Source organism: Longimicrobium sp. (genome assembly GCF_036399255.1).
Lineage (GTDB): Bacteria > Gemmatimonadota > Gemmatimonadetes > Longimicrobiales > Longimicrobiaceae > Longimicrobium.
Genome location: NZ_DASWNM010000151.1, coordinates 57,672 through 154,672, shown reverse-complemented (window position 1 = coordinate 154,672; position 97,001 = coordinate 57,672). Strand labels below are relative to the sequence as shown.

Here is a 97,001-nt window from a genome sequence, read left to right as displayed (position 1 = left end):
CGCACTCACGCACTCACGCACTCACGCACTCACGCACTCACGCACTCACGCACTCACGCACTCACGCACTCACGCACTCACGCACTCACGCACTCACGCACTCACGCACTCTTCCTCCCGTGACCCACGATCTCTCCACGTACCGCTACGTCGTCGTCGCCGAAGGGCAGTTCGGGCCGCTGACCAGCAAGACGGCCAACAGCGCCGTCCGCTTCATCCCCGACCGCGTGGTGTGCGTGCTGGACTCCACGCACGCGGGGCGCACGGTGCAGGACGTGCTGGGGTTCGGCGGAGCGACCCCCGTGGTGGGCACCATCGAGGAGGCGCTGCGGATGGGGCCCACGGCGCTCCTCGTCGGCATCGCGCCGCAGGGGGGCGGGCTGCCCGAGGCGTGGCGGCCCATGCTGCGCACGGCCATCGCGGGCGGGCTGCACGTGGTGAGCGGGCTGCACGTGCACCTGGGGGACGACGCGGAGCTGGCGCGGCTGGCGGCGGAGCGCGGCGTTCGCATCCACGACCTGCGCAAGCCGCCGGCGGACCTGCCCGTAAGCCAGGGCAAGGCGCGGCTGATCGACGCCTACTCGGTGCTCACGGTGGGCACGGACTGCAACATCGGCAAGATGACGGCGGGGCTGCGCATTCGCGACGCGCTGACGGAGCGCGGGGTGAAGGTCGGCTTTGCGGCGACCGGGCAGACGGGGATCCTGATCGAGGGATGGGGGATCGCGGTGGACGCCGTGGTGGCGGACTTCATCGGCGGGGCGGCGGAGCGGCTGGTGCTGCGCGCGGCGGAAGGGAACGACGTGGTGCTGGTGGAGGGGCAGGGCTCGCTCGTCCATCCCGGCTACTCGGGCGTCACGCTGGGGCTGCTGCACGGATCGATGCCGGACGCGATGATCCTGTGCCACCAGCCCACGCGCCAGTGCCCGTACGGCGGCGGCAACGCGTACAGCTGGATGCCGCTCCCCTCCGTGGAACAGATGATCGCCCTCTGCGAGAGCGCCATCGCCCCGCTGCGTCCCTCGAAAGTGATCGGCATCTCCCTGGTCACGTTCGACATGGACGAGTCCGCGGCGCGCGACGAGATCGCCCGCATCGCCGACCTCACCGGCCTGCCCGTGACGGACCCGGTGCGCTTTGGAGCGGACGTGCTGGCGGAGGCGATCCAGCGTGGGGCGGAGGGGAAGGGTGAAGGGGTGAAGGGTTGAAGGGGTGAAGGGGTGAAGGGGTGAAGGGGTGAAGAATGCGCGGGCGGCCGGAATTCTGGCCGCCCGCGCATTCTTCATCCATCCCAACGCTGATCAGGATCAGCCCGCCACGTATCCGCCTGCGTCAGGGACAGTAGAGCTGGCCGGAGCCGTTCTGGGATTGGGGCAGTCCAGCACGCCGTCGTCCCGGCTGGCGGCCACGTCCGGCGCGGCGATGCGCGCCGTGGGATGCCCCATCCCGTCCTCTGTTCCTCTGGCGGTTCTCCGTTCCTCTGTACCTCCCCCTGCTGTTTCCGGACCCGGCGGAAGGCCGAAAAAGCGAAGCCCCGCGCAGCGATTGCGCGGGGCGGGGCTTCAGTCGGTGTTCGGGCGGGCGGAGCCGGTCAGCCGCAGCAGGAGCCCTTGCAGCAGCAGTCCTTGCCGCAGGCGCCGCCACAGCAGCAGTCTTCGCAGCAGCAGTCGGCCTGGTTGTGGTACATCGAAGGAGTCCTGGTTTCAGGGACGGCGTTGGCGAGTGTGACTACGGTAACGCCGCGGGCGCGGAACGCACAAGGCTCCGCGTTCCCGCCGGCTACGGGCCGATGCTCCGGCGCGCCTGGTCCAGCAGCTCCTGGATCTCCGGGCGGGGGCCGCGGGTGTCCATCACCTGCTGCGCCCATCCCAGCGCCTGCCGCGCGGAGTCCGTCTCGCCCCGCCGGCCCTGGTACTCGGCGTAGACGGCCAGGATGGCGACCACCGCTTCCAGCGGGTGCAGGTCGGTGCGGCGCGCCGGGCTGCGGTCGCCGGCGGAGGTGAGGGGGCCGGCCATCCGCCGCAGGTCCAGGTCCTCCCACGCGGCGGTGAACGCGGCGGGAAGGAACAGCGGGTCGCTCAGCCGGCCGCTGGGGTTCACGGTGATCACCGGCCCTTCGCGGCGCAGCAGCACCCCGCTGTCGATGAACCGCTGGTCGGCGGTGGCGGCCAGCGCCAGCGGGCGCGGGTTGCCGCCCTCCACCCGCGCCTGCGCCCACAGCGCGCCCACGGCGGACTGCAGCGGAGCGGGGCCGTCGTCCTGGTGCACGGGCGCTCCGCCGTCCACCCCCTCCGCTTCGGGCGGCACGGGGTAGCCCGTTCGCGCCGCCATCCGCCGTACGTAGGCGGGGATGGACAGGTGGCTCAGCCGCACGATGGTGACGTCCGGCCGCACGCCTTCGGCGGTCTGCGCCACCTGCAGGGGATGGTAGTTCCAGTCGCCGGCGAAGAGCACGGCGGCGGGCGGCGCGGCGCGCAGCGTCCACCGCGCCAGCTCCAGCACCGGCGGGCCAAAGAAGCCCAGCTCTCCCAGGCGCCGCTGCGCCCGCAGCTCGGCCGCCTCGTCGTTGCGCAGGGCGGCCGCGTCCCACGCGGCGAGCCACGCGTTGCCGTCGTCGGGCGCGCAGGTGGTGGCGCGCTCGGCGTACGCGCCGGCGGAATCCGCGGCGTCCGGCTCGGCGCTGGCCAGGTGAACGCGCGCCAGGACGGCGTTCGCCATGCCGTGGCAGGGCGCCGCCTCCAGCACCCGGTGCGCCTCGCGGGCGGCGGTCCGGAGCGCGTCGTGGTGCAGCAGGGCCTCCGCGTACCATGCCCGCGTGTCGGGGTCGTCAGGGTGCGCGTCGACGACGGCCTGGAAGTCGTCCAGCACCCGCTGGTCGGTCGCGTCGCGATGGAATCGGGCGATGGCGTCGTCCAGCGTCTGGGCCCGGGCGGCGGGCGCGGAAACGGCGCAGGCGAGAAGGACGGTGATGACGGTCTTCATCGAACGAGGCGGGACGAAGGTCGGGGTGTCTCCCGCCCGCGGGGATGCGGGCGGGCGAAGGGACGTCAGGCTGGCCTGCTGGTGCTCACCGGGTCCGCGCCGCCGGCGCCGAGCGGGAACTCGTCGGTTTCGGTGGGACCGGCTCGATGAGGTCATCCGGCAGGATCCCCGGCGCCGCGGGACATCCGGACGACGCCTCGAACAGCGAGGCTCTCAGAAGGTGTTGCCAAACCTCAAATCCATAACGAAGCGGTGACTTCCTGAGGGAGCGCATCACGTCCAACCAGATGTCACACTACAGGTTGCGCGCGACTGAAGGACCTCGTCCCGGTGGCGCAGGGGCCAGATCAGGGCGTCGTTCTGCTGGCGAGGTCCTTCGGTCGGCGCGAAGGCGTAGTGTACAAGCGAGTTACGGGGCGGAGCCTCCCTCGGGAAGTCAATTACGCTCGGAGGTTTGGCACACCCTCTCAACCGTTTGCGCTCGGCTACGGGACTTCGGCCTGGGGGCTCTGGATGATGTCGCGGGCCCCGGTGTACATGGCCGCGGCGGCGGGGGAAACCCGCCCGGTGGCTATGATCCGATCCGCCAGGACAAGGGCCTCGCGGGCACCCGCGTCGTCCCCGGCGTCGTAGCGGGTGCCGGCCAGGTACGCCGCCACCCACAGCACCAGGTCCGCGGGATGGCCCTCGGTGTGGCGAACGGGGCTGCGGTCCGAGGGAACCGCCGTTGGCCCGTCGAGCCGCGCCACGTCGATGTGGCGCAGCGACGCGGCCAGCACGCCGGCGTCCGCCGGCGGCAGGCCGCCCTCGCCCGCGGTGGCCAGCGGGTGCAGCGTCTGGACGCCGCCGTCCGGCCGCACCGCCGCCGCGCCCTTTACCCACTCCGTCGCCGTCGTGGCGGCGAGCACCAGCGGGCGCGCGCTCCCGGCCAGGGTCGCGGCCGCCCACGCGGCGCCGGCGGCTTCAGGGAGGGGCTGATCCGAGGCGGCCGGTTCCCACGCGTCATCGCCCAGCCCCTGCACCTGCGCGGGCATGGGCAGCCCCGTGCGCGCGGCCACCCTGCGCACGTACCACGGAAACTCCAGCATCCCCCGCTGCACCAGCTCCACGTCGGGACGCAGCCCCTCCATCGCCTGGACGATGCCCATGGGAAAGAAGTCCGTGTCGCCGTTGGCCACCAGCACCGCGCCCGGCGGCGCGGACCGCAGCATCCAGCGCGCCCGCTCCATCACCGGGTCGGTAAAGAAGCCCAGCTCCTTCAGCCGCCGCTGGCTGCGCAGCGCGGCCGCCGTGTCGCGCCGCATGATCCCCGCCATCCAGTAGTACAGCCAGGCGTTCCCGTCGTTCGGCTCGCATTCCGCGGCGCGGCGCGCGTGCGTCCACGCCGAGTCCAGCCCGCCCGGCTGGTTGTAGCGATGGCGGATGAAGCCCCCGGCCACCAGGGTGTGCGCGCCGGAGTGGCAGGGCCGCACCCGCAGCGCCTCGCGGCCCTCCTCGATGGCGGCGTCCGAGTCTTCCAGCTGCAGGAGCGCATCGCCAAGCCAGGTGCGCAGGTCCGGATCGTCGGGGCTGCGGGCCACCAGTGCCTCGAAGACCGGCAGCGCCGCCTCCACGTCGTTGTCGAAGTACAGCAGCAGCGCGTCGTCCAGCGTCTGGGCGCGGGCGGGCGACGCGGCGCACAGGGCGGCGGCGGTCAGCAGCAGCGGGAATGAACGGCGGATCATGATCCGGTAGGGCGGCGAAGGGTGGCGCCCGCCCGCGGGGATGCGGGCGGGGGGCGCGGGTCAGGCTACCACTGGATGGTGCCCTGCTTGCTGGTGTCCACCTGCTCCGCGTCGCCGGTGCCGAACAGGAACTTGTCGGTCTGCTCGAACAGGAACTTCTTGGCCTCGGCGTCGCGCACGTTCAGGCCGTAGTGGTTGATCAGCATGGTCTGCTGCTTGAGCCACTCCTGCCAGCACACGTTGCAGATCTCGCCCTGGATGCGCTTGCCCAGGTCGTTGTTGAACGGCGCGTACGGCAGCCCGGCCCGGGTCTGTCCGCAGCGCACGCAGGTGACGTCGGCCATCGGATGGAATCCTTGTGGATGATGGATGTGTCCGCGTTCCGCGAACCCCGACCGAATCTAATGCGTGCGGCAAGTCCGCGTCCAACGCCGCGCCGGGGATTGCGCCGGTACGCCCGGCGGCGTGAGCTTTCAGGCGGGTTTCGTCTCCATCGACTCTCTTCCCGCGTGCGTACGTGCCGCAGCCCCTCCCCGCCCGCATCAGCGACGACGGCCGCGTGGCCACCTGGAACCCGGGGATGACCTTCGCGGCGCAGGTGCTGGTGCGCGTGCGCCTTGCGGACGGCGGCGTGGAGGAGCGGCGGTCGATGAACAGCGGCCGCGCCCGCGTGCGCGAGGGCGAGGCGATCGAGTCCATTTTGGCCGAAGAGGTGCTGTGATGTGCTTTCCACCGCGGAATGCGGCGCGGATGCGTCCGCGGACCTTCGCCCGGCGGTCCGCGTGACGCCGCCGCAGCTGTACGACCGCATCGGCGACGGCTACGCGCGCTTCCGCCGGCCGGACCCGCGCATCGCCGCGCACATCCACGGCGCGCTGGCGGGAGTGCGGTCGGTGGTGAACGTGGGCGCGGGCGCCGGCTCGTACGAGCCGGACGCGGGCGTGGTGGCGGTGGAGCCCTCGGCCGCGATGATCGCCCAGCGCCCGCCCGGTGCGGCGCCCGCCGTGCAGGCCAGCGCGCTCGCCCTGCCGTTTCGCCCCGAGTCGTTCGACGCGGCGCTGGCGGTGCTGACCATTCACCACTGGCCGGACTGGCGCGCCGGCGTGGCCGAGCTGGTGTACGTGGCGCGGGAGCGCGTGGTGATCCTGACCTTCGATGCGGACGCGGAACCCTTCTGGCTGGTGCGCGACTACCTTCCCGAGATCGCCGAACTGGACCGGCGCTGGATGCCGCCCGTCGCGGAGCTGGCGCGCGCGCTGGGCGGTGCGGAGGTCGTCCTGGTGCCCGTGCCGTGGGACTGCACCGACGGCTTTCTGGGCGCGTACTGGCGCCGGCCGCGGGCGTACCTGGACCCGGACGTGCGCGGCGCCATCTCGGCGTTCGCGCAGGTCCCGGACATCGAGGATCGTCTCGGCCGCCTGCGCCGCGACCTGGACGACGGCACCTGGGCGCGGCGGAACGCGGGCCTGGAGGATCGCGAGGAGCTCGACGTCGGCTACCGTCTGATCGTGGCGAGCGGATGAGTGTCTCGCGCTGATCAGGGTCCGGAAGTCACACGGGAACCCGACTTCCTGCGTCCAGCGGCGCTTCGCGCACCCTGCGGGATGAAAAAGGGCCTGTCATTCCGAGGCCCGGCCACACTACCGCCGGACGATTGCGACTCAAGAGGGTGTTGCCAAACCTCCCAGCGTGATTGGCTTCCTGAGGGAGGCGCCGCCCCGCAACTCGCTTGCACACTGCACCTTGGCGCCGACCGAAGGACCTCGCCAGCAGAACGATGGGGCGGGTCCCGTGCCCTGATCTGGCCCCTGCGCCGCCGAGACGAGGTCCTTCGGTCGCGCGCAATCGGTTGTGCGACTTCTGGCTGCACGTGGTGCGCTCCCTCAGGAAGTCACCGCTTCGTGATGGATTTGAGGTTTAGCAACACCCTCTCAGGCTCAGGTCTCAGGGTTGAGGAATCTACCGTCGGCCATGGGAGGCCGGACGCGGCAGCCCGCGCCACCGCCGCGGCGGCGAAACCGCCAGATGGGGCCCGTTCGGGGCTTCGAGACAGGCCACGAGGAACCGGAGAGTAGATTCCTCAGTCGCGCCACAGTCCTTCGCGGACGGAGAGGGCAGGGCGGCGCTCCCTCGGAATGACAGATCGGGTGTGGGGCCAGTGACGTTCAAGGCGTCGATGCGCCACCCTGTGATGGAGCACAGACTGTCATTCCGAAGTCCGGCCACACTACCGTCGGGCGAATGCGACTCGGAGGGTGTTGCCAAACCTCCCAGCGTGATTGACTTCCTGAGGGAGGCGCCGCCCCGCAACTCGCTTGTACACTGCACCTTGGCGCCGACCGAAGGACCTTGCCAGCAGAACGATGGGGCGGGTCCCGTGCCCTGATCTGGCCCCTGCGCCGCCGAGACGAGGTCCTTCGGTCGCGCGCAATCGGTTGTGCGACTTCTGGCTGGACGTGGTGCGCTCCCTCAGGAAGTCACCGCTTCGTTATGGATGCAAGGTTTAGCAACACCCTCTCAGGTCGCAGGGCCGAGGAATCTACCGTCGGCCCATGGGAGGCCGGAGGCGGCAGCCCGCGCAACCGCCGCGGCGGCGAAATCGCCAGATGGGGCCAGTCCGGGCGTCACGGCAGGCCACGAGGAAACGGAAAGCAGATTCCTCGGTCGCGCCACGGTTCTTCGCGGACGGAGACGGCAGGACGGCGCTCCCTCGGAATGACAGATCGTGGTGTGGGGCCAGTGACGTTTCCATCGAGGGAGCGCACCATTGCCCTTCAGGATGTCACGGTTCGACGAGAATTCAGATGGATGTTCAGGTGCGTGAGGAGCCGATCGCGGGGCTGGGGCAGTACGCGCGCGTTCCCATTGCGTTCGAGGTGCGCGAGGTGCTGGACCTCGTGGTGCGGGACGGCGGCCTGGGCGGCTTCGCGCTGGTGGAGCGGCCCCTGGACGTGCCGTGGATGAAGAACTACGACGACTACGCGGGGGAGCGGCCTTCGCGCTGGGCGATCCGCTTCGACGTGTCCAGGTGGGGGCTGCTCACGGCGCACGCGGAGGGCCGGCCCGTGGGCGGGGCGGTGGTGGCGTTCAACACGCCGGGCGTGGACATGCTGGAGGGGCGCCGGGACCTGGCCGTGCTCTGGGACCTTCGCGTGGCGCCCGAGATGCGCGGCCGGGGCGTCGGCGCGGCGCTGTTCGGGGCCGCGGAGGCGTGGGCCGTGGCGCGCGAGTGCCGCCAGCTGAAGGTGGAGACGCAGAACATCAACGTGCCGGCGTGCCGTTTCTACGCGCGGCAGGGGTGCGTCCTGGGCGTCATCAACCGCTTCGCGTATCCCACGCTGCCGGACGAAGTCCAGTTGCTGTGGTACAAGGACCTGCCGTCCGCCATCGGGGTGGATGCGGCGGCATCGACATCCACAACCTGATCGAGGAATCCCGTGACGGACGACATCCAAACGGACGACATCGAAGACGGCCCGTTCCCGCTGACGGTGCTGGTGACCGCGGTGTGGAGCTTTTTCGAAGGCGAGCAGTTCTCCGATCCGGCGGAGTTCAACCGGCGCGTCGCCGAGTACCACACGGAGGTCGGGGGTGAGGATACGTGGGATCCGGACGAGGTGGTGCTGTCCGCGCCCGGCATCCGCATCGCCTACTTTGGCGTGGAGTCGCCGGACGACGAGGAGTACACGGAGTTCACCGCGGAGCTTCGCAGTGACGACGGCACCCAGTTCACCGCCGGCGAGCTGCTGCTGAAGCTGAACAACACCGTGGCGCCGCACCTGAAGGGGATGGACCACTGCTACTTCGAGGGCCTGTTCCTGACCGACGAGCCGCCGGTGGACGGCGTGCCCGTCTACGAGATGATGCAGGGAAGCTGATGTCCATCGGCGAGGAATCGGCGGCGAGCGGGGAGGGCGGCGGATCGGAGGCGGGAGTCGGCACGTTCGACATCCGCTTCATCAGCGACGAGGTGGAATCGCTGGCGGAGTTCCTGGGCGAGGGCGCGTGGGGGCTGCGAGGGCGCATCACCCTGGGCGAGTACGTGGAAGAGTTCCTGGCGCTGCTCGGCACGTGGACCCGCGAGGACTACGAGCGCCAGTGGGCGCAGGCCGCGCGGCGCCTGGCGGATGGCGCGGACCGCACCGCCTTCTTCACCTCGGCGTACGAGTTCCGGTGGACGCTCTGGCGCGTGGGCGACCGCGTGGTGGCGCAGGAGCACTTTCTGACGGCCGAGCACTTTCCGGAGCCGTTCGATCCCGACGACCTGTACACCCACATCCAGGACCGCCGCACCCGTACGGACGACGGCGCGTCGATCTCGGAATGGACGCTGGACCTGGCCGGCGTCGCCGCGTTCGCCGCCCGCGCGCCGCATCCGCCGACCGGCTGAGAACCCATCGAAAGAGAATGCCCATGCAAGCGGATGCGGCACCCCCCGCCACCATCGACGAGTACATCGCCGGCTTTTCGCCCGACGTGCAGGAGGTGCTGCGCCAGATCCGGGCGACGGTCAGGGCGGCGGTGCCGGACGCGGAGGAGACGATCAAGTACGGGATGCCGACGTACGTGCATAACGGCAACCTGGTGTACTTCGCCGCGTTCAAGAAGCACGTGGGCTTCTTCGGCACGTCGCTGGAGATGGGGGATCGGGCGCTGAAGGACGAGCTTTCCGTCTACGCGGGGCCCAAGGGCTCGCTGAAGTTCCCGCTGGGCAAGCCGGTGCCCCTGGACCTGATCACCCGGATCGTGGAGATCCGGGTAAAGGAAAACCGGGAACGGGCGGACGCCAAGGGAAAGAGGACGTAAGCCACCCCCGCCGGTGACTTGGCAACACTCCTTGTACGGAATCCGAAGAAACACCTGTCATTCTGAGGAAGCGCCCACCCCGGATTCTCGGGAAAACCGGGGAGCCAGTTGGCGCGACCGAAGAATCTCCTTCCCCTCGCGCGGAACCCTTTCCGGGCATCGCCCGCGAACCCCGCGTGACCGCGAGATCCCGCCGCCGAGCACGCAGGTTCTTCGGTCATGGTGCGCGGCCGGGCTACCGGTACTCCGCGCTGTCCAGGGTGGCTTCGAAGAACGGAAACTCGTCCGGCTCGCCCAGGCGCCAACCGGCGCGCAGGTGCGCGGGGATGGTGTAGCCGCCAAAGGTGCGCTCGCCCCCAAGCTCCACGTCGAACCGCGCGTAGCCGGCCGCGCCGCCGCCCGCGTCTTCGCGCCAGCGCATCAGGCTGGCGTGCCGCAGCCGCCCCTGGCCGTCGATGCGGAGGGTGGTGGTGACGGGCTCGCCGTCCACCGTCAGCCGCACGCGGGCGGTGGTGTCGTCCACGGCCTCCCACGCGGCGCCGTACCGCGGCAGCAGCGCGCCGGGGACGATGACCGCCTCGCCCGCCAGCCGCCCTGCCGCCGAGCGGGTGACGCCCGCCCCGTCCGCGCGGACGATGGGGATCAGCCCCAGCAGCCACCAGCGCATGGCGCCCCGCGCGTGCACGTAGCGGTCGAACCCGCGAAAGCGCATGACCCCGCGCCCCACGCGCGCCCGCCAGATGAAGCCGGACGGCGGCGCCAGCACCTGCTCCGCGCGCATGGGCAGCGCCTCGCCGCCGGGTGACAGGCGCAGGGTGCCGTGCATGGTCAGCCGCACCGAGCGCGCGAGCGGCGTCCCCGGCGCAATGGCGTGCAGCAGGTAGCGCCGCGCGGGCTCCGGCACCCCGTCGGCCATCGCGGGATCGAGCGCGGCGTCCGCGCCGGGGGCCTGCAGCTCCCGCCACATCGGCTCCAGCGCCTGCTCCTGCCGCGCCCGCGCCGCCCACAACCCCAGCACCCCTCCCGCGGCGGCCAAGGGGAGCACCGAAAGCCAGCGTCTGCGCATCGTTCCCTCCCTGTCGTTGCCTGCTTCACAAGCACAATCTGGCGCCGCCGCCCGCGCCCGATCATCAGAAAAATCGCGATTGGGTGTCGGGAGATTCTCGTCTTCCATCCCGCGACCCGGCGGAGGGTCAGGATCGGGCGGCGGCGTTCGTTCCATGCTGCTTCCGCCATCCAAAGGCAGATGGCTCGTCGTCGTCCCTGGACGGAGGACCGTGCGCATGACGCCTCGCCTCGCAGGCAGAATCGCGCTCTCCACATCGCTGCTCATCCACCTGTGGCTGTCGTGGGCGGTGGTATGGGCGAGCGGCTGCTGCTGCGCCGGGGCCACGCGGCGACTGTCTCCGGCCGCCCTTGCCGTGCTGGACGTGCTGGTCTGGCCCGTGGACCAGGTGCCCGTCGTGTGGTGGGAGTGGAAGTATCCGGTGGGGGCGATCCTGGCCAGCTTCGAGCTGTGGTTCGTAATGCTCTACGTGCTGCTGCGGGTGGCGATGTTCGCCACGGACGTGCGCCGTCCCGCATCCGCCGCGGCGTAGCGGTCCTGGCGCGGTGGAGGCGCCGGCAGATGATCGCCAGTGGCAACACGGCGTCGAGCTAACAAGTGAATGGAAGACGAAATCTCCCTCATTACGCGCAGCCGTTGCCGTTGACCGGACACCGAACTCTGTATTATGGTGATGTGGTGTCCGGTGCCAGAGAGAGGGTGAAATGGGCAAGAACCAGCATGTGGTGCCCAGAAACGGGCAGTGGGCTGTCCGCGGGGCAGGGAACAGCAGGGCTACCCGCGTCTTCGACACACAGGGTGAGGCGATCGATGCTGCCCGCGAGATTGCGCGCAATCAGCGTACGGAACTCGTAATCCATCGCCCCGATGGCAGGATCCGGGAGAAGAGCAGCTATGGAAGCGATCCCTTTCCTCCCCAGGGATGAAGCCGGGATCGGCTCGCATTCATGGGACGCGTCGATGCGGTCTCCCATTCGGGATGGGAGTGCTGGTTCTGGTCCAGGGATCACCTGGAGGCGCACTTTCACGTAAAGTCGGCGGGGGAGTGGGAAGTAAAGGTGTTTTTCATGGAAGATCCTCCTTACTACGAGGTGGAGTTCGAGGCCAGACGCATCCCGTCTCGCAAGATGTCGAAGTTCTTGAAGATGGTTGCAGAGAAAAGAGAAGCACTCCATGCGGAATGGGATCGCAAGGTCCAGGTGGTAGATCCATGACGAACCGCCCGGAATCCGCGGAGCGGCTGCACGTCTCGCGGGCCGCCCTGCGCGCGGCGAACCTGCCCAGGCACATCCGCACCGGCATTCCTACCCTGAACACGCGGAATCTGGCGGAACGCGTCGCCGTTCTATGTGCTTCAGAGGCACTGTCGCCGCGCGGTGACAAGCTCGTGGACCGGCGTCCGGGATCTGTGACTCGGTACCTCGTGCTGCTAGATGTACCCGAGCCGGCGCTGGTGCGCCTGCCGCGCGCGTTGAGGGTGCATCGCCCAGATTACCGGTTGTACCTCACGCGCGACGCGGGAACGGTCCGTCGTCTGCTCATTGGCCTGGCTCGCAAGCAGCCGGTGCTCGGAATCGTGGACGCGTATCTCCTGAGCAGCGACCTGCACGTACTGACCGCCGACTTCGAAGTGCGGTGCTTTCCGGTCCGGAAAATTCCCCTGCTTGCGGGGCTGAGCGCAGCCGAACGCGGGGAGTTCAGCGTAGATGAAGACGGCTCCTACCTCCACTGGCCTGCGCGAGATCTGCACATCGGTGTCTCCCAGCTCCTGCAGGAGGTGGATCCGGCGTACATGACGGACATCGCGATCGAACGGAACGCGTACGACAAGGGGGGAGCGGCACTGCGCATCATGCGCGAGGCTCGCGCCCTCCGGCAGTCCGATGTTCCTGGAATCAGCGTTCGCCAGGTCAGCCGGGTGGAGCAGGGAGTTTCCCGCTTGCGGTACGAATCGGCGCAAAAGTTTGCGAGCGCGTTCGGCATGGGTACCAGCGACTTTCTCGACGAACTTGGACGGCGCGCGGCTGCGCTGCACAACGGTTCAGACCTGATCCCCCCGCAAAGGCTGAAGCGAACCGATCCCGCCGCGACTCCAGCCGGATCGAGGACGTGATGGCGAGGAGGGCGTGCCGCCGTGGCCCGCCCTCTCGCGTTCTGACGATGGAAATTCGCGCGCAAGGATCAGGACGCGCGGCGGGGTGGCTGACCGTCGTCTGCGCCCGCGGGGGCCCTCACCCGCTCGCCTAGGCTCGCGCCCTCTCCCGCAAGCGGGAGAGGGTATAAACATCGCAAATACCTCCGGTGCGGTGCCGCCGGTCCGCGGGTGAAGCCTCGCGCAGTTTGCGAGGCTTTCCGTAGTCGTTGCGGCGAGTTTACTCGCTCTCGCGGACGGGTCGCGCGTGGCTTGATGATACGAGCAGGTGAAGCCCCGTTCGGCGAGCGCCAGCGAGCCGGGACGGGGCTTGTCGCTTTCCCAGCAGCGGATTCATCCGCTCATCGCCGGGACTTGCTCGTTGCGCCCTACCGCCGCCCCCCATCACCGCGTCACGTGCATCCACACCGCGCGCGAGACGTCGCGGCCGGCGCGCTGGGCGGCGTCCTCGTCCGCGAAGCCGCGGGTGAGGACGACGAGCACGTAGGGCGCGCGGCCGGGAGGGTAGACGATGGCCGCGTCGTGCGAGATGCGGGTGATGCTGCCGGTCTTGCTGGCCACGCGCGTCCCCGCGGGCAATCCGGCCGGGATCATGTCCGTGAACTCCTGCCGCGCCAGGATCTCCTGCATCTCGCGCGCGGCGGACGCGCCCACCACGGCGGGGTCCTGCACGGCGCGCATCACCCGCATCAGCGCGTACGCGGTGGTGGTGTTGTTCATCCCCGCGTCGTACGCCGCCTGGTCCTCCACGCCGCGCAGCACGTGCATGTCGCGCGCGCCGATTGCCTCCATCGTCCGGGCGATGCGGGCGGGTCGGGCCTCGGCGATCAGGATGTTGGTCGCCAGGTTGCTGCTGCGCGTAATCATCCGCTCCACCAGCTCCCGCATCGGCACGTCGCTCCCCACGCGCCGGTACAGCTCGCCGTCGCTATCGTCGTCCGGGCTCAGCTGGTAGCTGCCGCCGTCCGCGATGCTGACGAACGAGTTCTGGACGCGGATCGGCGCATCGAACGACAGCTCCCCGGCGCCCGCGCGGCGAAACAGCTCCATCATCACCGGCACCTTCATGGTGCTGGCGGCGTGCATCCGCACGTGCGCGTCCACCAGCAGCGAATCGCCCCTCTGCAGGTCCATGAACGCCACGGACACCTCCGCCGTGTCCCCCGCCGCCGCGCGGATGATCCGCCGCACCTCCGCCTCCAGCCCGTCGACGCCATTCGAAGGCGCGGGGGCGGGCAGCGTGGCGGGGGCGCAGGCAACGCGGGGCGCGGCGGGGACGCAGGCGGCCAGGATCAGCGGCAGGGCGAGGATTCGTCGCATCGGATGGATCGGCGGCGCGGGTGGATGGATACGCGCAACGTAGCCGCCGCCGGTCGGGGGCGGAATCCCTCCGCTCGCATCCCCCGACCCGCCGCTCGCCGGCCGCGCCGTTCATCCACCGCCCCTTGACCTGCATCCTTCATCCCGTAACGGATGCTGATCCACCCAACACGGATGCGGGAGACAGGGATGATGAAGAGCGCGATGCTGCTCACGATGCTGGCGCTGGCGGGGTGCGCGGGGCAGGCGGCGCGGACGGCGGAGGTGGCCACGGAGCCCGCCACGGTGCTGCGCGGCCGGCTGATCGACGGCACCGGCGCCGCGCCGGTGGAAAACGGCGTGGTGGTGATCGTGGGCACCCGCATCACCTGCGCGGGCGCGGCGTCGGCCTGCCGCATTCCGGCCGGCGCGCGGGTGATCGACGCGGAGGGCGGCACCATCCTGCCGGGGCTCATCGACCTGCACGCGCACGTCTGGGATCCGGCGATGCTGTCGATGTTCCTGCCCGCCGGCGTCACCACCGTCCGCGACCTGCACAACACCTTCGACAACCTGGCGATCCTGGACGCCGTCACCGCCCCGTCGCCGCGGCTGTTCCGCGCCGGCCCGCTGATCGACGGGCGCCAGAGCTGGCCCGGCGCCATCGTCGCGACGGACGTCGCCGCCGCCGTGCGCGCGGTGGACACGGTGGCGGCGCACGGCGCGGACTTCGTAAAGCTGTACAACGGGCTGTCGCTGGAGCAGGTGACGGCCGCCACGGCGCAGGCGCGCCGCGCCGGCAAGCCGGTGACGGCGGACCTGCTCTCCAGCCGCGTGGACGCGCTGCAGGCGATGGAGGCGGGGGTGGAGGGCTTCGAGCACGCGGGCGGCTTCAGCCAGGCGTACCGCAGGCTGGGCGGCGACCCGGACGTGTTTCCGCTGGACTCCGTCCTCGTCGACAGCCTGGCGCGTGCGGTGGTCCGCCGCCGCGCGTACATCGTCCCCACGCTGATCGTGGCGCACCAGTACGCGGCCGAGTCGCGGCCGTCGCTCGCCGGCATCCCCCTGGCGGACCGCGTGCCGGAGCACGTGCACGCCTTCTGGACCCGCGGCGACGCGGCGCCGCCCTCATTCAAGCACGTGTTCGACGTGCACGAGAAGTTCGCCGCCCACCTCACCCGCCGCGTCGTCGCGCTGGGCGGACGCGTGGGCGCGGGGTCGGACCTGCCGAACCCGTACGTGACCCCCGGCGGCGCGCTGCACCAGGAGCTGGAACTGCTGGTCGGCGCCGGGCTCACGCCGCTGCAGGCCATCCGCGCGGCCACCGGCGGCGCGGCGGACATCCTGCGCCGCGAGGACATCGGTGTGCTGGCGGCGGGGCGGGCGGCGGACGTGATCGTGGTCGGCGGGAATCCCGCGGCGGACATCCGGGCCACGCGCGACGTGCGCATCGTCATCCGCGACGGCGCCGTGCTGCCGATGGAGACGCTGCTGGCCGCCGCGCCCCCCGTCCGCGGATCGCGCCCCGCCCGCGCCGCCGCCGATCCCGCCCCGGCGCCGGACGCGTCGAAGCTCGCGATGGGCCGCATCGTCTACCGTGTCGTGGTGGGCGCGGACACCAGCGGGGTGGATACGATGGGCGTGGTCGCGCAGGACGGGCGGCTGGTGTTCACCGAGGCGTCGCACACCCCCGTGTTCTCGATGGACGCGCGGGTGGAGATGGCCACGCCCTCGCTGGCGCCGCTGGTGTCGGAGCTGGTGCAGGAGATGGGCGGCAACCGCATCCAGGCCGGGCTGCGCTACGCGGACGGGCGGGTGACGGGGACGCTGAAGATGCCCGCCGCGTTCGGCGGCGAGACGGCGCTGGACTCGCCTACGCCGGGCGCCGTGTACGACGCGGCCGCGCTGTACCCGGTGATCGCCGCGCTACCGCTGCGCACGGGCGCCGCCTGGACGCTTCCCGTGTACACCACCTATGTTCGCCAGGTGGCGCCGTACCGCGTGGAGGTGGGCGCGGTGGAGACGGTGCAGACCGGGATGGGCGCCGTGCCCGCCTGGCGGGTGCAGGTGACGGCGGGGGCGTTCACGCAGGTGATGTGGATCAGCGAGGCGGAGCCCAGATGGCTGGTGGCGACGGAGATCGCGGCGTACGGCATGCGGACGGTGGCCCGGAGCCGCCTTCCGTGACCGGCGCGGGCGCCGAGAGCATCCTGGGGGTGGTGGGGGGCACGTTCTCGGGCGTCCCCCGCCGCGCGCGCATCTTTGGAGCGGTCGCCGTGCTCTACTTCATCGGGATGATGCTGTGGATGGTGATCGCCTTCGGGCCGCGCGAGGCGTTCATGGGGCCGTACATGTGGGGCGGCTTCTGCGGCGGGCTCAGCGGGCTGCTGCTGGGGTGGACGGGCGCGCTGTACTCGCTGGCGCAGGACGGCCGCTGGTCCATGCGCTGGCGGTGGCGCGTGGTTCCCACGCGGATGAACGACATGCTCCTCGCGGTCCCCACGCTCTCGCTGATCTCCGCCCTGCTGGCGACGATCGGCGCGGGGATGATCCTCCCGCTCGTCTGGCGCGAGTGGTACCTGGCGGGCGGCCTGGTGTCGATGGCGGCCATCATCCTCTACGCCGTGCGGCTGACGTCGGACAGCACGCGCTTCCTGTACCTGCACGCCCGCGAGCAGGCCGCCGCGGCGCAGCGGGCGCAGGCCGAGGCGGCGGACGCGCGGCTGGCGGCGCTGCAGGCGCAGATGAACCCGCACTTCCTGTTCAACGCGCTCAACACCATCGCCTCCCTGGTCCGCACCGACGCCCGCGCGGCCGAGGCGACCACGGAGAACCTGGCCGCCATCCTGCGCCGCACGCTGGACCGCTCGCGCAGCACCCTGTCGACCGTGGAGGACGAGGCGGACTACCTGCGCGCCTACCTGGCCATCGAGCAGGAGCGCTATGGCGACCGGCTTTCGGTGGATTGGGAGATCGACCCTGCCGCGCTCCCCGTGCGCATTCCGCCGATGACGCTGCAGCCGCTGGCGGAGAACGCGCTCAAGCACGGCGTCGGCGGGCGGCTGGAGGGCGGGCGGATGCGCATCGGCGTGCGGCGCGTGGAGGGCGCGCTGCGGCTGGAGGTGCAGGACGACGGCGCCGGCTTTGCGCCCGACGCGCGCGACGGCACCGGCCTGGGCAACCTGCGCGCGCGCCTGGCCACGCTGTATGGCGACCGCGCGTCGCTCACCATCGACCGCCTTCCCCGCGGCGCCCGCGTGGTCGTCCAGCTGCCGGTGGAAGGCTCGTGATGACATCCTCCACGGGGAACGACGATCCAGCCCGAACCCTCGGTCTGTCATTCCGAAGGAGGCGCCGCACGGAACCGTCCTGCACCGGATGCTCTGGCGCCGACTGAGGAATCTACCGTCGGAATTCTCGTAACCTGATCCAGGCACGGTACCGGCGGCTGCGAGGGAGATGCGGACGGTGCCGGGTGGCCGCGACGTGCGCGGAAGTGGCCGAAAGTAGATTCCTCGGTCGCGCACCGGCTTTGCTGTTGCGGAGTGTGAGCGTGGCGCGCTCCCTCGGAATGACAGAGCCGGCCGTACCTCAACATCATTCCGAACTTTTTCTGCCGATGGTGGGGATGCGATGCGCGTGCTGATCGTGGACGACGAGCCGGCGGCGCGGCGGCGGCTGGCGCTGATGCTGGAAGAGCTGGACGAAGAGGTGGTGGGGCAGGCCGCCAACGGCGTGGAGGCGCTGGAGATGGCGCGCGAGCGGCGGCCGGACCTGCTGCTGCTGGACGTGGAGATGCCCGAGGTGGACGGCTTCGACGTGCTGCGCCACCTGGGCGAGCCGCGCCCCCTGGTCGTCTTTCAGACCGCCTACGACGAATACGCTCTGCGCGCCTTCGAGCACGCCGCGCTGGACTACCTGGTCAAGCCGGTGACGCGCGCCGGGCTGGAGCGCGCGCTGGCCCGCGCCCGCGAGCGCCTGGCCACGCCCGCCCTGCCGCACCTGGACGACCAGGTGGCGCAGGCGCTGCGCTCCGCCGCGGGCGTGGGCCCCGCGCGCAAGCGCCGCCTGCTGGTGCGCGAGGGCCGCGGCCACCGCCTGGTGGGGCTGGACGAGGTCGTCCGCTTCAGCGCCGAAGACGGGATGAGCCACGCGCACCTGTCCGCGGGCACCAAGCACCTGACCGACTACACGCTCGCCGAGCTGGAGTCGCGCGCCGGCGACGCGTTCGTGCGCGTGAGCCGCGCGGACCTGGTGCGCGTGGACGCCGTCGCGCGCGTCACCCGCAACGGCGACGGGGGCGCCACGCTGGGCATGTCCGACGGCTCAACCGTCCACGTCAGCCGCCGCCGCGCCCCGGAAGTATGGGTGCTCCTGGAAGGCTGATCCGCATCACTTCCCAAGCCCTCGTCGAGAGCATTCGGAGCCGGCACGAGCAAACTCTGCTGACTCTGTTGACTCTGTGTGAGGCCCTTCTTTTCCAGGACTTCGGGACGCGACGGAAGCGTGTCCCAACGTCACACTGGACGCGCGTGTCCAATCAGTAGCAGATTGAACTCTGCACATCGTGCTGCGCCTGGTCCCCCCGACCGATCCGATGGATGCCTCGCATTACGCTTTCCGCGTCTGCGCTTGCCGCCGCATTGAACGCCGATCTGTACCGGCGCGGCGTGCCGGCGTTCGTACGCGTGGACCAGGTGGTTCGCGCGCCGGCGGGGGAGGGCGTCGACGGCGCGGACTGGGTGTTCGGCCTGGAGCGCTCGCTGGTGCCGCTGGACGACGACGCCACGGCCGAGCGCTACGCAACCGCGCTGTTCACCTGGGAGGACGAGGTGGACGCGGCCGCGCGGTGGGCGGCGCAGCGGTTCGCGATTGCCTGGGACGAGGATGCGCCGCGCGAGGCCGTCTTCATCCCCGCGCCGGAGCCGGCGGCGCACCCGGCACGGCGGGGCAGGCCGGTGGGAGCCAGAAAAGCGGCGGGCGGGGAGTAAATCTCCCCGCCCGCCGCGTTTTCGTATTGATCGAAGACCGTTCAGGCGCGTCCGTCCACCGGGCGCGCGTCGCTGGCCTCGCTCTTGTCGGACGACTCGTCGGCGTCGGCCTCGCTAGGGCCGGGGGCGCCGTCGCGGTGGCGGACGCGCTCCAGCAGGTCGCGCGACGACTCCAGCATCTCGCGCGTCTTGCGGATCACGTCGCGGGTGCGCTCCACCACCTCCGAAACCGTGCGGTCGGTGAACTTCTGCCGGCCGGGCTCTTCGGAAGCAGCGTCGGGTGTGGGATCGGCGTCGGGCACGGGGAGGTCCGGGAATCGTGGTGGCGGATGAGGAGCGGCAAAGGCTGTGTGCCGCGGGTGCGGCCACAGTCGCGGGCATCCAGTCCGTTGGAGGTCAGGAGGTAAGGGTAAGCGCGCCCCGCCGTTTTTGCAAACCTTCCGTCCGCCGGCCGCGGCTGGCCCGCAACGTGCTTTCCCGGTGCGCCGTCGCCCCCCGGAACCCGGAACCACGCGGATGGAGATCACGATCAACTGCCAGCTGGCGTCCGCCCTGGCGGACCACATGCGCGGCGCGCGCGAAGAGCTTGCGCGCCGCTGGCTGGAGCGGATTGCCGCGCGCGTCGACCTGGACCCCAACCTGGTGTTTCCCACCGAGGAGCTGCTGGACCACGTTCCGCTGCTGATGGACCGCATCGCCGACTACATGGAGGACCCGGCCGAAGAGATCACGGCCGATGCCCCCGTCATCGGCAAGGCGCTGGAGCTGGGAGAGCTGCGCCACTCGCAGGGGTTCGACGCGCACCAGATCCTCAAGGAGTACGAGCTGCTGGGCGGGGTGCTGTTCGCCTTCCTGGTGCGCAGCGTGGACGAGATCGAGCAGCCGTGCACCCGCTCGGAGCTGCTGGCGTGCTCGCACCGGCTCTTTCGCGCGGTGGCCGTCATCCAGCAGTACTCCACCCAGCAGTACCTGCGGCTGGCGGCCGAGCAGGTGCGCGAGCGCGAGGAGCGGCTGCGCAGCTTCAACCGCATGGTCACGCACGAGCTCAAGAACCGCATCGGCTCCATCCTGGGCGCCGGACAGCTGCTGCAGGACCCCGACATCTCGGCCGACCCCGCGCGCCGCGCCCGCTTTGCGCTGATGGTGACGCAGAACGCCGACGCCATGCAGGAGGTGCTGCAGAACCTGCTGGAGCTGACGCGGATGGACACCGACGCGCGCCGCCAGCGCAACGTGCCCCTTCCCCGCGCCGCCTCGGAGGTCTGCCGCCAGCTGCGCGAGATGGCGCAGTCCGCCGGCGTGCGCGTGTACATCGAGGACCTGCCCGAGGTGGAGGTGAACGCGGGCGCGGTGGAGCTGTGCCTGGTCAACTACATGTCCAACGCCATCAAGTACTCCGATCCCTCGCGCGACGAGCGCTGGGTGCGGGTGTCGGGGAGCACCGAGATGCGCGACGACGGGTGCGAGCTCATCGTCGTGGTCGAGGACAACGGCCTGGGCGTGCCCGAAGAGGCGCGCGAGCAGCTGTTCACGCGCTTCTTTCGCGCGCACGGCACGGTGACGGGGGTCGAGGGGACGGGGCTGGGGCTCAGCATCGTCCGCGACACGGTGGAGGGGCTGGGCGGGCGCGCCTGGGCGGAGTTCGATCAGCCGGAGGGCTCGCGCTTCCTCCTCTCGCTCCCCTGCCGGCGCGGCGCGGACCGCGAGGCCCGGGGCGGCACGCCGCAGGCCGCGGGCGGGGCGGGGGATGCGGCTGGCGAAGACCGCGCGGGGAGCTGAATCTTTCGCGGGATGAATTTGTTAGCTAAGTTTCCCATTCCCGTCCCGACGGAACCAGCGACCCCGCCCACTGGTACGATCCCGGCACAAACAAGCGTTTGCGACGCCCTGGTGGAGGGCCTGGCGCGCATGGCGGGACGCCCCCTCCGGGCTCGCACCACTCGCCCACCTCCCCCAAAACTGCTGGGGGAGGTTGATCGTGGGGCAGGGGACAGGGTGGTTCGAGGCCGTTCGCCGAGCCTCGTCCCCGGGATCACTCCGAGGGCCGGCCATGGCGAATGAATTCGCTGCAACGACCACACGAAGTCCGCCTTCGCGGACAGGCGGGCTTTTGAGGCAGGGCGCGTGCCTTCCACGTGGCAGGTTGGAAGAGGATCGCCCACGCTGTCGTTGAGGAATCGCGATCGAATTCTCCCCTCTCCGCGAGGAACGAGCGGGAGGGGCCGGGGGAGGGGGCCCCTGCCGGCGCAGCCGAATCCGTCCGAAGCGCGATCGAATTCTCCCCTTTCTCCCGCTCCGCGGGAGAGAGGGGCCGGGGGAGAGGGGGCCCCGTCGGGCGCCAGCGTGATCCCGTTCGCCGCTCCTGGATCCCGCGGCTTCTAAAGCCCATGGCTCGACGCCGTTCGCCGTTACCGGCAGTCCGGATTTCCAGCTCCACCGTGAGCATCAGCCGATAAAAGACCCATGCAGACCATCGACGCAGGCCGGCGCGCGACGCGCGTGGAGACCCTGAAGCACGCCATCGAGTCGCACGTGCGGCAGACGCTGGCCCGCGAAAGCGCGGCGGCCACCCCGCGCGACATCTACATCAGCACCGCCATGGCCGTGCGCGACAAGCTGGCCGAGCGCTGGGCCAGCACCAACGCGCGCTACCAGCACCGCGACGTAAAGCGCGTCTACTACCTGTCGCTGGAGTTCCTGATCGGCAAGTCGCTGCACAACGCCATCACCAACCTGGGGCTGGACGGCGCGACGGCCGAGGCGCTGGAGGAGCTGGGCCACAAGCTCGACACCGTGCGCGACCTGGAGCCCGACGCGGGCCTGGGCAACGGCGGCCTGGGGCGCCTGGCCGCCTGCTACCTGGACAGCATGGCCACCCTGGAGCTGCCGGGCACCGGCTACGGCATCCGCTACGAGCACGGCATCTTTCGCCAGGGGATCGACGACCAGGCGCGGCAGATCGAAAAGCCCGACAACTGGCTGCACGACGTGAACCCGTGGGAGATCGCGCGCCCGGACCGCACCTTCAAGGTGAAGTTCAACGGCCGCGTGCAGCCCCGGACCGACGACGAGGGGCGCATCCACTTCGACTGGGTGGACACCAGCGACGTGCTGGCCATGGCGTACGACACGCCCGTTCCCGGCTACTGCAACAACACCGTCAACACCCTGCGCCTGTGGGCCGCCAAGGCCACCGAGGAGTTCGACCTGGAGGGCTTCATCCGGGGCAACTACATCGCCGCGGTGCAGGCCAAGACCGACACCGAGACCATCAGCAAGGTCCTCTACCCGCCCGACGACACCGGGGCGGGGAAGGAGCTGCGGCTCAAGCAGCAGTACTTCTTCGTCAGCGCCACGCTGCAGGACATCATCCGCCGCTACAAGACGGAGCGCACCACGTTCGCCGACTTCGCCGACAAGGTGCAGATCCAGCTGAACGACACGCACCCGGCCGTGGCCATCCCCGAGCTGATGCGGCTGCTGATGGACGAGCACGGGCTGGAGTGGGACGCCAGCTTCGACATCGCCCGGCGGACGTACGCGTACACCAACCACACCGTGCTCCCCGAGGCGCTGGAGGAGTGGAGCCTGGAATTGTTCGGCCGGCTGCTGCCGCGCCACCTGGAGCTGGTGCGCGAGATCGACCGCCGCTTCCGCGCCCGCGTGAAGGAGAAGTTCCCCGGCGACGCGGCGCGCGAGGAGCGCATGGCCATCATCGCGGGCGGCAAGGTGCGGATGGCGCACCTGGCCATCGTGGGCAGCCACTCCACCAACGGGGTGGCGGCGCTGCACTCGCAGATCCTCAAGGACCGCATCTTCCGCGACTTCAACGAGCTGTGGCCGGAGCGGCTGACCAACGTCACCAACGGCGTCACGCAGCGCCGGTGGATGCTCAAGTCCAACCCCGGCCTGTCGGCGATCATCACCGAGGCCATCGGGCCCGAGTGGATCACCAACCTCGAGCAGCTGGCCGGGCTCGAGGCGTTTGCCGACGACGCGGCCTTTCGCGCGCAGTGGCGCAAGGCCAAGGCGGAGAACCGCCGGCAGCTGGCGAAGCTGGTGCGCGCGGAGGCGGGCGTGTCGGTGGACCCGCGCAGCCTGATGGACGTGCAGGTAAAGCGGATGCACGAGTACAAGCGCCAGCTGCTGAACGCGCTGCGCTGCGTCGACACGCTGCTGCAGCTGCGCGACACGCCGGACCTGGCGCTTCCGCAGCGGGCGGTGCTCTTTGGCGGCAAGGCGGCGCCCACCTACTGGACGGCCAAGCTCATCATCCAGCTCATCGGCCGGATCGCGCGCGAGGTGAACGAGGACCCGGTGGCGGGCAACCTGCTGCGCGTCGCCTTCATCCCCGACTACCGGGTGTCGCTGGCGGAGCGGATCTTTCCCGGCAGCGACCTGTCGGAGCAGATCAGCACGGCGGGCTTCGAGGCGTCGGGGACGGGGAACATGAAGTTCGCCCTGAACGGCGCGCTCACCATCGGCACCATGGACGGCGCCAACGTCGAGATCGCCGAGCACGTGGGCGAAGAAAACATGTTCATCTTCGGCCTGCGCGCCGAGGAGGTGGAGGCGCGCAGGAAGGCGGGCTACAACCCCCGCGCCGAGTACGAGGCCAGCCCGCGGCTGCGGCGGGTGCTGGACTTCGTGGCCAGCGGCACGCTGTCGCCCGAAGACCCGGGGCTGTTCCGTCCCCTCATCGAGTCGCTGCTGCACCACGACCCGTACATGCTGCTGGCGGACTTCGACGCGTACCTGGACGCGCAGGCGCTGGTGGACGCGGGATGGGGCGACCAGGAAGAGTGGACGCGCAAGGCCATCCTGAACGTGGCGCGCTGCGGCTGGTTCAGCAGCGACCGCTCGGTTCGGGAGTACGCGGAGCGCATCTGGAAGGTGCCCGTGCCCTGATCCGCGTCTCCGCGTGATCGCAGATCCTGAAAAAGAATAATCGTACAGAGGAACAGAGTCAGACAGAGAAAGCGAGCTAAAAGATCATCTTGGCTCCTCTGTCTGACTCTGTTCCTCTGTACGCATAAGGTGTTGTTTTCCCGAATTCGGGATGAGGCCTTTTCTTGGGAGATTCAGGGCCTGACGTACGCGTGCAGGCCCTCGATTCCCAGCCTGTCCACGGGGGTGACGACCACCAGGTCCGCCGCATCCGCATCCGGCACACGGTGCGAACGCATGCCGCCGGGCACCACGTCCACGGTCCACTCGCCGCGCCGCCGAACGCGCACGATCCACCAGAACGCAGGATCGCCGGACGCGGGCCGCCACTGGACCATCGGGCCGTCCGCCCCCGATTCGGTGAGCGTCAGCGACGGGGCTCCGAGCACGCGGCCGCCCAGCCACGGCGTGGCGGGAGGCAGCGCTTTCTCACGATACGGGCCGCGCAGCAGGCGCTCGTTCAGCGAATCGGGGTTCTGCATGAACGTCCTCATGCTGAAGTGCACGTTCCCCGTGGCGCCCGGCATTCCCCGCGTCACCCACACCTGGCCGGTGATCTCCTCCGCCCGCCACTCGCGCGGCACCCGGCTGGTAAAGTTGCCGGGCCACATGTGCCGGCCGTGCACGTTCTGCTCGATCCACCACCGCAGCAGCACGGGGTACGGCAGGTCCGGCCGCGAGATGGCCCAGTACAGCTGCGGCGTGTAGTAGTCCACCCACCCCTCGCGAATCCACTTGCGCGCGTCGGCGTACAGCGCCTCGTGCTGCTCGAAGCCGTTGCCCACGCCCAGCGGATAGTTGGTGCGCCACCAGCCGAAGGGGCTGATGCCGAACCGCACCCACGGCTTTTCGCGGTGGATCCCCTCGTACAGCTCGCGGATGAGCGTGTTGACGTTCTCGCGCCGCCAGTCCGACCGCGACATCGTTCCGCCTCCCTGCACGTAGCGCCGCCAGCTGGGCTCGTCGGGAAAGTCGATGTTCTGGCCGGCGCTGTCCCTTTCGGGATACGGATAGAAGTAGTCGTCCAGGTGCACACCGTCGATGTCGTAGCGGCGGACGACGTCCAGCACCACGGCGAGCGAGTGCGCGCGCACCTCCGGCTCGCCGGGGTCCATCCACCAGTTGCCGCCGTAGCGCCGCACCAGATCCGGCCGCCGCTTCGCGATGTGGTCGTCCGTGTACTCCGTTTCGGCCGATGGATGGCGGGCGCGGTACGGATTGAACCACGCGTGCAGCTCCAGCCCGCGCGCGTGCGCCTGCTCCACGGCAAATCGCAGCGGATCGTAGCCGTCGTCCGGCGCGCGCCCCGCTTGGCCGGTCAGGTATTCCGACCACGGCTCCAGCTGCGATGGATACAGCGCATCCCCCGCCGGGCGCACCTGCAGGACGATGGCGTTCAGGTTGATCGCCACCGCGCGGTCCAAGATGGCGATGAGCTCCGCGCGCTGGCTGTCCGCCGGAAGCCCTGGCCGCGACGGCCAGTCGATGTTGTCCACCGTCGCCACCCACACCCCCCGGAACTCCCGCCGCACCCCCGGCATCGCCAGCGAGTCGGCGGACGCCGGCGGGTCCAGCGGCGCCACCGCCGGCGCGCCCGGCATCTGCGCGGCGGCGGACGGCGTGCTCGGCACCGGCGACGCGGCGGGCGGATTTCCCGCGCACGCGGCAAGGGCGAGCAGCGCCAGCGCGGTGGCGGAACCGCGCACGATCGTGGGACGGCGGAACGGCATCAGGATCATCTGCGGACCTGGTTGGTGGTAGCACCGTGTGGCGGAGGCTTCGGCGCGGGCGGCAGGCGCCCCCTCCGGGCTCGCATTACTCGCCCACCTCCCCCAAAACTGCTGGGGGAGGTTGGGGTTGCCGACACATCAAGGCTCGGCGAACAGGATCGAACTGCGCCCGCGAGGGGCCCCTCCCCCGGCCCCTCCCCGTTCGTTCCTCACGGAGAGGGGAGAATTCGATCCCGCTTCGACTTGGTTGGGGGCGCGTCCGGGGCGCCCGCCGGCGCAGTTCGATGTTTGCCTGCGTGCACTGCCGCCAGCCTTACAGTCCGCGAAGGCGGACTTTGCGCCTTTCCCGCGGCGAATTCATTCGCTCCTGGGGAGGTCGCGCGGCGGCGCCCGCGGGTCGCGTGATCCCGTCCTTGCGCTCCAAACTCTATCTCGCCGGCCGCTGCAGCCCCTCGCCGCGGGTGAAGAGTGGCGGGATGGAAACCGGCAGCCGTCCGGTGATGGCGGTCTGGCCGGCGAGGGCGCGGGCGGCGGCGCGCTGGCTGACCTCGGCGCCGCCCCACGCCAGCAGGTACGCGGGCGCGGAGGGATAGAAGCCGATCACGTACGGGCTGCCGAACGAGACCGCCACCACGCGCCCGCCGTCCGCCGAGAGCGATTCCACGAACTGCGGAAACCCGCCGCGCGCGCCCACGGTGCCCGCGTGCTCGCGCGGCTGCACGTACGCCGAGACCACCACCACGTCGGCGGAATCGGTGAGGGCGCGGATGCGGGCGTACGTTTCCGGTGGCGTCTGCGGGTCCACGCGAAACGAGCCGACGGCGAACCCCATCCGTGTCAGCTCGCGGTCGAACCAGCGGCCGGCGGTCAGGTCCACCCCGTCCGCGTAGGTCACGGACAGCACGCGCGCGCCGGGCGCCAGCGGCACCAGCCCCCGCCCGTCGCGCGCCAGGGTGATGGACCGCTCCGCCACCGTCTGCGCCAGCTGCTGGTGCGCGCGAATGCCCACGCGCTGGTCCACCGCCTCCAGCGACACGGTGCGCTGCCGGTGCAGCCCCGCGCGTGCCTTGGCCGCGAGCACCGCGCGCACCGCCGCATCCAGCCGCGCCTGGGGAATGCGGCCGGAGCGCACGCCTTCCACCACCGCGTCCACCGCCTCGCGCGCGTCCAGCGGCTGCACCAGCACGTCCACGCCCGCCTCCAGGGCCAGCAGCAGCGGCTCCGTGCGTCCGTGGCGGCGCACCACCGCGCCCATGTCCATCGCGTCGCTGAACACGATCCCCCGGAACCCCATCTCGTCCCGCAGCACCCGCGTGATGAACAGCGGCGAGAGCGACGCGGGCGGCGCCTCCGGCCCCTCCACCCCCTGCACCGAGATGTGCGCCGCCATCATCCCGTCCACTCCCGCCGCCACCGCCGCGCGAAACGGCACCAGCTCCACGCTGTCCAGCCGCGCCCGGTCCGCCCGGATCGCCGCCAGGCCGATGTGCGTGTCCGCCTCCGTGTCGCCGTGCCCCGGGAAGTGCTTGCCGGCGCCCATCAGCCCCGTCGCGTGCAGCCCGCCGATGAACGCCGTCGCCAGCCGCGCCACCTCCCGCGGGTCCTCGCCGAACGAGCGGGTGTTGATGATGGGGTTCAGCGGATTGCTGTTCACGTCCAGCACCGGCGCGTACGTCAGGTGCACTCCCACCGCCCGGGCTTCCGTCCCGATCACGCGCCCCACCTCGCGTGCCACCGAGTCCGAGCCGATGGCCCCCATCGCCATGGTGGGCGGAAACACGGTGCCGCCGCCCAGCGGAAGCAGGTGGGGGAGCGTGTGTCCGCCGCCCAGCCGCATCCCCGGCCCGTTCTCCATGTCGGTGGTGATGAGAAGCGGCACCTTGGCCCGCTGCTGTAGCGCGTTGAGCTTGGCCGCGTAGCTGTGCGGCAGCCCGATGGAGATGACGATTCCGCCGATCCCGTCGCGCTCCACCCACTCCAGCAGCCGGTCCATCTCCGGCGAGTCGCGCGCCACGTACTCGCCCCCCGTCCAGGGAAAGACGATCTGCCCCGCCTTTTCGCGCAGGTCCAGCGACGCCAGCGTCCGCTCCACCCACGCCTGCCCCTCAGCATCCAGCGGCGCGTCCGACAGCGCGGCCACGGCACTGGGTGGATGGATCGCGGTCGATGCGGCGGCGTCCGGCGCGGTCTGCGGCCCAGACGCGGGGGATGCGCACGACGCCGCCAGCGCCAGCAGCGCCGCGAGCGGAGCGGAGGATCGATGGATGGATGGCATGGCTAGCAAGGTAGATGGCTGGGAGGATGCGCGGCAACGGCGCCGGCCGGGCTTCTGCGGATTCAGTCGGCGCGGGTGGCATGATGCCGCTCTCCAGAACATGGGCGTGGACAAAACAGACGCTCACGCGTATCATGTCTCCTTCGGTTGCTTTGTGGCCGCGCGATTGGCGGCTCTGTGGAATTAACGGGGAGGCGAAGCGTATGGGCGGCGTCACGTTCGGTTCAGGGAGTCGTGTCGCGGGCGGCGGAACGTTCGGCGGAGGCCACCGCATGGGCGGCGGCTGGACTGGCTCCGGCAACCGCAGGGGTGGAGGGTTTGGCTCCGGCACGCGCCGCGGCGGCGGCTATACGCTCGGCGGGGGCCACCACAAGGCGCCGGCCACGTATGGCTCCGGCAACCGGTGCGGCGTCGGCTTCGGCTCCGGGAACTGAGGGCGATGGCGAGCGGCGTCTTCGTGGGTTCCGGCCACATGCCCATGGCGCGGGGCTATACCTACGGCTCTGGGGCTCGTGCCGGCGGCCACACGCTCGGCTCCGGCCACCGCCGCGGACCCGGCGGGTTCATCGGCTCCGGCCATCACCGGGGGATCGGCTCCGCCGGGTCGGGGAACTGACCGGCGAGAGCGTGTCTCTTTCAGGATTGTGCTCAGCGCGAACCAGGGCGACGAAGAACCTCGCCCAGGTGCGCTGAACGAGGCGGGAGCGAGCTGCGGCGCGCTCCCGCCTGCTTTTTCTCTTCACCCGCGCAGACCCCTCGCTCCCGCGCAGGGTGTTGCCCCCGCGAGCAGGTGAAGCCCCGCCGGGCGAGCTCCGCGAGCCCAGGGCGGGCTTATGGCCTTTCTAGCCGCGGGCTTTAGCCCGTGGCGTTTTCCCGCGGCGTTTTCCCGCGGCGTTTTCCCGTGGCGTTCGCCCGTGGCGTCCGGCCGCGCGGTCCTCCAGATTTCCTGCCATCCAGGCAGCGGACGTCTCGCGTCTCCCCGCCGACCATATTAGTTTCCCCGTCACGCGTACCGAAGCGACCCGCACCTGACAGAGCACCGATGGCCGACGCCTCCACCCTGTTGCGCACCCCCCTGCACGCCGAGCACGCCGCGCTGGGCGCCAAGCTCGTCCCGTTCGCCGGGTACGAGATGCCGGTGCAGTACCCCACCGGCATCACCGCCGAGCACCACGCCGTCCGCCGCGCCGCAGGCCTGTTCGACGTGTCGCACATGGGCGAGTTCGAGGTGCGCGGCGAGCGGGCCATGGAGTTCGTGCAGCACGTCACCACCAACGACGTGTCGAAGGTGGAGGTGGGGCAGGCGCAGTACGGCACGCTGCTGAACCACGACGGCAAGCTGCTGGACGACCTGATCGTCTACCGCTATCCCGAGCACTGGATGCTGGTGGTGAACGGGTCCAACAAGGACAAGGACCTGCGCTGGATCCAGCAGTTCACCGACCAGTTCGGCGTGGAGCTGGTGGACCGCACCGACGACATCGCCCTCCTGGCGCTGCAGGGGCCAAAGGCGCAGGAGATCCTGGCCGGCCTGACGGACGCCGACCTGGACGCCATCCGCTACTACCGCTTCGCCGAGGGCGCGGTGGACGGCATTCCCGCCACCATCAGCCGCACCGGCTACACCGGCGAAGACGGCTTCGAGCTGTACGTTCCCGCCGCGGACGCCGCCCGCCTGTGGCGCCGGCTGCTGGCGGTGGGCGGGGACGGCGGCCTGCTCCCCGCCGGCCTGGGCTGCCGCGACAGCCTGCGGCTGGAGATGGGGTACGCGCTGTACGGCAACGACCTGGACGAGGACACCACGCCGCTGGAGGCGGGGCTGGGCTGGGTGGTCAAGCTCGACAAGGGCGACTTCGTGGGCCGCGACGCCCTCGCCCGCCAGAAGGAGCAGGGGATCGGCCGCAAGCTGGTCGGCTTCCGGCTCAAGGAGCGCGGATTTCCCCGCCACGGCTACCCCGTCAGCATCGACGGACAGGAGGCCGGCGTGGTGACCAGCGGCGTGCTGAGCCCCACGCTGGGCGAGGGCGTGGGGATGGCGTACGTCCCCGCCGCCTCCGCCAAGCCGGGCACCGAGATCGGCATCGTCATCCGCGGCGCCGCCGTCCCCGCCGAGGTCGTCCGCCCGCCGTTTCACAAGGGCGGCACGGTAAAGAAGGACTGAGGGGATAGGGGACAGGTTACAGGGGACAGCCTGCACGTTCGCGGTGTCGGGATGGACCACCGCGAGTGGCCGGCACCCCCTCCGGGCTCGCACCACTCGCCCACCTCCCCCGAAACTGCCGGGGGAGGTTGAGTCGTAGGGACTGGCCGAAGCGCGATCGAATTCTCCCCTCTCCGTGAGGAACGAACGGGGAGGGGCCGGGGGAGGGGCACCACGCCGGCGCCAGTTCGATGTGAGCCGAAGCACTATCGACTTCTCCCCTTTCTCCCGCGCAGCGGGGAAGAGGGGCCGGGGGAGAGGGGGCCTGTCGGGCGCCAGTCGGATGCTTGCCGGGAAGCGCTGAGATCCTTCCGATCCCCTCCCCTCTCCACGAGGAACGAACGGGGAGGGGCCGGGGGAGGGGCACCGCGCGGACGCAGCGTGATGCCCTTCGCCGAGGCAGGGCGCATCGGCATACCAACCTCCCCCAGCAGTTTTGGGGGAGGTGCGAGCCTAAGCGAGCGGAGGGGGCGCCCGCCGACGCAGTTCGATGCGTTGCCCCGCGGCGGGTTCCCCTGCATCAACCCACCAGAGAGACACCACGTTGGCGGAAGCGGTACTGATCACCTCGGACGACCTGGAGCCCGCCATGCGGCTGCGCGGCGCGTTCGAGGCGAACGGCATCAAGGTCGAGCTGCTGGCCCCCGGCGAGGGGCTGGCCGACGCACTCGCCGAGCCGCTGCTGGTGGTGATCACCGGCGGCCTGCGCGAGCGGCGCGCGCGCGCCCTGATCGCCGCCGCGCGCGAGCGGGGGCGGCTTCCCGTCATTGGCCTTACCGAGCCCACCGAGCCCGCCAGCCGCGAGATCTGCCGCGAGCTGGGCCTCAGCGAGTGCTTCGCCAAGCCCATCGACGCCGAAGAGGTGGCGCTGGTGGGCCGCCGCCTGGTGCAGCGCGAGGAGCTGCGCGAGATCACCGGCATCGTCGGCGAGACCGAGGCCATGGAGGAGGTGCTGGAGCGCGTCGTCCAGATCGCCCCCGTCAACTCCACCGTCCTCATCCTGGGCGAAAGCGGCACCGGCAAGGAGCTGGTGGCGCGCGGCATTCACGCCCTGTCGCCCCGCCGCCACCGGCCGTTCATCGCCGTCAACGTGGCCGCGCTGCCGGAGACGCTGCTGGAAAGCGAGCTCTTTGGCCACGAGAAGGGTGCGTTCACCGGCGCCTCGGACCGGCGCAAGGGCTTTTTCGAGCTGGCCAACGGCGGCAGCATCTTTTTGGACGAGCTGGGCGAGATGCCGCCGGGGACGCAGACCAAGCTGCTGCGCGTGCTCGAGGAGCGCGAGTTCCGGCGCGTCGGCGGCGAGGAGTCCATCCGCGTGGACGTGCGGGTGATCGCGGCCACCAACCGCGACCTTCGCGAGCAGGTGCTGAACGGCGCGTTCCGGCGCGACCTGTACCACCGGCTCAACATCCTGCGCATCGACCTCCCCCCGCTGCGCGCCCGCCGCGAGGACATCCCGCGCCTCATCGACGGCTTCATCCGCCAGTTCAGCGCCGAGCACGACCGCGCCTTCCTGGGCATCGAGCCCGAGGCCATGCGCATCCTGGTGGAGTACGACTGGCCCGGCAACGTGCGCGAGCTGCGCAACCTGGTGGAGAGCATGGTGGTGCTCGCCCCCGGCCGCGTCATCCGCCCCGAGGACATTCCCGCCGAGGTGCGCTTCGGCGGCCGACGCGAGGCGCTGCTCCCCGTGCCCGTCACCATTGGCCACGGCAGGCCCGGCGAGCAGGCCAGCGGCGATGCGGCGCACCCCGCGCAGCCCCCGGCGCAGCTGGAGTTCATCCTGCGCACGCTGTTCGACCTGCGCATGGACATGGACGACCTGCGCCGCGAGTTCGACGTCTACCGCAGCCGCCACCGCGACGAGCTTGCCATTCCCACGGGGATGGGCGGATACGTGCCGTTCTCGCAGCCGCTGGCCATCAGCCCCGTCCCGTACGCCCCCCCGCCCGAGCCTGTTCAGGAGCGCGAGGAAGGCACCATCGTCTTTCGTCCCGGGATGACCATGGCCGACATGGAGCGCGAGGCCATCAGTGCCGCGCTGCTGCACTCCCGCGGCAACCGCCGCCGCGCCGCCGAGATGCTGGGCATCGGCGAGCGGACTTTGTACCGGAAGCTCAAGGAGTACCATCTGGACGCGTAGGGAGGAGGCGAGGGAATAGGGAACAGGGAATAGGGAATAGCGGGACAGGAACGTGGGCGGCGGCTGACGCTGATCGTCGCTAGCTTGTCCGTTGCCACGACCCCGCGCCCGACACCAAAGCCTGTCATCCCGAGGCCCGGCCGCACCGGGCCTTCTTCTCGCACCGCCGGTCGCAGGGCCGAGGGATCTACTCTCCGCCTGCTCGAGGCCGGACGCGGCAGCCCGCGCCACCGCCGCCGCCCCGACGCGCCCCGACAGAGCCTGCCCGGCCCCCCGCGCCAATCCTCAGCGGAAGCACAACAGCCCTCCCCAGCAAAGCCGAGGAGGGCTGTCGATCATGAGGCGCCGATACAAGCCCCTTCATCAGTCCCGCTATTCCCTATTCCCTGTTCCCTATTCCCTGTCCCCTCAGTTCGTCACCAGCTTCAGCCCCACGATGCCGGCCAGGATCAACCCCACGCACGCAAGCCGCAGCGCGCTCGCCGACTCACCGAACAGCGCGATCCCCAGCAGCACCGTGCCGATGGTTCCCACGCCGGTCCAGATCGCGTAGGCGGTGCCCAGCGGCAGCGTCCGCAGCGCCACGCCCAGCAGCCCCAGGCTCAGCACCATCGACACCGCCGCGCCCACGGTGGGCCACAGGCGCGTGAACCCTTCCGTGTACTTGAGCGCCACCGCCCAGCCGATCTCGAACAATCCCGCAACAAAAAGGACGACCCACGCCATCCCTGCCTCCGGGAAGTGTGGGGTCGTCCCCAGTTCTTGGTTCAGCACGCGGGGCCGTCCCCGCGCGCGTTCCTGTGGATAAACTCTACACCCTCCGCCGGTTCCCCGCAACTCGCCTCCGGACAAGCGCCCACTGTACCCTGTCCCCTGTACCCTGTCCCCTATCCCCCGACGTTGTCGCCCGCCCGCCCCCGCGATACCTTCGCGCGTGGATGATGCGCATCATTCCGTTCCGTTTCCCCCGATCCCGACCCGCATGCCCGGCCCGGAAGACCGCCACTCGCTGTTCGCCATCACCGCGCCGGGGCTGGAGCCGCTGGCGCAGGCCGAGCTGCGCGCGCTGGGGATCGACGCCGTCGTGGAGCCCGGCGGCGTGGCGTGGACGGGCGGGCTGGACGACCTGTACGCGGCCAACCTGCACCTGCGCACCGCCAGCCGCGTCACCGTGCTCGCCGCCGGGTTCCGCGCCCGCACCTTCTTCGAGCTGGAGCGGCACGCGCGCAAGGTGCCGTGGGAGCGGTGGATTCCGCGCGGCGGCGCCGTGCGGCTGCGGGTCACCTCGAAGAAGAGCAAGCTGTACCACGAGGGCGCCATCGCCCAGCGCGTGCTGGAGGCCATCGAGCACCGCGTGGGCCCGCTGGCCGGCAGCGGCGTGGTCGACGACGAGGAGGGCGGGGAAGACGCGGGGGATGCACAGCTGTTCATCGTCCGCTTCGTGCGCGACGCGTGCACCATCCGCGCGGACGCGTCGGGCGCGCTGCTGCACCTGCGCGGCTACCGGCAGGCGCTGGCCCGCGCACCCCTGCGCGAGACGCTGGCCGCGGCCATGCTGCTGGGGAGCGGATGGAAGGGCGAGTCGCCGCTGCTGGACCCCATGTGCGGATCGGGGACCATCCCCATCGAGGCGGCGCTGATCGCGCGGCACATCGCGCCCGGGCTGGCGAACCCGGAGCGCGAGCCGCGCCGCTACGCCTTTGCCGCCTGGCCGGAGTTCGACGCCGCGCGCTGGTCCGCGATCGTCGCTCGGGCGCGCGGCGAGATCCGGCCCGCCGCCGGCATCCGTATCCTGGGCTCCGACCGCGACGAGGGCGCCATCGAAGCCGCTACGGCCAACGCCGCCCGCGCGGGGGTGTCGGAAGACGTGGATCTCAGCGTCCGCGCCGTCTCCGCCATCGACCCGCCGCCGGGGCCCGGCTCCGTCGTCATCAATCCCCCGTACGGCGTTCGCGTGGGGGAGCGCGACCCGCTGCGCAACCTGTACGCCGCCCTCGGCCGCACGCTGCGGGCGCGCTGCCCGGGCTGGACGCTCGCGCTGCTTTCGCCCGACCGCGGGCTGGAAGGGCAGGTGGGCATTCCGCTGGACGAGGCGCTGCGCACCAGCAACGGCGGCATTCCCGTGCGGCTGGTGGCCGGCCGCGTGCCGGGGGAGCCCACGGGCGACGCGTAGCGGAAACTCCGCCGGGTTCGTGGGGTTCAATCGTTGGATGGCCCCCCGCGCGACTTGTGGGCGGAAAAGAGGGCATCGGAGGGACGCAGGAAGGCTCGAAGCGCTGCCATCGTCCCCCCTGTGGAGCCGGGCGGGGATGTTGCACGGATGGGAGGACGCCGCGCGCACCGCCGCCGCGCGCCCGGCCGCTCCGATCTCTCGCGGCCACCGTGGCGCCGATTGCGTGCCGTTCGTCACGTAACCCTTGCCTGCTGGTGCGCTTTGCTGTTCAGTTGATGCGCCCGGCGCAGGAGCCCGCATGCGCTCCGCGCGACGGAGTCGTTGCACTGGATGCCGGTCGGTCCAATATTAGGCGTCAAAACAAGCGGGACCCCCGGGTCCTGCGCCGACATGATCGATCTCCCCCCACTTCGGAGCCCCCGGATGCCGCATCCGGCCGGAAGACCCGCCCGGCGTTCGCGCCCGTCGTACCTGGCCGCACCCCCACTGCTTTCCGAGAGTGAGCCGTTCGAAGGCGCGGCGCTGCTGCGGGAGCACCCCGGCGCGCTGGGGGCCGTGCTGTGGAAGTCCCTGCGCGACGTGTCCGCCTGGACCGCCGCCGCGCCCGACGAGCGCGCCGCCCTCTTCCCCCCCGCGGCCGCCGGCCAGCGCGCCGCCGAGGTGGCCGGCGCCGGCGCCGAGACGGAGCTGTGGGGACCGCTGCTGGTGGTGGAGCGGCTACTGGCCCAGCCGGTGGATGTGGATTACCGGCGCCTGGTGCACGCCTGCCGCGCCATCGCGCGCTGGGGCGAGCGGCGCGGCTTTACGGCCGTGCAGCTCGCCTTTGTGCAGGCGGCGGCCAGGCTGGTGCCCGACCATCCGCAGCTGGCCTACTCCGTGGGCCGCCTGGCCCGCGACCGCGGCGAGTACGCCCGCGCCGAAAGCTGGCTGCGCTGCGCCATTCGCCTGGCCCGCGGCACGGACTGGCACACGTACGCCCTGGCCTACCTGAGCCTGGGCACCCTGTACCAGCAACTGGGCAACCTGCCCGCCGCCCGCGCCGTGACCCTGCGCGGCTACCGCACCACCGTGCGCCGCCGCGTGCGTGCCCTGCAGGGTGTGGCGCTGCACAATCTGTTCGCCATCTGCTCCGAAATGCTGGACTTTGGCCGCGCGCAGCAGTACGCGCTCGCCGCGTTCCAGGAATACGGCCCGGAGCACCCGCGCCTCCCCATGCTCGTGCACGACGTGGGGTGCGTGTGGATCCTGCAGGGCCGTTTTGCCCCCGCAAAAGACGCGTTCCAGATGGTGCTGCCCCGGTTCTCCCAGCCCGAGGACCGGCTGCTGACCCTGGGTACGCTTGCTCGTGCCGCGGCGGCCGCAGGGTCCCTTGCCGCCTACGAGAGCAGCTACGCCGAGGCTGTACAGCTGCTGCACCAGAACGTAGCAACCCCTGAGCGAGCGTCGCAGGTCTGGCTGAACCTGGCCCGTGCCGCCGCCTCTGCCGGCGAGTACGAGCGCGCGGTCCCGGCGGCGCAGCAGGCCCTCGCGCTTGCCGGCACGCTGCGCCTGGGCCAGATCCGCATGGAGGTGGAGTCGCTGCTCCACTCCGTGAACGCCGCACGCGCGGCGGGCCAGGCACGGCTTCAGGCCGCGCCGCCCGTGCCCGTAGATCCACAGACCGAGCAGGATGCCGCCGCGTTCCTGGACGCGGTACGCGCGACAGTGGCCTAGCTCCCGATTTTGGCCGGAGGTCAGGGAGCCCTCGTTCCTCCGCCAAAGAAGCCCGTTCCGTTCGCCTGCGCGACCGTGTCGGACGCCTCCACGGTGGGCGCGGTCGGTGAGCCGGTGCAGGCGGCGGCGGTCAGGGCAAGGAGCAGGGCGGCGGTAATGCGGAGCGTCTTCATGAGGGCCTCTGGAGAGGTGGATGAGTAAAACGCCGATGCGTCTCGGCGGGCAACAAAGTGCACAGGGTTGGTGCATGCAGTCAATTAAACTGTTTTGACGGCCCACATGCAAGCCGACACGTCATGCTCGCACCCACCCGTCCGCTCCTGGTGATGCACACCGCGCCGGGGTTGTCGCAGGCCCTGCGCGAGGCCTGCGACGACCCGGCGCGCGTGTGGCCCATGGCCGACTGGGAGGCGCTGGAGCGCGCGATGGACCGTGTGCCCCCCACCGCCATCGCCATCGTCGATCCGTTCGACGCGGAGGGCGGCCCCCCCTCGCCGCGCCTGGAGGCGCTGCTGGCCGGGATGCCGTCCGCCACCGTCGTCGCCGCGTTCACGGTGACGGCGCAGACGGCGCGGCACGTGGACACGCTGGCCCGCTGGGGGGTGGCGGACGTGATCGACGTGGGGCGCGAAGACACGCCGGTGGCGCTGCGCCAGCGGCTGCGGAAGGTGCAGGGGCGCCTGGCGGCGCGGCTGCTGGAGCGCGCCCTGCCGCGCTCCACTCCCACCCGCACCCGCTCCCTGCTGGCCGTCGCCGCCGACACGGCCGCGACCGGCGGGGGCAGCACCGACCTGGCCGCGGCGCTGGGCGTTACCGAGCGCACCGTGCTGCGCTGGTGCATCCGCGCGGACCTGCCGCAGCCGCGGCGCCTGCTGGCGTGGCTGCGCGTGCTGCTGGCGGCGGACATGCTGGACGACCCCGGCCGCACGCTGGCCGCCGTGGCGGCCGCCTGCGGCTACTCCAGCGACACCGCGCTCCGCAACACCCTGCGCACCTTTCTGGCTGCGTCCCCCACGGAGCTGCGCGGGCAGGCCTTTCAGACCGCCTCCGGTGCCTTTGCCCGCGAGCTCTTCACCCTTCGCGACGCCGCCCACGCCCGCGGGCGGCCTGAGCGGACGTGGCTGCATTGAGGTGAACGGGTGAACGGGTGAACGGGTGAACGGGTGAACGGGTGAACGGGTGAACGGGTGAACGGGTGAACGGGTGAACGGGTGAACGGGTGAACGGGTGAACGGGGGTGGCGGGGTGGATGGGTGGATGGGTGGATGGGTGGATGGGTGGATGGGCTCGGGTCCGAGCTGGATTCCCGATTCGCGCGAAATCGTGACTTCCTGAGGGAGCGCCCGCACCGACTCCGCCGTACCGAGAAGCCTGCGCGCGACCGAAGGATCTCGCCTGCATGACGACGGGCTCTCCGTTCGACTGCGGCCCCGGCCCACGCGAGCGGTTGAAGCCCCGTTCGGCGAGCGTCAGCGAGCCGAGACGGGGCTTATCGCCGTTCCAGCCTGCGGCTTTAGCCGCCCGTGCTGGACGGGGCACACCACTGCTCGCTTTCACGCCGCCCGTGCTGGACGGGGCACACCACTGCTCGCTTTTCACGCCGCCCATGCTGGACGGGGCACACCGCTGCTCGCTTTTCCACGCCGCCCGTGCTGAGTCGGGGACACGACTCCTGCTTTCCCGCCCCATGCTGAGGCGGGGCACACCACTGGTCGCCTTTTCACCCCGCGCGTGCTGGGCGGGTCACCACCGTCGCTCGCCTTCGCCCCGCCCGTGCTGAGCCGAGCGGCGCCTCCGTCCTTCGTCACAACCCGCCGGTCTGGCGCGTTGCACCCCAGGACGCGCGGGCCGCTGGCCCCGCTTCTGCGGCGGGATGCTGTCCGCGCGCCTGGCGCCGCCTGACCGACGACCTGCCGGGGTGTACGCACCCCGCGACCTTTTTGAGTGGAGAGCTCCAGATGACGTTTCGGAACCGGCGGATCGCCGCCCCCGCACTGCTGCTGGCCGCACTGGCCGGCTGCGACGTGGTGGGCGGCGACATCGACAACTTCCAGCGGGACAAGCTGTCGCAGGCGCGCACGCAGTGGGACGGCAAGAACGTCGCGTCCTACAGCTACATCCTGGAGCTGGAGTGCTTCTGCGCGCCCGCGTCGGAGCTGAAGCCCGTGCTGGTGACGGTGCAGAACGGCGCCGCGGCGTCTCTGCAGTACTGGAACGAGGATCCCGCCAAACGCACCCCCGCGCCCGCCGCTACCTTTGGCGCCTACGACACCGTGGAGGAGCTGTTCGACGTAGTGGAGGACGCCATCGAGCGCGACGCCGACGTGCTGCAGGTGGGCTACGATCCGGAATTCGGCTTTCCGCAGATCATCAACGTCGACTACCAGGTGGGCGGCAGCGATCAGAAGCTGCTCTTCGTCAGCGAGTTCGACTCCACCCCGGGCGCCTGACGCGGCTCCACCGGATCGCGGGCGTAGCGGAGCCGGCGGAGCATCCTTCCCCCGGCTCTTTCGTCCGGATGGAGGAATTGGTTGATGCACCTACGGGCGCGCCGCTTGCCTGAAGGACGTGCGACCGGTCCCGTTTCCGCGCCACGCCTGGAGATGCCGATGTCCGTACGAGTCCTGATGCGCCTGGTGGCGGTTGCCGCGGTGCTCACCCTGCCCGGCTGCCTGGTGGTGAGCTGCGGTCCCTGACCCGCCGTCACAGACGCGAAAAGCCCCGCCCGGAGAATCCTCCGGGCGGGGCTTCTTTCGTGCGGAACGCGGTTACCTGCTGCCCAGCCGGATCAGGTTCTGCCGCATGTCCCAGACGATGGTCTCGTTGCCGCGCAGCGTGACCCGCGGCGAAGTCCGCGTGTAGCCGGTGCCGCCCTCCGCGCGCAGCTGGTACGTGCCACCGATGCTCGGAAGCGTGGTGGTGAGCGTCTCCGTCCCCAGCGTGCTCATCGTTCCGATCAGCATGTGCTGCCCCGAGCCCGGGACCAGGTACACGCGAACCTGCGAAGGAATGGTGCCGTCGTTCTCCACGGTCACCCGCAGGTACTCGCCCCCGCCGCCCTCGCTGGGGCCGCCGGCCTCGCCCGCGTTGCCGGCGCATGCCGCCATCACCAATGCCGTCAGCACGGCGGTCGCCGTGCGCATCATCCTGATCATCACCCCTCCTCGGATTTCGAGTGTGCGGGGGTGTAGTGCACCGGCCGTGCCATGGGTTTGCACAAGGCTCAGCTCGGTTCCGGCTCCGTATCGTCCTCGTCCGAGGACAACGCAGCGTCCACGTTGTCACTCCCGTCGTCCGCCGCCCCTTCCTCCTCCCCCGGCGTGCCCTCCTCCGCCCCGGCCGCGGGAAAGAGCAGGGCACCCAGCGTGTCCAGCAGCTCCTCGCGGCCGTCGCCCTTGAGCGACGAGAAGGCGATGGCCTGGTCCGGCTCGATCTCCAGCGCGCGGACGGTGGCGGTGAAGGCTTCCTTGCGCTTCATGGCCGCCAGCTTGTCGGACTTGGTGAACGCGAACAGCACCGGCAGCCCCAGCTCTCCCAGGTAGTCCACCGAGCGCAGGTCGTCGGGCGTGGGGCCCGTGCGCAGGTCGATGAGCTGCACCACTCCACTGAGATCCTTGGACGTGCTGAGGTAGGAGTGGATGACGGCCTCCCACTTTCTGCGCGCCGGCTCCGGCGCCCTGGCAAAGCCGTAGCCGGGCAGGTCCACCAGGAAGAAGTCGCCCAGGTCGGAGCGCACGTGGTAGAAGTTGATCTCCTGCGTTTTTCCGGGCGTGGCCGACACGCGCGCGACGGCCGTGCGCGTTCTTCCCAGCAGCCGGTTGATGAGCGACGACTTGCCCACGTTGGAGCGCCCCGAGAACGCCACCTGCGGCATTCCGCGCGTGGACTCGGGCGCCGCCTGCCCCGGCTGCCCGATGGCCCCGGCGAATTCGACGGATTTGATCTTCACGGCAGGGGGATAGGGAATAGGGAACAGGGAATAGGGAATAGCAAGCAAAGACCTTGGGGCGGACACCCTGGTGTTCACCGTCGGTGTATGCGTCGGGTTCGCGGCTTCAGGCAAAAACGAACCCCGCGGCCGGGGACGCCGGCCGCGGGGTCAGGGATGAGGCGAAAAGGAAGCGGGATGCGCCACAGCCCGTGCAGTTGCAGGCTATTCCCTATTCCCTGTTCCCTATTCCCTGCAGTTCACGCTTCCTTGCGCCGCGCTTCCGGCGCCAGCACCAGCAGCGGCGGCACGCCGTCCGTCACGCACTCGGGCGTCACCACCACCTCGCGCACGTCCTCGCGCGAGGGGATGTCGAACATGATGTCGCGCATCAGCGACTCGATCACCGCGCGCAGCCCGCGCGCGCCCGTGCCCCGCTCGATGGCCTGCCGCGCGATGGCGCGGATGGCGCCGGGGTCGAAGGTGATCCCCACCCGGTCCATCTGGAAGATCTTCTGGTACTGCTTGACCAGCGCGTTCTTGGGCTCGGTGAGAATGCGCACCAGCGCGTTCTCGTCCAGGTTCTCCAGCGTCACCGTCACCGGCAGACGGCCCACCAGCTCCGGGATCAGGCCAAAACGCAGCAGGTCCTCGGGCTCCACGCTCTCGAACGGGTCGGCGTGCTTCACCAGCTCGCGGCCGCCGTCCTTGGCGCCAAAGCCGATCTGCCGCTTTCCCGTGCGTGCCTCGATGATCTTTTCGAGCCCGTCGAACGCCCCGCCGCAGATGAAGAGGATGTGGCGGGTGTTGATCTGGATGTACTCCTGCTGCGGGTGCTTGCGCCCCCCCTGCGGCGGCACCGAGGCCGTGGTGCCCTCCAGGATCTTCAGCAGCGCCTGCTGAACCCCTTCACCCGACACGTCGCGGGTGATGGACGGGTTCTCGCTCTTGCGGGCGACCTTGTCGATCTCGTCGATGTAGATGATGCCGCGCTCGCACTCCGCCACGTTGAAGTCGGCGGCCTGCAGCAGGCGGACCAGGATGTTCTCCACGTCCTCGCCCACGTACCCCGCCTCGGTGAGCGTGGTGGCGTCGACGATGGTGAAGGGCACGTGCAGCACGCGGGCCAGCGTCTGGGCCAGCAGCGTCTTGCCCACGCCCGTGCTGCCGATGAGGAGGATGTTGGACTTGTCCAGCTCCACCTCGTCCATCACCCCGTGGTTGTTGACCCGCTTGTAGTGGTTGTACACCGAGACGGCCAGCGACCGCTTCGCCATCTCCTGCCCCACCACGTACTGGTCCAGGACCTCCTTGATCTCGGTGGGCGTGGGCACCGGGGTCGCGGCGCTGGTGGCCTCCTTGATCTCCTCCTCGGCCAGGATCTCGTTGCAGAGCGAGATGCACTCGTTGCAGATGTAGACCGAGGGCCCCGAGATGAAGCGTTTGACGGAGTCCTTGGACTTTCCGCAGAACGAGCAGCGGAGGTGCTTGTCGCTGGGCATTGCTGGGCCTGCGTGTTGAAAAAGAGGAGAGGGGTGAGGGTGGGGCTCCGGTCAGGAGCCCGTCCCCGTCTCGGCCTCGGCGTGCCGCACCGCCACCAGGCTGGCGCCGCCCACCCCGTGCGAGATCACCTCGTCGATCAAGCCGTACTCCTTCGCCTCCTCCGCCGACATGAAGCGGTCGCGGTCCAGGTCGGCCTCCACCTGCTCCACCGACTGCCCCGTGTGGTGGGCCAGGATCTCGTTGAGGCGGTGGCGCAGCCCCAGGATCTCGCGGGCGGCGATCTCGATGTCGGCCGCGCTCCCCTGGCTGCCGCCCGACGGCTGGTGCAGCATGATGCGGGCGTTGGGAAGCGCGCTGCGCTTGCCCTTTTCGCCCGCGCCCAGCAGGATGGCGCCCATGCTGGCCGCGCTGCCGATGCAGATGGTGTGCACCGGCGAGCGGATGAACTGCATGGTGTCGTAGATCGCCAGCCCCGCCGTCACCACCCCGCCCGGCGAGTTGACGTACAGGTAGATGTCCTTGTCCGGGTTGTCGGCGTCAAGGAACAGGAGCTGGGCGATGATGATGTTGGCGACCGTGTCGTCCACCGCGCTACCCAGGAACACGATGCGGTCCATGAGCAGCCGGCTGAAGATATCGTAGCTGCGCTCACCCCGGCTGGAGCGCTCGATCACGTACGGCGGATAGATGGCCATCGTCTGCTGGTCTCCTGGCGTCTTTTAAGAGGGGCGGCCCGGCCGGTCAGGCCTGCTCGACCGTGTTGCGCGCGCGCAGGTGCTCGAAGACCTTGTCCTCCAGGATTTCGGCCTCCAGCGCCTGCATCTGCCCGGAGCGCTCCAGCTCCACCCACAGGTCGCTGGGGGTGCGGCCGTGCTGCTCCGCCAGCGCCTCCACCCGGGCGTCCACGTCGTCGGCGGTGGGGCGCAGCCCCTCGCGCGCGGCGATGTGCTCCACCACCATCATCCGCTTGAGGGCCGACTCGGCCTGGGGGCGCATGATGGTGCGCAGTTGCGAGAAGCGTTCCTCTTCCTCGGGGCTCCGCTTGCGGGGATTGCCGTCGCGGTCGGGCGCGTCGCCCATCATGTAGCCCAGGTAGCGGTCCACCATCGACTGCGGGACGTCGAAGGGGTTGGCGTCCACGATCTGCTGCACCAGCGCGTCGCGCATGGCCGCATCGGCGCGCTTGGTGGCGTCCGACGCCAGGTCGCCGCGCACGCGGGTGCGCAGGGCCTCCATCGACTCGAACTCGCCCAGCCCCTTCGCGAACTCGTCGTCGAGCTCGGGCAGGTCCTTGCGCCGCGCCTCCTGCACGCGAATGCGCAGGCGCTGCTGCTGGCCGGCCTGGGCCTCGTCGGCGAAGTCCTCGGGAAAGGTGACGGTGAACTCGCCCTCTTCGCCGGGGGCCAGGCTCATGATGGCGGCCTCGATGTCGGGAATGGCCTGCCCCTCGCCCAGCTCGAAGCGGTACTCGCTGGCCTCGGCGGCCTCGCCCTCGGCCGTCTCGTCCAGGTTGGTGATCTCGACCAGCACCAGGTCGCCGTAGTCGGGCTTCTGCCCCTCTTCGAGCGAGTGCAGGGTGGCGCGCTCGGTGCGCAGCCGCTCCAGCAGCGAGTCCACGTCCTCGTCGCCCACGGCGTCGGCGGGGCGCACCACCTGGAAGCCCTCGGTGCGGGCCAGCTCCAGCGTGGGCTGCACCTCGAACTGCACCTCGAAGTGCAGGTCGCCGCCGTCGCCGTGGTAGTGCACGTGCTCTACCTGGCCCTGCGTGATGGGCTGGAACTCGCCCGAGTCCAGCGCCTCGCGGTAGGCCTCCTGGATGACCCGGTCCACCGTCTCCTGCTCGATGGCCTGGCCAAACTGGCGCTCCACCAGCGACGCGGGCGTCTTGCCCTTGCGAAAGCCGGGCAGGCGCACGTTGCCGGCGATCTTGGAGCTGACGCTCTGGCGCACGCGGCGCACGCGCTCGCTGGGAACGGTGATCGAGAGGCGGCGGCTCCAGGACGTGGGCTCCAGGACCTCGACGCGAAGCTCGCTGACGGGGGCAGTGCTATGCTCGGCCATCCGGCTGTCTATCTGCTGAAAGAATCTGTTGCTGGCGAGGTGCGAAAGGGGGGATTCGAACCCCCACGGCCGAAGCCACTGGTTCCTAAGACCAGCGCGTCTACCATTCCGCCACTTTCGCGCGAGACGAACGGGCAAATATAGACGGCGCCCATAGGGGGGTCAACCAACGGCCGCCCGTTGCGCCGGTCCAGTCCCGCATCTGTCCCAAACTGCGCTTCGGCGGCGCCGCACGCCAGCCCCGGGGGCCGATCGGCGGATTCCCGGGGAATCGTGGTGGATTCCCGTCCGCCACGCCACGGGCCCGCCACGGCCAGCCCGCGGGCTGAAGCCCGCGGCTGGAAATGCCACAAGCCCCGTCCCGGCTCGCTGCGCTCGCCGAACGGGGCTTCACCTGTTCGTGTGGGCTGCGCCCGCGCTCCGTCGCCTGGGCATCCGCGAGAGCCGGCCGTAATCCGGCGCCGGCCTCTCTCAGCGGGCGGCGACGCGCGCGGGGGCGGCGGAGCGGCCTTCGATGCGGAAGCGCACGACCTGCGGCACGCCCTCGTCGTTCAGCACCACGGCGTAGATGCGCTCGCCGCGGATCACCAGCGGCATCCGGTCCTCGTGCGCCAGGGGAAGGGAAAGGCGGCCCTGGTAGCGGCCCTCGGGATCGAAGACGTCGAACGCCGTCTTCTTCTCCGCGGCGGGGAGGGAGGGGCGCACCCAGAGCCAGCCGCGGTCGTCCGTGCGGATGGAAAGGAACGCCGGCTTCTGCTTCGGTACGCGCGACAGGTCCACGCGGCCGCCCTGGTCGGTGAACCACTTGAGCTGCGCCGGCACCGAGTCCCGCTCCTGCGCCGACACCGCGACCGGTGCGGCGGCGCGCTCCACCACCCGCAGCGTGTCGCCGGCGGGGTCGTGCAGGCGCAGGCGGTAGCGGTCCGTCACCCCGGACCACACGCGCCCGTCCGCATCCAGCGTCCACGCCAGCTCCGGCGCGAACGGCACCGGCGCCGCCATGCTGACCCGCCCGCTGGAGGTGCTGAACTGGGCAGCGGTGAAGGGGGGAAGGGGAAGCCGCTGCCCCCGCCCGGAGGCGGGGTCCAGCCGCAGGAGCGCGGGCGGGCCGCCGATCCCGGCGGCGCCCGGCGCCACGTCCCACAGCCGCCCCCGCCGGTCGAAGCGGCCGGGCCAGGGGTACATGGCGTGGCTGCTCTCGCGCCGCACCGTGGTCCGCAGCAGCCCCGTGGTGTCGAACACGGAGAAGCGGGCGTTGCCGGGGTCCATCACCCACAGCGCGCCGGCGGGGTCCATCGCCAGCCCCATGGGCCGCTTGAACTCGCCCGGGCCGGCGCCCTGCCCGCCAAAGGAGCGCACGTGCCGGCCGTCCGCGCCAAAGACGCGCACCTGGCTGGCCTGCGCGTCCAGCACGTACAGCCGCCCCTGCGCGTCCACCTCCAGCGCGGCGGGAAAGGCGAACTCGTCCGGTCCCGCGGACCGCGCGGCGCCGATGCGCAGCTCTTCCACCGCCCGCCAGGCGCTCTCGGGCGTCCACGCGCCGCGCTCCGGGTTGCGGACGGCGACTACGCCGCCGGCCAGCGTGTCCACGCGCGTCGCGTCCACGGACGGCTCCGCGTCCGCGCATGCCGCCGCGCCGATCAGGACGAGGGCGGCGGCCAGGGGGCGATGGATCTTCATCGTTCTTCGATCAGGAGCGGTTGGATGGGCACGGGACGCGATGGGCATCAGCTGGCGTGCGGCCGGGGGAGCGGCACGGATCAGTGAACGTGCGTCACGATTGGCTGGGGGGACTCTCGCCTCCGCCCGAACCGCTTCCGCCGCCGCACGTGCAGGTGGCGATGTCGAGCCAGGTGCTGCAGGTACAGGTGCAGGCGCCTTCGGCCGAGCACGTTCCGCGGCTGCAGGTCACGGAGCACTTTCCTTCGGGCTCGGGGGTGGCGTAGGCGCTCTTGACCGCGAGCGGAGCCGCATACACTGCCGTGGCCGCGATCAAGGCCGCGCAGGCCAGCCGCAGCCGCCGCGCACGAGTGGAGGTGTTTGTCATGGGTGCCGTTTCGCTGAGGTGATTATGAAAAGGAAACCGTCCCCCGGCTCCGCACATCACTCAATGGACGTCCCGTCCCACCACGAACTCCGTCAGCTCCGCGCGCGCCGCCGACCGCAGCGGCCCCGGCGTCTCGCCGCGGATGCGCCCCTTTTCGACCGTCAGCGTCACGGGCGTGGCGCGGACCCCCAGGGTGGCGTCGATCTGCTCCGGCGTCGCCGTCAGCACGCGGACGTGGTGGCCCAGCGCGCCCCAGTACGCCGCCGCCGAGTCGGGCGACGTGGGGCCCACGGCGAACAGCGCCACGCCGCCGCCGCGCGCCCGGCGCACGATCTCGGTCCAGTTCGCCGTGTTGGCGCGGCTGACGGCGCACTCGGGCGAAAAGACGAAGACGACGGCGCGCTCCGCCGCGGCGATCTCCGCCAGCGCGCCGCCGGGCCGTGCGCGGACCGGCGCGTCGCGCTCCGTGGGCCGGCCGGCGGCCTGCGCGGTCGCGGGGGCGGTGACCCACTGGCGGACGGCGCCCGCCCCGTTCCATGCGCTCGCCGCCAGCACTACGGACAGCAGCAGCATCGAGGCGGCGTAGAGGCGGTTCTTCATTCGGCACCCGCTTCGGAGAGGGGATACACCTCGACCCGGTCGACGTAGGTGTCGTCGAACGCGATCCCGTAGACGTGCGATCCGCTGATGCGCAGCGGCCGGAAGCGCGGCGGCACGCGCACGGGGGTGCGCGCGGAGCCGTCCCAGCCGGCGCGGTCCCAGGTGCGGGCGTGCCCCTCCCAGCTGGCCTCCGTGTCGAAGCGGCGCGCCCACACCTCGCCGCCGGGCGTGGCCAGCACGCCGGTCACCGCGGGGCGCACGTGGGCAAAGAAGCGCCGGTGCAGCGCCTCCAGCACCGTGGGCGGCACCGGCGGAACGCGCATCAGCCCCGTGTCGATCTCCCCCGCCAGCCGGCGCAGCCGGTCCTGCCGGGTGACGCGGCCGGGCGCGCGGGCCCAGCGCACGCGCGCCGCGCCCCCCGCGCCGATGCGGTACGCCTCGGCCGGGCCGCCGGGCGCGAAGACGACGGTGCCGTCGCGGAGCAGGTCCCAGCTGGGCGCGGGGGAAAAGACGGGGGGATTGAGCCAGGTGGTCGCGCTGGAGCCCGCGGCCGTCTCCACGTGCGTGGCGCGGACGCCGGCGACGGCGAAGCGCACCAGGGTGTCGGCGGCGGCCAGGGCGGTGTCCAGCCGCACCAGCGCCCCGGCCTGGCCGTCCGGGCCGACGAGGAGAGGATCCGCGTGCACCTCCATCACGAAGCCGCCGTCGAAGGCCGCCAGCCGCCGCACCGTCTTCGACGCGGTGGTCCGGTGCCCCGCGGCGGGGTTCGCCACGCGCGGCCGGGCGCCGTCCGGGGCGTGCAGGGTGAGCCGCTGCGCGTCCGCATCCCACACCCCCACCGCGCCGCTCCACGGCAGCACCAGCAGGTGCGTGGGGCGCAGGAACTCGCCGGGCCCGCGACCCTTGCGCCCGAACGCGAACAGGAAGCGCCCGTCGCGGCCGAACGCCGAAACCCGCGCTTCCATCTCGTCCAGCACGTACAGCGTGTCCCCCGACCGGCTGGGCGCCACGTCCGCCAGGCGGCCGAAGGGGGGCGCCAGGCCGTCGCCGCCGTCGATGCGCAGCACGGGGCGCATGGGGAGCGGGCGGGGCGCATCGCTCCTGGGCAGCACACGCTCGCGGGCGGGGGCAAGGTCCACCGGTGCGGCGAAGAGGGGAGACGAGAGCTCGCGCCGCACCTGCGCCCGGGCGCGCGCTTCCGCCACGCCCAGGCACAGGGCCACCACGCCCAGCGCCGCCGCCACGATCCACGCCGCCCGCCGCTTCACGGGCGCACCGCGGCGGCGGTGGGCGCGAGCAGCGCCGCCAGCGCGCGGACGTCCCGCGCCGCGGGCACCGTGCGGCCGCTGTGGAGCGCGAGCCCGCCGCCATCCAGCAGCACCCAGCGCGCGCGCGCCAGCTCCGTGCGGGCCGCGGCCGTCGCCGGCACGATGCGGCCGATCGAGGCGCGCACGCAGGCGTCCACCCCGCCGCCGCCGGCGATCCACACCACCCCCGGCGCGTTCTTCAGCTCCGCCGCCAGCGCGCACAGGGCGGCCGCGCCCTCGCCCGCGGAGTCGGCGCGCACCACCGCGCGTACGCCGGCTGGAGCGGTGGCGGCCAGCGCGCCCAGGGCCGGCAGCCGGGCGCCGTGCGCGATCGGGGAGACGGCGCCGCCGCGGTCGACCGCCAGGTAGTAGTTCGCGCGCAGCGCCGCGAGCCGCTGCATCCCTTCCGACGCCAGGAGCGCGGCGGAGGTGCAGAGGCAGAGAAGAAGCAGCCGGTATCCGCGTGCGGAAAGGCGGGCGAGCCAGGAGATCCCGGATTCCGTTCCGCGAAGCTCGGCGGATTCAGGGCGGTGGACGGGCGGAGAAAGGACGGGGTCCATGATGCCGTCTGCGCAGAGATCGAAACGTGGATTGCCTCCATCGGCGTGCCGTTCGCCCCGGACCGCCGCGGACCGGGAGGACGCCAAGGGGGCTGTATCAAGGCACTGCCTCCCGCATCTGGAATCAGGTTAATGAGCCCCCGATTCATCGTCAAGGATCATCGGATAAGGTGTGTATTATTTGTACAGCATCTGCTATATCCAGGAATCACTTGCACCGATTCACACCGATGTGAGGCGGAAAAGGAACAAATCGAGCAGGGGCCGGGTGCGGGAGGGAAACGACGGAGCGCCACCCGGCCGTCCGGGTGGCGCTCCGTCGCGAAAGGGGTTCCGCCGGCGGAGCTCAGTCCGGCAGGCGGATGTTCAGGATGCCATTCTGGCCGCCGTTGAACACCACCCGCAGCGACACCACCTGGCCGGGGTTCTTGCGCTCCACCAGCCGGCGGAACGCGGCTACGTCGGTCACCTCCTGCCCGTCCACCGCGAGGATGCGCGTGCACCGGAGCAGCCCGTTGCGCTGCCCTACGCCGAACCGCTCCGCCTCCGTCACGATGATGCCCGTGGTCTGGCCCTGCAGCTCGCAGTTGCGCGCCACGTCGGGGGTCACCGGCGACACGGCCACCCCCAGCCGGGTGCTGCCCTCCGCGGGCGCCGGCGTCTCGGCGCGGGCGGCCTGCGGCGCCTCGGCGGCGGTGGGCGCCTCGCCCAGGCGCACGGTGACGCGGCGGCGCTCGCCGTAGCGCATCACCTCGAGCTCCACCGACTCGCCGGGTCGGCGCGTGGCGATCATCCGCTGGAACTGCCCCACCCGCTGCACCGGTCGGCCATCCACCGCCACGATCACGTCGCCCTGGCGGATCCCCGCCTCGCGCGCCGGGCTCTCGGGGGGAAAGTCCTGCGCCACCACGCCGGCGATGCGCTCCAGCTTGTACACCTCCGCGTCCTCGGGCCCCACGTTGGTCACCTGGATGCCCACCGCGGGGCGGCGCACGCGGCCGTAGCGGATCAGGTCGTCGGCCACCTTGCGCGCCAGGTCGATGGGCACCGCGAAGCCGTACCCCGCGTTGTAGCCCGTGGGCGAGGCGATGGCGCTGTTCACGCCCACCACCTCGCCGCGCAGGTTCACCAGCGGGCCGCCCGAGTTGCCCGGGTTGATGGGCGCGTCCGTCTGCACGAAGTCCTCGATGGCCCACCCCGCGTTGGCGCCCGCGTTGCTGCCCAGCAGGTTGTTCAGCGAGCGCCCCTGGGCGCTCACGATCCCCGAGGTCACCGTGATTCCCAGGTCCAGCGGGTTGCCGATGGCCAGCACCCACTCGCCGATGCGCACGTCTTCCGAGCGGCCCAGGCGCACCGCGGGAAAGCGGTCGCCCTCGATCTTGATCACCGCCACGTCCGTCAGCGGGTCGCGGCCCACCAGCCGGGCGCGCAGCTGCCGGTTGTCGGTCAGGACCACGTTGATCTGGTCGGCGTCGGCCACCACGTGGTTGTTGGTGACGATGTAGCCGTCGGCGCTGATCAGGAAGCCCGATCCGCTGGCCTGCTGCGGCCCCTGCGGACCCTGCTGCTGCGGGAAGGGGAAGGGGAAGGGAAAGCCCTGGCCCTCCTCCTCGCCCTCTTCTTCGCCGCGGCCGCGGCGCGGGGTGGCGCGCGCGCTGCGCTCCGTCTCGATGGCCACCACCGCCGGCGTCACCGACTCGGCGATGGAGATGAACGCCTGGCTCAGCTCCGCCACCGGCCGCACGTCCGATTTGGACGGCTGCTCGGTGGTCTGCAGCAGGGTGGCCGCGTGCGAGCCGGCGGTCCATTCAAGCCCGCTGGCCAGCAGCACGCCGCCCGCGAACGCACCCGCGGTCACGCCCACCAGCTTCAGCTTGGCACGTACCGGATCGAGCATGGTTGTTCCTGTTCCGTTTGACTGAAGGGACTTTGCCACGTTCAGTATCGCCCCCTTCCCCGATGGCGCGGAAGGGGGGTGGCATTAATCCATCGTTAAGCGCGTCCGTGGATCCAGCGGAAAACGTAACTGCGCACTGCGCTTTGGGCGTGTCCCTCCGCTGCGCTCCGGGCCGGGCTGCGCGCGCCGTAGGCAACGATACAACTGTTGCCAACGGCGTCGAGCCCCCGGCGCGCCAGGGTCCCACGCGCTCCGTCCGCCCCCGTGCACGGCGCGCCGGTGTCTCGCCCCTGCGGGCGCGCATCCCTCACGCAATCCGCCTCTCCGCTTCCCTGCAAGACCCCCACCATCCCGCTGCAAACCTTGTCGCAGCGCGATGGGTTCTCCCCCCTCTCCGCGAGGAACGAGCGGGGAGGGGGCCGGGGGGAGGGGCCGGATTACCCGGCGGGCGGGCGATGGGTTTTCAACGCGGCCCCGCAGGCGCCCCCTCCGGGCTCGCATTCCTCGCCCACCTCCCCAAAAACTGCTGGGGGAGGTTGGGGTGTGGCCGGGATCGCGGATCGACGAAACAGGTCGAACTGGATCCTCTTCGCCGCGCCCAAATCCATCGACATCGCCAACCTCCCCCAAACTTGGGGGAGGTGCGAGCCTAAGCGAGCGGAGGGGGCGCTCTCCGACGCAGCTCGATCCCGGATCCGCGCGTCCCGCCCCCGTCCCGGCACACGAACGGCCCCGGCCCCGGAATCCGGAGTCGGGGCCGCGCGTCATCCATCCTGATCCACTCTGGCCCACGGGCGGCCGGCCCTCGCGGACCGGACCGCCTCCGTCCAATCGATCGAGACGCCCTCAGTTCTTCTGGTCGTCCACGATCTCGTAGTCGGCCTCGACCACGTCGTCCTGCGTGCGGGCGCCCGCGGAGGCCGTGGCGTCGCCCTCGAAGCCCGCGCCGGCCGTGGCGCCGCCGCTGAAGCCGGCGTCCGCACCCGCGCCCGACGCCGCCTGTTGCGCCTGGTAGATGCTGGCCCCCGCCGCCGAGTAGGCGCTCTGCAGCTCTTCCGTGGCCGCGCGCACCTCGCCGACGTCGTCCTGCTTGAGCGCCTTGCGGGCGCGCTCCAGCGACTCGTTCAGCTTGTCCTTGCTCCCCTGGTCGAGCTTGTCGTCCCACTCCTTGACGTTCTTCTCGACCTCGTAGACCATGCTGTCCAGGCGGTTGCGCGCCTCGACCTGCTCGCGCCGCGCCTTGTCCTCGCCGGCGTGGCTCTCGGCGTCCTTCACCATCTTTTCGATCTCGGTGTCGGACAGGCCGCTGGACGCCTCGATGCGGATCTTCTGCTCCTTGCCCGTGGCGCGGTCCTTGGCCGACACGTGCAGAATGCCGTTGGCGTCGATATCGAACGTCACCTCCACCTGCGGCATGCCCCGGGGTGCCGGCGGAATGCCCGTCAGCTGGAACTTGCCGATGGTCTTGTTGTAGACCGCCATCTCGCGCTCGCCCTGCAGCACGTGGATCTCCACCGTGGTCTGGCTGTCCTCGGCCGTCGAGAACGTCTCGGACTTCTTGGTGGGGATCGTCGTGTTGCGCTCGATGAGCTTGGTGAACACGCCGCCCAGCGTCTCGATGCCCAGCGACAGGGGCGTCACGTCCAGCAGCAGCACGTCCTTCACCTCGCCGGCCAGCACGCCGCCCTGGATGGCCGCGCCCACCGCGACGACCTCGTCGGGGTTCACGCCGCGGTGCGGGTCCTTGCCGAAGAACTCCTTGACCACCTCCTGGATCTTGGGGATGCGCGTGCTGCCGCCCACCAGGATCACCTCGTCGATGTCGCCCGTGCTGAGGCCCGCGTCCTTGAGCGCCTGCTCCATGGGCGCCCGGGTGCGCTGCACCAGGTCGTCCACCAGCTGCTCGAACTTGGCGCGGCTCAGGCTTACGTTCAGGTGCTTGGGGCCCTCCTGCGTGGCCGTGATGAAGGGCAGGTTGATGTCGGTCGACGCGGTGGTCGACAGCTCCATCTTGGCCTTCTCCGCCGCCTCCTTCAGGCGCTGCAGCGCCATGGGATCCTTGCTCAGGTCGATCCCCTGGTCCTTGCGGAACTCCTCCACCAGCCAGTCGATGATCTTCTGGTCGAAGTCGTCGCCGCCCAGGTGGGTGTCGCCGTTGGTGGCCTTGACCTCGAAGACGCCCTCGCCCAGCTCGAGGATGCTGATGTCGTAGGTGCCGCCGCCCAGGTCGTAGACCGCGATCTTTTCTTCCTTCTTCTTGTCCAGGCCGTACGCCAGCGCCGCCGCGGTGGGCTCGTTGATGATGCGGAGCACCTCGAGGCCGGCGATCTTGCCTGCGTCCTTGGTGGCCTGCCGCTGCGCGTCGTTGAAGTACGCGGGCACGGTGATCACCGCCTGGGTGACCGGGGTGCCCAGGTAGTCCTCGGCGGTCTGCTTCATCTTCTGCAGCGTCATCGCCGAGATCTCGGGCGGGGTGAAGGTCTTGCCCACGTTGGGCACCTCGACCTGCGCCAGCCCGCCGCTGCCGGACGTGACCTTGTACGGGACCAGCTTCTCCTCCTGCTGCACCTCGGCCTCCTTGCGGCCCATGAAGCGCTTGATGGAGAAGATGGTGTTGGTGGGGTTGGTGATGGCCTGGCGGCGCGCCACCTGGCCCACCAGCCGCTCGCCGTCCTTGGTGAACGCCACGACGGACGGCGTGGTGCGTCCGCCCTCGGCGTTGGGGATCACCACCGGGTCGCCGCCTTCCATCACGGCGACTACGGAGTTGGTGGTCCCAAGATCGATCCCGATGACCTTCGCCATGCCGGGTTGCCTTTCGTTGTCTGCGTTGCGAATTGAACCGGAAAACAAGGGCGCCTCGCGGCGTTGTTCGCCCGGGCGCCCGTTACAGCGCTGCCCCTGGGAAGGGCAACGCCTGTGCCGCGATTTTCAAGTGTTTTCCTGCTGTTCCGGCGGGTTTGCTGTCAGATCGGCATGGCTGCCACGGCTTAACAATGCTCTGCGGACTGCCGTTATTCCTGACTGAAGCCGCGCTTCAGCCTCCGGAGCAGTTCGGGCAGGTTCACCGTGAAGCCCTTGCCTTCGTATCTGGTGACTTCGATCACGCCGGGTACCAGCGGTTCGACGTCCGCAGCGGAAGTTCCCGGCGGCAGGAGGGAGAGCGTAGAGGCCTGCTGGTGGGTCGCGAGCAACTGCTGGTACGCGAAGTTGGAGAGTTGAAGGGCCTCGATCTGCGCGTTCTTCGCTTGGAGCACGGCGCCAGCGACAGCCAGTTGCCCCTTTAGGTGAAAGATGTTCGCCTGCAGCTGCTGAACCGCGATGTCTCCGTACGCCGCGGCCTGCGTTGCGAATTCGGGCGAATCAGGGAGCCGAAGATAAATGTCGAGAGCTTCTCTGATGCGGTCCAGTGCCTCGGCGCCATCTTGAGGCGTGACGCTGAAAAGAACCTTATGGGCTTCGTGCTTGATGCTGGCGCCTGCCTCGATCCCGAGATCTCGCAGAAACTGGATAAAGTAGAGGAGGTATTGTTCGCAGGCGGTGCTAACGCTTGGCGGGAATTCGAAGAATGTTACGAAAGCATCTCGTTCTACATTTTGAAAAACAGCCGCCCGCGCTTTCTGAATGATCTCAGTCGTGCCCGTTAGAAAATGGCTGATCTCTCGTCCAATGGGAGCAGAAGAGCTGCGTGGAGTGCAAATGAACTCAAATGTATCAGCAGTGGTGAAGTCGTTATGCTCAAGCGCTAGATTGCTTCTCCCGGACTGGCCTGCTACCTCCTTTACCGCCGAGGCATAGGCTCCAATGGTCCATGGTCCTGCCCAATTCTCGACATCGACGGCATAAGAGATCCACAGGTCGTATGGTTGCTTACCACGACCGGTACGAAAGTGTATAGTGACTGACAACGAAAGTTCGGGAAAATTGGAGGGGTAAATCAGGTCCAAATTCGCGACGGGGTGCTGCAGCAACTCATCTGCTGTATAGCACGTTAGAAGACTCGCATCATCATTGTCGAAGATCGAGATATTGTTAGGACTTACGCAGTTGCGGCGTATGGACTAGCTTTTCGGGATGAATGCACCCAAAGTAAACGCAAGCGATTACGTGCAGTTCCTGATCGCGAGCCCGCGCGTGGTGAGTGGCACGGAAGCGGCCCGCGTGCAGCCACATGGCAGTGATTCGGCGCCTGCGCATGATGCATTTACGCGTTTGCTTCATCGCCTGGAGCCGGATCCGGTTCAACTGTGGGAAGAATCGCGGACTCAGGTGGAACGCCGCCGCGGGGTACTGATTCTGGATGACACCACGCTCGACAAGCCGTACGCGCAGCACATGGGTTTGGTGACCCGCCACTGGTCGGGGAAACACCGGAGCGTGGTGCAGGGCATCAACCTGCTGACGCTGCTGTGGAGTGACGGGCACCGGCTGATCCCGGTGGACTACCGGATCTACGACCGGCCCAATGACGGGCTGACGAAGAACGATCACTTCCGTGCGTTGCTTGAGACAGCGTACGCGCGGGGCTTCGAGCCCGAGTGCGTGCTCTTCGACTCGTGGTACTCCAGCCTGGAAAATCTCAAGGCGGTGCGCTCCTACGGCTGGACCTGGCTGACGCGCTTCAAGAGCGATCGCCAAGTCAACCCCGACGGATCGGGAAACCGGCCAGTGGCCGAGTGTGAGATTGGTGAAGGCGGTACTCGGGTGCATCTTCGCGGCTACGGTTTCGTGCGCGTCTTTCGGATCGTCCCCACGAACGGAGACACGGCGGATGCGGACTACTGGGCTAGCAGCGACGAGCAGATGAGCGAGTGTACGCGGCAGACCTATGCCAGCTTCGCGTGGGGAATCGAGCAGTACCACCGCGGACTCAAGCAGTATTGCGGCGTCGAGCGGGCCCAGGTCCGCGCTGCACGCGCCCAGAGGAACCATATCGGCTTGTCCATCCGTGCTTTCGTTCGCCTGGAGCGTAACCGGATCCGCACGGGCATGAGTTGGTGGGAGGCAAAGACCAGCATCACCCGTGACGCCGTTCGCGCCTATCTGGCCGCACCACGGTTCACTCTTGGGGCAACTGCGTAACTCCTAATTGTATTGGTCTTTGTGCATGTGAACGGACGATTTGAGCAGTACCGTGCCATTCACCACCAGGTTTATGCGCTCCTCGCCCGTTTCCTCATCCTTGTCTTTTGCAGTTTGTGTCGACAGCGTAATCATGTTCGTGATTGCTCGTCATGTCGCAATGTGATCGAAAGCTGCTTGCTCGCCCCGCCGTTGTTGTGTCGGACCTTAGTTTAGACTAGCCAACGGTATACCCGTACGCCAGCGTGGCGGTGCCCGGTAGCCCTTTCCTTCTTCGGTGTAGATGCGGTCGCCAAGCGTCAGTGCCTGCCCGGCTGCGCCACGCGGCTTAAACCCGGGTCTGCCGGGTGCGGGAATTTCGCCGGGGAACAGCCAGACCGCAGGGCGGGGCGCAATCGTGGGCACCGCGGCGGGAATGGCGGCGGGGGGCGTCGTTTACACGATCCGTGTGATGTGAGCGCCTGCCTCCACCGCCTGGGCCAGCTCATCCCGGCCGCTCCAGCAGCCACCGGTAGATCCGCTCCTCCCGATACGCCAGCGTGGCGGTGCCTACGTGGTCCTTCCCCGCGTCGGTGTAGACACGGTCGCCGGGAAGGCCGGTGCCGGCGGATTCCAGGCGGAGCATCGCGTTGAAGCCGGGCTGGCGGCGGCGGGAGATTTCGCCTGAGGACAGCCATACCGGCAGGCCGGGGTCGCGCGGGGGGATGCGCGTGGGGTCCACGGCCCAGAGCGCGGCCCACGTGTCCGGCTGCGCGAGCGCCAGGTCGAACACGCCGTTCCCGCCAAAGCTGAAGCCCGTCAGGTACGTGCGACGCGGATCGCCGCCGTGCTCCGCCTGCACCCGCCGCACGATGTCGCGCACCGCATCCGCCGAGCGCATCCACAGGTCGCCGCGCACGGGAAGCTGCGGCGCGACGACGATGAACTCCTCCACCGCGACGGCAGGGTTGCCGGGGCGCAGCGGGCCGTGCAGGGTGAGCGCGCCGTGGATGTCCATCGGCGCGCCCTCGTCGTAGCCGTGCAGAAAGACGAGCACCGGCCGGGCATCCGCCGCATCCGCGCCGCGCGGCAGCGACAGCAGGTATCGCAGCGGGGCGGATTCGATCAGCTTCGGCTCAGGGCGCGTCATCCACCATCTCCCCCTCGTCATCCATCCTTCGTGAACCGGCGCCGTGCGGCAACCTCCAAGCCGGGCGCGGTTCACGGATGCGCCGCTCACCTCAATCGTGGAACGCGGGTCGGATGCGGATAAATCCGCGGGTCCGCGGGGCCGGACGGCGGATTGGACGCGGGTGAAATCCGTGGATTGGGGCGCGGTTGGACGCGGGGTGAAATCCGCGCGTTCCAAACGGGTTCGGACGCGGGTTGGACGCGGTTGAACACGGGTTGAAACCCGCGGCTGGAACGGCCATAAGCCCTGTCTCCGCGCCGAGGCGCGGCACGGAACAGGGCTTCACCCGCTCGCGTGGGCAGCGCCAGGCGCGAACCCGCCAGCGGCCGAGAGACGACCGATCCACCGCCCGGGCGCGCACCGCACCATTCGCCCCCCCACGCCCTCCAGTCCGCGAAGGCGGCCTTTGTGTGTTTGTTGCAGCGAATTCATTCGCCATTGCCGCCCTGGCCAGCCGCTGCGACCCTCGTTCACCCCTTCACCCCTTCACCCCTTCACCCCTTCACCCCTTCACCCACCCCGCTGCGTCGCAATCCCTTGCTCCGCCGCCCACGCCGAGACGTCGCGCTTCTGCAGGACGGCGGCGATCAGGTCGGGGAACTGGTCCGGGGTGCAGGCGAACGCGGGGACGCCAAAGCCCGCCATGGTGGCCGCCACGCGATGGTCGTACGACGGCGCGCCATCGTCCGACAGCGCCAGCAGGGCCACCACCTGCACCCCGGCGGCCACCAGCGCGGCCGTGCGCCTGAGCATCTCGGCCTGGTTGCCGCCCTCGTACAGGTCGCTCACCAGGAACAGCACCGTCTCCTGCGGGCGGCGCACCCACTGCTGCGCGTAGGCCAGCGCGTGGTTGATGTCGGTGCCGCCGCCCAGCCGGATGCCGAACAGCACGTCCACCGGGTCGTGCAGCGCGTCCGACAGGTCCGCGACCGCCGTGTCGAAGGCGATGACGCGCGTGCTGAGCGCCGGCAGCGACGCCAGCACCGAGCCAAAGATGCCGGAGTAGACCGCGGACGACGCCATCGATCCGCTCTGGTCGATGAGCAGGATCACGTCGCGCAGGCTGCTGCGGCGCCGGCCCCAGCCCACGCGCGTTTCGGGGATGACGGTGCGGTAGTCGCGCTGGTAGTGGCGCAGGTTCGCGCGGAGGGTGCGGTTCCAGTCGATCTCGGCGTGGCGGGGGCGGCGGTTGCGGAGGGAGCGGCTCAGGCTGCCCGCCACCGCCTGCCGCAGCGGCTCCGCCAGCCGGCGCTCCACCTCGCGCACCACCTTTCGCACCACCCCGCGCGCCGTCTCGCGCGTCTTTGCCGGCATCACGCTCTGCAGCGAGAGCAGGGTGGCGACCAGGTGCACGTCGGCCTCCACCGCCTCCAGCAGCTCCGGCTCCAGCAGCATCTGCCGCAGCCCCAGCCGCTCGAAGGCGTCCTGCTGCATCACCCGCACGACGCTGCCGGGAAAGTAGCCGCGGATGTCGCCCAGCCAGCGCGCCACCGACGGCGCCGACGCGCCCAATCCGCCCTTGCGCTCGTGCCCGTCGTACAGCGCGCCCAGGGCGCCGTCCATCCGCGCGTCCATGTCGCCCAGGCTTACGCCGGTGCCCTCCGCGGCCTCGCCGCCGCCCAGCACCAGCCGCCACCGCCGCAGCCGCTCCGCGTCGCCGCTCATGCGGCCTCCCGGGGCGCGTCCAGCCCCATCAGCAGGGTGATGAGCGGCAGCACCGCCGCCGCCCGCGTGCGGTCCGTCTCCTCGTCCCCCGCCGCCGTTTCGGCCGATGACGAAGCCGGTCCGCCGCGCCGCGCCAGCTCGCCGATGCCGCGGCGCTCGCCGGCGGCGAAAGTGGAAAAGGTGCGGCGCAGCAGGGGGAGCAGCGTCGTAAAGGCGTCCGCGCCCAGCCCCGCCAGCCAGCCGTCCAGGATGCCGAAGAGCCGCGCATCGTGCAGCAGCACCAGCCCCGATCCGGCCAGGAACCCCTCCACCCACGCCCCCGCCAGCTCCGGCGCGGAGGCGGTGGAGAGCGCCAGCCCCAGCCGCCGCCCCGCCTCGGCCGCGTCGATCGATCCCAGGTCCAGCAGCAGGCGTACCACGCGGCCCTGCACGTGGCCGTGCACCCCGGCGCCGTCCGCCACGCGCCGCAGCGCATCCGCCCACAGCCCGCGGTGCCGCTCGTCCTGCAGCAGCGTAACGGCGCCCTGCACGGCGGAGATGGACCCCGCCATCGCCGCCGCCGCCTCGTCGTCCAGCGAGGCGGTGGCCAGCGGCAGCCCCACGGCGATGCGCGCCACCAGGCCGTCGACCACGTGGCCCAGCATCTCGGTGTCGGTGCCGCGCACGTCGCCGTAGCGCAGCACCTCGGCCAGGGGCGGCAGGGCGCCCATCAGGTGGCGCAGGTCGGCGGCGCGCGCGGCCTCGGCGTCGATGCGGGCGATGAGGTGGCGCGCGGCGGCCGGCAGGTCGGCCAGCAGGGTGCGCTGCAGCAGGCCGGTGAGCGCCGGCAGGTCGGCCGCGCGGTCCGCCTCGCCGCGCACGCGGCCGCCGGCGGCCTCGGCCACGGTGTTGCCCCACACGGCGGCCTCGATCACCCGCACGGCGAACTCGGGGTGCCAGCGCAGGCGCCAGTGCTCGTGAAAGGTGCCGCGCTTGCCGTGCACGCGCTGGTCGTCGCCCCAGGGCAGGCCCAGCAGCCGCAGGCGGTGCAGCAGGCGGCTGCGATGCAGGTCGGTTTCCCTGCGCAGGTCCAGCTCCAGCACGCGCTCGCCGGCCTCGGGGGGCAGGCGCAGCCGCTTCTGCTCGCGCGCCAGGTCCTGCTGCAGGGGCACGGCGGGGGTCTCGGCCGGCACGGCGCCCAGCCGCTCGGCCACCACCAGGTGCTCGTGGATGAGCCGCAGGGGAAGCGACCCGCCGTCGCCCGTGCCGCCGCCCCAGAACACGGCGTCCGCCGCCTGGTTCAGCTCGGCCAGGCCGGGAAGCGCCAGCCCGCGCAGCGCCGCCACCGACCCCGCCAGCCGCGCCGCGTCGATCACCTGCGCCGTGGAGGCGGATAGGTCCTGCTCGCGCAGCAGCTGGGCGGCGCGGGTGAGCCAGCGGATGGACACGGCCTCCGCGTCCTGCCCCTGCGTCTCCCACAGGTGGTCGTACCACCCCGGCGACGTCACCCCCGCGCCGTAGCCGCTGTCCGACGCCAGGCGGCCGTACGTCCACGGCACCCAGGTGGCGGCCAGCCTGGCCTTCGGAAGCCCCTTGAGGAGCGCCGCGTCGTCCCTGACCGCCGCCTTGCGCACCAGCGCGGGCGCGTGCCAGGCGCCGCACACCACGGCGATGCGCGCATGGCCCTCGCGCTCGGCGGCGCGGATCTGCTGGCGCATGTACGCCTCGCGCCGCCGCTCGCGCAGGGGCTCGGGAAGGGCCAGCTCGCCGCGCAGGGCGTCCATCGCCTCCAGCACGGCCTGGAACAGGTCCGCGTCGTCGCGGCGGTGCTCCACCAGCTGCTCCCACCAGCGCTCGCCGTCCGACTCCCCCGCCGCGCGCGCCAGCCAGTTCAGCGGATCTTCGCGGATGTGCTCCGGATCGTCTTCGTCCGCCTCGCCCGAATCCGCAGCCGCGCCGTCCGCCGATGCAGGACCAGCGGATGGATCGGTGGATTCGGTGGATCGATCGGCGGCATCCGCTGGATCGACGGCTTCGGCGGCCGGAGCGATGGAATCGGCGGATACGGACGATCCGGTCGATGGATCAGCATCAACCGATACGGCGGATCGGCTGGATGGACCGACGTCAGCGGATACGGCAGATCCACTGTCGACCGATGCTCCCGATCCACCTGCCGATCCGTCCACCGCGGACGCGGCCGATCCATCGATCGATGTCTCCGATCCGTCCGCTGGCGATGCGGCCGATTCATCCCCCGATGCGCCTGCTGGTCCATCCGCGATCGATGCGGCCGATCCATCGACCGACGCCCCTGATCCGTCCGCGGGCGATTCAGCCGATCCATCCGCCGATGCGCCTGCGGATCCGTCCGCGGGCGATGCGGCCGATCCATCGACCGATGCCCCTGATCCATCCGCAGGCGATGCGGCCGATCCATCGACCGATGCCCCTGATCCGTCCGCGGGCGATTCAGCCGATCCATCCGCCGATGCGCCTGCGGATCCGTCCGCGGGCGACGTGGCCGATCCATCGGTCGGATCCACGTCCACCGGGACGAGCTGGTGCGACATCGGAAGATCGCAGAAGCGCACGGGGACGCCGCGGGCTAGGGCGTAGCGGATGGCCTGCCACTCGGGGGAGTAGGTGGCGAACGGGTAGTGCACGGCGCGGCGGGGATCGGCCGGATCGTACACCAGCAGCGCCACGGGCGGCTGCATCTCCGCGTGCGCGGCCAGGGAAAGGAGCGCGTCGGCCTCCGGCGGGCCCTCGACCAGCACGAGGTCCGGCGCCAGCGACTCCAGGGCGCGCAGCAGCGACCGCGCGCTCCCCGGACCGTGGTGCCGAATGCCGAAGACGTGCACGCTCACGCCGCGTTCTCCCGCCCCGCGCGGTACAGGTCCTTCCACCCGTCGCGCTCGCGCACCACGGTCTCCAGGTACTCCAGCCACACGGCGCGGTCCTGCACCGGGTCCTTGACCACCGCGCCCTGGATGCCGCCCGCCAGGTCCGCCGCCCGCAGCGTGCCGTCGCCAAAGTGCGCCGCCAGCGCCAGCCCGTGGCTCACCACCGAGATGGCCTCCGCCGGCGACAGGGTGCCGGTGGGCGACTTGAGCTTGCTCTTGCCGTCCTCCGTGACCCCCGCGCGCAGCTCGCGGAAGATGGTGACCACGCGCCGCACCTCTTCCAGCGCCGGCGCCTCGCCGGGGATCTCGAGCGCGCGGCCCAGCGACGCCACGCGGGTGCGGACGATCTCCACCTCTTCGTCCGCCGTGGCGGGGAGGGGAAGGACCACCACGTTGAAGCGGCGCTTGAGGGCGCTGGACAGCTCGTTGACCCCCTTGTCGCGGTCGTTGGCCGTGCCGATGACGTTGAACCCCTTGGTGGCCTGCACCTCCTCGCCCAGCTCGGGGATCGGCAGCGTCTTTTCGGAGAGGACGGTGATCAGCGAGTCCTGCACCTCGGCCGGGATGCGGGTGAGCTCTTCGACGCGGGTGATCTTGCCGTCCGCCATCCCCCGCATCATGGGGCTGGGGACCACGGCGGCGCGCGTGGGGCCGTCGGCCAGCAGCCGGGCGTAGTTCCACCCGTAGCGGATCTGCTCCTCGCTGGTCCCCGCCGTGCCCTGGACGAGCAGGGTAGAGTCTCCGCTGATGGCGGCGGCCAGGTGCTCGCTGACCCACGACTTGGCGGTCCCCGGCACGCCCATCAGCAGCAGCGCGCGGTCGGTGGCCAGCGTGGCGATGGCGATCTCGATGCGCCGCCGGTCGCCGATGTACTTGGGGACGATCTCCGTCCCGTCGTTCAGCCGTCCGCCCAGCAGGTAGGTGGCGACGGCCCAGGGGCTCAGGCGCCAGGACGGCGGGCGCGGCCGGTCGTCGGCGCGGTCGAGCGCCTGCAGCTCGTGCGCGAACTGCTGCTCGGCGTGGGCGCGCAGCACGGAGGGCGGCGTGGTCATTCGAAGGCCTGGTGCAGGGTGTGTCGCAGGTGGAGCAGGTCGACCCATTCTCCTTCATAGGGGTCGCCCCGCTCGCGGAGCACGGCAACGGCGGTGGCGGGATGCATGTATGGCGCGCCGAACAAAGCCACCAAGCCTTCGGGCTTGTGCTCGGCTGGGTCACGAACCGCCCAGGGGAGGTTGTCCGGGAACTCCTCCAGCACGGCGCGCGTGAGAACCGGGCTCCATGGAAAGCGTGCGCCGAACAGCAGCCCGGCGGCGGTGTTGAGCCCGTGTGTGGCCACGCGTTCCAGGACCAGCGGCTCCAGCCGGTCCGGGTGGATCACCTTCGCCACGGTCGGGGTGCCAGCGCTGGGGCCCTTGCCGCCCGGCATCCGCAGGCGCGCCTCGGCAAACTTCGCGTCGCGCACGCGAATGGCGGAGGCGGTCCACGCATCGATGACAAGGTCGTCCCCGATGTCGCGGGCGGCCTGCAGCAAGTCCGGGTAGCTGCGTCCCCAGTGCGCGGCCCACAGGGACGGCGGCACGACTTGGAGCATGTCGTACATCGACATCGTACGCTCAGGAACCCACCAAGGCGCGATCGAGTAGCGCCGCAATTCTTTGTCGTCCTTTGCGGCGGGCAGTTGCAGGTCGATCCGCGCGCGTTCTCCGGGCGGCTCGCGCAGGGCGAGAAGCGGCGCCAGGCGGGCGAACATCCGCGTGACCAGGCGCGAGCCGGGGAGCGTGGAAAGCAGGTTCACGGCGGTGGGGCGGACCTCCTTCGGCTCCGGCCAACCGCAGATGATGACCCGGTCGTCATCGGGGGCGGGCTCCACGATCGGCTCGTCCAGGACGAACTCGAGGAACGGCTCGTCGTCCAGTGACAGCCCCGTCTCCAGCGTCTCAAGGAACGCCACCCGGTCGTCGGATGTTGCCGTGGCCCAGGTGGACCGCAACAGCGCGAGCCCGGCCGCGGGGTAGGTGCGGCGCAGGTGGCGGAGGATGCGGAGGCGCACCTCCGTCGTCCCCGCCGCCCAAGCCGCCGCCGGGTCGGCCGGGGGCGCGGCGGCGTAGGCCCACGGCGGGTTCATGGCCGCCAGCCACTGTCCGAGCTCGCCCACCGCCGCGGCGACGACATCGCGCATGTCCACGTACTGCTCCCCAAAGGCCAGCATCTCGGGCAAAAGCTCCGGCGGGACGGCGACGCCTGTCTCCCGCGCGAGCGCGAGCCACTCCGGCAGCAGCTCCGCGGGACCAATCGCCCTCTGCGCGCGCCCCATCCGCTCGGGCCGGTACGCCAGGATCTGCCGCAGCATCTGCATAGCCGGCAATGGCGCGACGCGCTCCTCCCCTTCCACCGCGGGCGTGGTCATGAGAAGGCCTGGTGCATCGCGTGCCGCAGATGGATCAAGTCGAGCCACTCTCCTTCGCCGGGGTCGCGCTCGCGGAGGCCGGCGATGGCGACGGCGGTCGCGGGGTGCATGTGCAGCGCGTACCTGCCCAGCCGCGAGCGGATGCCGCTCCACCGCGGCAGCGGGGGCGCGGGCAGGGCGGCCAGCACGGCGCGGGTGAGCGCGGGGCTCCAGGCGCGGGCCATGTCCAGCATCTGCAGGGTGAAGTCATCCTCGTCCTCGGCCTGCCTGCCGGTGTCGCGCATGCGCTCCAGGACCAGCCGTTCCAGCCGGTCCGGCGGCAGCGCGGCGGCAAGCCCCTTGATGGCGTTGAGCCAGTCCGTGCCGGCTTCCGCGCGGAGCAGCGTCTCGGCCCAATCGGCGTCGCGGCTGAGGATGGCTGCCTCGGCCCAGCCGCGGACGAGCAGGGCGCCGTGCCCGCTGGCGCGGGCGGCGCTCAGGCAGGCCGCCGCATCCATCCCCCAGCGCACCGTCCACACGGATGGGGGAACGGAGGCCAGCATCTGCTGCAGCCACCACGCGCGCTCGCCGGTGCCGTGCGGCGGATTGGGCTGGATCCCGTCCCGCCGCATCCCACGGTCGCACGCGGCCGGGAGCTTCACGTCCACGCGCAGCCTGACGCCGCGCAGCCGATCCAGCAGCCCACCGCGACCGCGCGGCCACAGCAGCGGGGCCAGGCGCTTCGTCATCCGTCCGACCAGGCGCGAACCGGGAAGAGTGGCCAGCAGGCGCGCGCCCGCGGCGCGTACCTCCTTGTGCTCGTCATCCAGGGCCGATTCCACGAACGGCTCGTCGGCCATCCCCAAGCCGACGGAGAGGCCGCCGAGCAGGGCCATACGCACACCCGGCGGGTCCGCGGCCCAGGTGCTCCGCACCAGCGCCAGCCCCGCGGCCCAGGTGCTCCGCACCAGCGCCAGCCCCGCGGCGGGATCGGACCGGCGCATCTCGCGCAGGATGCCGAGGCGCTGCTGGGCCGTCGCCGTTCCCCAGGTGCCCGGCGTCGCAGGGGGCTTCGCCGCGTACGACCACGCCGGGTTCAGGGTCGCAAGCCAGCGTCCGCACGGGCCCAGCGCACCGGCGACCATCTCGCGCATGTCCATGACCCGCGCGCCCGTGTGGATCAGCTCCGGCAGCAAGTCATACGGTACGGCGACGCCGGCCTGCGTCGCGAGGGAAATCCATTCCGGCAGCGGTTCCGGCCTGCCTGAGCGGGCCAGGATCTCGCTCAGCACACGCGCGGCCGCAGGCGACGCAATGCGCTCCTCCGCCGCGGACGCGGGCTCGCCGGCGCGGCGCCACGCGTCCAGCAGCGTGGGCATCGCCAGCCGCCGCGCCTCGGCGGACGGGTCTGCCAAGGCGGCGATGGCGGCCTGCAGACCGGGATCGCCCGTAGTGGCGTCCATGGGCGCCGGCCGCCCTGCCATGCCCTCCATGCCCCGCTCCCCCGCCGTTGTCATTCGAAGGCCTGGTGCAGGGTGTGTCGCAGGTGAAGCTGGTCGATCCACGAACCCTCGTGGTGGTCGCCTAGTTCGCGGAGGGTCGCCACGGCGGTGGCGGGATGCATGTGCAGCGCGAATCCGCGCACCATCTCGCGCAGGGAATAGTCGGTGGCGCCCCCGTCGGCGGGGACCAGGGCGACGACGGCGCGGGTGAGTGCCGGACTCCAGCCATGGCGGGCGGCCTGCAGCATCTCCGTGGCGATGCTGGCGGCGGTCAGCCGGTCGGCCGGCAAGCGCTGCAGGACCAGTGGTTCCAGCCGCTCCGGCGGGAGCGCCGCCGCCATCGGTTCCACGATGCCGATCCGTTCCCGGCCGCTCACCGTGTGCAGTCGTGCCTCCGCCCACTCCGCGTCACGGGCCTGGATGGCGGCTTCCGTCCACGCCCGGACCAGGAGGCTGCCTTCCGTCCCGTTCTTTGCGGCCGCGAGCAGGTCGGCCGCGCTCCGCCTCCAGCGTGCCGTCCAGAAGGAAGGCGGCACGGCAATGAGCATCTGGTGCAGCCACCACGCCCGCTCACCAAAGCCGTAGGCCGGCTTGGGCTCGACGCCATCGCGCCGCATGGCCTTGTCGCACTCCGCCGGCAACTCCACGTCGATGCGCGTCTTGTCGCCCTTGATCCGGGCGACGAGACCCTCCGGGGCTTTGAGCTGCACCAGCGGCTCCACGCGCTCCGTCATCCGCCCCACCAGCCGCGACCCGGGGAGCGTGGCCAGCAGGGCCGCGGCGGCGGCGCGCACCTCCTTGCGTTTGTCGTCCAGCAGCGACTCCAGGAACGGCTCGTCGCCCATCCCCAGCCCCACCGCCAGCGCCTCCACGAAGGCGGCGCGGTCGCGCGGGGCGTCCGTGGCCCACGTGGTCCGCAGCAGCGCGAGTCCGGCGGCGGGGTCACTGGCGCGCAGGTGGCGAAGGATGCGGACGCGCTCCTCCGCCGTCCCCGTCTCCCACCCTTCCGCCGGCTCGTCCGGCAGCCCGCCGGCATACGCCCAGGCGGGGTTCTGCGCCGCCAGCCAGCGTCCGCGCGCCCCCAGCGCCCGCGCGACGTCGGCGCGGACCGCCGCATGGCGAACGCCGAAGTCCAGCACCGCCGGCAGCAGCTCGTGCGGGATGGCTGCGCCGGCCCGTTCCGCGAGCCGCATCCACTCCGCCAGCAGCGGCGGCGGCGAGCCGGCCAGCAGCTGCCGCAGCACCCGCGCGGCGGCGGGGGAGCAGGGGCGCTCGTCCCCCTCCGGCGCGGGCTCCGGCGGGGGCGCCGCCATCCGCACCGCGCGCTGCCCGGCGCGCCGCCACGCATCCAGCAGCGCCGCCGTCCCCAGCAGCCGCGCCTCCGCCGTCTGGTCCGCCAGCGCCGCGGCCGCCGCGTCCAGCGGGGGCTCGCCCGTGGCCGCGTCCACCGGCGCCGGCTGCCGCTCCGTGCCCAGCAGCGCCGCGCGGACCGCGCGCTCCCACGCCTCACCCGCGCTCACGCCGCGCCTCCCGAGGGCAGCACCAGGTAGCGCCCCTCCACCACCGCGCCGAGGGGGACGAGCTCCACGCCGTCCCACTCCGCCGCCACCTGCACCGGCCGGCCGCCGCCCGCCGCCAGCAGCATCCACGCGGCGTCCTCCGCCGCGCGCGCCAGCGGCAGCGCATCGCCGGCGGCGTCGCGCAGCAGCCAGCGTCCGCCTTCGCGCACCGGCGTTGCGTCCCGCAGCACGAGCGCCAGCCGCTCCGTCCACGGATTGCGGCACAGCGCCGCCGACCACTCGCCCAGCGCCGCGTCCACCGGGCCGCCGCCGGGGAGCGCGGCCACCGCCTCCGGCGCCGACGTCCGCTCCCGCACCAGCGCGCGCAGCGGGTGCGCGCCGGGATAGAAGACGAGTTCCGCCGCGAAGCGCGACCCCGGCGCCGGGCCCGGCTCCAGCGGCTGCCCGCCCGCCGCGAAGGCCAGCAGCAGCGCCGTGCGGCCGGTCTCCTCGCCGCGCAGCCAGGTGCGCTGCACCCGCAGCCGCTCCTCCGCCTCCGTCCGCACACCGAGCACGGTCCACGTGTCGCGCTCGCCGGGGAGCGCCAGCACCTCTTCCTGGCGCGCCGTCCACCCCAGCGCCGTGCGCACGTCCGCCGCCACCGGTTCGGGGAGCGCGTCCATGCGCCGCGCCGCCTGCACCAGCAGCTGCAGCCGCGCCATCCGCTGCAGCAGCCGCCCGGGCCAGCCGTCGCCGCCGTCGGGGATGGTGGCCAGCTCGCCGACCAGGCGTGCGGCGCCGGCGGCCTGCGCGTCCACCAGCCGGGCGGCCACGCGCTCCCAGTCGCCGCGGGGGCGCTGGCCCGCCGTCGCCAGCCCCTGCCGCACGCCGTCGTGCAGCCACTGCTCCAGGTCGTCCAGCCCCGCCCGCACGCGGTCCTCACGCTGCGCCGCGCGCTTTGCCTGCGCCGCGGGGTCGGGCGCGCGCTCGGGGGCAGGCGGGGCGGCGGCCTTCTCCGCCTTCTTTTCCGCGCGCGCCCCGCGCATGGCCAGCCACTCGGCCACCCAGCCGGGCTCGGCCTCCGTCTCCACCACCAGCGCCGGCTGGGCGGCGTAGAGAAACAGGAGGCCGAGCCCGTGCTTGCAGGGAAACTTGCGGCTGGGGCAGGTGCAGCGGAACGCCGGCTCCGACGCGTCCACGATCACCTGGTAGGGCTTGGAGCCGCTTCCCTGGCACTCTCCCCACAGGGCGCGCGCGTCGCGGGCCAGCAGCCCCCATTTGCGTGGGCTCGCCAGTCCCTGTCCCGCCCTGGCGGATGCCGGATCGGGCGCCATGGCGAACACCTGGTCCGCCGTCCACGCGGGCAGGCTCATGCGGTGCGGAGCGCGTCAGCCGCGCGCGGCGAAGGGACGGGCAAGCGGGGGATGATCACGGTGGGGGAGGATGTGGATTCCGTCCGGTACGGGCCGGGCGGGAAAGGATGGCCGCATGCGGGCGATTGCACAAGGCGGCGGATGGCGGGCATCACACCAACCCGGCATTTCCCGGGCATTGATTTCCCCGGAACGCGGTGCCGGGGTCGAACACGTTGAACACGGGTTGAAACCCGCGGCTAGAAGCGCGGCACGGAACAGGGCTTCACCCGCTCGCGTGGGCAGCGCCCGGCGTGGCGGGGCGGGTTCGTCGTGGCAGGAACCGCTCCTTTTCAGCACTCGGATGGATGTTTTAGCACGCCGTTTGCGTCATCCGGTTCTGCCGAAAGGGCAACCTTCGAACCTTTTCGAACATGGGGGCAAGATGAAGAAGCGCATCGGGGGACTGCTGTACATTGGTGGTGTGCTTAGTTCGCTGCTGATGGGCGCTCAGGCGGCTATGGCCGCGCCGCCGATTACTGACCCGGTGGTGACTATGCCTCCGTCCGGTCCGTACGATTGCTATTGGTGCGACGGGAGCGGTTGCTGGGCAATGACCTGCCCGCCGCAGTAACCGTGAGGTACCTGATTCGGGAATAGGACGCCCGGCGGGGGCACCTTCGAAGGGTCCCCGCGACACCTTTTCCTCTCTTCTGTCTTCGTTTCTCCGAGACTGTCACAACAAACATCATAAGCTTGCCCAGATCCACGGCCGATTTCACCAGCTGCCCACCCCCTCATCGCGCCCATCCCAGCCACGCCAGCAGGGCGATCGCCACCGGCGCCAAGACCGCGGTGAACACGCCCATCACCCCGATGGCAAGGCCGCTGCTGGCCGCCTCCACGTCGCCCTCCTCCGCGGCGCGGGCCGTGCCCACGCCGTGCGCCGCCGCGCCCAGGGACAGCCCGAACGCCGTGCGGCTGCGCACGCCGATGGTGCGCAGCAGGGGCGGCCCGATCACCGCGCCCAGGATGCCGGTAAAGATGGCCACCGCCGCCGAGAGCGCCGGCAGCCCGCCCACCCGCTCCGCGATCCCGATGGCGATGGGCGTCGTTACGGCGCGCGGGGCCAGCGAGCGCACCACCTGGCCCGATCCACCCAGCAGCGCGGCCGTGAGCGTCGCCGTCAGCGTGCCGACGGCGGCGCCGGCCAGCAGCGACAGGAGCACCGCCTTGCCGCGGCGCCCGATCTCCTCCATCTGCCGAAAGAGCGGAAGGCCCAGCGCGACCACCGCCGGGCCCAGCAGAAACGTCAGCACGCGGGCGCCGCGGTTGTAGTCCGCGTACTCCACGCCCAGCAGCTTCAGCGCGGCGATGAGGACCAGGATGGAGACGAGCACCGGGTGCAGCCACACGGACTTTCGTCGCCGCTGCACCCGCTGCGCGGCGGCGTACACGGCCAGCGTCGCGGCGATGGCCAGCAGCGCGCCGACGGCGGATTCAACCATCGCGTTCCAGCCGCTGCTGCATCCATCCCACCACCAGCAGCACCGCCACCGTGCTCGCCACGGCCCCGGCGACGACCGGCAGCCACTCGCGGCGCAGCAGGCCCGCGTACGTCATCACCCCCACCCCCGCGGGAACGAAGAAGAGCGCCATGTTGCGGATGAGCAGCTCCGCCGCGGGCTCCACGACGGAGGGCGGAATCCAGCGCAGCCGCAGGGCGCCGGCCAGCATCAGCATCCCCGCCACGCTCCCCGGCAGCGGCAGCCGCCCGAAGCGGGCGATCGCCTCTCCCGCGAACAGGAACGCGAGCAGGATCAGCAGGCCCAGGAGATGGCGGGCGATGTGTCGTGGAATCATCCCGCACAAGCTCGTCCCGCCGCCGCGCCGGGGCAAGCGGGTTCGCGGCGATCGAGCTCGATGGACCGCGGGTTCAACCCTGGCGCCGCATCAGCCATCCCACTCGCATCCGCACCTCCAAACGGTGCCCGCCGCGCTTGGCGCCGCTTCCCTTTTCTCCCGATGAATCCATGCGTGTGAGGTCGATTGTTCCCGCCGTGATGCTGCTCGTCTCGTCCAGCGCCACCCAGGCACAGACGTACGACCCGGCGTCGGGCCAGAGCCCGCTCGTGCTGATGGAGGTGCCGCCGGACGGGGTGGTGTACTACGAGGCCAAGGAGCGGGCGCGGGCGCTGCTGCGGGACCGGCAGTGGGCGCAGGCGGAGCCGCTGGTGGAGCGGCTGGCGAGCGAGTATCCGCGCGATCCGGAAAACTGGATGATGCTGGGCCGTGCCCGGTTCTGGCTGGGGAAGGGGCGCGAGGCCGCGGCCGCGTGGGAGCGGGCCGGACCGCTGATCGGCTGGGACCTGGAGTACGCGAACGGCTACCGGATGGCGATGGGATGCGGCACGAGCAAACTCTGCTCACTCTGCTGACTCTGTGTGAGGATTGCTCCTTTTGGGGGATGATGAGGATGCCTGGGGATGCACCCGGCGCGATCCTTGAAGTGGAACCGTACTGGTTACAGATTCACGCCGTTCGGCGGCGTCAACGGGACAGGAACGGATCGGGGGAGCGATGGAAAGACGGACGCTGGGGCAGGGGCTGCAGGTGTCGGCGCTGGGGCTGGGATGCATGGGGATGAGCGAGTTCTACTCCGCCGCCGACGACGGGGAGAGCATCGCCACCATCCACCGCGCGCTGGAGCTGGGGATCGACTTTCTGGACACGGCCGACATGTACGGGCCGTTCACCAACGAGCGGCTGGTGGGCCGCGCCATCGCCGACCGGCGCGACCGCGTGGTGCTGGCCACCAAGTTTGGCAACTGGCGCGGCGACGACGGCTCGTTCAAGGGCGTGCGCGGCGACCCCGAGTACGTGCGGCAGGCGTGCGACGCCTCGCTGCAGCGGCTGGGCGTGGACCACATCGACCTGTACTACCAGCACCGGGTGGATCCCCAGGTCCCCATCGAGGACACCGTGGGCGCCATGGCCGAGCTGGTGGCCGCCGGCAAGGTGCGCCACCTGGGGCTCAGCGAGGCCGCGCCGGACACCATCCGCCGCGCCCACGCCGTGCATCCCATCGCCGCGCTGCAGACGGAATGGTCGCTGTGGACGCGCGACGTGGAGGAGAACGGCGTGCTGGACACCGTCCGCGAGCTGGGGATCGCCTTCGTGGCGTACAGCCCGCTGGGCCGCGGATTCCTCACCGGCCGCTTCCAGACCTTCGAGGACCTGCCCGAGGACGACTACCGCCGGCAGCAGCCCCGCTTTCAGGGCGAGAACTTCGGCAAGAACCTCGATCTCGTCCGCGAGGTGGAGGCGATGGCGCGCGAGAAGGGCGTCACCCCGTCGCAGCTGGCGCTGGCGTGGGTGCTGGCGCAGGGCGACGATGTCGTGCCCATCCCCGGCACCAAGCGCGTAAAGTACCTGGAGGAGAACGCCGCCGCCGTGGACGTGCGGCTCTCGGAAGATGACCTGCGCCGCATCGGCGACACGTTCCCCGTGGGCGCCGCGGCCGGGACGCGCTATCCCGAGGCCAGCATGAAGGCCGTGAACCGCTGATCCGCCGGTAGATCCGCGCCGTGCAGATCCGCACCGCCCCGATCCGGTTCACTCCCCGGGTCGGGGCGGCGTTTCGCGCATCGTTCCAGGGCGGGTGATTCGGGTCCTTGCGTTCCCCGGCCGGCGCGGGTGCATTGAAAACAGGTGCGGCACAACGGGTTGGCCGCTCTGCCCGCACGGGCGCCGGGATGGTGCGGGCGTTGCTTTCGCACGTCCCCGTACGCCGGACATCGGTTTCCTCTCACCGCCCGTTCGTCCCGCCCGCGCCGCCGCTCGTCACCGCCTCGGGGTCGTTCGCACCCACCCGCGACACCGGGAGGCCCCTGACAGGGAAATTGATGCGATCCGATCCGTGATCCGCCAGCCCCATCCCCCCCGTGGATCCCGGCCCACCTTCATCCCGGAAAGCTCACCGATGCCACACACGATCTGCATCCCCCGCGTGCGCCGGCTGGCTCTCGCCACGACGCTCTGCGCCGCCGCCGCGTGCACCGACGGCGCGCGGCCGCTTCCCTCCGCCGCCGGGCCCGGAGCCGCCGCCAGCGCGGGCGGCCAGGACCTGTACGTCGAGATCCCCGTTCCGCACACCCCGGGGAGCAGCATGGATTCCCAGGCGTTCGACGCGGACGGCGACGGCGACCTGGACCTGCTGATCGCCAAGGAGATCCAGCAGAACGTCCTGCTGCTGAACGACGGCACGGGGCGGATGACCGTCGCGCCCGCCGGCACCCTGCCCGCCGCCCTGCACGACAGCGAGGACGTGGCCGTGGCGGACTACGACGGCGACGGCGACCTCGATGCCGTCGTCGCCGCGGAGGACGACGCGTCCACCGAGTTCTACCTCAACAACGGCGCGGGCGTCTTTGCGGACGCGGGATCGCGGCTCCCCGCGCGGGGGGTCAGCAACTCCGTCATCGCTGCGGACGTGGACGCCGACGGCGACACGGACCTGCTCTTCGGCAACGACGGGCAGGACTTCCTGTTCATCAACGCCGGCGGGCGCTTCATCGACCAGACCCGCGTCCGCCTTCCCGCCGACGACGCGCGCACCCAGGACCTGGAGGCGGGCGACGTGGATGGCGACGGAGACCTGGACCTGGTGGTGGGCAACGCCGTGGACGGCAACCGGCTGCTGCTGAACGACGGGCGCGGGTTCTTTACGGAGGCCGCACCCGGCCGGCTACCCCTGCGCACCGCCCCGGAGGAGACGCGCGAGGCGGACCTGGCGGACGTGGACGGGGACGGCGACCTGGACCTGTACTTCGCCAACGTGGCCTTTGGCCCGGGGATCGATCCGCAGGACCGGCTGCTGATCAACGACGGCCGCGGCTGGTTCACGGACCAGACGGACGTGCGCATCGCCCGCGACGCGTGGTACACGGTGGACGCGGAGTTCACGGACGTGGACGGCGACGGCGACCTGGACCTGGTCACCGCCGTGCTGAACCAGGCCTGGGCGTGGTACGTCGCCCTGAACGACGGCACGGGCGTGTTCAAGAACGCCACGAACTCCGTCTTTCCCTCCGGCCTGACGGGCCAGGGCATCGACGCCGAGGTGGCCGACTTCAACGGCGACGGGCGGCTGGACATGTACTTCTCCAGCTACGTCGGCACCGACCGGATGGTCCTGGCGCGGCCGTAGCCCGGCCGCGGAGCCCGTCGCGGGCCAGCCGGTGGGAACACATCGTAAAGGCAAACGAAGGAGCGTGGGCACCGCGGGGTGCCCGCGCTATTTTCACCGGCGGATGCTGGCGGCGCCGGGGCGGGGATCAGCAGGCTCCGTTCTGGTTGGTCATGCAGCCGTCGTAGCAGGTGTTGTTCGGCTGGCCGGGATAGCTGCAGTAGTTCGACACGTAGCAGTCGCCGTGGTCCGTGCAGTAGCAGAACGTAAAGCCGGTGATCTGCATGCCGTTCACGGTGCCGGCGCCCCCGCGCTCCTGCTGCGCGGTGAACGAGGTGACCTTCAGGTCGTCGGCCGAGAGCTTGAGCTTTTTCATGGGAGTTTCTCCGTGGATGGGGTTGGATGAGGGATTCAACTTCGCCGAATTCGTCATAAAAGGGAAGAGTCCGCCACGTGTCACGGGAGTGATGGCTTTTGGATGCCGAGGCGCACGATGCCCCTCCGCTGCGGCGGGTGCTGCGCGAGAGGCCGCCCGTTCCCGACGGAGATTCTTTGGTCGGCGCCACGGCACTGCGCGTAAAGAGGGGCTCGTGCGGCGCCTCCCTCAGAATGACAGGTTTGGCGGATCGGTATAAAGCCTGAAGCCAAAATCCGCGGAGCCACCTGTCATTCTGAGGGAGCGCCCACCCCGAATTTTCGGGAAGCCGCGAAGCCGGTGGGCGCGACTGAAGAATCTCCGTCCCCTCGCGCGGAACCCTCTCCCGGGCATCGCCCCGGAACCCTGCGTGACGGAAAGATCCCGCCCCCTCCGCGTGGAACCGGGAGCGTCCGAACGACGAAGCCCCGCCTCCGCTGGTCTGCGGGGGCGGGGCTTCGGCGTCCGGGGAGAGACTCAGGCCTGCGGTGCGGGAGCGGGGGAGGCCTGGCGGGCCATGTAGGCGCGGATGCGCTCCACGTTCTCGCGGTTCTTGCCGTAGTCCACGAGGGTGGTAGCCAGGACGGGACGGCTGCGGATGGACACGACCGCCGCCCCTTCCGCGGGCGTCACCCGGCATTCGATGTGCTCGCCAAAGCTGGCCCAGCTCATCCCCACGCGCGCCGCCACCATCGCCGCCGCCGCATCCACCTGCACGTCACTCGCGCGGGGCACCTGCGTTACCGCCGACCGGCAGAGCGCGAGCGCCTGGTCCGACGGCAGCGGCAGGGTGATGCGTTCCTGCACGTCCACGCGGGTATCCGTGGTCGCGGGATTCATCCCGGTCTTCTTCAGCCGCCAGTGGTGCGCCGCCGTGACGAACGCGGCCAGGAACAGCCCAAAGAACAGCCCGGCGCTCAGGCCGATGAAAACGGTCTCGCCCGCCGATGCGCCCTGCACCGCGGCAAGAAGGGCCTGCAGGGCGCCGAACAGGATGCCGCAGAAGCAGAAGACGCGAAAGAAAAGACTGGATTGCATGGGTTCTCACGGGGATGCGGAAAGGGGCATCGAACATCGCACATCGTCCGATGGCCCGGAAGCCCCCCCTCGTACGATGTTCGCCAGCGGCCGGTTTCGCGCGGATGCCGGCGCGGGCCGCTGACGGAAAAGGAGCCCGGGCAATTCCAGGTGCCCGGGCTCCTTTGCGCATCCGCCCGGCGCCGCCGGCTCAGCAGGGCGAGTTGCTGGAGGTCTCGCAGGTGAACGCGGCGGTCTCCACGCACGTGTTGCCGGTGCAGTACTTGGTGTCGTAGTAGCAGCCCGGCCCGGCGGTACAGCGGCAGGTCCCGGCGTCGCTGATGGCGAACAGGCCATCGCCCTCCTCGGCCGGGGAAACCTCGAAGGAAGCGACGGACAGCTGCTCCGTGTCCAGCGTGATCTTCTGCATGTTCTGCTCTCCTGACAATGGTCCGGCCGGCCGGGTGCCGGCCAGTTCGCGGGTGCTGAATCTGTCTAAACTCGTCTCAAAAAGAAAGCAATGCATCCCCTTCGAGGGGGCTGGGTGATCGTCCCCGTTGACGCCGCCGCTCCCGCCGCGGAGATTGCCGGGCCTACATCCATCCCGGAGAGCCCTGATGCACGCCGCGTCCATCCACGACACCGTCGCCTTTCTTCGCGAGCGCTTTACCCGCGCGCCCCACGCCGTGCTGGTGCTGGGCAGCGGCCTGGGCGAGATGGCGAACGACATCGAAGACGCCGTCCGCATTCCCTTCAGCGACATCCCGGGCTTTCCGCGGCGCACGCAGGAGCTGGCGGGGCACGCGGGGCAGCTGGTGGCGGGGCGGCTGGAGGGGGTGGAGGTGGCGGCCATGCAGGGCCGTTTTCACCTGTACGAGGGATGGCAGCCGGCGGACGTGGCGCTGCCGGTGCGCGCCCTGTCCGCGCTGGGCGCCGAGACCATGCTGCTGACCAACGCCGCCGGCGGCATTCGCCCCGGGTTCCAGCCGGGCGACCTGATGCTGATGGCGGACCACATCAACATGATGTTCCGCAACCCGCTCATCGGGCAGACGGTGCCGGGCGAGGAGCGATTCCCTGACATGTCGGACCCGTACGATTCCGGATTCCGCCGCATCGCCGAGGAGGTCGCGCGCGAGCTGCGGATCCCCCTGGTGCAGGGCGTGTACGCGGCCATGCTGGGCCCCAGCTACGAGACGCCGGCCGAGATCCGCATGCTGGCGCGGCTGGGGGCGGACGCGGTGGGGATGAGCACCGTGCCCGAGGTGCTGGTGGCGCGCGCCATCGGGATGAAGTGCCTGGGGATCAGCTGCATCACCAACCTGGCCGCGGGGCTGGGCGGCGAGCGGCTTTCGCACGACGAGGTGATGGAGGTGGGCGCCCGCGTGCGGCACCGGCTGGCGGCGCTGGTGCGCGGCGTGCTGCCCCGCGTCGCCGGCCTGAACCGCGCCTCCGAAGCGGCGGAGTAGGCGGGCGGCGAATCTTTCCGGCCGCCGCCGCCGTAGGCACCTCCACGGCCGGCTTCGGCCGTCCTCGCATCGCTTTCAATCCGGCCCGTTCTCCGGGCCCGCAAGCACTTTCCAGACGGAGGACCCCATGGACCCGAACACCGCGATCATCGCCGGCTTGGCCATCTTCCTGGGGATGATGGTGATTCTGATCCCCATCGCCGGCCTTACCGCGCGTTTTGCGCTGAAGCCGCTGATGGAGGCGCTGGCCAGCTACCGCGAGCTGCAGGGCGACAACCAGGCGCAGCAGCTGCTGGAGCGCCGGATGGCCCTGATGGAGGAGCAGATCCACAGCGTGGACCGCTCCATGCGCGAGCTGCTGGAGGAGTCGGAGTTCCGCCGCGACCTGGAGAGCGGCAAGTCGGCCATGGCCTCCCTTCCGCTCCCCGGCGTCCCTGAGCGCACGCAGGCGCAGGCGCAGGCGCAGGCCGTGCCCGTACCGCAGGCGGAGCGGGTGAAGGGGTGAAGGGGTGAAGGGGGTGCGTTTGCGGGGTTCGCGCCACGTCCTCGCCGCCACGATCACGGGCTGAAGCCCGCGGCTATGACGGCCATAAGCCCTGTCTTTGTTCGTTCCTCACAAAACAGGGCTTCAACCGCTCCCGTCGGCGGCGCTCGCGCTCCACAGGCAGCATCCACGCATCTCTAAGCCCCGCCGGGCGAGCTCCGCGAGCCCAGGGCGGGCTTCTGGCCGTCCTAGCCCCGTGGCTTCAGCCCGGGCTCCCCGTGGCGCGGCCAACCCCCGCCGACGCGCGTGTCACCCGTTCATCCGTTCACCGCCACCCCCGCCACGGGCTAAAGCCCGCGGCTATGACGGCCATAAGCCCTGCCTTTGTTCGTTCCTCACAAAACAGGGCTTCAACCGCTCCCGTCGGCGGCGCTCGCGCTCCACAGGCAGCATCCACGCATCTCTAAGCCCCGCCGGGCGAGCTCCGCGAGCCCAGGGCGGGGCTTCTGGCCGTCCTAGCCCCGTGGCTTCAGCCCGGGCTCCCCGTGGCGCGGCCGACACCCGCCGACGTGCGCGTCACCCGTTCACCCCTTCACCCCTTCACCCTCCCCGCCACCAGGTGGTTCAACGGCCCATGCCCGCCCCCCAGCCCCGGCGCGGCGGCCATGGCGCGCTGCACGTAGTCCAGCGCGTCTTCTACCGCGCGGCGCAGGGGGCGGCCGTGCGCCAAGCCGGCGGCGATGGCGGCGGAGAGGGTGCAGCCGGTGCCGTGCGTGTGGCGCGTGTCCAGCTTGGGACGCCGCCACTCGTGCCAGTCCGTGCCGTCCCACAGCACGTCCACCAGCTCGGCGGAGCGCAGGTGGCCGCCCTTGAGCAGCGCCGCGCGCGCGCCCCGCTCCACCAGCACACGCGCCGCGCGGCGCATTCCCTCCACGTCCTCCACCGCGAACCCCACCAGGATCGCCGCCTCGTCCAGGTTGGGGGTGACGCACGCCGCCAGCGGCAGCAGCTCGTGCACGATGGTCTGCTCCGCCTCCATCGCCAGCAGCCGGTCGCCGCTGGTGGCCACCATCACCGGGTCCAGCACGTAGTTGGGCAGCCCGTGCTCGCGGATGGACGCCGCCACCGCGCGCACCAGCTCCGGCGTGGCCAGCATCCCCGTCTTGCAGGCGGCCGGCGGCAGGTCCGTGGCCACCGCGGCGACCTGCGCGCGGACGGTATCCACCGGGATGGCGTGGACGCCGGTGACGCCGCGCGTGTTCTGCACCGTGATCGCCGTGATGGCGGACGTGCCGAAGCAGCCGAACGCGTGAAAGGTCTTGAGGTCCGCCTGGATGCCGGCCCCGCCGCCGGAATCGGACCCGGCGATGGTGAGGGCGATGGGAATGCTCATCCGTGCAATCGATGGATCGGGTGAATCGGAACGTCCGGTCCGGGGGGCGAATGGAAGCGAACCGGCGCGGAGCCGCAAGGGCGCCGCGCCGGTTCGTCATCCCTCCCATCGGACCGCTACCGCCGGGCCGGGACCGCGGGGTGGCCGGCGGGCATGGGCATCAGCACCTGCCCCAGCGAGGGCGGCAGGGCCGAAAGGCGCCGCAGGAAGGCGGCGTAGCTCTCGTTGTTGCGCGCCAGCGGCTTGGGCGGCGGGGGGAGCGCGCGGATCCGCTCGCGCGTGGCCTGCATCCGCGCCGCCGTCCCCGGGTGCGTGGAGAACCACGACACCGTCTCGGTGGCGGGCACCCGCTGCTCTTCTTCCCACAGGGCGCTGAACAGGCTCAGCATCCCGCGCGGGTCCACGCCGGTCTGCACCAGGTAGCTCACCGCCAGCTGGTCGGCCTCCTGCTCGGCCGCGCGCGAGTTCTGCGCCTGCCACAGCTGGCCGCCCATCTCGATGGCCTCCTGCTGCAGCATGGGCTCGCGGTTCAGGATGATCTGGTACATCACCCGGGCCATGGAGCGCGTGCGCATCTGCCGCTGCAGGTTCTCGGCGCCGTGGCGGGCGGCCACGTGGCCGATCTCGTGCGCCAGCACCCCGGCCAGCTCCGACACGTCGCTGGTGCGCTCGATGAGGCCGCGGTTCACGTAGATGTGCCCGCCCGGCAGCGCGAACGCGTTGAGCGCCGGGCTGTCGACGATGTAGAAGTAGTACTGCAGGTCCGGCCGCCCGCTGTGCCGCGCGATCAGGCGGCCCAGGTCGTTCACGTACAGGTTCAGCGGAACGTCCTGCACCAGCGGCACCTGGCCGTTGATCTGCGTCGCGATCTGGTTGCCGATGGCGACCTCGCGCGTCTCGTTGACGCAGCCGCCCAGGGCCAGCGCGGCGGCCAGGGCCGCCGCGCGCAGCCGGCCGGCGCGGGGCCGGCTGTGCGGGGACGTTCCGCGCGGGCTCACCGGCGGCGGTCCGGCGGCGCGGGAAGCGAGGCCACCCGCGACCGGAAGCTCTGGAACGCCCGCGTGTCGGTCGTCAGGTTGCCGCCCTGCGCGCCCGGCGTCTGCGCGATGATGGCCCGCGTGTTGTTCACCCGCTCCTGCGTGGTGGGGTGCGTGCTGAACCACTGCTCCACGCGGCTGGGCTGGCGCTGCTGCATGCTCAGCAGCTCTTCGAAGAAGGTGGCCATTCCGTTGGGGTTGTACCCCGCGCGCACCAGGTACGCCACGCCCACCCGGTCGGCCTCGCGCTCGGCGTCGCGGCCGTAGCCGGCGAACATCGCGCCGCCGCCCAGCTGCACCGCCGTCTGCTCCACCCCCGACGGGTTGCGGCCCAGCAGCACGCCGTACAGCACGTTCAGCCCCAGGTTGGCGTTCTGGGCCCGCTGCAGCTGCTCGATGCTGTGCCGCTCGGCCACGTGGCCGATCTCGTGCGCCAGCACCCCGGCCAGCTCCGACACGTTGTCGGCGCGCTCGATGAGGCCGCGGTTCAGGTACACGTAGCCGCCGGGAAGGGCAAAGGCGTTGACAACGTCGGAGTTCACCACGTAGAAGTGATAGCGGATTCCACGCGGATCGGCGATGGCGGCCAGCTGCGATCCGATCTGGTTCACGTAGTTCAGCGTGGCCTGGTCGTTCAGCATGGGCATCTGGCGGTTGATCTGCGCCGAGTAGTCCGCGCCCAGGGCCACTTCCTGCTGCGTGCTCACCGCCGGGGCGCACCCCGCGGCGACGCCGGCGCCGCACAGGCAGGCTGCCGCCGCCGTGCGCCGGAACACGCGTCCAAGTGCTTGCGACATATGATTCTCCATGTGTGACGGGTGTGTCGTCTTGAACAGGGTGGGAAAGCAAGGACCGGACCATGTGAGCCCCCGGTGCTGAGCCGCCGCGAAGAGCGCCTGCTGCGGTCCCTTCGCCTGCGCAAAAGCCGTGAGGCGGAGGGGCTTTTCCTTGCCGAAGGGGTGCGCGCGGTGGAGGACCTGGCCGCCTCCCCCCTTCCCGTGCGGCTGGCCGTCGCCGCGTCCACGCTGGGGGACACCCCGCGAGGACGGTCGCTGCTGGATCTGCTTGCGTCGCAACGGGTTGCGGTGCACGAGGCCAGCGAGCGGGAGCTTGCCGCGCTGGCGGATACCGAGACGCCGCAGGGGATCCTGGCCGTGGCGCCGATCCCCCACGCCGGGCTGGACGACCTGCGTGTGGACGGGGAGCCCTCCGTGGTCCTGGTGCTGGACGCGGTGCAGGACCCCGGCAACTTCGGCACGCTGGCGCGCACGGCCGAGGCGCTGGGCGCGGCGGGGGTGGTGGCGCTGCCGGGGACGGTGGATCCGTGGAACCCCAAGTCCGTCCGCGCCGCCATGGGCTCTTCGTTCCGCCTTCCCATCGTCGCGGCGGAGTGGGACGCGCTGGCGTCGTGGCTGGCGCGGCGCGGGTTCCGTACCCTGGCCGCCGCGGCCGGCGGCGACCCGCTTCCCGATCCGCGCCCCGCCCGCGCCGCGCTGGTGCTGGGCAACGAGGGCGCGGGCGTGTCGGATGCCACGCGGGCGCGGGCGGATGGGACCGTGGGCATCCCCATCCGCGGGCGCGCGGAGTCGCTGAACGTGGCCGCCGCCGGCGCCATCCTGATGTACGAACTTCTTCGCTGAGAGACGGATGCAGATCCTGCTGATGGTCTACGCGGGCATCGTGGGCGCCTGCGTGGGCAGCTTTCTGAACGTCTGCGTCTACCGCTGGCCCGAGGACAGGTCCGTCGTCTCGCCGCCCAGCAGCTGTCCCGGCTGCGGGACGCGCATCAAGTGGTACGACAACGTGCCGGTGCTGGGGTGGATGTGGCTGCGGGGCAGGTGCCGGGCGTGCGGCGCGCCGATCTCCATCCAGTACCCGCTGGTGGAGCTGCTGACGGCGGCGCTGTGGGTGATGGCGGCGTGGCGTTTCGGCGCGACCTGGCAGACGCTGTCGGTGGCGCTGTTCTTCACCATCCTGCTGGGGATCGCGCTGTCGGACGCGCGCACCTACATCATCCCCGACCAGTTCACCCTGGGCGGGCTGGTGATCGGCCTGGCGCTCTCGTTCGCGCCGGGGGGGATTACGTGGAAGGACGCGTTCCTGGGGGCGGTGCTGGGATACGGGCTGCTGTGGCTGGTGGCGGTGCTGGGCGAGTGGGCGTTCAAGAAGCCCGCGATGGGGGGTGGCGACATCAAGATGATGGCGATGGTGGGCGCGTTCCTGGGCCCCATGGGCGTGCTGCTGACCATCTTCCTGGGCGCGCTGTTCGGCACGCTGATCTTTGCGCCCATCAGCATGCGCACGGGAAAGCTGGTCCCCTTCGGCATCTTCCTGGCCCTGGGCGCCGCCATCACCGAGCCCTTTGGCCAGGCGATGATCGACTGGTACGTCCGCAGCTTCCTGGTGGTGTAGTCAAAGGGGGGCGATGATCCCGGAGCCGCGCGCCGTCCGCCTCCAGGAGCGAATGAATTCGCCGCTGGAAAAACGCAAAGTCCGCCTGCGCGGACACCGTGGGCAGGCGCGGAGCGCACGACGATTTACGAGGTGAGGCGAGTAGATTCCTCGTCGCGCGCGGGACGTGGTGGTCTGGCGGAGTCCGGGTGTGCGCTCCTCGGAATGACAGGTTCGTGCGTCGGTCCGGACAAGCAGTTGAAGCCCCGTTCGGCGAGCGTAGCGAGCCGAGACGGGGCTTCTGGCCTTTCCAGCCGCGGGCTTTAGCCCGCGGAACCTGGCGTGCGGCAATCCGTCACCCGAACCGCCCGATCCCGAACCCCGCCACGTCCGCGCACCCTTCGCCGCGCGAGAGCAGCGCGCCGATGCGCTCGCCGGTGAGCGGGGCCAGCAGGATGCCGTTGCGAAAGTGGCCGGTGGCGTAGACCAGGTTGGGCACGTCGGGGTCCGCGCCCAGGATGGGGAAGCCGTCGGGGGTGCCGGGGCGCAGGCCGCTCCACGCCTCCGCCAGCGGCGCGTGCTCCAGCGCGGGGGCCACTTCGGTCGCGCCGTCGATCAGCCGGCGCAGCCCCCACGGCGTCACCGCCTTGCGATCGCCCGTGCGCTCCACCGTGGCGCCCACGATCAGCCGGCCGGAGGCGCGCGGCACCAGGTAGCAGCGCGGCGTGTTCACCACGTGCCGGAAGAGCGGCGGCACCGCCTCCAGCGCCAGCAGCTGCCCGTGCACCGGCTCCACTGGCAGCGGCCGCGGCAGCCCGTCCATCCGCCCCGCCCACGCGCCCCCCGCCAGCACCACCGCCCCCGCCGCGATCCGCTCGCCCCCGGCGCACTCCACCCCCGTGGCGCGGTCCCCCTCGCGCAGCAGGCGGACGGCGTGCGCGCCCAGCCGGAACCGCGCCCCCGCCCGCGACGCCGCCGACCAGAGCGCGGCCCCCAGCGCGCGGTTGTCCACCTGGTGGTCGCCGGCAAAGCGCAGCGCCATCCGCACGGCGGGCGTGAGCGCCGGCTCCGCCCCCCGCGCCTCCTCCGCCGTCAGCCGCTCCACCGGAAGCCCGGCGGCGGACTGCCAGCGCCAGCGCGCCTCCAGCTCCGCTTCGTCCTCCCGCCGCAGCGCCGTGTAGAGCGTCCCCGCGTCCGCGTACGACACGTCCACCCCCGTCTCCTCGCGCAGGGCGGCGGCGTACGCCGGGTACATCGCCCGCGCGGCCAGCAGCAGCTCCAGGAAGGGCCCGGGCTCGTTTGCCTCCGCCAGCGGCGACAGCATGCCGGCGGCGGCCCAGCTGGCCTCCATCCCCGGCGTGCCGCGCTCCAGCACGACGACCGAAAGCCCGTCGCGCGCGGCGCGGCGGGCGATGGCGCATCCGATCACTCCCCCGCCCACGATCACCACGTCGGCGGCGCTGTCGCTCTTCATCAATCCTGATCTTTACGGAACAGATTGGCCTCACACAGAGTCAGCAGAGTTAGCAGAGTAAAAACTCTGTTGACTCTGCTGACTCGTGTGAGGCCTTCTTTGCCTTTATTCGGGCGCGGACTCGGCCAGGTACGCCTCGAACAGCCGCACGGTGCTCTCCACGTCCCGCGGGTCAACGGCCTCGAACGGCGAGTGCGAATAGCGGATGGGGGGCGCCACCAGCAGCGTCTCCATCCCCTGCCGCACCAGGTGCGCGCCGTCGGACGAGTAGTGGTACAGCACCACGTCCTGCACCGGGATGTCGTGCTCCTGCGCCACGGCACGCAGCTCGGCGATCAGCCGGCGCGAGTAGTGGACGGATGAGTCGCGGTGCACCAGCGCCGGCCCGCCGCCCAGCCGCACCGGCATGTGCGCCTCGGCCACCGTGGGGATGTCGCCCGCCAGGCCGTTGTCGATGATGAAGCCCACGTCGAACGTGCGCCCGTCGCGCGCCAGGCTGCTGGCGCCCACCATCCCGATCTCCTCCTGCACCGTCAGCGCCAGCGTCACGTCGAAGCGCGGCTTGCGCTCCGCCAGCCGCCGCGACAGTTCCACCAGCACCGCCACCCCCAGCCGGTCGTCCATCGCCTTGCCCACCAGCAGCCGGCCCACCTTCGAGATCCCCGGGTCCCACACCATCCGCGTCCCCACCCCGATCCCCGCCTCCGCCGCCTCCTCCGCCGTCATACCCAGGTCGATGAACAGGTCGTCCCACGACAGCCGGGTGCGGTCCCGCTGCTCCGGCGTGAGCGCGTGCCCCGTGGTGGTCGCCAAAATCCCCGGGACCTCGCCCCCGTCCGCCAGGATGCGGAAGCGCTGGCCGATGAAGTAGGGAAAGGAAAAGACGTCGCGCTCGCCCGGCAGCACGCGCAGAAAACCGTCCGCCGTGACGGAGCGGACGATGAGCGACAGCTCGTCCGCGTGCGCCGCCAGCAGCACCCTGGGGCCCGGCCCGGGGATGTGGAGGAACAGGTTGCCCACCGGGGTGAGGGTCACCTCGCCGCGGCCCTCCCACTGGCGGGCCACCCACCCGGTGACCGCCTCTTCCTGCCCCGTGGGGCCGGGCAGGTCGCACAGCGTGCGGAGCAGCTCTTCCATGCGTCCCGTCTCCTCGCCCGCCGGGGTGGCCAGGCGCGCTCCGCGCGTCTGCGGCGGATTCGCGGTGAGCGCCTGGTACGCGCCGGCCTCCACCCGTTCGCCGGGGGCCGTGTCCCGGGTCCTGAAGTCGCTCATCTTTCGTTGCCTTCGGAATTCCCGTGTTCCCCGCGCGGATCGCCGATCCCCTGCGCCCTGTAGCTGCGCGACAGCTCCACGTAATGGCCCGCGCTGGTCTGTATCCAGCGCAGCGACTCCCCCTGCAGCTCCTTCTTGACCACCGCCGGCGACCCCGCCGCCAGCGTCCTGGGGGGCACCGTGGAGCCCTGTCCCACCACCGCGCCCGCCGCGATCAGCGCCTCGTCGCCCACCGTCGCCTTCTGCAGCACCACGGCGTTCATCCCGATCAGCGCGCCCCGCCCCACCGTGCAGCTTTCCAGCACCGCCCCGTGCCCGATGGTCACGTCCGGGCCGATGAGCGTCGCGCCCTGCCTGCTAACGTGCAGCACCACGTTGTCTTGGACACTGGTGCGCGCGCCCACGCGAATTTCGAACTCCGGCTCGTCCCCGCGGATCACCGCGCCGAACCACACGCTGGCCTCCGCCTCGATGGTCACGTTGCCGATCACCGTCGCGTTGGGGGCGATGAACGCGGTGGGATGGATGCGGGGGTGGATGCCGGCGAAGGGAAGGATGACACCCATCAGCCGTCCTCCCCCAGCACCCGCGCCAGCCGCGCCCCGTCCACGTTGCCGCCGGTCAGCACCACCGCCGCCGGGCCGGCCATCCGCTCCACCGCCCCCTCCAGCACCGCCGCCACCCCCACCGCCGCCGATCCCTCCGCCACGATCCCCTCCTCCTCGAACAATCGCCGCATGGCGTGGCGCACCGCGGCCTCCGTCACCAGCACCACCCCGTCCACCACCCGTGCCGCCAGGGCCAGGCTGCGCGCGTCCACGTCTCCCGACAGCCCCTCGCACAACGTCTCGCCGTACGGCGGCGAGGTCAGCCGGCCGGCGGCGAGGGACGCGTGCATGGCCGCCGTCTCCTCCGTCTGCACGCCGACGACGCGGATGCCGCTCCCCATCGCCCGCGCCACGATGCCGATTCCCCCCGCGATCCCCCCGCCGCCCACGGGAACCACGAGGGTCCGCACCTCCGGGAGATCCCGCACGATCTCCAGCCCCACCGTCCCCTGGCCCGCGACCACGGCGGGGTCGCTGAAGGCGTGGACGAAGGTAGCCCCCGTCCGCGCCGCGTGCGCCTCCGCCGCGTGGTGCGCCTCGTCGTAGCCGCCCTGCACCTCGCGCAGCTCCGCGCCGTGGCGGGCGATGCGCCGCTTCTTGGCCTCCGGCGCGCTGGAGGGGACGAAGACGAGCGCCCGCGCGCCCAGGAGCGCCGCCGCCAGCGCCACCCCCTGCCCGTGGTTCCCCGCGGACGCCGTCACCAGCCCCCGCGCGCGCTCCTCGGCGGAGAGCGAGGCGATGGCGTTGTAGGCGCCCCGCAGCTTGAACGAGCCGGTGCGCTGCAAGGTTTCCAGCTTCAGCCAGACGTCCGTCCCCGCGCGCTCCGAAAGCCAGGCGGAGCGCTCCAGCGGCGTGCGCCGGGCGACGCCCTCCAGCCGCCGCGCCGCCACCAGCACGTCCGCCAGCGCGGGAAACGCCTCCATCACCGGTGCACCCGCCTCGTCCGCGGCCGCCGTGACCGCGGGTTGGGAATGGAACGTGCGGGCGCGCGCGGCCCTGTTCACGGAAGGCGGAACACGGCGGTGCGCTCCACCGCGTGGCTGGTGGACGCCAGCCGCGCCACGGCCGTCAGCTCGCCGCGGGTCCCGGCGGGCGGGGTCCAGCGCTCGGCGAAGGTCCAGGTGGCTCCCGGCGCCAGGGTGCGCGTCTGCAGCGCCTGGGCAAAGCCCCGGTCCGCCGACCAGCGCCACAGCTCGCGCCCGCCCGCGCCGCGCACGGCGAAGTCGTGCGTCTGGGCGCTGTTGAAGGCCACGGGGACCGGCGCCTCGTACGGGTTGGTCACCTGCAGGGTGAAGACCACCGTGTCGCCCGCCGTCTCCACCGAAAGGGACGAGACGAGCGCCGCCTGGGCGGGCGCGGGCGGCGGCGCCATTCCGTCGGGCGGGGGCGGCAGCGGCCGCGTGCAGGCCGCCAGCGCGGCGAGCAGCAGCAACATACGTCGGCGCGGCGGGGCGGAATGGCGCATCGGGTCGGGACCGGGGGTGCGGGTGAGGGTGCAAAGCGAACGTTCGATCGCGATCCATCACCCGGACCGGCAAATTAGACGCCAGCGAGAATCGGCGTCAAGCAAGGATTCCCGCGCCGCCGCGGCGGGCTTGCGAAAATTTTCACAAGCGCGCCGTGACGTGCTTGCGAAAAATTTCACAAGCTCCTATATTGGGCTCGCCACCACCCCCTGGAGCCCGGAAAGGCGCGGAAATGAAAGCGAATTCACCGGGGCCGGGGGGACGGAGAAAAGGGCAGGACCCGGCGCAGCTGGCGGGGATCGGAATTCAGTTCGCGGTGGTGCTGGTCGCCTTTCTGTTCGCGGGAAAGTGGCTGGACGACCGCCTGGGCACGGAGCCCTGGCTGCTGATGGCGGGGGTGTTCGTGGGATTCGGGCTGAGCGTGTTCTGGATGTACCGCCGCCTGGTGCTGGGCGACCGGGAGGACCCGTGAAGCGCGGGACGATGATCGCGGCGGCGGGGGTGCTGGTGATCGGCGCCCTGGTGTACGCGGCCGGGCTCACCCTCGCGCAGCCGGACGCGCGCGGGGACATGGCCACCGGAGTGCTGGTGGGCGTCGCCTTTCAGCTCCTGGTGCTGCTGATCGCCGCGGTGGCCTTTCCCGACAACGCCCTGGCGGCGTACGGGGTGGGAATGCTGGGCCGGCTGCTGCTGGTGATCGTGGCCGCGCTGGTGATCATTCCCGCGGCGGGGCTGCAGCCTGAGCCCTTTCTGTATTCGCTGGTGACGGTGCTGTTCGCAACCACACTGCTGGAACCGGTCGCCCTGGCGGCCGGTGCACGGAACCCAAAGGGTCGATGATCTCCACGATTGCAGTGCTCCTTGCCCTGGCGGGCGCGCCGCAGCAGGCGGACCCCGTCCACGCGCCGCCCCCGCAGGGCGACCCGTACGGCACGGCCGACACGCACGCGCCGGCCGCCGCCCCCTCCGGGCAGGGCGCGGTCGAGACCATGGGCGGCACCCAGGACCACGGCGCCGACCCCAACGCCGGCCACGCCCCCGCGGCCGCCGGCGAGCACGGCGCCGCGGCCGAAGAGGGCCACGGCGGCGGCGGGCAGATCGACTTTCTGCACCACATCCAGGACTCGCGCGAGTGGGAGCTGCCGGGAACGGTGCTCCACTTTCCCGCGGCCGGCTCGTGGATGGTGGGGCCCATCGACATGACCCCCACCAAGCACGTGCTCTTCCTGGGGTTCGCGGCGCTGCTGACGCTCCTTACCCTGCTGGGCGGCGCGGGGCTGGCCGCGCGCGCCGGGGCGGGGCGCACCGGCGGCAAGCGCCACAACCTCATCGAGGCCATGGTGCTGTACGTCCGCAACGAGGTGGTGATGCCCAACGTGGGGCACGGTGGCGAAAAGTACGCGCCGTTCATCGTCACCCTGTTCTTCTTCATCCTGTTCAACAACCTGCTGGGGCTCATCCCCTACGGCAGCACGCCCACCGCGGGGATCTCGGTCACCATCGGCCTGGCGTTCCTGGTCTTCCTGGTGGTGGAGGTCGGCGGGATGATGGCGGTGGGGCCCAGGCAGTACTGGCACACCATCTGGTTCGTCCCCAAGGGGATGAACCCCATCGCGGGGAACCTGATGGCGGCGGCGCTCATGCCCATCGAGCTGTCGGGCAAGTTCGTGCGCCCCATCGCGCTGGCCATCCGCCTGATGGCGAACATGACCGCGGGGCACATCGTGCTCCTGGCCATCATCTCGCTCATCTTCGTCTTCGGCAGCTGGGCCGTCCTTCCCGCGCCGGTGCTGATGGCGGTGGCGATCACGTTCCTGGAGCTGTTCGTGGCGTTCCTGCAGGCGTTCATCTTCGCCATGCTGGCCAGCGTGTTCATCGGCCTGGTGCGGCACGCACACTGAGGAAAGTGCGGAAGTGCGGAAGTGGTTTCGGAGTGAGGCAGCGTACTGTGCGGCTCCACTAACGCACTCACGCACTGATCGATAGGCTGGAGGGCTCGCGGAGAAGCCCGAATCTCTCCGCCGGCGGGGGATCGCTCCACCCCCGTCGTACAGTACCCGGGAGATGGGCGCCCGGGGAGGACGCGCGGCGAAAGGCCGGCTTTGGCGTCCGCGGGCCGCGGGTCCGCGCGAGCAGTGCCCGAGACGAATTGAACTCCTTTTTGTGGAGATACCGAGATGATCCTCCAGGAAGTCGCGAACGGCCTCACCAACGGCCTGCTGGGCGCCGGCATCGGCGCCGGCCTCGCCGTGATCGGCGCCGGCATCGGCATCGGCATGATCGGCCGCGGCGCCACCGAGGGCATGGCCCGCCAGCCCGAGATCGCCGGCACCATCCAGACGGGCGCGCTGATCCTTGCGGCCTTCGTCGAAGGCGCGGCGCTGTTCGCCATCGTGGTGACGTTCCTGATCCAGGGTAAGGTCTGAGCCACCCGGACCGACCGGGCCCCCGCGGGCGTACCGCGGGGGTCCCCCGGAACATTTTTCTTTACCGATAGATCAGCCATGCGCCGCTCGCTCTTTGCCATCACGGCCCTGCTCTTCACCGCCACGCCGCTCCTTGCGCAGGAGCACGGCGAGGGTGGCGGCGGCGGCGGCCTGCTCTCGGTGAACCCGGGGCTCACCATCTGGACGATCGTCATCTTTTTGATCGTCCTGGCGATTCTCAGCAGGGCCGCCTATCCCAAGATCCTGGGCGCGGTGGAAGCGCGTGAACGGCACATCGCCGAGCTCACCGAGGCCGCCGAGCGCGACCGCGCCGAGGCCGCCGCGCTGGCCGCCGAGAACCGGCAGCTGGTCGAGGACACGCGCGCCCGGGTGCACGGCGCCGTCGAGGAGGCCCGCGGCCAGGCCGAGAAGATGCGCGCCGAGGTGATGGACGCCGCCAACCGCGAGCGCCAGGAGATGCTGGAGCGCGCCCGCCGCGACATCGCCAGCGAGCGCGAGATGGCGCTGGACTCGGTGCGCCGCGACGCGGTGGTGCTGGCCATGGCCGCGGCCGAAAAGCTGGTGCGCCGCAACCTGGACACGGAAGACAACCGCCGCCTGGTGCGCGAGTCGCTGGCCCAGATGGCGCAGACCCCCGCGAGGGCCTGAGCCGTGCGCGCCGAGATCATCTCCCGCAACTACGCCGAGACGCTGCTGGCGCTGGCCGAGCGCAGCGGCGGCCCCGGGGCGCTGGACGAGTTCGGGCGGGCCATCGACGAGCTGGCCGGGATGCTGGCCAGCGACCCCCGCACGCGCCAGTTCCTGGAGACGCCGCAGGTGCGCCCGGAGCAGAAGAAGGAGGCGCTGCGGCAGGCGCTGGCCGGCCGCGCGCCCGAGCTGTTCGTGCGCTTCGTGATGGTGCTGGTGGACAAGCGCCGCCAGACGCTGCTGCCGGAGATCGCGCAGGCGTACCGCACGCTGGTGGACCAGCGGATGGGGCGCGCGCGGGTGGACGTGGCCATCAGCCACGCCCCCGACGAGGCGCTGCAGGCCGAGATCCAGCGCGCGCTGGAGGTGCAGCTGGGCCGCACGGTGATCCCCACCTACCGCGTGGACCCCGAGCTGCTGGGCGGCATGGTGCTGCGGCTGGGCGACGAGATCCTGGACAGCTCGGTGCGCAGCAGCGCCGCGCAGCTGCGCCGCCGCCTGATGGACACGCAGCTTCCGGCGGCCGTGAACGGATAGGGAATAGGGAATAGGGAACAGGGAACAGCCTGCAACTGAACGTGCGGGCGTCTGACTCTTCCCGTATCCCTGGACGGCACTGGGCACTAGGCACTGGGCACTAGGCACTTCCTCTCCAGCGGCGCGCTGGACCCTGATAGAGCGAGGACAACGATGGCGACGGCGGATACCCAGCTTCGCGCAAGCGAGATCAAGAACGTGCTGCTCGGCGAGATCGAGCGGTACGAGGACGTTCTGCAGGCAGAGCAGGTGGGCTCGGTGCTCGAGGTAAAGGACGGCATCGCGCGCGTCTACGGCCTCCAGGGCACCATGGCCAGCGAGATGCTCGAGTTCACCGCCGGCGAGACGGGGCAGGTGATCACCGGGCTGGCGCTGAACCTGGAAGAAGACAACATCGGCGCGGTGGTGCTGGGCGACTGGACGGTCCTCCACGAGGGCGACCAGGTGCGCCGCACCGCCCGCGTGCTCGACATTCCCGTGGGCCCCGGCTACCTGGGCCGCGTGGTGAACCCGCTGGGCGAGCCCATCGACGGCAAGGGCCCCATCGCCAGCGTGGCGCGCCGCCAGGTGGACATCGTGGCGCCGGGCATCGTGCTCCGGAAGCCCGTGGGCGAGCCCATGCAGACGGGCCTCAAGGCCATCGACGCCCTGATCCCCATCGGCCGCGGCCAGCGCGAGCTCATCATCGGCGACCGCGGCACGGGGAAGACGGCCATCGCCATCGACACCATCATCAACCAGAAGGGCCAGGGCGTCGTCTGCGTGTACGTCGCCATCGGCCAGAAGGCGTCGACGGTGGCGGGCGTGGTGCAGCGGCTGACGGACGCCGGCGCCATGGAGTACTCCATCGTCGTCGCGGCGACGGCGTCGGACCCCGCCCCCATGCAGTACATCGCGCCGTACGCGGGCACCGCGCTGGCCGAGTACTTCATGTACACCAAGAACGAAGAGGGGAAGGGCATGCCCACCCTCTGCGTGTACGACGACCTGAGCAAGCAGGCCGTGGCGTACCGGCAGATGTCGCTGGTGCTGCGCCGCCCCCCGGGTCGCGAGGCGTACCCGGGCGACGTGTTCTACCTGCACAGCCGCCTGCTGGAGCGCGCGGCCAAGCTGAGCGACGCCGAAGGCGGCGGCTCGCTGACCGCGCTGCCGATCATCGAGACGCAGGCCGGCGACGTGTCGGCGTACATCCCGACCAACGTGATCTCCATCACGGACGGGCAGATCTTCCTGGAGAGCAACCTGTTCTACTCGGGCGTGCGCCCGGCGGTGAACGTGGGCATCAGCGTGAGCCGCGTGGGCGGCAGCGCGCAGATCAAGGCCATGAAGAAGGTGGCCGGCAAGCTGAAGGGCGAGCTGGCGCAGTACCGCGAGCTCGAGGCGTTCGCCGCCTTCGGCAGCGAGCTCGACGCGGTGACGCAGCGCCAGCTGGCGCGCGGCGCGCGGTCGGTCGAGATCCTGAAGCAGGGCCAGTACGCGCCGGCGGCGGTGGAGCACCAGGTGGCGATCATCTACGCGCTCACCAACGGCTACCTGGACGGCGTGGACCTGCCGATGGTCAAGGCGTGGGAGCGCGACTTCCACGTGTACCTGCGCACGCAGCACCCGCAGGTCATGGAGTCCATCCGCACCAACCGCGACCTGACGGCCGACAACGAGCAGGCGCTCAAGGCGGCCATCGAGCGGTACTCGGAGCTGTTCTCCGATCCGCACTCGCCGGTGGGCACCGACGACTACCAGAACAGCGCCATCCTGCACGAGACCGACGCCGACCGGCGGATGTCGGAGGAGCAGCTGCGCATGGCGTCGAAGCCCGAGACCAACGCCGCGGGCGCACGGCAGTCGTACTGAAGTGCGGGAGTGCGGAAGTGCGTGAGTGCGGAAGTCAATGCGCTCACGTACTCCCGCACCAACGCACGAACGCACTCACGCACTGATCGATCACGGCGTGCGTCTTTCGATAAGAGCCTGACATGGCCAAAGCCAGAGAACTGAAGGGCCGCATCCGCTCGGTCCAGAACACGCGCAAGATCACCCGGACGATGGAGATGGTGTCCACGTCCAAGCTGAAGCGCGCGCAGGACCGGGTGGCGGCGGCGCGGCCGTACGCGGAGCGGCTGGCCGGCGTCATCAGCCGGCTGCTGACGCCCGAGCTGGCGGCGCGCTACCCGCTGCTGCGCCAGCCGGCGCAGGTGCGGCGCGCGGCGGTGCTGCTCATCACCAGCAACCGCGGCCTGGCGGGCGCCTTCAACGCCAACCTGATCCGCGAGGCCCGCAACCTGCTGGCCCGCCTGCGCGCCGAGGGCGCCGAGGCGGAGCTGCACGCGACCGGGAAGAAGGGGATCCAGTTCTTCCGCTTCGCGGGCGAAACGCTGCACACCTCGGTCAGCGACATCGGCGACAAGCCGGGGGCCGAGGACGCGCAGCGGCTGGTGGACGGGCTTACCCAGCGGTTCGTGGACGGCGAGCTGGACGCGGTGTACGTGGTGTACGCCAAATTCAACTCGGCGCTTTCGACTCCGCCCACCACCATGAACCTGCTTCCCGTGGTGGCGCCCGAGGGTGCCGAGACGGGCGAGCTGGACTACATCCTGGAGCCCGGGGCCGACGAGATCCTGGGCAAGATCCTGCCGCTGTACGTGCGCAACAGCGTGTACCGGGCGCTGGTGGAAACCAGCGCGGCGGAGCACGGCGCGCGGCGCACGGCCATGAAGAACGCCACCGACAACGCCAGCGACCTGCTGGAAAGCCTGTCGCGTACGTACAACCGCGTTCGCCAGGCGGCCATCACGCAGGAGATCGCCGAGATCGTCGGCGGCGCGGCGGCGCTGGAATAGACACGGTCCACGAAAAGGAGAACCATACATGGCAGCCATTGCCCCCGAGCGGGCCACCGTGCCCGCGGGCACGCTCAACGTGGGCCGCGTGGTCCAGGTCATCGGACCGGTCATCGACGCCGAGTTCGAAGGCCAGCTCCCTGAGATCTACAACGCGCTGGTCATTCGCCAGCCCGCCGCCGAGGGCCGTCCGGCGCTGGCGGTGACGCTCGAGGTGCAGCAGCACATCGGCCGCAACCAGGTGCGCGCGGTGTCGATGGAGCCCACCGACGGCGTGGTGCGCGGCATGGAGATCGTCGACACCGGCAGCTTCATCAGGGTGCCGGTGGGCGCGGCGGCGCTGGGCCGCATTCTGAACGTGCTGGGCGACCCGGTGGACGAGCGCGGCGAGATTCCCGCCACCTCCGAGCGCTGGCCCATCCACCGCAACGCCCCGGCGTTCGTGGACCTGGAGAGCACCACCGAGGTGCTGGAGACGGGGATCAAGGTGGTGGACCTGCTGACCCCGTACGTGAAGGGCGGCAAGATCGGCCTGTTCGGCGGCGCCGGCGTGGGCAAGACGGTGGTCATCCAGGAGCTCATCAACAACATCGCCATGGGGCACGGCGGCCGCTCGGTGTTCGCCGGCGTGGGCGAGCGCACCCGCGAGGGCACCGACCTGTGGCTGGAGTTCCGCGAGGCGGGGCTCATCAAGGACGACAACCTGGCCGACAGCAGCGTGGCGCTGGTCTACGGGCAGATGAACGAGCCGCCCGGCGCGCGCCTGCGCGTGGCGCTGGCGGGGCTGACGGTGGCGGAGTACTTCCGCGACGTCGAGAAGCAGGACGTGCTGTTCTTCGTGGACAACATCTTCCGCTTCACCCAGGCCGGCTCCGAGGTGTCCGCCCTTCTGGGCCGCATGCCGAGCGCCGTGGGGTACCAGCCCACGCTGGCCACCGAGATGGGCGGCCTGCAGGAGCGCATCACGTCGACCCGCGAGGGCTCCATCACCTCGGTGCAGGCCATCTACGTGCCCGCCGACGACCTTACGGACCCGGCGCCCGCGACGGCCTTCGCGCACCTCGACGCCACGACGGTGCTCAGCCGCGCGCTGACGGAGATCGGCATCTACCCCGCGGTGGACCCGCTCGACTCGACGTCGCGCATCGTGGACCCGCAGTTCATCGGCGAGCGCCACTACAACGTGGCCACGGCGGTGCAGCGCATCCTGCAGCGCTACAAGGAGCTGCAGGAGATCATCGCCATCCTGGGCATGGACGAGCTGTCGGAAGAGGACAAGGTCACGGTGGGCCGCGCCCGCCGCATCCAGCGCTTCCTGTCGCAGCCGTTCCACGTGGCCGAGCAGTTCACGGGCACGCCGGGCGCGTACGTGAAGCTCGAGGACACCATCGCGAGCTTCGAGCGCGTGGTGGCGGGCGAGTTCGACCACCTGCCGGAGCAGGCGTTCTACATGGTGGGCGGCATCGAGGGCGTGATCGAGAAGGCCCGCAAGCTCGAGGCGGGCGGCTGATGGCGGCCCCGGCGGCGGGCGCGGAGACCGGCGGGGCGCTGCACGTCACGGTGCTCTCGCCGGAGCGCACGGTCTACGAGGGGGTGGCGGATTCGGTGACGGCCCCCGCGCACAACGGCAGCCTGGGCATTCTGCGCGGGCACGCGCCGCTGATGGCGCTGCTGGGCGAGGGTGCCCTGCGCATCCGCACCGGCGGGCAGGAGCTGCGCTTTCAGGTGTCGGGCGGCTTTCTGCAGGTGGCCAACAACGAGGTCACCGTCCTCAGCGAGCGCGCCGACGCGGCGTAGTTCCTGGTCCGCGGAGAAAAACGAAGACGCAGAGGCTGATCGAGCCTCTGCGTTTTCTTTTGTCCGCGGACATCGTGTATGATCCAGATCCGCAAAAGAATGGCCTCACACGGAGTCAACGGAGTCAACGGAGTTTTCTCGTGCCGCTTCCTCTGCGCTCGCTGTCGGAAACGCTGGTCCGTGGTGAGCGGAGGCATGGCGCGCCGGTCGGCGAGGCACGAGCCGGCGTGGGATGTCGGGAACGGGAGAGGGATGGAAATGCGGCAGGGGGCCATCCGCGTTTTTTCGAGGGGATGCGTATCGGCCGATGATCTCCCGTAGCGCACGGGAATAAGAGGTACGCACCACCTGATGCGCGATCTTGCGGATCATCCGCCACGCCCACCGCCGGGGTGTGCGACACGGTTCCCGGCCGCCCTCAACGCGTACAGCGAGCCGCTTCCCGTTTCGGGCAGCTTTCTCGATATTCATCCACGCGCCACATCACCCACTCGCCGGCCCTGACGATGAAGCGGAAGCGCCAGCCGGGTGCGTATCGCTCGGCTGCGACTGGTTGGCGCAGCAGACATGTGAGGCGACAGGCGGTTGTGTTTTCCGGCCGTGCCTACTTGTATTTGGCGCAGGTTTGTGAGACATTCATCGCTCGACGGTTCCCCCCCCTTCGCCCGTTTCTGGAGGATCTCGTGAAGCTGAACCCCGAAGCACTGACGGTTACGTCGTTCGACCCGACGCCCGAGCCGTACTACCCGTCGCTGCCCGGCACCGACGGACCCACGCCGGCCACGCACTGCTACGACTGTCCGCCGGCCTCGTTCCCCTGCTGATCCGCACACACCCGGACTGGGAGCCTCCGATGAAGCTGAATCCCGAAGAGCTGGACGTGACGTCGTTCGACACCGGCGCCGAGGCCGACTACCTCTCGCCCGTCACCATCCGGACGATCAACGATCCCACGGCCGCCACGCGCTGCTTCGTCTGCCCGCCGGCCACGTCGGACTGCTACTGAGCCCGCACGGTCCGCGCTTGGGCTTCAGGCGGCCCGCGCTTTTGGTTGCACCGTACGAACGCAGATGAGGCGGCTGGTGACAGCCGTCCAGGGACGGGCGGGGTGTACCGCTCCGCACGTCCCACCCGTCCACTGGCGGTAACCCAAGACCTCGAGGATTCCCATGAAGCTGCATCCCGAAGACCTGGACGTGACCTCGTTCGACACCGGCACCGAGAACGTCGACGTGGTCGCCACCACCACGACCAGGGATCCCAACGATCCCACGCCGGCCACGTTCTGCCGCATCTGCCCGGAGTACCCGTGAAGCTGCACCCCGAAGACCTGGACGTGACCTCGTTCGACACCGGCCCCGAGCAGGAGGACGCGGTCATCGGCACCATCAAGACCAACGATCCCACGCCGGGCACCTGGTGCCGCATCTGCCCCGTGGGCACGGACGCCTGCTACTGAGCCCGTTGCTGTCCGCCGTGCGGACGCCGCTTCGCGTGCGTCCGCCGGCGTACGGCCGTCCGTAGATACGCGCGCGGTGTCCGGTGGCAAGTCGGCCGCCGCGCGACATTCAACACCCGAGGGAGCATCCCCATGAAGCTGAACACCGAAGACGTGGTCGTGACCTCCTTTCAGACGGAGGAGCGCAGCGTGAAGGACCCGGCCACCGACCCGGTCACCATCGACACCGATGAGCCCACGCCGGCCACGCACTGCTACGTGTGCCCGGAAGACACGCCCAAGTGCTGGTAGCCTGACCAACCCCCCTACCCTGAGGAACGTCCCATGAAGCTGAATCCCGAAGAGCTGAACGTGTCGTCGTTCGACACGAGCGCCGAAGCGCTCGACGCCGACACCGCGGCGGTGTACGGGCCCATCATCATCAAGGACCCGACCGCGGCCACCCGCTGCTTCATCTGCCCGGCGGAAACGTACAACTACTGCTACTGATCCGTCCCCCCTGAACCCCGAGCCGGAGCGTTTCCATGAAGCTGAATCCCGAAGAGCTGGTGGTGGCCTCGTTCGATACCGGGGCGGACGCCGTCAAGGCGCCGGGTGGCACCTACGAGCCCACGCCCATGACGTTCTGCTACTGGTGCCCCGGCGAGACGTACGACTGCCCGATCTTCACCGACCCGGGCACCGTCGTCGGCTAGGACGCATCCGGCCGGGCGAATTCCATCAGGAGGTCGCCGGTGGCGGAAACACGAAAGGGGAGCCCGCGAGGGCTCCCCTTTCGGCGTGGTGGGGCGGCTGATGCCGGATCGGGAAGAGACGAACGTCCGCGATGTGCCGCTCACCTCCGATCGCGGTGATGGCGGATGGTTCTCAAGATCGCGCATCAGGTGGTCGTGACTGCCTGTTCCTGTGCGCTGCCGACGCCATCCGGCGATCCGTATCTCCCTCAAAAAACGCGGATGGCCCCCTGCCGCATTCCATCCTCCTCCGTTCCCGACATCCCACGCCGGCTCATGCCTCGTCGGCCGGCGCGCCATGCCTCCGCTCACCACGGATCAGAGTCTCGGACGGTGAGAAGGAAACGGCCCGCCGTTGCTGGCTATTCCCTATTCCCTATTCCCTATTCCCTATTCCCTACCCCCGAGCCGAGATCAGAGCGCCGCGTCCAGGTACAGGTCCACCCGCCAGCCCGTGGGGCTCCGCAGCGCGCGCGCCAGGTCCAGCCGGATCAGCCCGTCCAGGAAGCTGGCGCCCACGCCGGCGGAGAGGAGCGGGGGATCGAAGTCCCACGCGTCGCGCGCACCCACCCAGCCGGCGTCGCTGAACAACACCAGCCGCGCGGCGGGGAGCGGCGTAGCCAGCTCCGCCCGCGCCCGCCAG

General features: G+C 70.9%; 94 protein-coding genes and 1 tRNA gene (1 of these 95 only partly in view). 49 read left to right on the top strand and 46 right to left on the bottom strand.

The genetic code is table 11. The features are described from left to right. Positions 1 to 119: 119 nt before the first annotated feature. Entirely contained in the window at positions 120 to 1,208 is a 1,089-nt protein-coding gene (locus tag VGC13_RS29375; protein ID WP_331128900.1) for a DUF1611 domain-containing protein, read from the top strand. A 99-nt stretch (positions 1,209 to 1,307) separates the two neighbouring features. Here VGC13_RS29375 and VGC13_RS29370 read toward each other — a convergent pair whose 3' ends face one another. The 4 genes from VGC13_RS29370 to VGC13_RS29355 form a co-directional block, all read right to left on the bottom strand. Further along, complete coding sequence (locus tag VGC13_RS29370; RefSeq protein ID WP_331128899.1) at positions 1,308 to 1,445, bottom strand: hypothetical protein; 138 nt, start codon at positions 1,443 to 1,445, stop codon at positions 1,308 to 1,310. 334 nt (positions 1,446 to 1,779) lie between these two features. Then, complete coding sequence (locus tag VGC13_RS29365; RefSeq protein WP_331128898.1) at positions 1,780 to 2,982, bottom strand: hypothetical protein; 1,203 nt, start codon at positions 2,980 to 2,982, stop codon at positions 1,780 to 1,782. Positions 2,983 to 3,467: 485 nt separating this feature from the next. Further along, complete coding sequence (locus VGC13_RS29360; RefSeq protein ID WP_331128897.1) at positions 3,468 to 4,706, bottom strand: tetratricopeptide repeat protein; 1,239 nt, start codon at positions 4,704 to 4,706, stop codon at positions 3,468 to 3,470. Positions 4,707 to 4,771: 65 nt separating this feature from the next. Next, positions 4,772 to 5,050, bottom strand: a complete 279-nt coding sequence (locus VGC13_RS29355) for an oxidative damage protection protein (protein ID WP_331128896.1) — start codon at positions 5,048 to 5,050, stop codon at positions 4,772 to 4,774. 173 nt (positions 5,051 to 5,223) lie between these two features. On the opposite strand from VGC13_RS29355, the gene VGC13_RS29350 reads away from it, so the two are divergent. The 6 genes from VGC13_RS29350 (at position 5,224) to VGC13_RS29325 (ending at position 9,512) form a co-directional block, all read left to right on the top strand. Continuing rightward, positions 5,224 to 5,427, top strand: coding sequence for a hypothetical protein (locus tag VGC13_RS29350; RefSeq protein WP_331128895.1), 204 nt, complete (start codon positions 5,224 to 5,226; stop codon positions 5,425 to 5,427). A gap of 76 nt (positions 5,428 to 5,503) precedes the next feature. After that, complete coding sequence (locus tag VGC13_RS29345) at positions 5,504 to 6,229, top strand: class I SAM-dependent methyltransferase (RefSeq protein WP_349264264.1); 726 nt, start codon at positions 5,504 to 5,506, stop codon at positions 6,227 to 6,229. 1,281 nt (positions 6,230 to 7,510) lie between these two features. After that, entirely contained in the window at positions 7,511 to 8,131 is a 621-nt protein-coding gene (locus VGC13_RS29340; protein ID WP_331128893.1) for a GNAT family N-acetyltransferase, read from the top strand. A gap of 12 nt (positions 8,132 to 8,143) precedes the next feature. After that, positions 8,144 to 8,584 (top strand): hypothetical protein, encoded by a 441-nt coding sequence (locus tag VGC13_RS29335; RefSeq protein WP_331128892.1) that lies wholly within the window; start codon positions 8,144 to 8,146, stop codon positions 8,582 to 8,584. Beyond that, a complete protein-coding gene (locus tag VGC13_RS29330) occupies positions 8,584 to 9,096 on the top strand; it encodes a hypothetical protein (protein ID WP_331128891.1) in 513 nt (170 codons plus the stop codon). Before VGC13_RS29335 ends, VGC13_RS29330 begins: the two co-directional genes overlap by 1 nt. A 17-nt stretch (positions 9,097 to 9,113) precedes the next feature. Then, complete coding sequence (locus VGC13_RS29325; protein WP_331128890.1) at positions 9,114 to 9,512, top strand: DUF1801 domain-containing protein; 399 nt, start codon at positions 9,114 to 9,116, stop codon at positions 9,510 to 9,512. Positions 9,513 to 9,747: 235 nt separating this feature from the next. Here the strand turns inward: VGC13_RS29325 and VGC13_RS29320 are convergent, their stop codons facing one another. Further along, a complete protein-coding gene (locus tag VGC13_RS29320) occupies positions 9,748 to 10,578 on the bottom strand; it encodes a DUF6544 family protein (RefSeq protein ID WP_331128889.1) in 831 nt (276 codons plus the stop codon). A gap of 217 nt (positions 10,579 to 10,795) precedes the next feature. Here VGC13_RS29320 and VGC13_RS29315 point away from each other — a divergent pair, with 217 nt between their 5' ends. The 4 genes from VGC13_RS29315 to VGC13_RS29305 all read left to right on the top strand — a co-directional run bounded on the left by VGC13_RS29315 (position 10,796) and on the right by VGC13_RS29305 (position 12,691). Next, the gene (locus VGC13_RS29315) at positions 10,796 to 11,110 is read left to right on the top strand and encodes a hypothetical protein (protein ID WP_331128888.1); all 315 of its coding nucleotides are present in this window, start codon (positions 10,796 to 10,798) and stop codon (positions 11,108 to 11,110) included. A gap of 172 nt (positions 11,111 to 11,282) precedes the next feature. Beyond that, the gene (locus tag VGC13_RS33560) at positions 11,283 to 11,504 is read left to right on the top strand and encodes a DUF2188 domain-containing protein (protein ID WP_349264263.1); all 222 of its coding nucleotides are present in this window, start codon (positions 11,283 to 11,285) and stop codon (positions 11,502 to 11,504) included. A gap of 21 nt (positions 11,505 to 11,525) precedes the next feature. Beyond that, a complete protein-coding gene (locus VGC13_RS33555; protein ID WP_349264262.1) occupies positions 11,526 to 11,792 on the top strand; it encodes a DUF4160 domain-containing protein in 267 nt (88 codons plus the stop codon). Further along, positions 11,789 to 12,691, top strand: coding sequence for a DUF2442 domain-containing protein (locus VGC13_RS29305; RefSeq protein WP_331128886.1), 903 nt, complete (start codon positions 11,789 to 11,791; stop codon positions 12,689 to 12,691). The genes VGC13_RS33555 and VGC13_RS29305 overlap by 4 nt, the downstream gene beginning before the upstream one ends. A gap of 423 nt (positions 12,692 to 13,114) precedes the next feature. On the opposite strand, the gene VGC13_RS29300 is transcribed toward VGC13_RS29305, so the two are convergent. Further along, positions 13,115 to 14,050, bottom strand: coding sequence for a serine hydrolase (locus VGC13_RS29300; RefSeq protein WP_331128885.1), 936 nt, complete (start codon positions 14,048 to 14,050; stop codon positions 13,115 to 13,117). 189 nt (positions 14,051 to 14,239) lie between these two features. Between VGC13_RS29300 and VGC13_RS29295 the strand changes: the two genes are divergently transcribed. From VGC13_RS29295 to VGC13_RS29280, 4 genes are all read left to right on the top strand, one after another. Further along, on the top strand, positions 14,240 to 16,216 hold the full coding sequence (locus tag VGC13_RS29295) for an amidohydrolase family protein (RefSeq protein ID WP_331128884.1): 1,977 nt from the start codon (positions 14,240 to 14,242) through the stop codon (positions 16,214 to 16,216). Continuing rightward, on the top strand, positions 16,213 to 17,319 hold the full coding sequence (locus VGC13_RS29290; protein WP_331128883.1) for a sensor histidine kinase: 1,107 nt from the start codon (positions 16,213 to 16,215) through the stop codon (positions 17,317 to 17,319). The genes VGC13_RS29295 and VGC13_RS29290 overlap by 4 nt, the downstream gene beginning before the upstream one ends. Before the next feature lie 343 nt (positions 17,320 to 17,662). Then, complete coding sequence (locus VGC13_RS29285; protein ID WP_331128882.1) at positions 17,663 to 18,415, top strand: LytR/AlgR family response regulator transcription factor; 753 nt, start codon at positions 17,663 to 17,665, stop codon at positions 18,413 to 18,415. Positions 18,416 to 18,630: 215 nt separating this feature from the next. Further along, on the top strand, positions 18,631 to 19,020 hold the full coding sequence (locus tag VGC13_RS29280) for a hypothetical protein (protein ID WP_331128881.1): 390 nt from the start codon (positions 18,631 to 18,633) through the stop codon (positions 19,018 to 19,020). A gap of 41 nt (positions 19,021 to 19,061) precedes the next feature. Here VGC13_RS29280 and VGC13_RS29275 read toward each other — a convergent pair whose 3' ends face one another. Further along, positions 19,062 to 19,322 (bottom strand): hypothetical protein, encoded by a 261-nt coding sequence (locus tag VGC13_RS29275; protein WP_331128880.1) that lies wholly within the window; start codon positions 19,320 to 19,322, stop codon positions 19,062 to 19,064. A 214-nt stretch (positions 19,323 to 19,536) separates the two neighbouring features. Here VGC13_RS29275 and VGC13_RS29270 point away from each other — a divergent pair, with 214 nt between their 5' ends. Together VGC13_RS29270 and VGC13_RS29265 are read left to right on the top strand one after the other, a co-directional pair. After that, complete coding sequence (locus tag VGC13_RS29270) at positions 19,537 to 20,799, top strand: sensor histidine kinase (RefSeq protein ID WP_331128879.1); 1,263 nt, start codon at positions 19,537 to 19,539, stop codon at positions 20,797 to 20,799. 684 nt (positions 20,800 to 21,483) lie between these two features. Continuing rightward, on the top strand, positions 21,484 to 23,928 hold the full coding sequence (locus VGC13_RS29265; RefSeq protein ID WP_331128878.1) for a glycogen/starch/alpha-glucan phosphorylase: 2,445 nt from the start codon (positions 21,484 to 21,486) through the stop codon (positions 23,926 to 23,928). Positions 23,929 to 24,101: 173 nt separating this feature from the next. On the opposite strand, the gene VGC13_RS29260 is transcribed toward VGC13_RS29265, so the two are convergent. Together VGC13_RS29260 and VGC13_RS29255 are read right to left on the bottom strand one after the other, a co-directional pair. Next, positions 24,102 to 25,706 carry a glycoside hydrolase family 10 protein gene (locus VGC13_RS29260; RefSeq protein WP_331128877.1) on the bottom strand — a complete coding sequence of 535 codons (1,605 nt, stop codon included), beginning with the start codon at positions 25,704 to 25,706 and terminating at the stop codon, positions 24,102 to 24,104. 418 nt (positions 25,707 to 26,124) lie between these two features. Next, positions 26,125 to 27,972 carry a glycoside hydrolase family 3 protein gene (locus VGC13_RS29255; RefSeq protein WP_331128876.1) on the bottom strand — a complete coding sequence of 616 codons (1,848 nt, stop codon included), beginning with the start codon at positions 27,970 to 27,972 and terminating at the stop codon, positions 26,125 to 26,127. Between the two features lie 1,042 nt (positions 27,973 to 29,014). Between VGC13_RS29255 and gcvT the strand changes: the two genes are divergently transcribed. Together gcvT and VGC13_RS29245 are read left to right on the top strand one after the other, a co-directional pair. Next, complete coding sequence (gcvT, locus tag VGC13_RS29250; RefSeq protein WP_331128875.1) at positions 29,015 to 30,133, top strand: glycine cleavage system aminomethyltransferase GcvT; 1,119 nt, start codon at positions 29,015 to 29,017, stop codon at positions 30,131 to 30,133. Positions 30,134 to 30,716: 583 nt separating this feature from the next. Next, positions 30,717 to 32,315, top strand: a complete 1,599-nt coding sequence (locus VGC13_RS29245) for a sigma-54 dependent transcriptional regulator (RefSeq protein ID WP_331128874.1) — start codon at positions 30,717 to 30,719, stop codon at positions 32,313 to 32,315. A 408-nt stretch (positions 32,316 to 32,723) separates the two neighbouring features. Here VGC13_RS29245 and sugE read toward each other — a convergent pair whose 3' ends face one another. Then, positions 32,724 to 33,041, bottom strand: a complete 318-nt coding sequence (gene sugE / locus VGC13_RS29240; protein ID WP_331128873.1) for a quaternary ammonium compound efflux SMR transporter SugE — start codon at positions 33,039 to 33,041, stop codon at positions 32,724 to 32,726. Between the two features lie 256 nt (positions 33,042 to 33,297). Between sugE and VGC13_RS29235 the strand changes: the two genes are divergently transcribed. Both VGC13_RS29235 and VGC13_RS29230 read left to right on the top strand, forming a co-directional pair. After that, the gene (locus tag VGC13_RS29235; RefSeq protein ID WP_331128872.1) at positions 33,298 to 34,488 is read left to right on the top strand and encodes a hypothetical protein; all 1,191 of its coding nucleotides are present in this window, start codon (positions 33,298 to 33,300) and stop codon (positions 34,486 to 34,488) included. A 423-nt stretch (positions 34,489 to 34,911) separates the two neighbouring features. After that, entirely contained in the window at positions 34,912 to 36,201 is a 1,290-nt protein-coding gene (locus VGC13_RS29230) for a tetratricopeptide repeat protein (RefSeq protein ID WP_331128871.1), read from the top strand. Between the two features lie 20 nt (positions 36,202 to 36,221). Here VGC13_RS29230 and VGC13_RS29225 read toward each other — a convergent pair whose 3' ends face one another. Next, positions 36,222 to 36,374: a hypothetical protein gene (locus VGC13_RS29225; RefSeq protein WP_331128870.1), complete on the bottom strand. Its 153-nt coding sequence runs from the start codon at positions 36,372 to 36,374 to the stop codon at positions 36,222 to 36,224. Between the two features lie 123 nt (positions 36,375 to 36,497). Here VGC13_RS29225 and VGC13_RS29220 point away from each other — a divergent pair, with 123 nt between their 5' ends. Further along, positions 36,498 to 37,331 carry a helix-turn-helix domain-containing protein gene (locus VGC13_RS29220; protein ID WP_331128869.1) on the top strand — a complete coding sequence of 278 codons (834 nt, stop codon included), beginning with the start codon at positions 36,498 to 36,500 and terminating at the stop codon, positions 37,329 to 37,331. A gap of 828 nt (positions 37,332 to 38,159) precedes the next feature. Continuing rightward, complete coding sequence (locus VGC13_RS29215; RefSeq protein ID WP_331128868.1) at positions 38,160 to 38,651, top strand: DUF6174 domain-containing protein; 492 nt, start codon at positions 38,160 to 38,162, stop codon at positions 38,649 to 38,651. 318 nt (positions 38,652 to 38,969) lie between these two features. On the opposite strand, the gene VGC13_RS29210 is transcribed toward VGC13_RS29215, so the two are convergent. From VGC13_RS29210 to VGC13_RS29180, 7 genes are all read right to left on the bottom strand, one after another. Continuing rightward, entirely contained in the window at positions 38,970 to 39,356 is a 387-nt protein-coding gene (locus tag VGC13_RS29210) for a hypothetical protein (protein WP_331128867.1), read from the bottom strand. Positions 39,357 to 39,424: 68 nt separating this feature from the next. Continuing rightward, the gene (yihA, locus tag VGC13_RS29205; protein ID WP_331128866.1) at positions 39,425 to 40,150 is read right to left on the bottom strand and encodes a ribosome biogenesis GTP-binding protein YihA/YsxC; all 726 of its coding nucleotides are present in this window, start codon (positions 40,148 to 40,150) and stop codon (positions 39,425 to 39,427) included. Positions 40,151 to 40,389: 239 nt separating this feature from the next. Continuing rightward, entirely contained in the window at positions 40,390 to 41,631 is a 1,242-nt protein-coding gene (clpX, locus tag VGC13_RS29200; protein ID WP_331128865.1) for an ATP-dependent Clp protease ATP-binding subunit ClpX, read from the bottom strand. Between the two features lie 51 nt (positions 41,632 to 41,682). Then, a complete protein-coding gene (clpP, locus tag VGC13_RS29195; protein WP_331128864.1) occupies positions 41,683 to 42,327 on the bottom strand; it encodes an ATP-dependent Clp endopeptidase proteolytic subunit ClpP in 645 nt (214 codons plus the stop codon). Positions 42,328 to 42,373: 46 nt separating this feature from the next. Continuing rightward, on the bottom strand, positions 42,374 to 43,693 hold the full coding sequence (gene tig, locus VGC13_RS29190) for a trigger factor (protein WP_331128863.1): 1,320 nt from the start codon (positions 43,691 to 43,693) through the stop codon (positions 42,374 to 42,376). 40 nt (positions 43,694 to 43,733) lie between these two features. Further along, a tRNA-Leu gene (locus VGC13_RS29185) sits at positions 43,734 to 43,814 on the bottom strand. A gap of 350 nt (positions 43,815 to 44,164) precedes the next feature. Further along, entirely contained in the window at positions 44,165 to 45,373 is a 1,209-nt protein-coding gene (locus VGC13_RS29180; RefSeq protein WP_331128862.1) for a 6-bladed beta-propeller, read from the bottom strand. A gap of 89 nt (positions 45,374 to 45,462) precedes the next feature. Here VGC13_RS29180 and VGC13_RS29175 point away from each other — a divergent pair, with 89 nt between their 5' ends. Beyond that, positions 45,463 to 45,639, top strand: coding sequence for a hypothetical protein (locus VGC13_RS29175; protein WP_331128861.1), 177 nt, complete (start codon positions 45,463 to 45,465; stop codon positions 45,637 to 45,639). A 161-nt stretch (positions 45,640 to 45,800) separates the two neighbouring features. On the opposite strand, the gene VGC13_RS29170 is transcribed toward VGC13_RS29175, so the two are convergent. The 6 genes from VGC13_RS29170 to VGC13_RS29145 form a co-directional block, all read right to left on the bottom strand. Next, on the bottom strand, positions 45,801 to 46,340 hold the full coding sequence (locus VGC13_RS29170) for a hypothetical protein (RefSeq protein WP_331128860.1): 540 nt from the start codon (positions 46,338 to 46,340) through the stop codon (positions 45,801 to 45,803). Continuing rightward, positions 46,337 to 47,608: a 6-bladed beta-propeller gene (locus VGC13_RS29165; RefSeq protein WP_331128859.1), complete on the bottom strand. Its 1,272-nt coding sequence runs from the start codon at positions 47,606 to 47,608 to the stop codon at positions 46,337 to 46,339. Before VGC13_RS29165 ends, VGC13_RS29170 begins: the two co-directional genes overlap by 4 nt. After that, positions 47,605 to 48,048 (bottom strand): hypothetical protein, encoded by a 444-nt coding sequence (locus VGC13_RS29160; RefSeq protein WP_331128858.1) that lies wholly within the window; start codon positions 48,046 to 48,048, stop codon positions 47,605 to 47,607. Before VGC13_RS29160 ends, VGC13_RS29165 begins: the two co-directional genes overlap by 4 nt. 505 nt (positions 48,049 to 48,553) lie before the next feature. Beyond that, a complete protein-coding gene (locus VGC13_RS29155) occupies positions 48,554 to 50,104 on the bottom strand; it encodes a Do family serine endopeptidase (protein WP_331128857.1) in 1,551 nt (516 codons plus the stop codon). An 846-nt stretch (positions 50,105 to 50,950) separates the two neighbouring features. After that, entirely contained in the window at positions 50,951 to 52,909 is a 1,959-nt protein-coding gene (gene dnaK, locus VGC13_RS29150) for a molecular chaperone DnaK (protein ID WP_331128856.1), read from the bottom strand. 209 nt (positions 52,910 to 53,118) lie between these two features. After that, positions 53,119 to 54,075: a hypothetical protein gene (locus VGC13_RS29145; protein WP_331128855.1), complete on the bottom strand. Its 957-nt coding sequence runs from the start codon at positions 54,073 to 54,075 to the stop codon at positions 53,119 to 53,121. Between the two features lie 103 nt (positions 54,076 to 54,178). Here VGC13_RS29145 and VGC13_RS29140 point away from each other — a divergent pair, with 103 nt between their 5' ends. After that, positions 54,179 to 55,186 carry an IS701 family transposase gene (locus VGC13_RS29140; RefSeq protein ID WP_331128854.1) on the top strand — a complete coding sequence of 336 codons (1,008 nt, stop codon included), beginning with the start codon at positions 54,179 to 54,181 and terminating at the stop codon, positions 55,184 to 55,186. A 484-nt stretch (positions 55,187 to 55,670) separates the two neighbouring features. Here VGC13_RS29140 and VGC13_RS29135 read toward each other — a convergent pair whose 3' ends face one another. The 10 genes from VGC13_RS29135 to VGC13_RS29090 all read right to left on the bottom strand — a co-directional run bounded on the left by VGC13_RS29135 (position 55,671) and on the right by VGC13_RS29090 (position 69,509). Then, positions 55,671 to 56,315, bottom strand: a complete 645-nt coding sequence (locus VGC13_RS29135; RefSeq protein ID WP_331128853.1) for a hypothetical protein — start codon at positions 56,313 to 56,315, stop codon at positions 55,671 to 55,673. A gap of 552 nt (positions 56,316 to 56,867) precedes the next feature. Next, the gene (locus VGC13_RS29130; RefSeq protein ID WP_331128852.1) at positions 56,868 to 58,022 is read right to left on the bottom strand and encodes a VWA domain-containing protein; all 1,155 of its coding nucleotides are present in this window, start codon (positions 58,020 to 58,022) and stop codon (positions 56,868 to 56,870) included. Beyond that, a complete protein-coding gene (locus VGC13_RS29125) occupies positions 58,019 to 60,871 on the bottom strand; it encodes a DUF5682 family protein (protein ID WP_331128851.1) in 2,853 nt (950 codons plus the stop codon). Before VGC13_RS29125 ends, VGC13_RS29130 begins: the two co-directional genes overlap by 4 nt. Beyond that, positions 60,868 to 61,959 carry an AAA family ATPase gene (locus VGC13_RS29120; RefSeq protein WP_331128850.1) on the bottom strand — a complete coding sequence of 364 codons (1,092 nt, stop codon included), beginning with the start codon at positions 61,957 to 61,959 and terminating at the stop codon, positions 60,868 to 60,870. Before VGC13_RS29120 ends, VGC13_RS29125 begins: the two co-directional genes overlap by 4 nt. Next, entirely contained in the window at positions 61,956 to 63,314 is a 1,359-nt protein-coding gene (locus tag VGC13_RS29115; protein ID WP_331128849.1) for a DUF5691 domain-containing protein, read from the bottom strand. The genes VGC13_RS29120 and VGC13_RS29115 overlap by 4 nt, the downstream gene beginning before the upstream one ends. Continuing rightward, positions 63,311 to 64,786, bottom strand: a complete 1,476-nt coding sequence (locus tag VGC13_RS29110; RefSeq protein ID WP_331128848.1) for a DUF5691 domain-containing protein — start codon at positions 64,784 to 64,786, stop codon at positions 63,311 to 63,313. The genes VGC13_RS29115 and VGC13_RS29110 overlap by 4 nt, the downstream gene beginning before the upstream one ends. 20 nt (positions 64,787 to 64,806) lie before the next feature. After that, positions 64,807 to 66,315 carry a DUF5691 domain-containing protein gene (locus VGC13_RS29105; protein WP_331128847.1) on the bottom strand — a complete coding sequence of 503 codons (1,509 nt, stop codon included), beginning with the start codon at positions 66,313 to 66,315 and terminating at the stop codon, positions 64,807 to 64,809. Beyond that, entirely contained in the window at positions 66,312 to 67,667 is a 1,356-nt protein-coding gene (locus VGC13_RS29100; protein ID WP_331128846.1) for an SWIM zinc finger family protein, read from the bottom strand. The genes VGC13_RS29105 and VGC13_RS29100 overlap by 4 nt, the downstream gene beginning before the upstream one ends. Positions 67,668 to 68,443: 776 nt before the next feature. Next, a complete protein-coding gene (locus VGC13_RS29095; protein WP_331128845.1) occupies positions 68,444 to 69,154 on the bottom strand; it encodes an LrgB family protein in 711 nt (236 codons plus the stop codon). Continuing rightward, a complete protein-coding gene (locus VGC13_RS29090; protein WP_331128844.1) occupies positions 69,147 to 69,509 on the bottom strand; it encodes a CidA/LrgA family protein in 363 nt (120 codons plus the stop codon). The genes VGC13_RS29095 and VGC13_RS29090 overlap by 8 nt, the downstream gene beginning before the upstream one ends. 170 nt (positions 69,510 to 69,679) lie before the next feature. Here VGC13_RS29090 and VGC13_RS29085 point away from each other — a divergent pair, with 170 nt between their 5' ends. From VGC13_RS29085 to VGC13_RS29075, 3 genes are all read left to right on the top strand, one after another. Further along, positions 69,680 to 70,084, top strand: a complete 405-nt coding sequence (locus tag VGC13_RS29085) for a tetratricopeptide repeat protein (RefSeq protein ID WP_331128843.1) — start codon at positions 69,680 to 69,682, stop codon at positions 70,082 to 70,084. 142 nt (positions 70,085 to 70,226) lie between these two features. Beyond that, the gene (locus tag VGC13_RS29080; RefSeq protein WP_331128842.1) at positions 70,227 to 71,213 is read left to right on the top strand and encodes an aldo/keto reductase; all 987 of its coding nucleotides are present in this window, start codon (positions 70,227 to 70,229) and stop codon (positions 71,211 to 71,213) included. Positions 71,214 to 71,628: 415 nt separating this feature from the next. After that, positions 71,629 to 72,855: a VCBS repeat-containing protein gene (locus VGC13_RS29075; protein ID WP_331128841.1), complete on the top strand. Its 1,227-nt coding sequence runs from the start codon at positions 71,629 to 71,631 to the stop codon at positions 72,853 to 72,855. A 127-nt stretch (positions 72,856 to 72,982) separates the two neighbouring features. On the opposite strand, the gene VGC13_RS29070 is transcribed toward VGC13_RS29075, so the two are convergent. From VGC13_RS29070 to VGC13_RS29060, 3 genes are all read right to left on the bottom strand, one after another. Beyond that, positions 72,983 to 73,210 carry a hypothetical protein gene (locus tag VGC13_RS29070; protein WP_331128840.1) on the bottom strand — a complete coding sequence of 76 codons (228 nt, stop codon included), beginning with the start codon at positions 73,208 to 73,210 and terminating at the stop codon, positions 72,983 to 72,985. A gap of 516 nt (positions 73,211 to 73,726) precedes the next feature. Further along, entirely contained in the window at positions 73,727 to 74,287 is a 561-nt protein-coding gene (locus tag VGC13_RS29065) for a DUF1499 domain-containing protein (RefSeq protein WP_331128839.1), read from the bottom strand. A gap of 190 nt (positions 74,288 to 74,477) precedes the next feature. Next, positions 74,478 to 74,696, bottom strand: coding sequence for a hypothetical protein (locus VGC13_RS29060; protein ID WP_331128838.1), 219 nt, complete (start codon positions 74,694 to 74,696; stop codon positions 74,478 to 74,480). 187 nt (positions 74,697 to 74,883) lie between these two features. Here VGC13_RS29060 and VGC13_RS29055 point away from each other — a divergent pair, with 187 nt between their 5' ends. Both VGC13_RS29055 and VGC13_RS29050 read left to right on the top strand, forming a co-directional pair. Then, a complete protein-coding gene (locus tag VGC13_RS29055; protein WP_331128837.1) occupies positions 74,884 to 75,735 on the top strand; it encodes a purine-nucleoside phosphorylase in 852 nt (283 codons plus the stop codon). 127 nt (positions 75,736 to 75,862) lie between these two features. Then, positions 75,863 to 76,240, top strand: a complete 378-nt coding sequence (locus VGC13_RS29050) for a hypothetical protein (protein ID WP_331128836.1) — start codon at positions 75,863 to 75,865, stop codon at positions 76,238 to 76,240. Positions 76,241 to 76,811: 571 nt separating this feature from the next. Here VGC13_RS29050 and thiD read toward each other — a convergent pair. The 3 genes from thiD to VGC13_RS29035 all read right to left on the bottom strand — a co-directional run bounded on the left by thiD (position 76,812) and on the right by VGC13_RS29035 (position 79,446). Continuing rightward, positions 76,812 to 77,612: a bifunctional hydroxymethylpyrimidine kinase/phosphomethylpyrimidine kinase gene (thiD, locus tag VGC13_RS29045; RefSeq protein WP_331128835.1), complete on the bottom strand. Its 801-nt coding sequence runs from the start codon at positions 77,610 to 77,612 to the stop codon at positions 76,812 to 76,814. A gap of 116 nt (positions 77,613 to 77,728) precedes the next feature. Continuing rightward, entirely contained in the window at positions 77,729 to 78,610 is an 882-nt protein-coding gene (locus VGC13_RS29040) for a M48 family metallopeptidase (RefSeq protein ID WP_331128834.1), read from the bottom strand. Continuing rightward, positions 78,607 to 79,446 (bottom strand): M48 family metallopeptidase, encoded by an 840-nt coding sequence (locus VGC13_RS29035; protein WP_331128833.1) that lies wholly within the window; start codon positions 79,444 to 79,446, stop codon positions 78,607 to 78,609. The genes VGC13_RS29040 and VGC13_RS29035 overlap by 4 nt, the downstream gene beginning before the upstream one ends. A 75-nt stretch (positions 79,447 to 79,521) precedes the next feature. Here VGC13_RS29035 and VGC13_RS29030 point away from each other — a divergent pair, with 75 nt between their 5' ends. Beyond that, a complete protein-coding gene (locus VGC13_RS29030; protein ID WP_331128832.1) occupies positions 79,522 to 80,289 on the top strand; it encodes an RNA methyltransferase in 768 nt (255 codons plus the stop codon). A 7-nt stretch (positions 80,290 to 80,296) separates the two neighbouring features. Beyond that, the gene (locus VGC13_RS29025; RefSeq protein WP_331128831.1) at positions 80,297 to 81,061 is read left to right on the top strand and encodes a prepilin peptidase; all 765 of its coding nucleotides are present in this window, start codon (positions 80,297 to 80,299) and stop codon (positions 81,059 to 81,061) included. A gap of 334 nt (positions 81,062 to 81,395) precedes the next feature. On the opposite strand, the gene thiO is transcribed toward VGC13_RS29025, so the two are convergent. From thiO to VGC13_RS29000, 5 genes are all read right to left on the bottom strand, one after another. After that, the gene (thiO, locus tag VGC13_RS29020) at positions 81,396 to 82,514 is read right to left on the bottom strand and encodes a glycine oxidase ThiO (protein ID WP_331128830.1); all 1,119 of its coding nucleotides are present in this window, start codon (positions 82,512 to 82,514) and stop codon (positions 81,396 to 81,398) included. A gap of 105 nt (positions 82,515 to 82,619) precedes the next feature. Further along, positions 82,620 to 83,786 (bottom strand): M42 family metallopeptidase, encoded by a 1,167-nt coding sequence (locus tag VGC13_RS29015; protein WP_331128829.1) that lies wholly within the window; start codon positions 83,784 to 83,786, stop codon positions 82,620 to 82,622. Next, complete coding sequence (locus VGC13_RS29010) at positions 83,783 to 84,352, bottom strand: gamma carbonic anhydrase family protein (protein ID WP_331128828.1); 570 nt, start codon at positions 84,350 to 84,352, stop codon at positions 83,783 to 83,785. The genes VGC13_RS29015 and VGC13_RS29010 overlap by 4 nt, the downstream gene beginning before the upstream one ends. Beyond that, on the bottom strand, positions 84,352 to 85,398 hold the full coding sequence (locus tag VGC13_RS29005; protein ID WP_331128827.1) for a threonine/serine dehydratase: 1,047 nt from the start codon (positions 85,396 to 85,398) through the stop codon (positions 84,352 to 84,354). Before VGC13_RS29005 ends, VGC13_RS29010 begins: the two co-directional genes overlap by 1 nt. Continuing rightward, positions 85,395 to 85,829: a BsuPI-related putative proteinase inhibitor gene (locus tag VGC13_RS29000; RefSeq protein ID WP_331128826.1), complete on the bottom strand. Its 435-nt coding sequence runs from the start codon at positions 85,827 to 85,829 to the stop codon at positions 85,395 to 85,397. Before VGC13_RS29000 ends, VGC13_RS29005 begins: the two co-directional genes overlap by 4 nt. Before the next feature lie 263 nt (positions 85,830 to 86,092). Here VGC13_RS29000 and VGC13_RS28995 point away from each other — a divergent pair, with 263 nt between their 5' ends. The 17 genes from VGC13_RS28995 to VGC13_RS28915 all read left to right on the top strand — a co-directional run bounded on the left by VGC13_RS28995 (position 86,093) and on the right by VGC13_RS28915 (position 96,319). After that, positions 86,093 to 86,332: an AtpZ/AtpI family protein gene (locus VGC13_RS28995; protein ID WP_331128825.1), complete on the top strand. Its 240-nt coding sequence runs from the start codon at positions 86,093 to 86,095 to the stop codon at positions 86,330 to 86,332. Next, positions 86,329 to 86,700, top strand: a complete 372-nt coding sequence (locus VGC13_RS28990; RefSeq protein WP_331128824.1) for a hypothetical protein — start codon at positions 86,329 to 86,331, stop codon at positions 86,698 to 86,700. Before VGC13_RS28995 ends, VGC13_RS28990 begins: the two co-directional genes overlap by 4 nt. Continuing rightward, entirely contained in the window at positions 86,697 to 87,761 is a 1,065-nt protein-coding gene (atpB, locus tag VGC13_RS28985) for a F0F1 ATP synthase subunit A (protein WP_331128823.1), read from the top strand. Before VGC13_RS28990 ends, atpB begins: the two co-directional genes overlap by 4 nt. 276 nt (positions 87,762 to 88,037) lie before the next feature. Next, entirely contained in the window at positions 88,038 to 88,286 is a 249-nt protein-coding gene (atpE, locus tag VGC13_RS28980) for an ATP synthase F0 subunit C (RefSeq protein WP_331128822.1), read from the top strand. A 78-nt stretch (positions 88,287 to 88,364) separates the two neighbouring features. Then, a complete protein-coding gene (gene atpF / locus VGC13_RS28975) occupies positions 88,365 to 88,955 on the top strand; it encodes a F0F1 ATP synthase subunit B (protein WP_331128821.1) in 591 nt (196 codons plus the stop codon). Between the two features lie 3 nt (positions 88,956 to 88,958). After that, positions 88,959 to 89,531: an ATP synthase F1 subunit delta gene (atpH, locus tag VGC13_RS28970; RefSeq protein WP_331128820.1), complete on the top strand. Its 573-nt coding sequence runs from the start codon at positions 88,959 to 88,961 to the stop codon at positions 89,529 to 89,531. 153 nt (positions 89,532 to 89,684) lie between these two features. Continuing rightward, positions 89,685 to 91,382: a F0F1 ATP synthase subunit alpha gene (atpA, locus tag VGC13_RS28965; RefSeq protein WP_331128819.1), complete on the top strand. Its 1,698-nt coding sequence runs from the start codon at positions 89,685 to 89,687 to the stop codon at positions 91,380 to 91,382. 122 nt (positions 91,383 to 91,504) lie between these two features. Beyond that, positions 91,505 to 92,368, top strand: coding sequence for an ATP synthase F1 subunit gamma (gene atpG, locus VGC13_RS28960; protein ID WP_331128818.1), 864 nt, complete (start codon positions 91,505 to 91,507; stop codon positions 92,366 to 92,368). 28 nt (positions 92,369 to 92,396) lie between these two features. Then, complete coding sequence (gene atpD, locus VGC13_RS28955) at positions 92,397 to 93,878, top strand: F0F1 ATP synthase subunit beta (protein ID WP_331128817.1); 1,482 nt, start codon at positions 92,397 to 92,399, stop codon at positions 93,876 to 93,878. Then, positions 93,878 to 94,165 carry a F0F1 ATP synthase subunit epsilon gene (locus tag VGC13_RS28950; RefSeq protein WP_331128816.1) on the top strand — a complete coding sequence of 96 codons (288 nt, stop codon included), beginning with the start codon at positions 93,878 to 93,880 and terminating at the stop codon, positions 94,163 to 94,165. Before atpD ends, VGC13_RS28950 begins: the two co-directional genes overlap by 1 nt. Positions 94,166 to 94,848: 683 nt before the next feature. Continuing rightward, complete coding sequence (locus VGC13_RS28945) at positions 94,849 to 94,989, top strand: hypothetical protein (protein ID WP_331128815.1); 141 nt, start codon at positions 94,849 to 94,851, stop codon at positions 94,987 to 94,989. A gap of 29 nt (positions 94,990 to 95,018) precedes the next feature. Next, complete coding sequence (locus VGC13_RS28940) at positions 95,019 to 95,171, top strand: hypothetical protein (RefSeq protein WP_331128814.1); 153 nt, start codon at positions 95,019 to 95,021, stop codon at positions 95,169 to 95,171. A 163-nt stretch (positions 95,172 to 95,334) separates the two neighbouring features. After that, positions 95,335 to 95,478 (top strand): hypothetical protein, encoded by a 144-nt coding sequence (locus VGC13_RS28935; RefSeq protein WP_331128813.1) that lies wholly within the window; start codon positions 95,335 to 95,337, stop codon positions 95,476 to 95,478. Beyond that, positions 95,475 to 95,624: a hypothetical protein gene (locus VGC13_RS28930; RefSeq protein ID WP_331128812.1), complete on the top strand. Its 150-nt coding sequence runs from the start codon at positions 95,475 to 95,477 to the stop codon at positions 95,622 to 95,624. Before VGC13_RS28935 ends, VGC13_RS28930 begins: the two co-directional genes overlap by 4 nt. Positions 95,625 to 95,756: 132 nt before the next feature. Next, positions 95,757 to 95,915: a hypothetical protein gene (locus tag VGC13_RS28925; protein ID WP_331128811.1), complete on the top strand. Its 159-nt coding sequence runs from the start codon at positions 95,757 to 95,759 to the stop codon at positions 95,913 to 95,915. Positions 95,916 to 95,948: 33 nt separating this feature from the next. Then, on the top strand, positions 95,949 to 96,113 hold the full coding sequence (locus tag VGC13_RS28920; protein ID WP_331128810.1) for a hypothetical protein: 165 nt from the start codon (positions 95,949 to 95,951) through the stop codon (positions 96,111 to 96,113). Between the two features lie 35 nt (positions 96,114 to 96,148). Beyond that, positions 96,149 to 96,319, top strand: a complete 171-nt coding sequence (locus VGC13_RS28915; RefSeq protein WP_331128809.1) for a hypothetical protein — start codon at positions 96,149 to 96,151, stop codon at positions 96,317 to 96,319. A 453-nt stretch (positions 96,320 to 96,772) separates the two neighbouring features. On the opposite strand, the gene VGC13_RS28910 is transcribed toward VGC13_RS28915, so the two are convergent. Next, a protein-coding gene (locus tag VGC13_RS28910) for a BamA/TamA family outer membrane protein (protein WP_331128808.1) crosses the window boundary here: on the bottom strand, positions 96,773 to 97,001 show its end. Its footprint extends 2,000 nt past the window's final position; the window shows 229 of its 2,229 coding nt (coding positions 2,001-2,229); its start codon lies beyond the right edge, outside the window — the gene reads right to left on this strand; it ends in the stop codon at positions 96,773 to 96,775.

Coding starts and splice junctions, on each gene's coding strand:
- VGC13_RS29370 (WP_331128899.1), bottom strand. CDS start 1,445: ATGGGGCATCCCACGGCGCGCATCGCCGCGCCGGACGTGGCCGCCAGC.
- VGC13_RS29365 (WP_331128898.1), bottom strand. CDS start 2,982: ATGAAGACCGTCATCACCGTCCTTCTCGCCTGCGCCGTTTCCGCGCCC.
- VGC13_RS29360 (WP_331128897.1), bottom strand. CDS start 4,706: ATGATCCGCCGTTCATTCCCGCTGCTGCTGACCGCCGCCGCCCTGTGC.
- VGC13_RS29355 (WP_331128896.1), bottom strand. CDS start 5,050: ATGGCCGACGTCACCTGCGTGCGCTGCGGACAGACCCGGGCCGGGCTG.
- VGC13_RS29340 (WP_331128893.1), top strand. CDS start 7,511: ATGGATGTTCAGGTGCGTGAGGAGCCGATCGCGGGGCTGGGGCAGTAC.
- VGC13_RS29330 (WP_331128891.1), top strand. CDS start 8,584: ATGTCCATCGGCGAGGAATCGGCGGCGAGCGGGGAGGGCGGCGGATCG.
- VGC13_RS29325 (WP_331128890.1), top strand. CDS start 9,114: ATGCCCATGCAAGCGGATGCGGCACCCCCCGCCACCATCGACGAGTAC.
- VGC13_RS29320 (WP_331128889.1), bottom strand. CDS start 10,578: ATGCGCAGACGCTGGCTTTCGGTGCTCCCCTTGGCCGCCGCGGGAGGG.
- VGC13_RS29315 (WP_331128888.1), top strand. CDS start 10,796: ATGACGCCTCGCCTCGCAGGCAGAATCGCGCTCTCCACATCGCTGCTC.
- VGC13_RS33560 (WP_349264263.1), top strand. CDS start 11,283: ATGGGCAAGAACCAGCATGTGGTGCCCAGAAACGGGCAGTGGGCTGTC.
- VGC13_RS33555 (WP_349264262.1), top strand. CDS start 11,526: ATGGGACGCGTCGATGCGGTCTCCCATTCGGGATGGGAGTGCTGGTTC.
- VGC13_RS29305 (WP_331128886.1), top strand. CDS start 11,789: ATGACGAACCGCCCGGAATCCGCGGAGCGGCTGCACGTCTCGCGGGCC.
- VGC13_RS29300 (WP_331128885.1), bottom strand. CDS start 14,050: ATGCGACGAATCCTCGCCCTGCCGCTGATCCTGGCCGCCTGCGTCCCC.
- VGC13_RS29295 (WP_331128884.1), top strand. CDS start 14,240: ATGATGAAGAGCGCGATGCTGCTCACGATGCTGGCGCTGGCGGGGTGC.
- VGC13_RS29285 (WP_331128882.1), top strand. CDS start 17,663: ATGCGCGTGCTGATCGTGGACGACGAGCCGGCGGCGCGGCGGCGGCTG.
- VGC13_RS29280 (WP_331128881.1), top strand. CDS start 18,631: ATGCCTCGCATTACGCTTTCCGCGTCTGCGCTTGCCGCCGCATTGAAC.
- VGC13_RS29270 (WP_331128879.1), top strand. CDS start 19,537: ATGGAGATCACGATCAACTGCCAGCTGGCGTCCGCCCTGGCGGACCAC.
- VGC13_RS29265 (WP_331128878.1), top strand. CDS start 21,484: ATGCAGACCATCGACGCAGGCCGGCGCGCGACGCGCGTGGAGACCCTG.
- VGC13_RS29260 (WP_331128877.1), bottom strand. CDS start 25,706: ATGATCCTGATGCCGTTCCGCCGTCCCACGATCGTGCGCGGTTCCGCC.
- VGC13_RS29255 (WP_331128876.1), bottom strand. CDS start 27,972: ATGCCATCCATCCATCGATCCTCCGCTCCGCTCGCGGCGCTGCTGGCG.
- gcvT (WP_331128875.1), top strand. CDS start 29,015: ATGGCCGACGCCTCCACCCTGTTGCGCACCCCCCTGCACGCCGAGCAC.
- sugE (WP_331128873.1), bottom strand. CDS start 33,041: ATGGCGTGGGTCGTCCTTTTTGTTGCGGGATTGTTCGAGATCGGCTGG.
- VGC13_RS29235 (WP_331128872.1), top strand. CDS start 33,298: ATGCCCGGCCCGGAAGACCGCCACTCGCTGTTCGCCATCACCGCGCCG.
- VGC13_RS29230 (WP_331128871.1), top strand. CDS start 34,912: ATGCCGCATCCGGCCGGAAGACCCGCCCGGCGTTCGCGCCCGTCGTAC.
- VGC13_RS29225 (WP_331128870.1), bottom strand. CDS start 36,374: ATGAAGACGCTCCGCATTACCGCCGCCCTGCTCCTTGCCCTGACCGCC.
- VGC13_RS29220 (WP_331128869.1), top strand. CDS start 36,498: ATGCTCGCACCCACCCGTCCGCTCCTGGTGATGCACACCGCGCCGGGG.
- VGC13_RS29215 (WP_331128868.1), top strand. CDS start 38,160: ATGACGTTTCGGAACCGGCGGATCGCCGCCCCCGCACTGCTGCTGGCC.
- VGC13_RS29210 (WP_331128867.1), bottom strand. CDS start 39,356: ATGATCAGGATGATGCGCACGGCGACCGCCGTGCTGACGGCATTGGTG.
- clpX (WP_331128865.1), bottom strand. CDS start 41,631: ATGCCCAGCGACAAGCACCTCCGCTGCTCGTTCTGCGGAAAGTCCAAG.
- clpP (WP_331128864.1), bottom strand. CDS start 42,327: ATGGCCATCTATCCGCCGTACGTGATCGAGCGCTCCAGCCGGGGTGAG.
- tig (WP_331128863.1), bottom strand. CDS start 43,693: ATGGCCGAGCATAGCACTGCCCCCGTCAGCGAGCTTCGCGTCGAGGTC.
- VGC13_RS29180 (WP_331128862.1), bottom strand. CDS start 45,373: ATGAAGATCCATCGCCCCCTGGCCGCCGCCCTCGTCCTGATCGGCGCG.
- VGC13_RS29170 (WP_331128860.1), bottom strand. CDS start 46,340: ATGAAGAACCGCCTCTACGCCGCCTCGATGCTGCTGCTGTCCGTAGTG.
- VGC13_RS29160 (WP_331128858.1), bottom strand. CDS start 48,048: ATGCAGCGGCTCGCGGCGCTGCGCGCGAACTACTACCTGGCGGTCGAC.
- VGC13_RS29155 (WP_331128857.1), bottom strand. CDS start 50,104: ATGCTCGATCCGGTACGTGCCAAGCTGAAGCTGGTGGGCGTGACCGCG.
- dnaK (WP_331128856.1), bottom strand. CDS start 52,909: ATGGCGAAGGTCATCGGGATCGATCTTGGGACCACCAACTCCGTAGTC.
- VGC13_RS29140 (WP_331128854.1), top strand. CDS start 54,179: ATGAATGCACCCAAAGTAAACGCAAGCGATTACGTGCAGTTCCTGATC.
- VGC13_RS29135 (WP_331128853.1), bottom strand. CDS start 56,315: ATGACGCGCCCTGAGCCGAAGCTGATCGAATCCGCCCCGCTGCGATAC.
- VGC13_RS29130 (WP_331128852.1), bottom strand. CDS start 58,022: ATGAGCGGCGACGCGGAGCGGCTGCGGCGGTGGCGGCTGGTGCTGGGC.
- VGC13_RS29120 (WP_331128850.1), bottom strand. CDS start 61,959: ATGACCACGCCGCCCTCCGTGCTGCGCGCCCACGCCGAGCAGCAGTTC.
- VGC13_RS29115 (WP_331128849.1), bottom strand. CDS start 63,314: ATGACCACGCCCGCGGTGGAAGGGGAGGAGCGCGTCGCGCCATTGCCG.
- VGC13_RS29110 (WP_331128848.1), bottom strand. CDS start 64,786: ATGGAGGGCATGGCAGGGCGGCCGGCGCCCATGGACGCCACTACGGGC.
- VGC13_RS29100 (WP_331128846.1), bottom strand. CDS start 67,667: ATGAGCCTGCCCGCGTGGACGGCGGACCAGGTGTTCGCCATGGCGCCC.
- VGC13_RS29095 (WP_331128845.1), bottom strand. CDS start 69,154: ATGGTTGAATCCGCCGTCGGCGCGCTGCTGGCCATCGCCGCGACGCTG.
- VGC13_RS29090 (WP_331128844.1), bottom strand. CDS start 69,509: ATGATTCCACGACACATCGCCCGCCATCTCCTGGGCCTGCTGATCCTG.
- VGC13_RS29085 (WP_331128843.1), top strand. CDS start 69,680: ATGCGTGTGAGGTCGATTGTTCCCGCCGTGATGCTGCTCGTCTCGTCC.
- VGC13_RS29080 (WP_331128842.1), top strand. CDS start 70,227: ATGGAAAGACGGACGCTGGGGCAGGGGCTGCAGGTGTCGGCGCTGGGG.
- VGC13_RS29075 (WP_331128841.1), top strand. CDS start 71,629: ATGCCACACACGATCTGCATCCCCCGCGTGCGCCGGCTGGCTCTCGCC.
- VGC13_RS29070 (WP_331128840.1), bottom strand. CDS start 73,210: ATGAAAAAGCTCAAGCTCTCGGCCGACGACCTGAAGGTCACCTCGTTC.
- VGC13_RS29065 (WP_331128839.1), bottom strand. CDS start 74,287: ATGCAATCCAGTCTTTTCTTTCGCGTCTTCTGCTTCTGCGGCATCCTG.
- VGC13_RS29060 (WP_331128838.1), bottom strand. CDS start 74,696: ATGCAGAAGATCACGCTGGACACGGAGCAGCTGTCCGTCGCTTCCTTC.
- VGC13_RS29055 (WP_331128837.1), top strand. CDS start 74,884: ATGCACGCCGCGTCCATCCACGACACCGTCGCCTTTCTTCGCGAGCGC.
- VGC13_RS29050 (WP_331128836.1), top strand. CDS start 75,863: ATGGACCCGAACACCGCGATCATCGCCGGCTTGGCCATCTTCCTGGGG.
- thiD (WP_331128835.1), bottom strand. CDS start 77,612: ATGAGCATTCCCATCGCCCTCACCATCGCCGGGTCCGATTCCGGCGGC.
- VGC13_RS29035 (WP_331128833.1), bottom strand. CDS start 79,446: ATGTCGCAAGCACTTGGACGCGTGTTCCGGCGCACGGCGGCGGCAGCC.
- VGC13_RS29025 (WP_331128831.1), top strand. CDS start 80,297: ATGCAGATCCTGCTGATGGTCTACGCGGGCATCGTGGGCGCCTGCGTG.
- thiO (WP_331128830.1), bottom strand. CDS start 82,514: ATGAAGAGCGACAGCGCCGCCGACGTGGTGATCGTGGGCGGGGGAGTG.
- VGC13_RS29015 (WP_331128829.1), bottom strand. CDS start 83,786: ATGAGCGACTTCAGGACCCGGGACACGGCCCCCGGCGAACGGGTGGAG.
- VGC13_RS29010 (WP_331128828.1), bottom strand. CDS start 84,352: ATGGGTGTCATCCTTCCCTTCGCCGGCATCCACCCCCGCATCCATCCC.
- VGC13_RS29000 (WP_331128826.1), bottom strand. CDS start 85,829: ATGTTGCTGCTGCTCGCCGCGCTGGCGGCCTGCACGCGGCCGCTGCCG.
- VGC13_RS28995 (WP_331128825.1), top strand. CDS start 86,093: ATGAAAGCGAATTCACCGGGGCCGGGGGGACGGAGAAAAGGGCAGGAC.
- atpB (WP_331128823.1), top strand. CDS start 86,697: ATGATCTCCACGATTGCAGTGCTCCTTGCCCTGGCGGGCGCGCCGCAG.
- atpE (WP_331128822.1), top strand. CDS start 88,038: ATGATCCTCCAGGAAGTCGCGAACGGCCTCACCAACGGCCTGCTGGGC.
- atpF (WP_331128821.1), top strand. CDS start 88,365: ATGCGCCGCTCGCTCTTTGCCATCACGGCCCTGCTCTTCACCGCCACG.
- atpA (WP_331128819.1), top strand. CDS start 89,685: ATGGCGACGGCGGATACCCAGCTTCGCGCAAGCGAGATCAAGAACGTG.
- atpG (WP_331128818.1), top strand. CDS start 91,505: ATGGCCAAAGCCAGAGAACTGAAGGGCCGCATCCGCTCGGTCCAGAAC.
- atpD (WP_331128817.1), top strand. CDS start 92,397: ATGGCAGCCATTGCCCCCGAGCGGGCCACCGTGCCCGCGGGCACGCTC.
- VGC13_RS28950 (WP_331128816.1), top strand. CDS start 93,878: ATGGCGGCCCCGGCGGCGGGCGCGGAGACCGGCGGGGCGCTGCACGTC.
- VGC13_RS28940 (WP_331128814.1), top strand. CDS start 95,019: ATGAAGCTGAATCCCGAAGAGCTGGACGTGACGTCGTTCGACACCGGC.
- VGC13_RS28935 (WP_331128813.1), top strand. CDS start 95,335: ATGAAGCTGCATCCCGAAGACCTGGACGTGACCTCGTTCGACACCGGC.
- VGC13_RS28925 (WP_331128811.1), top strand. CDS start 95,757: ATGAAGCTGAACACCGAAGACGTGGTCGTGACCTCCTTTCAGACGGAG.
- VGC13_RS28920 (WP_331128810.1), top strand. CDS start 95,949: ATGAAGCTGAATCCCGAAGAGCTGAACGTGTCGTCGTTCGACACGAGC.
- VGC13_RS28915 (WP_331128809.1), top strand. CDS start 96,149: ATGAAGCTGAATCCCGAAGAGCTGGTGGTGGCCTCGTTCGATACCGGG.